Here is a 115,343-nt window from a genome sequence, read left to right on the forward strand (position 1 = left end):
TGAACATGACGACGCGCTCGCTCTGCGGCGACTGGCGAGCGGGTTTACCCACGAGTAGGTCGCTGCTGAGTATCAGCTACATCTCGGCGCGAGCCGACAGCCGAACATCGGAGGAGAGTGGGTTACATCACACCGACAAAGAAGTCGGCTTGAACGAAAGGCAGCGAAATGATCGGTGCAATTATCAGCGCAATCGTCGTCGGCGCGATTATCGGCGTTCTTGCGCGACTCGTCATGCCCGGCAGGCAGAACTTGAGCACAGTCATGACCGTTGTGCTCGGGATCGCCGGAGCTCTGCTCGGCTCCTGGCTCACTTCCGCCTTCGGATACAGCAACGCGAACGGCGGGTTCCAGATCATCCCGTTTGTCGTAGGAGTCGTCGTGGCGATCGTGTTGATCGCCGTCTACACCGGCCTCACGGGTCGACGCGGCACCCCCGTCGGTCACTGAGCAGCGAACCTGGGCTCCGCCGATCGTTTCCCTCGGTCGGCGGAGTCGCTCGCGGGTATGCCGTGACCGAGGAAATGCATATTCCCCCGGGAGACATATGGCCAATAATCGCCGAGCCGAAATCCGCACCGCTGCCCGTCAATACAAATATGGGGTTCTCGGCCGCGCATCCGGCCGAATGTCCGGCGCCTGGAACTCGTCTGCGACCGCGACCTGATTAGATCTCGTTGACTGAGTCAGGTTTTCGAGCGACGGGGGCGCCGATGAACTATCCGCAAGGCGGCAACGCCTGGCAGCAGATGCCGCCACCGAACATGCCGCCAGTGCCCTACCCCGGCCCACCCTTCGCGCCCGGCTACTACGCGCCGCCGCCCAAGAAGAAAAAGACCTGGCTGTGGATCCTGCTCGCGCTCGTGACGGTCATCGTGGTGGCCGTCGGCGGCGGCATCGCGTTCGTCGTGCTCACAGCGAACCACCCTGCGACGGTGACCTACCACGTCACCGGGACGGGCAAGTCCGCAGAGGTCCGGTACACGGTGCCCGGCGACAACACCGCGCGGGAGGACGTCCGGCTGCCCTGGACCAAGGAACTCACGTTCACTGGTGCCACCGCTACAGCACTCATCTTGGATGCATTCCCCGCTACCGGCGGTGACACCGTTACGTGCGAAACCAGCGTCAACGGAAAAGTGGTCACGAGCAACACCGCTTCAGACGGCTCGCAGGCGGTCTGTTTCGGGTTCACCCCCGAAGCCAGCCGGTTTCGGTAACGGAATGATCAGCGTCCGTTGCCGCGCACCATTGCGCCAGACGCCCTGTTGGCCTCCCTGACTTTCGCGCGCATCAGCCCGGTGATCGGAGGAGCTCGACGCTCCCGCGATCCATGGATCAGGCGAGGCGCTGTTGCTGGCGATGACGGGACGCGTCGGCGCGGTCACCGCCGAGCTGCAGGGTCCGGGCCTGGCGCACCTGTGTAGACGATGAAACATCCGGTCTCGATCCGGCGTCGAATCGGCGCTGACCCGACGCCAACCTCGTAACGATCCGACCGCGACCATCGATTCAGTCAACGGGCCGCCCATACCATCGGGGCAGTGGCGTGTATCGGCACTCAGTCGCCGTCGTCACCCGTTGCCATCGCTGGAGGACCGTTGAGAAGTCAGCCGATCGATACGATCGACGGCTTCTGCACGTCCGAATTCACCCGGGTGCGCGACGCCTTCGCGGACAACTTCGCCCACCACAATGAGGTCGGCGCCGCTGTCGCGGTCTGGGTCGAGGGCGATCTGGTGGTCAACCTGTGGGGCGGATCGGCCGACGCGGCAGGCACCCAGCCGTGGCAGCAGGACACCCTGGCCAGCGTCTATTCCGGCTCCAAGGGTCTGGCCAGCACGTGCATCCATCTGTTGGCCGATCGCGGTGAGATCGACCTGGATGCGCCGGTGGCCCGCTATTGGCCCGAGTTCGGCCAGGCCGGAAAGCAGAACATCACCATCGCAATGGTGCTCGGTCACCGCTCGGGCGTGATCGGCCCGCGCGAACCGATGGGCTGGCAGCAGGTGACCGACTGGGACGCGGTGTGCGCCCGGATCGCCGCCGCGACACCGTGGTGGCCGCCCGGCAGCGCGCAGGGCTACCAGGTGGTGACGTTCGGCTTCATCCTCGGCGAGGTGGTGCGCCGTGTCACCGGTCGCACCATCGGTCAGTATCTGCGCACCGAGATCGCCGAACCGCTGGGCGCCGACATCCACATCGGGTTGCCCACCTGGCACCATCACCGGTGCGCGGAGATGGTGAACAAGCCATCGGTACGCAGCCTGTTGGCCGACAACCACGTCGACCGACCACCGGCCTCCCTCGACGACCATCCGATGGCCGGCTGGGCGGTGTCGATGGATTTCGTGCCCGATGACGAGTTGGGCGTGCAGGCCCTGGACGCCTGGCGCGCGGCGGAGTTCCCGAGCACCAACGCGCACGTCTCCGCACTCGGCATGGCGACCTTCTACAACGCACTGGCCCAGGAGAAGCTGCTGACCCGCGAGCACATGGAACGCTGCCGGATCTCCCAGGGCGGTTTCGACGCCGACGTAGTGCTGGGTCCGCGGGTCGCCGATCACGGCTGGGGCCTGGGCTACATGCTCAACCAGCGCGGCGTCGCCGGGCCGAACACCCGAATTTTCGGGCACGGCGGATCGGGCGGCTCGTTCGCCTTCGTGGATCTCGAGCACCGGATCGGCTACGCGTACGTGATGAACTATTTCGACGCCACCAAGTGCAACGCCGATCCGCGCACCGTCGCGCTGTCCAGCGAGGTGTACTCCGCGCTCGGCGTAATTTGAGTTCCCTTCGAGAACCCGGAAGCACCGTTTCCCGTCGGTACGCTGGACGCCATGAACAGCGTTCTGCTGGTACTCATCGTCCTGGTCATCGCCGCGATCGCGTTCGCCGTGTACAGCTCGTCGCAGGCGAACGGCCGGCGCTCCGCGGAGTCCCTGGCCGACGCCAAGGCTGACGCCCGCCGGCTGATCGAGCGTCTCGGCGGGCAGGTGCTCAACCTCACCGGCTCCGACGATGCGTCCAAACAGGCGCTGGCCGACGCCTCCGAGCGTTACACCGCGGCGTCCTCACAGATCGATCAGGCCACCACCGCCAAGCAGGCCGCGCTGGCCAAGGAGAGTGCCATCGAAGGGCTCTACTACGTGCGCGCGGCCCGCACCGCGATGGGCATCGATCCGGGTCCCGAGTTGGAGTCGTTGACCGGGCAGCGCGCGGCCGGCGAGGTCACCGAGGATCGTCGGATCAACTTCGAGGGCCGCGAGATCGAGGCCTCCCCGGCGCCGTCGCAGCGCACACCGAACTACTACCCCGGCGGCCGGGTGGCCGGGCGCCCGGTGCCGGCCGGGTGGTACTCCGAACCGTGGTGGAAGCCGGCCCTGGTGGCCGGCGCCTGGGGCCTTGGCTCGGTGCTGCTTTTCGACGCGATGTTCTCGGGTATGCACGGAGTCGGCTACGGCGCACAGGGTTTCGAAAACGGTTACGGTGACGGCTATTCCGACGGGCTCGCAGCGGGCCAGGACGCCGGTGGTTTCGACGGCGGTGACACCGGCGGCGACGGCGGCGGCGACTGGGGTGGCACGGACGCCGGCGGCTGGGACAGCGGCGGCTTCGACGGAGGCGGTTTCGGCGACTTCGGCGGTGATTTCGGGGGCTTCTGACTCCCCCACGAGCAGACACAAATGTCCCGCATTCCGCGGTGTGTCGGGAACATTCGCGTCTGCTCGCGCAGGGGTCAGAGGCGGCTCTCCAGACGTGACGACACACCGGCCTCCTGTAGGTCGAGGCGCTCCAGCATGGCCCGCACCGCCTCGTCTTCGATCCGGCCCTCGTCGCGCTCGGCGATGAGTGCGCCGCGTTGCGCCGCCAGCACATCGCGGTAGAGACCGGAGAACACCGCGGCCCGCTTGGTCAGCGCCTCGGGATCGGGCATCTCGTCGGCGTCCTGCGAATGCCGGGCGATCACCGCACGAATCTCGGTCGCCACGCGAGGATCCAATCCTTCAGGCGGATCCGCCTCGAACGCATCGAGCACCTCGTCGGCCGCGTCGTGCACCACCCGCTCGGCCTTGAGTTCTTCTTCCCGGTCCGCAGCATGGTCGTCACAGAACCGGGACAGGTTCAGCCGCCGGATCAGCAGCGGTAACGTCCAGCCCTGGATCAGCAGAGTGCCGACGCTCACCACGAACGCGATGGCCTGGATGGTGGCGCGTTCCGGGAACGGTTCGCCCGAGGCGGTGGTGACCGGAATGGCGGCGGCCGCGGCCAACGTCACCACCCCGCGCATCCCAGTCCAGGACACGACGATGTTCTCCCGCCAACTCAGGGACCGTCGGTCGATCAGGGTGCGCCAGTGCGCCTTGGGCTTTCGTCGGCGTCTTCCGAACGCGCCGGGGCCGCCAACGCCGGCCGGCACGCTGAATTTGCTCTCCACGTGCCGGGACAGCTTGTTGCGCCCGAACATCAGGAACACCGACAGCGGACGGATGAACAGCACGATCACCAGCACGATCGCCGAGGCGATGGCGACCTCGGCCAGAGACTCGTGGGCTTCGTTGAGGTGCTCCAGGACGAAACGCAGATGCAGGCCGATGTAGGCGAAGACGAAGGCCTCGAGCAGCACGTCCAACGAGTTCCAGACATACCGTTCCTGCAGCCGCGTCTGGTATCCCGCGCCCATCGCGCCGTTGCCGACCACGAAACCGGCGACCACCACTGCCAACACGCCAGAGGCGTGCAACTCCTCGGCGGTGATGAACGCCGCGAACGGCACCAGCAGGCCCTGCACGGTCTCCAGGCCCGGGTTGTCCAGGTGCTTGCGAATCCACAACGTGACATAACCGAGCAGCGCCCCGACCAGCGGGCCGATGGTCGCGCTGTAGCCGAACAGCAGGAACGGGTTCTCGATGAAGGTGTGGCTGCCGGCCACCTGTGCCACCGCGATGGAGAACAGCGTGAGGGCGGCCGCATCGTTGATCAGGCTCTCGCCGGTGAGGATCGCCATCACCCGTTTGGGCAGACCAAGCTTGCGGCCCACCGCGACGGCGGTGACGGCGTCGGGCGGTGCGACGATCGCGCCCAGCACGAGAGCCAGCCCGAAGGTCAACGGCACCAGCACCAGCCACGACGACACCGCTGCCACGGCGAAGGCCGTCACCACGACCAGCCCTACGCCAAGACCCAGGATCGGACGGATGTTGCGGAAGAAGGTCGGGAAGGAGAAGTTCAGCGCCGCCGAGTACAGCAGCGGCGGCAGCACCACCGTCAGCAGAATGTGCGAATCGAGTTCAGGGGGTTCGAACCCCGGAAGGAATGAGACCGCGCTACCGATCACCACGATGATCAGTGCGGGTTCCATCCCGCGCCGATGTGCGATTGCTGTGACAAGGATGGCTCCGACAACGACGAGGATCAATTCCACCGCAACATTGTCCCGTGCCGTGCTCGCGGGCGCGCAGTCACACCTGACAGGCCGGGCACCAGAAGAGAATGCGGGCGTCCAATTCGGCGGTGCGCACAGTGGTTCCGCATACCCGGCAGGCCTCCCCCGCCCGACGGTAGACGTAGGTGCGCGGGCGGCCGGGGCCGTAGGAGGGAGCGCCATGGTCGTGCTCGGGGCGGACGACGACGATCTTGCCCCGACGTACGCCGACCTTCATCAGCTCGACGAGATCGGCCCACATGTCGCTGAACTCGGCCTGCTCCAGGTGGGTGCCGGACCGGTACGGATCGATGTGGTGACGGAACAGCAGCTCGCTGCGGTACACGTTGCCGACCCCGGCGATCACTGACTGGTCCATCAGCAGCGCACCGACTGATCTGCGCGACTTGCTGATTCGCGTCCAGGCCAGTGCGGGATCAGCATCCTTGCGCAATGGGTCGGGACCGAGACGGGCCACCAGGTCGGCGATCTCGGGCTCGGCGATCACCTCACATACGGTCGGCCCGCGCAGATCGGTGCCGTACTCGGTACCCACGATCCGCATCCGCACCTGGCCGACCGGCAATCCCAGCGGGACGGGAGCTTCGGTGAATGTTCCGTAGAGGCCGAGGTGGATGTGTACGACGTGTCCACCGGCGTAGTGGTGGAACAGGTGCTTGCCCCAGGCATCGGCCTGTTTGAACATCTGGCCGTTGACCGCGGCCGCACCGTCAGCGAAGCGACCTTGCGGGCTGGACACCGTTACTGGTGCCCGGCCGAACCGCTTCTGGTGCAGCCGGGCCAGCCGGTGCAGGGTGTGCCCTTCGGGCACGGTCAGGCGCCGGGAACCGGCGGGGCCACATGGTCCTTCTCGTAGGCGGCGAGGATATCGATGCGGCGCTGGTGGCGCTCGGCCTCCGACCACGGGGTGGCCAGGAACGCGTCGACGATGGCCAACGCCTCCTCCTCGGTGTGCATGCGTCCGCCCAGACCCATCAGCTGCGCGTTGTTGTGCTCGCGGGCCAGCTTGGCGGTCTCGACGCTCCAGGCCAGGGCACATCGGGCGCCGGGCACCTTGTTCGCGGCGATCTGCTCACCGTTGCCCGAGCCGCCGAGCACGATGCCCAGGCTGCCCGGATCGGCGACTGTCCTGACCGCCGCGTCGATGCAGAACGCCGGGTAGTCATCATCGGCGTCATAGGTGTAGGCACCGCAGTCGATCGGCTCGTGGCCGGTCTTCTTGAGGTGCTCGATGATGGTCTGCTTGAACTCAAATCCGGCGTGGTCGGCACCGATGTAGACGCGCATGCCGGTCATTCTCTCAGACGACGTGACACGCCCCGAGCTAACCACTCCAGCCCAATTATCGGCTCAGCCGATGCTGATGGCGTCGAGGCGTTCCTTGATGAAGGCCGACGACGTCACCGGCTCCAGGCCCGCGACTTTGCCGATGGGCGGCTCCAGCGGGGTGACGAGTGCGTCGTGGTTGGCCTCGTAGAAGTAGATCAACGAGACCAGGTCTTCTTCGGGGGCGTGGGGCTGCGGTGGCAGCACGCGGTGCCGGCCGGACGGCCAGCGCCGACCACTCCAGTACTCCAGCAGGTCACCGATGTTGACCGTGAGAGATCCCGGTTCCCAGGGCGCGTCCTCCCAGCCCGCCTGCTCGGAGTAGACCTGCAGCCCGCCCGCACCGGGCTCGCGGTCCAGGATCGTCACGGTGCCGAAGTCGGTGTGGGGACCGATGCGGAACTGCCCGGGCTCCGGCTCCCCGACCACACTGACCGGCGGATAGTGATTGATGTTCATGGTCCACGTCGGCCGGTCGGCCAGTGCGACAAAGGGATTTACCGTCAGTCCCACGGCGTGGGCGAACAGCGCCAGCAGGTCGTCGGAGACCTTCCGCATGGCAGCGGTGTACTCGTCGACCAACGACTGCAGCGCGGGAACCTCGATCGGCCATACGTTGGGGGCGAACCAGATCCGGTCCACCTCGGCGTCGCCGGTCGCGGTCTCGGCGCCCAGGCTGTAGCTCTCCTTGAGGTCAGGCGGGGTCTCGGTGCCCTCGGCGTAGCCGTTGGCCTCGGCTCCCGGCCCGATCCAGCCGTGACCGCCGACCGGTACCGAGTAGCGCTCCTTGACCTCGTCGGGCAGCGCGAACAACTCCCGGCTGGCCGCACGCACCCGGGCCGCCAACGCGGTGTCCACGCCGTGTCCCGTCACCACGATGAACCCGGCGCGCTGCAGGCCGGCGTCGACCTCCGCGGCAACCGCGTCGGCCTCGGCCCCACCGGCGTACCAGCGAGACATGTCCACAGTTGCGATGGCGCTCATTCGCCGATGTCCTCCGCCCACAGATCCGGCCGCTCGGCGATGAAGCCCTCCATCATCGCCACGCAGCGTTCATCGTCGAGCAGGGTAACCGCGACCCCGTGCTCGGCCAGCCAGTCATGACCACCGGTGAAGGTTCGGCTCTCCCCGATCACCAGCGCGCCGATGTTGAACTGACGCACCAGCCCACTGCAGTACCAGCACGGCGAGAGCGTCGTCACCATGATCGTGGACCGGTAGCCGCGCTGACGCCCGGCCGCCCGGAAGGCGTCGGTCTCCGCGTGGATCGACGGGTCATCGTTCTGCACGCGCCGGTTGTGCCCGGCGCCCAGCAGGTCGCCGTCCGAACTGAACAGGGCGGCGCCGATCGGAATACCGCCTTCGGCCAACCCTTTTCGGGCCTCCGCCACGGCGACGTCGAGCATCTGTTCCGGGGTCATGCCGGCACCTTTCGTTCCGCGGTCAGCTTGGAGCGGCACAACATCAGGTAGCCGGCGCCGGCAATGAGGAACCCGACGAAGAACGTGATGTCGCCCAGTTGCGGCACCTCCCGCGCGATGTACCCGACGAACTTCGTCTGGTTGCAGAACAACGTCACCGACACCACCAGGCCGAGCAGGAACGACGCCAACCCGGGCCAGTTCGTGTACGAGCGGTCGTAGAGGAACTGCGCGACGGGTTGGTCACCACGCAGGTACTCGTCGGCGAACACCACGCCCAGCCACGGACCGATCCAGTAGGCGATGATCAGCAGGAACGCCTCGTAGCTCGCGGCAGCGTCGGCCAGCGCCCACCAGGCGATGAGGAACCCGACGATCCCGAAGAACGCGGTTGCCAGGGCCCGCGCGATGTGATGCGGCAGTTTGATTCCGATGGTCACGAAAGCCATTGCGCCCGAATAGATGTTGATCGCATTGGCGGCGATGGCCCCGATCGCGATGGCCAGGAGGGTCAGGCTCGCCAGCCACGGAGCCAACTCCGCGGTGAATGCCGATGTCGGATTGTCGGACACCGCCGGGCCGATCGTCACAGAGGCCGCGCCCACCGTCTGCAACAGCATGCATGATACGAACAGCCCTGCGGCAGCGAAGAATCCGGTGCGCGGGCCGGCCGCTGACCGCGGGAGGTACCGGGTGTAGTCCGCCGCGTACGGCGCCCAGCCCGCGACATAACCGAACGCGGTACCCACGGTGAGCAGGAAACCACCCGTACCACCGACACTCTCGGTGACCGCCGGAGCGCCCACGTCGGCCTTGCTCAGGATCACCACGGAGGTGATCGCGAAGATCACCGCGAGCACCGGGAAGGCCCACCGCTCGAAGGCCTGCACCAGGTTGTGCCCGAAGACCGCCAGCGCGGTCTGCACCACGACGACGAGCACCAGGGCCAGCACCGGCGCGACACCGAACAGGGTGGACAGCGCGAACGCGCCGCTGACGCTGTTGGTGGCGAACCACCCGATGCCCGCGGTCACCGTCATCAGCAGCGAGGGCACGGCGTTGCCCTTGAAGCCGAACGCCAGCCGGCCCAGAACCATCTGCGGGACGCCGTGCAGGGGCCCGCGCTTGGACAGGAAGTAATGCGCGAGAGCCCCCAGGCCGGTGCCGATCGCCAGGCCAGCCACCGCCTGCCAGAACGTCATGCCGTAGACGGAGACCGCCAGCACGCCCAGGAAGATCGTGGCGAACTCCAGGTTCGGCGAGGTCCAGGTCCAGAACAATTGGCTGGGCTTGCCGTGCCGGTCGGCCTCGGCGATGTGCTCGTTGCCGCCCGGTTCCACGGCGGCGATTCGGTCCCGGTACGAGCCGTCGGTGCTGGGCTCAGCCGCTGTCATCCGTACACCGTGGCGTGAGCCACGGTGTTACGCAACCGGAACCGCGATTTTGGCCGGGGTTCACCCGTTACTCGAACTGCGGAGCCTCCGTGCGGGAGCGCTTGATCTCCCAGAAATGCGGGTACGACGCGAACGTCACCGACGCGTCCCAGAGCTTGCCTGCCTCTTCGCCGCGCGGGATCTTCGAGAGCACCGGGCCGAAGAACGCGACGCCGTTGACGTGGATGGTCGGAGTGCCGACATCCTCACCGACGGCGTCCATGCCGGCGTGGTGACTCTTGCGCAACGCATCGTCGTACTTGTCGGTGTTGGCCGCCTCGGCCAGCTCGGCGGGCAGGCCGACTTCCTCGAGCGATTGCGCGATCACCTGGTCGAGGTCCTTGTTGTCCTGGTTGTGAATGCGGAAGCCCATCGCGGTATAGAGCGGGCCGAGGATCTCCGGCCCCTTGAGCTGCTCGGCGGCGATGGCGACCCGGACCGGGCCCCAGGCCTTCTTCATCAGTTCCTGATAGTTCTCGGGCAGGTCGCGGCCCTCGTTGAGCACGGCGAGGCTCATGACGTGGAACTGCACGTCGATATCGCGCACCTGCTCGACCTCGAGGATCCAGCGCGAGGTGATCCAGCACCACGGGCACAGCGGGTCGAACCAGAAGCCGGCGGTATCCTTTTGATCTTTCGGTTGGTCCTGGGGAGCCATCTACGCGTTCCTCTCGGTGTGGTTCAAGGCACAACTGCGTTCAACACAACTGTGCACCCGTATCGAGATGTTCCCGAGGCGAGTAACTATCCGGGGACCGTTTACGACAACAATGGTGACTGACCGCTCGACAAGCATGTCGAAGTCACGGCAGCAGCACAGGAAACGCATAGTGCGCGAACTTTTATCGGAACGTGTTGTTCCTGTGACCCTGGTACACCACTGTTGCCCAAGTGAGCAGAGCGTTGCAAGAGTTCTGCGTGATAGCTGAGGAGCTCAATATGGCCGCTCGCGCCCTCCTGACCGCCGTGGGTGTCGTCTCCGTCGCCCTCGCGGTGGCCGCCCCGGCACAAGCCGACCCGGCTCCGGCCGATCCGACGACCGACAGCTCTTTCCTGAACGCCCTGAACAGCGCAGGCGTCGGTTATGGCGACCCCAACACTGCCGTCCAGATGGGCCAGGACGTGTGTCCGATGTTGGTCGAGCCGGGCAAGGACTTCGCGTCGGTGGCCTCCCAGATGCGCGGCGACGGCGGCATGTCCCCGCAGATGGCGTCGTTCTTCACCGGCATCGCCATCCAGATGTACTGCCCGCAGATGATGTCCTCGATCAGCGACGGTTCGATCCTGAACAACCTGGGCGCACTGAACGGACTCGCCGGGATCGCCGGCTTCCCCCAGTAGGCCGAGTCCTGCGAACGTCCAGCCACTAGGTTGGACGGGTGGCACTTCCCAATCTCACCCGCGAACAGGCCATCGAGCGCGCCGCTCTGGTCACCGTCGACAACTATCGCGTCGTCCTCGACCTCACCGACGGCAACGGCAACCCCGGCGAACGCACCTTCCGGTCCACCACGACCGTGACGTTCGATGCCCTCGCCGGCACCGACACCTTCATCGATCTGGCGGCCGACACCGTCCGCAGTGCGACGCTCAATGGCGTCGCACTGGATGTGTCCGGTTACGACGAATCCACCGGTATCGCGCTCACCGGCCTGGCCGCTCACAACGTCCTGGTGGTCGACGCCGACTGCCTGTACTCCAACACCGGTGAGGGCCTGCATCGGTTCGTGGACCCGGTCGACGACGAGGTGTACCTGTACTCGCAGTTCGAGACCGCCGACGCCAAGCGGATGTTCGCCTGCTTCGACCAGCCCGACCTGAAGGCCACCTTCGATGCCCAGGTCACCGCGCCCTCGCACTGGCAGGTGATCTCCAACGGGGCGACCATCGCCGCCGAGCCCGACGGGCCGGTCACCGTGCACACCTTCGCTACCACCCCGAAGATGAGCACCTACCTGGCTGCACTCATCGCCGGACCGTACGCGGTGTGGCGCGATGCATACTCCGATTCCCACGGCGAGATCCCGCTGGGCATCTTCTGCCGGGCCTCGTTGGCCGAGTTCATGGATGCCGAGCGGCTTTTCACCGAGACCAAGCAGGGCTTTGGCTTCTACCACGCCAATTTCGGCACGCCGTACGCCTTCGGCAAGTACGACCAGCTGTTCGTGCCCGAGTTCAACGCGGGCGCCATGGAAAACGCCGGCGCGGTGACGTTCCTGGAGGATTACGTCTTCCGGTCCAAGGTGACCCGGGCCTCCTATGAGCGCCGCGCCGAGACCGTGCTGCACGAGATGGCCCACATGTGGTTCGGCGATCTGGTCACCATGCAGTGGTGGGACGACCTGTGGCTGAACGAGTCCTTTGCGACGTTCGCGTCGGTGCTGTGCCAGGCCGAGGCCACCGAATACGACACCGCGTGGACCACATTCGCCAATGTGGAGAAGTCCTGGGCCTACCGCCAGGATCAGCTCCCCTCGACCCATCCGGTCGCCGCCGACATCCCGGACCTGGCCGCCGTGGAGGTCAACTTCGACGGCATCACCTACGCCAAGGGCGCCTCGGTGCTCAAGCAACTGGTGGCCTACGTCGGGCTCGAAGAGTTCCTCTCCGGACTGCGGGACTACTTCCGCGACCACGCCTTCGCCAACGCCACCTTCGGCGATCTGCTGGGCGCGCTGGAGAAGTCGTCGGGGCGCAACCTGTCCGGCTGGGGCCAACAATGGCTCAAGACAACGGGTTTGAACACTCTGCGAGCTGATTTCGTCGTGGACGATTCGGGTGCGTTCACCCGGTTCGCCATCGCGCAGTCGGGGGCGGCACCCGGCGCCGGGGAGACCCGGGTGCACCGGCTGGCCGTCGGCATCTACGACGACGACCCGGCCGGCTCCGGCAAGCTCGTCCGGCTGCACCGCGAGGAGCTCGACGTCGAGGGGCCGGTCACGGAAGTTCCTGCCCTGGTGGGCATTTCGCGCGGGAAGCTGATCCTGGTCAACGATGACGACCTGACCTACTGCTCGCTGCGGCTGGACCCGGCCTCGCTGTCGACCGTGCTGTCGCGGATCGCCGACATCGCCGATCCGCTCCCCCGGACCCTGGCCTGGTCGGCGGCCTGGGAGATGACGCGCGAGGCCGAGATGAAGGCCCGCGACTTCGTCGCCCTGGTGATGAGCGGCATCCACGCCGAATCCGAGGTCGGCGTCGCGCAGCGGCTGCTGATGCAGGCCCAGACCGCGCTCGGTTCCTACGCCGATCCCGCCTGGGCGACCGAAACCGGCTGGCCGGCATTCGCCGATGCGCTGCTCGATCGCGCGCGCGAGTCCGTCCCCGGTTCTGATCACCAGCTCGCCTTCGTCAACGCGCTGTGCAGCTCGGTGCTGTCGGCGAACCACGTCGCCGTGCTGTCGACGCTGCTCGACAACGAACCGGCCGCGGTGAACATGCCCGGCCTGGTGATCGACACCGACCTGCGCTGGCGGATCGTCACCGCACTGGCCCGCAACGGGCAGGTCGACGCCGACGGACCCGAGACGCCGTTCATCGACGCCGAGGCCGAGGCCGACCCGACCGCGGCCGGCAAACGCCACGCCGCCGCAGCATCGGCGGCCCGCCCGCAGGACGAGGTGAAGTCCGCGGCGTGGGAACAGGTCATCGAGGACGACACGATCGCCAACATCACCACCCGCGCCATCGTCGGTGGTTTCGTGCAGCCCGGCCAGGCCGAGTTGTTGGCGCCGTTCACCACTCGCTACTTCGCCGCGATCTCCGGGGTGTGGGAGCGGCGGTCCAGCGAGGTCGCGCAGACCGTGGTGATCGGGCTGTACCCGTCGTGGGACATCAGCCGAAATGGGCTGGACGCGGCGGACGCCTTCCTGTCGGATCCCGAGGTGCCACCCGCGCTGCGCCGACTGGTGATCGAGGGGCGCGCCGGCGTGGAGCGCGCCCTGCGCGCCCGCGCCTTCGACGTCAGCTAGTTCCCGTTGCACCGCGAGCGTGCGGGTCTGCGCCCCGACACGCCGTGCCAGCGCAGCATTCTGCGCACGCTCGCGGTCATACGCTGTGCCCATGGCGGTCAGTCGAACCCGCGCGGCACGGGCTGCCCGCAAGCGCAAGCGCCGAATGGACCTCATGGTCCACGACCTCACCGATGAGCAGTGGGAAGCGATCAAAGCGGCATGGGGTGGGTGTGCCTACTGCGGAAGCAGCGGCGGCCCGTTTCAGAAGGACTGCGTGATGGCGATCTCGCGCGGCGGGCGCTACACCGTGGACAACGTGGTGCCGGCGTGCGCATCGTGCAATGCCAGCAAGTGCAACTTCGAGGTCAGCACCTGGATGCGGCGCAAACGGCTCGACGAGCGGACGTTCTTGACGCGTTATGTGGAGATCCGCTCCAGCCTGGCGTGACCTCGCCGGTCCGCGACCGTGTGCAAAACGCCGACCGCGAGCGGCGTGTCGGACAGCCGACGCGCACGCTCGCGGTGGGAAAGAACCAGATCCTGAAAACTAGGCGGGGGCAACGCCGGCCGACAGCACGCGCACGGCGCTGATCAGACCGTCGATCAAGTTGCCTTCCTTGAAGGAGGCGGCAGCCGCCGAGACGCCCAGCGGGGCAGCCTCTTCGATGCCACGGCCCTTGACGTCGGCGCCGTAGACCACCTCGATCGCGTGCTGGTCGGGTGAGACCGCGAGCAGCACCGCATTGTTGGGGGTCGGCACCTTGGCGAGAATCTCGCGCGCCGCAGCGGCGGTGTCCGCGCCTAGGTCACCGATATAGATCGCGAACCGGGCCTTGGCTGCCCGCGAACCGTACTTCAGCGCGTCGTCGAGGATGACGAGATCCATCGTCGGGAACGGGTAGTGCACCGACAGCTCACCGGGCTCGGTGACTCCCGAGATCCGACCGCTGTAGGTCAGGGCGTAGCCGTAGGGCAGGTCGAGATCCGATGAGGCCCGCGTCGCAGTTGTAACTTCACCACTTGCCACTTGCGCCGCCTCCGATCGTCACGCCGTGTGAATCATGCCCACCGTGCCCGTGATCCTGCGGCTCCTCGGCAGCCCACAGAATGGGCTCGTGGGTCCACGGCTCGGACATCTTGTAGGTAGCCGGGTGCGGTCCCCTGCGGGTCAAGAAGATCAACGCCAGGACCACGAACAACAACAGCGGAACCCCTCCGAGGAGGGAATGGGTAAGTGCTGTGCTCACGCGCAAACCGTATCAGCCGCAATACGCCGCCGCGCCGAGAGTGCCCGGCAAGCCGGCATCATGCCGCGCCTTCGCCGAGATAGCGCACCCAGGCCGGGTCGAGCTCCTTGATGGTCGACAGCAGCCGCCAATGCTGCCCCTTGGGCGGCATCGGCAGGCACCGCAGTGACCAGCCCAGTTCGGCCAGCAACCGGTCGGCCTTCCGGTGGTTGCACGGCCCGCACGCCGCCACACAGTTCTCCCAGGAATGCTCACCGCCGCGGCTGCGCGGGATCACGTGGTCGACCGTGTCGGCGCGCCCGCCGCAGTACGCGCAGCGGAACCGGTCGCGGTGCATGAGGGCCGCGCGGGTCATAGGGACGCGGGCCCGGTACGGCACCCGCACGAAGGCGCGCAGCCGGATCACCGAGGGCACCACGATGGTGCGGGTGGCCGAGTGGATGACGGGCCCCGTCGGGTCGTCATGCACGACGTCGGCTTTGCCACACATCACCATGATCACCGCGCGCCGCAGCGGAAGTGCGGTCAGCGGTTCATACGTGGAGTTCAGCAGTAGGACGCGGCGGCGCCCCCACAGGGACGCGTCGGGAGCGCTGGTGGGAACTATCTCGACGCTGTGTAGAGGGCGATTGGGCACATGGGGTCCCGATGGGCCGGGAATGTGGCCGGTCCGTCGTATATGGCCTTTTTTGCTGTGCGCCATGGAGCCTCCGAGGAGACAGTCCACCACGGATCCCCGCAATACGCACGAAAATTCTTCGGGTGTTCGCAGGTCAGTCCAATGAACATGAGGTGACCGGACCGCCGTGACCGGCCCCGACGCCCGCTGGGGCCACAATGGACCACAATGAGTGACGTGACGCAGGTGCAGCGATCTTTCTACGACGAAGTCGGGGGCCACGAGACGTTCGCAGCGATCGTGTCGCGGTTCTACCAACTGGTGCGCGAGGACGAGATCCTGCTGCCGCTGTACCCCGAGGACGACATCGACGGCGCCGAGGAACGGCTGCGGATGTTCCTTGAGCAGTACTGGGGTGGGCCCAGGACGTACTCCGACCAGCGCGGCCACCCCCGGCTGCGGATGCGGCACGCCCCCTTCCGAATCGGGTACCTCGAGCGTGACGCCTGGCTGCGCTGCATGCACACCGCGGTGGCCTCCATCGACTCGGCGACGCTGGACGAGCCACACCGGCGCGCACTGCTGGACTACCTCGACATGGCCGCAGACTCGATGGTGAACTCGGCGTTCTGAGATGCGCCGGTGGTGGGCGGACGCGGTTTTCTACCAGGTCTATCCCCGCTCGTTCGCCGACAGCAACGGCGACGGAGTGGGCGACCTCGACGGGGTGAGCGCCGGACTCGACTATCTGGCGGCCCTCGGTGTCAACGCCCTGTGGCTCAATCCGGTCATGGTGTCGCCGATGGCCGACCACGGCTATGACGTCGCCGACCCGCGTGATGTCGACCCACTGTTCGGCGGTCTCGATGCGTTGGACCGCCTGCTCGATGCCGCCCACGCCCGCGGCATCCGGGTCACCATGGACCTGGTGCCCAACCACACCAGCTCGGCGCACCCGTGGTTTGTCGAGGCGCTGGCGGATCCGCGCCGACGTGACCGCTATATCTTCCGCGACGGCCGGGGCCCGCACGGCGACATACCGCCGAACAATTGGGTGTCGGTGTTCGGCGGGCCGGCCTGGACCCGCATCACCGAACCCGACGGCACACCGGGCCAGTGGTATCTGCACCTGTTCGACCCCGCCCAGCCCGACCTGAACTGGAACCATCCCGAGGTGTTCGAGGATCTGGAGAAGACGCTGCGGTTCTGGCTCGATCGCGGGGTCGACGGCTTCCGCATCGACGTCGCGCACGGCATGGCCAAGCCACCCGAGTTGCCCGACATGACGGTCACCGACACCGCGCTGCTGCGCAACAGCGACGACGACCCGAGGTTCGACAACGACAGCGTCCACGACATCCACCGCTTCATCCGGACCGTGTTCGACGACTATCCCGACGCGGTGGCAGTCGGCGAGGTGTGGGTGCACGGCAATGAACGCTTCGCCAAATACCTGCGGCCCGACGAGCTGCACCTCGGCTTCAATTTCCGTCTGGTGCAAGCAGATTTCGACGCCGGCGAGGTCCACGACGCGATCGACAACGCGATGGCCGCTGCCGAGTTGGCCGGGGCGACGCCGACCTGGACGCTGTCCAACCACGACGTGGAACGTGAGGTCACCCGTTATGGCGGCGGCGCCCGCGGGCTGGCCCGGGCCCGGGCGATGGCCCTGGTGATGCTGGCGCTACCGGGCGCGGTATTCGTCTATAACGGTGAGGAACTCGGGCTGCCCAATGTCGACCTGCCCGACGAGGTGCTCCAGGATCCGGTGTGGGAGCGCTCAGGTCACACCGAACGCGGACGTGACGGTTGCCGGGTGCCGATGCCGTGGGCCGGCGATGCCCCGCCGTTCGGGTTCTCCTCCAGTGCCGACACCTGGCTGCCGATGCCGGCCGAGTGGGCCTCACTGACGGTGCAGCGCCAGCTCGGCGACCAGGCATCGACTCTGGAGTTCTATCGGCGGGCCATCCAATTACGCTCCAGCCGTGCGGAATTCGCCGGTGGCGGGATCGAGCTGAACTCCACCGGCGATGTTCTGACGTTGCGGGGAGAAGGTGGTCTGGTATGTGTGCTCAACACGGGTGCCGAGCCGGTGCCGCTGCCACCCGGTGAAGTCCTGTTGAGCAGCGGCGAATCGGTCGACGCCCTGCTACCCACCGACACCGCCGCCTGGCTGGTCCAGCCATCCGGCGAGCAGACGTAAACCTGCCCAAAATCGCCGGAAATAGTGCAGTTTTGCGTCTGCTCGCGCAAGGGAACTCAGCCCAGGATCAGGGCGGCGCTTTCGCGGCGGCGGTACACCGAGCCGAACCGGGCGTCGATGCGCAGCCACGACGGGTGTGCGCGGACCCGGACGATCTCCTCTTCACTCACCTCGTTGCCGGTCTGCGGCAGAAAACCCATGGCGGTCAACGCAAAAACGCATCGCATCGGCACGCCGACAGCCACGTCGCCCGCGCTGACCGCGATGACCTCCTGGTCCAGCAGCGAGGCCGGCGGGCCGTAGGCACTGCTGTGGTCACGGGCCAATGCGCCGCCCTGCTGGGCCAGGTCGAGCATCACCCGCGCCGGGATGTCGTCGAGGTGGACGAAGCCGTCCTCGGGTGGCAGACCACCGCGCCAGGCCGAGTCCATCGGGAAGCCGGGGTCGACGTAACCGTCTCTCGCAGTGGACAAGCCGGCTACCAGTGCGTCGGCTCCGGCGGACAGGTCCGATGGCCGAACCTGACCGCTCACCACTCGACTGGCCAACACCTCCAACCCGGTGGCCACCCAGGCCACGGCCGCGCCGGTACCGGTCCGCTCCCGCAACCGCACCACCGCGGCATCGTCCAACCGCAGCGCACGGTCAAGGAACGTCGCGAGATCCTCACGGTCCTGCGGGTCATCGATCCACAGACCGCGCTCGGGGGCGGTCATCGCAGGTGGCTCTCCAGATAGCCGCGCTGCTCGGCCGTCAGACGTTCGAGACGTTGCTCACCGATGTGCACCGCGGCCAGTTGGGTCTCGCCGATCACCGCCGGCTTGGAGTCAGCAGCGGCGTGCAGCGAGCGCACCTCGTAGCCGATGGTGAAGTCGACGGCCCGCACCCGCTTGGACCACATGGTCACCTGCAGCGGTGAGTCCACGAGCCGCAACTGCCCCTTGTAGGCGATATTGACCTCGGCGATCAGCAGGCCGATGGTTTCGATCGTGGCGCCGAACGGCTCACGCAGAAACGGTATCCGGGCCTCTTCGAGAAGGGTCACCATCGTGGCGTGGTTGATGTGCTGGTACATGTCGATGTCCGACCAGCGCACATGCACCGGCGTTGTAAAGCTCACGCAGTCGTTCCCGTTCCACTCGTTCGTGTCATGCTGCGGATCTGTCGCGCCGCCACAGACAGCGTCGCCAGGTCCTGCTCACCATCTTGGTATATCTCGGTCAGCGTGCGGCGGGCGCGGGTCACCCGGGAGCTGTTGGTCAGCTCCCACTCGGCGATCTTCTCCTCACCGGTCTCGTGGGGCTCCCCGACGGCGAGCACGTCGAAGCACAACGCACGCAGCGAACCGTAGATGTCGTCGCGGATCGCCAGCCGCGCCAAGGAATGCCACCGATCGTCGCGGCTCAGCCGGGAGACCGCGGTGAGCAGACCGTCCGACCCGAGGTGGTCCATCAACGCGAAGTACGTGTCGGCCACTTCAGCGGGCTCACGGTCCACGATGTCGGAGATGTCGATCACATCGAGCAGGCTGTACCGGTACAGCCCCGTCGCCACCGCATAGGCCAGATCGTCGGGGACGCCCTGCGCGGCGAACTCGCCGGCCTCTTTCTCGACGATCGCCTTGTCGTCACCGCGCAGCCACTGCGGCATGTGGGGGCGCAGGGCGGACACCTTGGCGGCGAACCGGTTGATCTCGGCGCCGACGGCCAACGGCTGCGGACGGTAGTTGAGCAGCCAGCGCCCGGCCCGGTCGACCAGCCGGCGCAGGTCCAGTGTCATCCGGTCGGTGACGAACACCGGCACCCCGGCGTCGCCCGCGGCCTGGATCCGGCGCCACATCTCACCGATCCCGAAGATGGAATCGGTGGCGACGTAGCTGCGGACCGCGTCGACTGGGCCGACCCCGACGTCCTCGGTGATGCGGTAGGCGTAGCTGATCCCGCTGGTGTCGACGAGATCGTTGACCAGCATGGTGGTGGCGATCTCCCGGCGCAGCTGATGGATGCGGATCTCACCGGTGAACTGTTCACGCAGCTTCTCCGGGAAGTACTGCGGCAGCCGGGACGCGAACACCTCCTGATCGGGCAGATCACTGGCCAGCATGTCGGCCTTGAGCTCGAGTTTGACGTGGGCCATCAAGGTGGCCAATTCCGGTGAGGTCAAACCGATTCCGGCGTCGATTCGGCGCCGGATCTCCTTCTCCGAGGGCAGCGCCTCCAACTCGCGGTTGAGCCCACGGTTGGCGACGAACTCCTTGATCATCCGGGCATGCACCGAGAGCATGCTCGCGGCGTTGGCCCGGCTGGTGCCCATGAGATCGTTCTGGTGCTTGTTGTCGGTCAACACCAGAGCCCCGACCTCGTCGGTCATCGAGAGCAGCAGCTCGGTCCGCTGACCGGACTCGATCTGACCCGCCGTGACCAGCGAGTCGATCAGGATCTTGATGTTGACCTCGTGGTCCGAACAGTCGACACCCGCGGAGTTGTCCAGCGCGTCGGTGTTGATCCGTCCGCCGGCCAGGTCGAATTCGATACGGCCCAGCGACGTCACGCCGAGGTTGCCGCCCTCGCCGATGACCTTGGCCCGCACCTCGTTACCGCACACCCGGATCTGGTCGTTGGCGCGATCGCCGACGTCGGCCTCGGTCTCGGCTTTGACGTAGGTGCCGATGCCGCCATTCCACAGCAGGTCCACCGGAGCCTTGAGAATGGCCTTCATCAGAGCGGGCGGCGTGACTTCCTCGATGTCCGCATCGAGCCCGAGTGCGGCGCGGGCCTGCGGGCTGATCGGGATCGACTTCTGCTGACGGCTGAAGACCCCGCCACCCTCACTGATCAACGCCTTGTCATAGTCCTCCCAGCTGGACCGAGGCAGGTCGAACAGGCGCTTGCGTTCCACCCAGGACCGCGCGGCGTCGGGGTTGGGATCGACGAAGATGTGCCGGTGGTCGAAGGCGGCGATCAGCCGGATGTGCTTCGAGAGCAGCATGCCGTTGCCAAACACGTCACCGCTCATGTCGCCGACGCCGACGACAGTGAAGTCCTGGCTCTGGGTGTCGACCCCCATCTCCCGGAAATGCCGCTTCACCGACTCCCAGGCGCCTTTGGCCGTGATGCCCATGGCCTTGTGGTCGTAACCGATGGAACCGCCCGAGGCGAACGCGTCGCCCAGCCAGAACCCGTAGGACTTCGCGACCTCGTTCGCGATGTCGGAGAACGTGGCCGTGCCCTTGTCGGCCGCAACCACCAGATAGGCATCCTCCCCGTCGCGGCGCACCACCTGCGGTGGCGTGACGACGGCACCGGTCCCCTTGTCGACGTTGTCGGTCACGTCGAGCAACCCGGAGATGAAGAGTTGGTAGCACGCAACGCCTTCGGCGCGCGTTGCGTCCCGGTCGACGGCGGCGTCGCCGGTCAGCTCGGGCGGCCGCTTGACCACGAACCCGCCCTTGGCGCCGACCGGCACGATGACGGCGTTCTTCACGGCCTGGGCCTTGACCAGGCCGAGGATCTCGGTGCGGAAGTCTTCGCGACGGTCCGACCAGCGCAACCCGCCGCGCGCCACAAACCCGAACCGCAGGTGCACGCCTTCGACGCGGGGCGAGTACACGAAGATCTCGAACTTGGGCCGCGGCAGAGGCAGTTCGTTGATCAGGCCGGGGTTCAGCTTCATCGCCACCACACCCCGTTGCCGTGCCGAATCTGGCTGCTGCACAAAGTAGTTGGTGCGAAGGGTGGCCTGGATCAAGGTGGCGAAGGCCCGCAGCACCCGGTCGGTGTCCAGGCTCACCAAAGCGTCGATGTCTGCGGCCACCGCAGCAGCTGCCCCCTGGGCGTCGCGGGTCCCCGCGGTGTCCTCGGACGGGTCGAACAGCGCCTCGAACAGCTGCACCAGCGACTGCGTGGTGTGCGGATTCTCGTTGACCACCGACTCGATATGCGACTGACTGTACGGAAAACCAGCCTGGCGCAGATACTTCGCGTAGGCGCGCAGGATCACCACCTGTTGCCAAGTCAGGTCGGCGCGCAACACCAGTTCGTTGAACCGGTCCACCTCGACCCGGCCGTGCCAGATCGCGGTCACCGCATCGGCGAATCGTTGGGCAGTGGCCTCGCGCGAAGCCGCATCGGGTGCCGCGGGCAGGCTGCGCTGCCGGGCGACCTTGAACTGGTAGATCCAGACCGGCAGGCCGTCGGCCCGTCGCACTGTGAACGGGCGCTCCTCCAGCACCACCACACCCATCGACTGCAGCATCGGCAGCAGTTCACTCAAGGAGGCCGACTGGCCGCCCAGGTACCAGGTGAGCTGGGCTAGGCCGTCGTCCCCACCCTCGGCGAACACCAGTTTCACCGAATTGTCTTGCAACGCTTCGATGATCGCGATGTCGGCGATGGCATCCGCCGGCGCGACGGCTTGTTTGTAGTCCTCCGGGAAGGCCGAGGCATAGTGTTCGACGGCCGCCGGGGTGACCGCCGCGTGTGCTGCGGCGCTGGTCATCCGGTCACCCCAGTTGCGGGTGGCCTCGGTCAGCAGGTTCTGGATCCGGTTCTCGTTCTCGCTGGAGGTGTCCACGGTGTGCGAGACTGTGCCGTCGGGTAGGCGCACGATGAAATGGACTACCGCCCAGGGTGATTCACTGACCCGGGCCGAATAGTCGATGCTCTCACCGCCGAGCTCGCGCACCAGGATGTCCTGCATTTCCAGGCGCACCGCGGTGGTGTAGCGGTCGCGGGGCAGGTACACCAGGCAGGACACGAAGTGCGCCAGCTGATCCGCGCGCAGGAACAGCAGGGTGCGACGTCGCGACCCGAGGTCCACCACGGTGAGCGCCATGTCGAGCAGCTGCTTGGAACTCAACGCGAACAGTTCGGGACGCGGAATGGTCTGGACGATGTCACGCAGCAGCTGAGCGGGGTGGCTCGGATCGCGCCGGGCCATGGCCAGCGCCTCCTCGACGCGCCGCGAGATCAGCGGGATATCCAGCACGTTGGCGTTCATCGCGGCCACGGTGAACAGGCCGACAAAACGATGCTCTACCACCTTCGCACCGCTCTCGCGGACGACGACAATGTACGGATTGGCGCCGTAGCGCACATAGCTCGGCATGGTGGCCTGCGCCAGCACCATCAGATCGTCGGCGGCGGTCAGCGGCGGGAGCACGTCCTCGCGCAGTTTGAGAACCCCGAGCCGGCTGGCCGGATCGACGGAGGCCTCTCCGTCGCTGATCGCACACTGCTGGTACCCCAGCAGCACGAAATGCCCGTCGGAGAGCCAGCGCAGGAGTGCGGCGACATCTCTGCGGTCGGCATTGGGAAACCGGCCCTCGACGTCGGTGGCGACATCGTTGGCCAGGGCATGGAGCGCGGCGCCCATAGCCGCGGAGTCCATCCCGATCTGGCGGGCCTCGGCGAGCACGCCGGGCAGCAACCGAACCACCTCGGTGAGCGCGGACCCTTCGGCCGCCCCGATCACCGGGACGAGGATCCAGCACTCGTCGACGCCGTCCCCTCCGGTGGCCTCGGCCGCAGGCTGAAAGTCCAGCAGCGCGCCATCTGCGTCGCGGCGCACCCGGAAGACCGGGTTCATGATGGCCGGGTAGGCGATGCCGTTGCGGTGCAGCAGCACTGTCACCGAGTCGACCAGCATCGCCGCCTGCTCGGTGATGATCTGCAGGGCCGGGCCCGAGTCGGCGTCGCCCGGATACACCTGGACCTTGGTCTCCCCCGGTGCCCGGTGGCTGCCCAGTTGGTACTGGGCAGCCACCGTACCGTCGGAGACCAGACGCTCGGCGACACCGGCGGCCTGAGGACCGGTGGCGGCGATTCCGAGCACATCGACCTGAGGAGCCCGGTAGGTGGACAGGAAAGCCAGCGCGAGCCGGTGGACCACCTCAGGCGGCGCCTGCAAGTCAGCCAAGCCGCTAATCCCCTGCCCTGAAACAGCTCCCGGTTCGGTCGCCATACGGATCACTCCTGACTCACGCCCACACACCGGCATCGGTGCGTAGCTGCGACACTAGTAGCGTCCCCGAGCTTGCTGCCCCCTTTAGCCCGTCACGGGTCAGTCGCGGGTCAGTCTCCGGTGGGTCACTCGGTGCGGACGCGCAGCTTCGGCACCGAGACGTTGGATCTTGTTCTCCTCATAGGCACCGAAGTTGCCCTCGAACCAGTACCACTTGGCTTCGTTGTCGTCGTCGCCCTCCCACGCCAGGATGTGCGTGCAGGTGCGGTCCAGGAACCAGCGGTCGTGGCTGATCACCACGGCGCAGCCGGGGAACTGGTCAAGCGCATTCTCGAGCGAGGACAGCGTCTCGACATCGAGGTCGTTGGTCGGCTCATCGAGCAGGATCAGGTTGCCGCCCTCTTTGAGGGTCAGGGCGAGGTTGAGCCGGTTGCGCTCACCACCGGACAGCACGCCCGCGGGCTTTTGCTGATCCGGTCCCTTGAAACCGAACGCCGACACGTAGGCCCGCGACGGGATCTCGTTGTGGCCGACCTCGATGTAGTCCAGTCCGTCGGAGACCACCTGCCAGACGTTCTTCTTCGGGTCGATGCCCGCGCGGCTCTGGTCGACATAGCTCAGCTTGACCGTCTCACCGACCTTGACCTCACCGCTGTCGGGCTGTTCGAGGCCGACGATGGTTTTGAACAGCGTGGTCTTACCGACACCGTTGGGACCGATGACGCCGACGATGCCGTTGCGGGGCAACGTGAAGGACAGGTCCTTGATGAGCGTGCGGCCCTCGAAGCCCTTGTCGAGGTGGCTGACCTCGACCACAAGGTTGCCCAGCCGCGGCGGCGCCGGGATCTGGATCTCCTCGAAGTCGAGCTTGCGAGTCTTGTCGGCCTCAGCGGCCATCTCCTCGTAGCGGTCCAGACGTGCCTTGTTCTTGGCCTGCCGGGCCTTGGCACCCGAACGCACCCAGGCCAGCTCTTCCTTCAGCCGTTTCTGCAGCTTCTGGTCCTTCTTGCCCTGCACCTCCAGGCGCTCGGCCTTCTTCTCCAGGTAGGTCGAGTAGTTGCCCTCATACGGGTAGGCGCGGCCGCGGTCGAGCTCGAGGATCCACTCGGCGACGTTGTCGAGGAAGTAGCGATCGTGGGTGACCGCGAGGATGGCGCCCTTGTAGTTGGCCAAGTGCTGTTCGAGCCACAGCACGCTCTCGGCGTCGAGGTGGTTGGTGGGTTCGTCGAGCAGCAGCAGATCCGGCTTGGACAGCAGCAACTTGCACAGCGCCACGCGGCGGCGCTCACCGCCGGAGAGGTGGGTGACGGGCTCGTCGGGCGACGGGCAGCGCAGCGCGTCCATGGCCTGCTCGAGCTGGGAGTCGATGTCCCAGGCATCGGCGGCGTCGAGTTCCTCCTGCAGATGACCCATCTCTTCCATGAGCTCATCGGTGTAATCGGTGGCCATCAGCTCGGCCACCTCGTTGTACCGGTTGAGCTTGGCCTTGATCGCCACGCCGGCCTCGACGTTCTCGCGGACCGTCTTGGTCTCGTCAAGCTGCGGCTCCTGCATCAGGATGCCGACCGTCGCGCCGGGTTGGAGGAAGGCGTCGCCGTTGTTGGGCTGGTCGATGCCGGCCATGATCTTCAGCACACTCGACTTACCGGCCCCGTTGGGACCGACGACGCCGATCTTGGCTCCCGGAAGGAAGTTCAGGAAGACGTCGTCAAGGATGACCTTGTCGCCGTGCGCCTTGCGGACCTTGCGCATCGTGTAGATAAATTCGGCCATGCCGTGATGTGCCTTTCTGAAGCTCTTCGGGAACGTCGGATGGGCGCGTGCGCGACGGGACGCGGCAAGCCCAACTCACTCGCGCCCATCCTAGGCGTGGCCGAATACCACTAGGCCGACAGTGGCAGCTCACCCTCGTCCGGCTCGGTTTCTACGTCGTCGATCTCGCCGTCGGTCACGCCGTCCGGCTCGGGCGCAGGGCCCGCCGTCGGCTTTGGCAAGGGTGCGATCTTGGCCGTGCAACGGGACAGATCGGGGCCGACGGCGCTGGCCCGCACCTCCACCGATGACCGGCGCACGCCTTCCTTGTCGTCGTACTCGCTGGTGTAGACGTGCCCGACCACCACGACCGCGTCACCCTTCATCAGCGACGCACTGGCGCCCGTGGCCAGATTGCCCCAGCAGTTGACCGTGACATAGAGCGAGTTGCCGTGCTCCCACGTGCCCTCTGAAGTGCGGCGGCGCGAGTTGCTGGCTACCCGGAACTTGTACAGCTCCTGATCGCCGAACCGCCGCCGGACCGGGTCGGTGATGATGTTTCCCACGATGGTGAACGGGGTCTCGAACATTTTTCTGGTTCCTTTCGCTTCATCGATTCCGGCGGCTGGTGCCGAAGCGTCGACCGCCTTACGCAGCCATTGACCGTCGGCACCCCGACAGGAGACACGCTGCGGACCCGACGCACCCGTCGGCTGGGGATGAAACGCAGGCTGGGGATAACCCCGGATTGCGACCGGTGTGACTACCCGGAAGGACGGCCGCGCCGCGCCATCTCGGCGAGCATGGCGTTGTAGGCCGCCAGATCGGCGTCGTCGTCGCGGTCAGCGGCCCGGTCGAGCCGCTTGGCGGTACGTTGATCGCTGCGCCGCCACTGGATCAGCAGCGCCAACATCACGATGACCAGCGGGACTTCCCCGGCCGCCCAGGCGATGCCGCCACCGAGGTGCTGGTCTCCGAGCAGGTCGGTGTGCCACGGCAATTGCAGTGACCGGTAGAAGCTCTCGCCGAGCACGGTGTCCATGCCCATCAGCACCACACCGAAGAACGCGTGCAGTGGGAGCGAGGCGAACACCATCCCGATCTTGACCAGGTGTGGGACCGGCCTCGGGGTCGGGTCCACACCGATGACCACCCAGTAGAAGAGGTATCCCGACACCAGGAAGTGCACGTTCATCAGGATGTGCGCCGCGTGATTGCTGACCGCGGCGTCGAAGATGCCGCCGAAGTACAGTCCGTAGAACCCGGCCACGAACAGCACGGTCGCGATGATGGGCTGGGTCAGGAACTGTGACACCCGCGAGTGCAGAGCGGCGAGGAGCCATTCCCGGGGGCCGGGCGGCGATCCGCGGCGCACGGCGGGCAGCGCCCGCAAGGCCAGGGTCACCGGAGCTCCCAGCACCAGCAGGACGGGCACCAGCATGGACAGCAACATGTGGGCGATCATGTGCATGCTGAACATCGCCGGCATGTAGCGGCCGAGCCCCGATGACGTGGTGAACAGCAGGGCCGCGCAGCCCAGCAGCCAGGCGAACGTGCGGCCCACCGGCCAGGCATCGCCACGTCGGCGCAGTCGGTACACCGCGGCCAGGTACACCACCGCAGCGACGATCGCCGCGGTCCCGAACAACAGGTCGAACCGCCAGTCGAACAACACCCGCGCGACTGTCGGTGGCCCGGCGAAGTCGTATCCGATCGCGACCTCGGTGGCGCTGGGAACCCTCGGCTCCGGCGGCGGCGGGGTGCGGCCCAGCCCAACGGCGATGCCGAACGTGACGCCGAACAGCACGGCCTCTGTCAGCGCCAACCGGATCAGGGGTGTGCGCGCGCCGGGGTCGGCGGCCAGGGCGGTCAGGCTTACCCGGCGCTGTCGCCAACCCAGCACACCGAGCAGGGTCAGCGCGATGACCTTGCCCACCACGAGCCAGCCGTAGTCGGTGCGCACCAGATCGGGAAGCTGGATCCGCACCAGTGCGTTGAGCACCCCGCTGATGGCCATCGCGATGAAACACCACAGCGCCAGCGCCGAGAAGCGTCGCGCGGCCAGGGCGGTGTTGGAGCCGTCGGCCCCGCCCCCGGCACGGATGACATGGGCCAACAACGCCAGCAGTCCGCCGGCCCACAGCGCGGCCGCCACCAGGTGGATGAACAGGCTGTTGGTGGCCAGATCGTGAGCGCCCCCGGCCGACGAGTGCCCGGTCAGGACCAGTGGCATCAAGGTCACCAGGGATCCGGCCAGCAACACCGGTGTCCACCCCCACCGCAACACCGGCAGGCTCGCGATGGTGACGCCGGCGGCCAGGATCGCCGTCCAGCGCCAGGCGGCGGAGACCTCCACGAGGCTCGCCGCCGACCACACGTCGACCAGGCCGAGATGATCGAACAGCGGCTGTGCGGACACGTCGGAGATCGTCAACGGGACCAGCAGCGCGGCACACACCGTCCACACGCCCGAGGCTGCCGTACCGAGCCGCAGCGCCCGGTAGCCAGCCACATCCAGCACACCATTGGTCTGCGGTGCCACCAGGAACGCCGCGAACAGGAAGGCCCCTACTGCGACGACGGCAGCGATCTCGCCGGCGGCCCGGACGAACGGCAGGCCGTAGGTGGTGACGGGGCCGGGGTCGGGCAGGCCGGTGGCGATCAGCGCGTCCGCCAGCGACAGCGCGCCGATACCTGCGGCCACTGCCCCGGCCAACACGCCCACACCGACCAGTACGGGCCACACCGCGCTGGTGCGCAGGCCGGATGCGGCCACCGGGCCGGCAGAAGTCATGGCCCAAGGGTATGGCGTGGGCCCCACCACGCCCTCGCCGCCAGGCGAAATCCGAGTCCGGCGGCCCGGCCGTCTCCTAGCCCTGTAGGAATCGCTGGGCGCGACGCTGCTGCTCCCGGACGTAGAACTGTTTACGCGCGATCTCGTCGACCTTGTCCATATCGGCGACGATCCCGCGCAGTTCGTCGCGGAAGGCGTCGCGGCGCTCCTGCAGATCAGGACCGCTGACCAGCAGGTTCTGATCGGCCGCCACCTGCCGCGCGGTGGCGAACAGCAGTGCCGAGACCGACTCGTTGCTGCCCACCCGGCCCTGGGCGACGTACTGCCGCCCCACGCCCAGCGCCCGCTTGGTCAGGTCCCGTTCCCCGATCTCCGCCGGTGCATCACGCAGCACATCGGCGACAATCGCGTAGGCCTCGAAAAACGGGCGCAGCATGGCGCCCACCAACAGCGGTCGCTTGCCGCGCAGCATCTGATAGATATCGTCGCCCCCCGCCGCGACCTTCTCTTCCCAGTTCTCGTACCACGACATCTCTTCGGCGACGTTGTCGCGGAAGGCTGCCGAATCGGCGAAATAGAAATCGAACTTGAGCAGGTCACGCAGCCGCATCACCTGGTCCCAGAACGCCTGCAACGGGTCGTCGGCGACGTGCGCGGCATGTGCCAGCGCGAGCTCGACGATCGAGGTCTCCTGGAAGGCATGGATCAGTGAGTTGCGGTAAAAGGCCGCCTCCAACTCGTCCTCGGGGGCGATCCGCCACACCGGCTCGCGCCCACTGTCCACCAGCGTCACCGGGTGCCCGCCGGAGAGGGCGTCGACGGCCGAACGCACGCCCTCGGCGGTACGCAGCCGCAGCGCACTGTTGGTCATCGGGGTGTTCTTGCGCTCCAGGTAATCCAGTGAGTCCTGCAGGGTGTGGTGCAGTTGATCGAGGGTCAGCGCAACTCCGCGGGCACCCAGCAGCAGCGCCGAGACCAGGTTGGTCGCGCTGACCGGGGTGACCCGCAGAATCCGCCACGCCACCTCGAACGCCATCTTCTGCATCGCCAGGCGTTTGGCCGCTTCATCATGGGCCATCTCGCCGTTCGGCTCACCGAGGTGCTCGCGCATCGAAACCGCTTCCGGGAAGCGGACATAGATCTTGCCGTAGTTGCGTTCGCCCTGCGCCTTGATGAAGTTGTACAGCCAGCTCAGACCCTCGGGTGTCTTCTCGCCACCGCGGGCGTATGCGGCGTACTCGGCGGTCTCGTGCAGCTGATCGAAACTGATCGACACGGGCTGCAGCAAGATGTCGTCGCTGCGGCCGTCGAGGTAGGCGTTGGCGACGTAAGCGAGCAGTCCGAGCTTGGGCGGCAACATCTTTCCGGTCCGCGACCGGGTGCCCTCGATGGACCAGTTCAGGTTGAACCGCTTCTCCACGATGTAACCGACGTACTGGCGCAGCACGTACTTGTACAGCGGGTCGTCGAGTTTGCGGCGCAAAAAGATGACGCCGGAATGCCGGAACAACGGACCCATCAGGCCGAACGACAGGTTGATCCCGGCGAACGTGTACACCGGAGGAAGTCGATTCTCCTGCATGGCCACCGGGACGATGACCCCGTCGAGGTAGGACCGGTGGGAGAACAGCAGTACCGCTGGATGTTGTTCCAGGGCATGACGCATCGACTCGATCTCGGAGCGGTCATAGTCGATGCGGGGATCGAATCCGCGGCTGAAGATCGCCCGGCCCAGGGTTGGGATCAGATCCACCGAGAACCGGCTCCACCCGGTGGAGAGCTCATCGAGCATCTCACCGGCCGTCTCCACCGTCGCGCCGGGGATCTGCTCGAGCCCTTGACGGAAGCGCGCCGAGTCGAGCATCTCCGGCTTGACGAGCCGCGGCGACTTGTATTCGGGACCGAGTAGACGAAGCTCCACCCGTTCGATCGCCAGTACCGCCCGGCGGAGCACGAATCGTGCAAATTCCCTGGGGTTTTCCGCAACCGTGGTCTCGCTCCACTGCTTGCGCAGCTCGGACACTTTGGCCGGTTCACCGGCCACGACCCGCGCGCGCGTCGGGTCCTTGCGCAGAATGCGCCGCTGCAGGATCTCCGGTGGCCGGTAGGTGTCACGACCGGAGATCAACCCGACCACTTTCAACCGGGTGGGGAGTCCGGCGGGCACCCAGAACACCCGGACCGGGACCACCAGGCGGTCCTCGCCGGCGTCCAGCTCCTCGACCAGCCGGGCCACCGCACCGGGCGCAGGTTCGTCGGTGGCCGGCAACTGCAGTACCTCGACCGTCGAGTCGGGGTGTTCGCGCCGCTGCGCTTTGAGCCAGTCGTTGAGCAGTTCGAGCTCGGCCGGTGACGACACGGACGCGAGCACCAGCGCGTCGTCGGTGGTGCTGAAGCTGGCGAAATCATCGACTCCCGCGGTCACGGCCGGCCCTTCGGGGTCGATCGTGACGACGAGCTTGACGAGGTATCCGGCTTGGGGACAGCCTTTTTCGCCGGGATCTTCTTCGCGGGCGCCTTCTTGGCCGCCCGGCGCCCAGCGGCCTTCTTCGCGGGTGCGCGGGCGTAGATGTCGAAGGTGGGCAGTTCGTCATGCGGCCAGGAGCTGAGGGTGTCGAGGTAGATCTGGCGGACCTCGGCGATGCGGTCGGTGAGGTTGTCGACGGTCCAATCGTCCAGCGATATCGGCGGATACACCGCGACATCCACGGTGCCCGGGTTGAACGTGCTGGAATCGCGGGCCGCGATCACCTCGGCGTTGCGGATCACGATCGGCACTATCGGAACGCCCGCAGCCATCGCGATGCGGAACGGCCCCTTCTTGAACGGGCCGACCTCGGTCGTGTCCAGCCGGGTGCCCTCGGGAGCGATCAGGATCGACAAGCCCTTGCGGGCAAGCTCTTCCACGCGGTGCAGACTTTCGACAGCCTTCTCCGGGTCGTCGCGGTCGATGAATGCCGCATCCATGACCTTGCCCAGTGGACCCATCAACGGGTTGCGTTCCAGTTCCTTCTTCCCGACACCGGTGAAGTCCACGCCGACCAGCCTGCCCGCGATCATCGGGTCGGCCTGATTGCGGTGATTGAAGATGAATACCGCAGGGCGTTGCGCGGTCAGATTCTCCTCACCCAGGACGTTGAGCTCGATGCCGGTGGTGAGCATGAGCAGCTTGCTCCAGTTCGAGGTGAAGAAGTTGACCCCCGTGCGCTTGTTGCGGGTCAACAACCCGAGTCCGATCGCGCCGGCGGCGACGGTCGGGATGGCGGCCAGGCTGGCCAAAGTGCGCAGCTGCGACACCGGACTGCTGCCGCTGCGGCTGCTGAACTTCAGCACCGGCCAGCCGCGCTTGGCGGCAACGGCGGCCAACTTGCCGGCCGGATTCGTCGGCCGCGGATTGCCCACCAAATACATCAGGGCGACGTCCTCGTCACCGTCGGCGTAGAAGTAGCTCTTGGTCAGGTCCACCCCGTGGGCCGTCGAGAAGTTCTGTACCGCACGGGCTTTGCCGGGACCCCAGATGACCGGTCTCATCACTTCGCCGGTGATCAGGCCGTCCTCATCGGTCTCGAACTTGTTGCACAGCACGTTGTCGATGCCGAGAAAGCGGGCCACCGGCTCCACTTGAACCGTCAGCGCCGAGGAGCTCAATACCACCGTGTGGCCACGGGCCATGTGCGCGCGGACCATCGCACGCATCTCCGGGTACATGCGGCCCTGCACGTGCTGGACGAACAGCCGCTCACCCAGCTCGTCGAGATCGCTGAGCGAATTGCCCCGCAGCATCCGGGCGCCCTTGCCGATCAGGTCCTCGAACTCCGAACGCCCCAGTTGGTGGTTGAGCCCGGCCTGCACCATCCCGATGAACTCGCCGACGCCCATCTGACCGCGGCGCAACCGGTCCCGGGTCATGATCACCCCGGTGAAGCCGGCCACCAGGGTGCCGTCCAGGTCGAAGAACGCGCCGATCTCCGGACCCTCCGGGCTGCCCTCGATCTCGGCCAGGGTGCCGGGCAATCGCATCTGCCTGGTACCGCGGGGCTTCGGGGACGGATCTTTCGAAGTCACTGTGCAGCACTCCCGTTCGTCGCCGACGTGTCGTCGCTGAACGAGGCCGGCTCCGCTCGGCCATCGCCGCCGAGCGCCAGCACCTCGTCGAATCCCGCCAGCAGGCACTCGGCGAACAGCTGCTCGTCGGTGATGGCAGCGCGGTCGTAGCGGGTGGTGACCGTGATGTACCCGGACCTCGAGATCAACACGACCATCATCGCGACCCCGGGCAGCGGCCCTATTCCGTAGTGGCGCAGGATCTTCGCCCCGGCAATGAAGGTATCCCCGGGATAGACGGGGACATTGCTGGCTTGCACGTCGGAGTTCACCACCGACCCGGCCACCGTCTCCAGCACGGCATCGGGCAGCAGGCTCAGCACGGGCGCGATCGCACCGACCACGTCGATGGCGCGCTCCTCGCGCTTGCTCGTCATCTGCGACCGGACGGCCTTGATCCGGGTCTCCGGGTCGACGATTCCGACGGGTGCGGCGAGGTTGACTCCCGCGAAACGGTTACCGCCGGCCGGGTCGTCCTCGGAACGCAGGTTGACCGGCACCGCCATCGGCAGCGTCTCGATCGAGATGCCTTTGGCGTCGTGGTAGAGGCGCAGTGCACCGCACAGCCCGGCCAGGTAGGCATCATTGATCGAACCGCCGGCGGCCTTGGCTGCTCGGCGCAGGTCAGAAAACGGGATGTCGATCGCCTCCGAGCGCGACGACAGGCTCCGACGGCGCAGCAGCGGCGAGGGATGGGCGGCCGGACCCATCACCCGGGCACCGGACATCGCGTAGTCGACCGCACCGCTGACCGCGGAGACCGGGTCGCGCACCACCTTGGTCACCGCGCGCGCCGCCTGTCCGAGCACGCCGAGCACGCCCCCCGCGATCGATCCGGGCAACCGGTTGATGCCCTCCCGCATCAGGTCGTTGGGCGACAGGTCCTGCGGGATGGGCAGCGGCGCCGCGGCCGCCGGTTCGGGATCGCGTTCGAGGTCGTAGATGTTGGCGAACATCTCGACCATCCCGACGCCGTCGGACACCGCGTGGCTCAGATGAAGGATGGTCGCCGCACGCCCGTCGGCCAGCCCTTCGACCAGGGTGGCATTCCACAGCGGCCGGGTGATGTCCATCGGCGATTGCAGCGCGATCTCGGCCAGGTCGAACACGTCGCGCAACGTGCCGGGCGCCGGAACGCGCACCCGTCGCACGTGATAGTCGAGGTTGAAGTCGGGATCGATGACCCAGCGCGGAGCGGCCGTAGGGAGGGTGGGCATGACGACCTTCTGGCGCAGCCGCAAAACTTTGCGCGACGCGTAATCCAGACGGGCCCGGAAACGGTCCCAATCCGGTGTGGTGTCGAGGATCTCGACACCCAGGATCCCGGACCGGGTGCGCGGGTTTGCCTCTCCCCGATGCAGCAGTTGATCGACTGCGCTCAGTTCTTCGGGCAGTCCGGCCGCGTCCAACTCCGGCACGTCGCTCATAGCGTGGTCCCTCTCCCCTCTCCTGGCCGCCAGTGCAGCGTCCACGCTAGTCCGCCACCGGCCCCGCGGGAGGGCTTTGCCGGGCGTCCGTCGCGCGTCCCCGCCCCTTCACGCCGAGGTACGGGTTTCGTCGATCGGCGGGAGGTGTTCGTCCGGTAGGTCGCGAAACGAGGCGGCCGCCAAAATCCGTTGCTGCTGACCGTTCTTCGTCGGCGTGATCCGGAGATTGACGGAGACGCCGTGATCGGTGGGCCGGAGGTTGAGTTTGACCGCTCCCGCTCGTGCCGACCGGTACTTCACCTGAATGCGGTGGAAGGTGCCCGCCGCCTACGCCACTAGGTCGAACGGCGCATGCTCGGTCGCGGGGAACAGCACGTAAAAACCCTTGCCAACCAGGTCGGCATGCGCTTTCGCGACGCCGAGCTCGCCTTTGTCTTTGGTGTGATGTCGACCCACTGGCTCGCTCGTTTCATCGGTTGCGGTTCGAGCAGCCCACGTGGTACATCTCCGTTTCGGTAACAACACCCACGCGGTGTAAATTGTGAGGGTCCGACTTGCCCCCGTGGCGCAACGGATAGCGCATCCGGTTTCTACCCGGTAGGTTGCAGGTTCGAATCCTGTCGGGGGTGCCATGTCTCGTTCGTTTGACGTGTGCTTCTCGTTCTTGAGCGCACCGTACCCTGCACATCCGACAACTCCATGTCGGTCGAGTGCTCGCTCGATACAAGCGGGAGCCTGAATCTCGCGCAGCCCGTCTGATTAGCGGACGCGCTCGGCAGCACGGCGCATACCGAGAACCGCTCTCCGTCTGTACGACGCCGGCCAATGCTTTACACCTGCTTCGGTTGATCCTTGACGCGGCGCGAAGCCCAATCTCCACCAGCGGAAGATTGACGTGCATTAAGGTCCTGTTTGTCCTGGTAACCGACAGTTCGGAGCTGACATGAGCACGTATCGGACGATTGTTGTCGGGACCGACGGCTCCGAGTCATCGCTACGCGCGGTCCACCGCGCCGCCGAGATCGCCGCACAGGAGAACGCGAAGCTGATCGTCGCGAGCGCTCATCAACCCGTGGCCGAAAAGGGCGGCTGGTCGAGGGCGCCGTCGCCCGATCATGTGGTCGACACCCGCGCGGAAGACAGCCTCAAGAGCGAGGGGTACAGGATGCACGGGGCTGCCCCCGTCTACGAGATCCTTCAGGTGGCACGCGATCGGGCGAAAGCCGCCGGCGCCGAGGACATCGACGAGAAGGCGATCGTGGGTGCACCCGTCGATGCACTCGTGAAACTGGCCACCGACATCAAGGCAGACCTGATCGTCGTCGGTGACATCGGGCTGGACTCGGTCGCCGGGCGCCTGTTGGGCTCGGTGCCTGCCACCATCGCCCGCCGAGTGAAGATCGACATCCTCATCGTCCACACCGCGAACTAGGGCGCGCCGCCTACATCGCCACCCACATCAGCCGATCGTCGTCGGCGATGACGGTGCCTGCGGTCGGGGCGGCGAAGTGGGTGCCGAACAGCACGGCCTGTTCTTCGGCGACGCTTTGCAGCAACCGGGTGCGGGTCACCGCGGCCGCGGCCGGGTCATCATCGGGCAGGGCCTGCACATCCGGCTGCGTGATCTGCAGCGGATGGTGGATGACGTCCCCGCTGATCACCGCCACCTCGCCGCCGGATTCGATCCGCACCGCGGTGTGCCCCGGTGTGTGACCCGGTGTCGCGACCAACCGGATCTCGTCGGTGATCGCGTGGTCCATCTCGGTGAGCCGCAGAACATCATGTGCGACAAGCGGTTCGACGGTCTCGGCGGCCGCGCGGTTCGTCGCCGAGGAATGCCGCCATGACGTGTACTCATCGGCGGTGAGCAAGTACGTCGCGTTGGGATAGGTGGGGATCCAGGCGCCGTCATGCCGGGTCGTGTGGCGCCCGGCATGGTCGAGGTGAAGATGCGTGCAGATGACGGTGGTCACCTCACCGGGGGCGAATCCGGCTGCGGCCAGCGAGTGTCGGTACTGGTCCGGGTCCATGGGGATTTGGTACGGCAGGTCGTGGCCTTCGCCGAAGCAGCAGTCGACCACGATGAGGTCCTCACCGGATTCGATGAAGAACGACTGGATGGCCACCAGCAGATTGCCGGCGTCATCGACGTAATGGGGATACAGCCAGGGCGGGAGCTCCGAGGGCAACCCGCGAAACAGCCGCTCAGGCCGGGTCGGCACCACCGTCTCCAGGACCGAATGAACTGTCAGCGAGCCGATGGTCCACTTCTGCATGGCTCACCGTATGAGACAAATCATTTGGATACAAGGCTCGGCGGTGGCCTCCTGAACGGCCGGCCATCTGGCACACTCGATGCGTGGCGCAGCCAAACGTCCGGTTCCAGCGACTTGCCGAACAGGTCGCCGACCAATTGCGGCACCGGATCCTCACGGGGGAACTGCCCGACGGCAGCATCCTCCCCAAGGAGGACGAACTTCTCGTCGAATACCCGATCAGCAAGCCGTCGCTTCGCGAGGCCATGCGCATCCTCGAGGCCGAGGGGCTGTTGACGGTACGACGCGGCAAGCTCGGTGGCGCGGTGGTCCACCGACCCGATTCCGCAAACCTCGCATACACCATGGGGCTGGTACTGGGCGCCGGGCAGGTCGGACTCGCCGACGTGGGTACCGCGCTGCTGCAGGTCGAACCGGCGTGCGCCGCACTCTGCGCCCAACGCGCGGACCGCAAACGCACTGTCGTTCCCATTCTCCGTGAGTTACACGAAGAATCGGTCAGATCGGTATCGGATCTGCTGCAGGCCACCTCGGCCAGTCGGCGGTATCACGAAGCGCTTGTGCGTCACTGTGGCAACGAGACGATGATCATCCTGGCGGGCGCATTGGAGGCATTGTGGTCGGCCCATGAGCAAAACTGGTCGGCCCAGGTGACGGATCACTCGACGGTTCCTGTCGAGGAACGCCGAGCGGTCCTGGAAGATCACCGGCAGGTAATCGACGCGATCGACATGGGCGACGCGCAGCGGGCCCGCGATCTGGCCGCGGCACATCTGGTCAACGCCCAGCAGTACCCGGGCGTCGAGGGCGTCGTCGACCCGACGATGGTGCGCACCTGGACCCAGTCCGGCCCGCGGCGACCGTGAACCAGAGGCGGCTCAGTGCGACCGTTGACACAGGGTCTTATTTTCATATGATTTGGTGATGAAGGCTGGCGACGCCGCCCATGCTGCAGATGCAGCCCATTACCACGCGGCCGGATGGTGGTCGGACCGCACACTCTCGCAGACCGTGCGCGAACACGCCCTCAGCCAACCCGACAAGCCGGCCTATGTCGACTACCCGGCCACCACCTTCAGCTGGTACGAATTCGACTGTGCCGCATCGCTACTCGCCAGCCAACTGGCCGGCCTGGGTGTCACACCCGGCGATCGCATCGCGGTTTGGCACGGCGATACCGCGGCCATCCATGTGCTGTTCGTGGCGATCGAGCGGTGCGGCGCCGTCGTGGTCGGGATCGGTGCCCGCGCCGGGACCCGCGAGGCCACTCAGATCCTGCGGACCACTCAGCCGCGCCTGCTGATCAGTGACGCGGCGCGGCACTCGTCGGCACTGGCCACCGGGTCGGGACTGACACCTGAGATCAGCGCGCTGGTGTTGGACGGCCTGTCCCTCGACACTGACACTCCCTCGCGACCACAGGCGGCGGGCGTCAGGGCCGATGATGTATTCCTGATCAACTCCACGTCGGGCACCACGGGCCTGCCCAAATGTGTTGTGCACACTCAGAACCGGTGGCACTACTTCCACCAGCAGGCGGTTGCCAACGGCGCCCTGACATCCGACGACGTTTTCCTGCCGGTCATCCCCGCTCCGTTCGGGTTCGGCATCTGGACCGCCCACACCACCCCGATCTACCTCGGTGCCACCGCGGTCCTGCTGGAAAAGTTCGACGCAGCGGCCGCGTGCGAGGCGATCGCCCGCCATCGGGTCAGCGTGTTGTGCTGTGTCAGTACCCAATTGATGATGATCATGGCCGACCGGGCATCGCGCGAGAATGACCTGAGCTCGCTGCGCGTGGTATTCACCGGAGGGGAGGCGCTGCCGTATCAGCGGGCCGCCGACTTCGAGGAGCTCACCGGCGCCACCATCCTGCAGTTCTACGGCTCCAACGAAACCGGCCTGCTGAGCGGGACCACACTGCAGGATTCCCGTGAGCGCAGGCTGCGCACCGCCGGACGCCTGGTACCGGAGATGGCGGTCCGTCTGTTCGACGGCGACGATGACGTGACCTCAACCGGGCGCGGGCAGCCGGCCTGCCGCGGGCCGGCCACCAGCCTGGGTTATCTGGGCGGTGTGGACCACGACAAGCTCTACACGCCCGACGGTTGGATGCGGATGGGCGACGTCTGCGAGGTCGATGGCGAGGGCTACCTGTCCGTCACCGGCCGCACCTCGGACTTCATCGTGCGCGGCGGCAAGAACATCAGTGCGGGCGAGGTCGAGGATGCGGTGATGATGCATTCCGCTGTGGCCGTCGCGGCCGCGGTGGCGATGCCCGACCCGGTCTTCGGCGAGAAGGTCTGCATCTACATAGAACCCGTAGCACCCGCCACCGACCAGAGCATCGATCTCCCCGGGCTCGTCGAGCACCTGCTGGCTCAGGGGATGTCGAAGGAACTACTGCCCGAGCAGCTCATCGTGCTCGATGAGCTTCCCCGGTCTTCGGGCGGGAAGATCGCCAAAGGTCAACTCCGCGAAGATATCCGGATGCGGTTGGGAGAGCACTATGAGCGTCGATGAGGTGCGACAGGGCGGGCTGAAAGTATGGTCGCCGTCGGTCACCCCGCCGATCGGCGTCGACCTGACCGAGGAACAGGCGCTGGCCGTGGCGTTCCGGCACCTGGCCTCCATCGGATTCGCCGAGAACATGGCCGGCCACATCACCTGGCAGCCCGAGGGCCGCTCCGAGATGCTGGTCAATCCGTGGGGTCTGTGGTGGCAGGAGCTCACCGCGTCCGACATCTGCGTGGTCGACGAGAACGCCGCCGTGGTGCGCGGCCGCTGGGATGTCACCCCGGCCATCCACATCCACACCGAACTGCACCGCATGCGCGACGATGCTCGCGTCGTCATCCACAATCACCCCTATTACGTGAGCCTCATCGCTGCGTTGGGGAAGCTACCGGACCTGGTGCACCAGACCGGATCGCTGTTTCTCGACGACATGTGCTTCGTCGAAACCTATGACGGCGAGGTCGATTCGGCGCCGAGGGCCCGCGAACTCGCCGAACGGATCGGCAGCGCCAACCTCACCATCCTGGCCAACCACGGCGTCATCACCACGGGAGGCACCGTGGCGGAGGCCGTGTACCGGGCCGCATCGATAGACCGGGTCTGCAAACTGGCCTACCAGGTGATGCTCACCGGCCGGGAGCCCACGGCAATGACCCGCTCCGACATGTACGGCATGAAGGCCTCGCTCATCGAGCGGGCAGCCGACGTGTACTGGGCTGGGGCGGCCCGCATGACCATCAAGGCCGACCCCGACGTCTTGACCTAGAAGGAGACTGGCCCCATGAAGTCCATCGACGAGCTCGCCGGCAATCTCGACTTCACCACCGCACAGCAGGGCGCCGAACGCACGGTCACGTTTCTGCCCGAACCGCAGCGGGCCGAACGTCTCTACACGGTGATCTCCGTCGATGATCACATCGTCGAGCCGCCGGACACGTTCACCGGACGGGTGCCCCGTAAGTTCGCCGACCGCGCCCCGAAGGTCGTCGATACCGAGAACGGTGGGCAGACCTGGATGTACGACTGGCAGTCACTGCCCAACGTGGGTTTCAACGCCGTGGTCGGACGGCCGGTCGATGAGTACGGGTTCGAGCCCGCCCGGTTCGACGAGATGCGCCGGGGTGCCTGGGACATTCACGAACGGGTCAAGGACATGGACCTCAACGGCGTGTACGCGTCGCTCAACTTCCCGTCGTTCCTGCCGGGGTTCGCCGGCCAACGGTTGCAGCAGGTCACCAAGGATCGGGAGCTGGCGATGGCCGCGGTACGGGCCTGGAACGACTGGCATCTCGAAGCGTGGGCCGGGGCGTATCCCGAGCGGATCATCCCGTGTCAGTTGCCCTGGCTGCTCGACCCGAAGGTCGGCGCCCAGATGATCTACGAGAATGCCCAACGCGGCTTCCACGCCGTGACGTTCAGCGAGAACCCCGCCATGCTGGGGCTGCCCACCATCCACTCCGGCTATTGGGAGCCGATGATGGCCGCGTGCGCCGAGACGGGCACCGTGGTCAACTTGCACATCGGCTCCAGCGGTTCGGCGCCGTCCACCACCGACGATGCCCCGCCGGATGTTCAGGGTGTGCTGTTCTTCGCCTACGCCATCACTGCCGCGGTCGACTGGCTGTACTCGGGTCTGCCCAGCCGGTACCCGGATCTCAAGATATGTCTGTCCGAAGGCGGAATCGGTTGGGTGGCAGGGCTACTCGACCGTCTCGACCACATGCTCAGCTATCACCAGATGTACGGCACCTGGAAGGCGTTGGGCGAAACCCTCTCCCCCGCCGAGGTGTTCGCCAGAAACTTCTGGTTCTGCGCGGTCGAGGACCAATCCTCGTTCATCCAACACGAGCGGATCGGCACCGGCAACATCCTGCTCGAGGCCGACTACCCGCACTGTGACTCGACCTGGCCGCACACCCAGCGCACCATTCACGAGCAGATCCAGGGCCTGCCCGCCGAGGTGGTCCGGAAGATCACCTGGGAGAACGCATCCCAGCTCTACCAGCATCCGGTGCCCCTGGCTGTTCAGAACGATCCGAACGCCTACTGAGCGATGACCGAGCCGCTGCGTATCGCCATCCTCGACGACTACCAGGGAATCGCCGACACCGTCGACTGGTCGCCGATTCCCCGCGCCACCGAGATCACGTCACTGCGAGAACACATCGCGCCTGGCCCGGCGCTGGTCGAGACCCTGGCCGGCTACGAGGTCGTCGTCGCGATGCGGGAACGCACCCCGCTCGACGCAACGTTGCTCGCCCAACTGCCGGCCCTGAAACTACTCGTGACGACCGGCCCCTTCAATGCCGCCATCGACGTCGCCGCGGCACATCGCCTGGGGATCACTGTGTCGGGCACCGGCGGTGCAATCACCCCCACCGTCGAACACACCTGGGCACTGATCCTCGGACTGCAGCGTCACCTGGTCGTGGAGGATCAGCGCATCCGCAACGGGGTGTGGCAGAGCACGGTCGGCACCGACCTCTCCGGGGCCACCCTCGGTCTGGTCGGGGTGGGCAGGATCGGCAGTCGGGTGGGCGCGATCGGGACGGCATTCGGCATGAACGTCATCGCGTGGAGCCCCAACCTCACCGACGAGCGTGCGGCCAAGGCCGGCGTGGTCCGGGTGGAGCGGGAGGCGCTGTTCGCCGACGCCGACGTGGTGTCGCTGCACATGGTGCTCGCAGAGACGACCCGCGGCCTGATCGGCCCCGCCGAACTGGGCGCGATGAAGCCGTCGGCGATCATGGTGAACACCTCGCGCGGCGGCCTGATCGACGAGCCCGCCTTGATCGGGGCACTGCGCGGCAACAAGATTCGCGGTGCTGCCCTCGATGTCTACCAGCAGGAGCCGCTGCCCGCGGGGCACCCCTTGGCCGCCCTGCCCAACACGCTGCTGACCCCGCACCTCGGGTACGTCACCGAGGGCGTGATGACCATCTTCTACCGCGATATCGTCGAGGACATTGCCGCCTACTGCACGGGGTCCCCGCTGCGTCTGATCACCGTGTAGTTCCGCCACAGATTCCGGCCGGCCCTCTCGACATGCGCTCACGCGTGACCGAGTCAGCAAACCGGAAAGTGCATCAATCCGCTCCACGGCAGCGACCTTCGACATCCGAATCTGGTTCGCTGTAGCGAGATCTCGGCGACCGCGCGTGCGGCACGCTGCTTCGCGGGCTGCAAAACATTCCCCTTAGCAAGCAACTGTGAGGAATATCAAACTTCCTCAATGGAACGTTGATGATCCACTAAGGGGCTGTTACGTTCAGCCGATCAAAATGCGTCCGGATGGGGTTCCGTCGGCGTGCGCCGAACCGGAGAGGTGGATTTTGCCGTGGCTGCGGTATTTCGGCTTGCGAAACGTTTCTGGATTCCCCTGGTGCTCGTGGCGGCGCTGACCGTCAGCGGTTTCGCCATGAACCGGATGCACGGGATCTTCGGGACCCACATCAACACCGATCCGGGCCAGTCCGCCGGGGACGACATCGTGGAGTTCAACCCGAAGCGCGTCGTCTACGAGATCGAGGGCCCGAGTGGGACCAGCGGGCACGTCAGCTTCCTGGATGCCGATGCCCAACCCCACACCGAGAGTTTCAGCTCGCTGCCGTGGAGGCACGAGGTGGTCACCACCTTGCCGACGGTGTTCGCCAATGTGGTTGCACAAGGAGATAGCGACATGATCACCTGCCGGATCGTCGTCAACGGCGACGTCCGTGACGAGCAGACCGTGAACCAGCACGACGCCCAGGCCTTCTGCTTGGACAAGGCCGCCTGATGGGCAATCACGAGCACAACGGCTCCGACTCAAAGGGCTCCGACCACAAGGGCATCGCGCGAGTCATCCGTGTCGCTGCGATCCCGATCATCCTGGCGTGGGTCGTGCTCGTCGTCGTCCTGAACGCCCTCGTCCCGCAACTCGAGGTCGTCGGCCACGAGCACGCCGTGTCGCTGTCACCGCAGGACGCGCCCGCACTGGTGGCGATGAAGAAGATCGGCGAGCGCTTCGATCAATTCGACTCGGACACGATCGCGATGGTGGTCCTGGAGGGCGACGAGCCGCTCGGCATTGAAGCTCATCACTATTACGACGAGCTGGTCCGCACGCTTCAAGCCGACACTGAACACGTTCAGCACGTGCAGAACTACTGGGGCGACCTGATCACCGCGGCAGGCTCCCAGAGCACCGACGGCAAGGCCGCTTATGTTCAGGTCAACCTCGCGGGCAACCAGGGCGAGACGCTGGCCAACGAATCGGTCGCCGCGGTCCGCAAGATCATCGACGACTCGCACCCGCCTGCGGGCGTGAATGCCTATGTCACCGGCCAAGGTCCGCTCACCACGGACATGAACGAAGCCGGCGACAAGAGCATGGTCAAGATCACTTTCGTCACGATCGCCGTGATCGCGGTGATGCTGATCGTCGTCTACCGGTCGCTCGCGACGATGTTGCTGATGCTCATCGTGGTGCTGCTGGAGATGTCGGCGGCGCGCGGTGTGGTGGCCGCCATCGGTCACGCCGGCCTGCTCGGGTTGTCGACGTTCTCGGTGAGCCTGCTGACCTCATTGGCCATCGCGGCCGGAACCGACTACGCCATCTTCCTCGTCGGCCGATACCAGGAGGCGCGGCAGAAGGGCCAGGAACGAGAAGACGCCTACTACACCGCATTTCACGGCGTCGGTCACGTCATCCTCGGCTCGGGTCTCACGGTTGCCGGCGCCATGATGTGCCTGCACTTCACCCGGTTGAACTACTTCAGTTCGATGGGTATCCCCAGTGCCGTCGGGATGTCCGTGGTGGTGCTCGCCTCACTCACCCTTGCGCCGGCAATGCTGGTGGTCGGCAGCCATTTCGGCCTTCTCGACGCCAAGCGCGAGATTCGCTCGCGCGGTTGGCGCCGGCTCGGCACCTCGGTGGTGCGCTGGCCGGTTCCGATTCTCTGCGCCGCAATCGCCGTGGCACTCGTCGGATTGCTGGCCCTACCCGGCTATAAAACCTCGTACAACGAGCGGCTCTACATTCCCAAGGATCTGCCGTCCAACGTCGGATACGCTGCGGCCGAACGACATTTCACCGCCGCTCGGATGAATCCCGATCTGCTGCTCGTGGATGCGGGACGAGACCTCCGCAACCCGGCCGACATGATCGTGCTGGACAAGATCGCCAGGGAGCTGATCCGGGTGCCCGGCGTCGCGCGCGTGCAGAGCATCACCCGTCCGCTGGGCCGCCCCATCGCGCACAGCTCGGTGCCATTCCAGGTGAGTATGCAATCGGTGTCGATGACCGAGAACCTGCAGTTCCTGCGGGAGCGCATGGGTGACATGAATACGCTCACCGACGATCTCGGCCGGATGATCGTGATCATGGAGAACATGCTGGGCCTGATGAACCGGATGACCGGCATCACCCATGAACTCACCGCCAGCATGAACGACATGCAGTCCAGTACCAATGAAATGCGGGATCACATGGCTGATTTCGACGATTTCATGCGGCCGATGCGGAATTACCTTTACTGGGAACCGCACTGCTACGACATCCCGATGTGCCAGTCCATGCGTTCGCTGTTCGACGGGCTCGACGGCATCGACACCATGACCGAAACTCTCTCGGAATCGGTGAAGAACATGAACGAGATGGATCAGCTGATGCCACAGCTGGTGGCGCAACTGCCGCCGATGATCGCCATCTCGAAGTCCATGCAGGGCACGATGAAGACGATGTTCAGCACGTTCAACGGGCTGGTCGACCAGATCGCCAAGATGACCGACACGGCATCGGTGATGGGCCAGGCGTTCGACGACGCCCGCAACGACGACTCGTTCTACCTGCCGCCGGAGGCGTTCGACAACCCCGACTTCAAACGTGGGCTTGACCTGATGGTCTCGCCGGACGGCCAGGCCGCGCAGTTCATCATCACTCACGACGTGGATCCGGCCACCTCCGAAGGTATTTCGCATGTCGACCCACTGCTGAAGACGGCGCGCGAGGCGATCAAGACGACGCCGCTGGCCGACGCCAAGATCTATCTCGGCGGCACCGCGGCCACCTACAAGGACATCCAGGTCGGTGCCCAGTGGGATCTGCTGATCTCGGCCTGCGGCGCGATCACACTGATCTTCATCGTGATGCTGTTGATCACCCGCGCCCTGATCGCGTCCTTCGTCATCGTCGGCACCGTGATCCTGTCCCTGGCAGCATCGTTCGGCCTGTCGGTCCTGGTGTGGCAGTACCTACTCGGGATGGATCTGCACTGGATGACGCTGGCGTTCTCCGTCATCATCCTGCTGGCGGTGGGATCGGACTACAACCTGCTGGTGGTCTCGCGGATGAAGGAAGAGGTCAGCGCGGGCATCAACACCGGCATCATCCGGGCCATGGGCGCTACCGGCGGCGTGGTCACCGCAGCCGGCCTGGTGTTCGCGTTCACGATGGCCTCGATGGCGACCAGTGATCTGATCGCCATCGGCCAGGGCGGCACGACCATCGGCCTGGGTCTGCTGTTCGACACCCTCGTCGTGCGTTCGCTGATGACCCCCACGATCGCCGCGATCCTGGGCCGGTGGTTCTGGTGGCCGCTACCGATCCGGCAACGTCCGGCGCGCAACCTGTCGGACCGGACGGCGCCGATACCGGTAGCAAGACCCTCGTGACATACGTCGATACCATCGACGGATGACCACAGGCGAGCTCTCGGGCACCCAGGCGCGAACCCGCGGGGCCATCATCGAGGCCGCCGCCGCAGTCCTAGCCGACGACCGGACCGCCACATTGCCCGACATCGCCAAGGCGGCCGGCGTCGGGCGCACCACCGTGCACCGCTACTTTCCCGACCGGGAATCCCTGATCAACGCGACCGTTGTGGACTCGGTACAGGTGGTGACGGCCGCCGTGGCTGCCGCCGCACCCGAGGACGGCTGCCCGATCGATGCCATGCGGCGCGTCATCAACGCGATGATCTCGGTCGGCAACCGGCTGCTGTTCCTGTTCGACGACCCCACGATGCTGCGCAGCCTGCCGCCCGAGTCGGTACCGGACAGCAGTTATCTGACCCAGCTGCTCGAACGTGGCCAGGCCGAGGGCGTCTTCGACCCCGAATCGAGCACACTGTGGCTCGAACACGCGCTCTACGGTCTGGTGATGTGGGCCTGCCAGGACTCCAAGGACGGCCTCATGCCGCAGCACGCCGCAGCCCCCGCCGTCATCCGCACGTTCGAGCGCGGGGTGCGCTGCCGCGACTGACGCCGCACCCCACCGGGCTCAGCGTCGCCAGAACAAGTGATGGGTGACCGCGCCGCCAGGGCTTGGCACCACGTCATGGTGGAACCGGTCGTTCAGCTCATCGGGGGACTCCCAGAGGCGGGATCCGCTGCCCAAATCTGTCGGGGACACCGCCACATGCAAGGTGTCGATCAGACCGGCGTCCAGGAACTCCCGGATGGTGCTCGCTCCCCCGCCCAACCGCACGTCCTTGCCCTGCGCGGCGACCCGGGCCTGCTCCAGCACGGTCGCCGGATCGGCGTCGACGAAATGGAACGTCGTGTCCGACAGTGTGAACGACGGCCGCTCGTGGTGGGTCAGCACGAACACCGGCGTATGGAATGGCGGCTCGTCACCCCACCACCCCAGCCAGTCGGCATGATCCTGCCATGGGCCGCGGTACGGACTGAACTTGTTGCGGCCCATGATCTCGGCACCGATGTTGTGGTGGAAATCGCGGACCAGGTAGTCGTCGAGGCCCCGACTGCCGCCAGGCTCCGTGCGGTTGGGCCAACTGGCCGTCGCGCCGGTCCAGGCGAACATCGTCCCCGGGTCGGCGTGACCGAACGGGCGCTCAAAGCTCTGGTTCTCGCCGGCGCCGAAGCCGTCGCTGGAGACGTTGAAGTTCTGGACTTTGAGCAGTTGGGTCACGCGTTTCTCCCGTTTCGTCAACAATGGTTGCTGATTGGACTCGGGCTGAGGGTAGAACTCATCGCGCACCACGGCGGCACCGGGACACGAGGGCCTACCGCGCGGCCTCCAGTTGACGGCGGACCTCCAGTCGCCGGAGTTTTCCTGACGATGTGCGTGGCAACGATCCCGGCGACATCAGCACGACGTCCGCGGGCGTCACGCCGCACACCGACACGATTCGCCGGATCACAGCGCTGCGGGTGGTGTCCTGCTCGGTGCCGATGAACTCCGCCGCCACCAGGAGCCGTGATTGCGCGGCCCCGGATTCCGTGCCGACAGCGACGACCGCTCCCTCACGGACGCCGTCCACCTCGCCGACGACCTGCTCGATCTCGGTGGGGAAGATATTGCGCCCGGCGATCGTGATGATCTCTTTGGAGCGCCCACAGATCACCAGCGCGCCGTCGACGAGGTAGCCGATGTCACCCGTCGGGAACCACTTACCGCTGGTGCCCGCGTCGGCCGGCACATCTCCCAGGTAGGACGTCATCATCGACGAGCCACGGATCTCGACTTCGCCGGCAGCGCCGGACTCGTCGTGCGCGGACGGGACGATGCGAATCTCCATACCCGGCACCGGACGACCCAGCAGTGCATAGCGCCGGCCGGTATCCGCAGCGTCCGGAATGTCGATGCGCAGGCCCTCGCCCGGTGCGGGAATGGTCACCGCGCACGTCGACTCGGCCATCCCGTAGGAGGGCGCCATCGCTGCGGCGTCGAAACCGAATCTGCTCATTCCGATGGCGAATCGATCGACACCGGCACAGTCGACGGGCTCACCCCCGTTGATCGCGATCCGCACCGCACCGAGGTCGACGTCGGAGACGCGGTTGGCGAATCGACCGAGCACCGAGTAGCCGAAATTCGGCCCGGCAGTGAAGGTTGCGCGGGATTCGGACAGCCAATCGGCCCAGCGCAGCGGGGCAGCCGAGAAGGCACCCGTGGGTGCCAGCCACAGCGGCATACCGGACATCGTCGACGCCAACACCATCGCCAGACCCATATCGTGATAGATCGGCAACCACGTGCACCCGACATCGTTGCGGCTCAAAGACAATCGTTGCGTGACCGCCAGGAGGTTGTTGAGCACCGTCTCCGGCGCCAACACTGCCGTACGCGGAGACCCGGTGGATCCGGCCGTGCCCTGCAGGATCGCCACGTCCGCGCTGTCGGGATACCGCAGCTGCGCCGAGGTCGAGGTGCGTGCGGCATCAGCGACATCGCACACCGTCAACGGCGACCCCGCATCCCGTAGCAGCTGCAACGTGGTGCCGTAGCTGAACACCGTTGTCACACCGATACTGCTGAACCGGGCCAGCGTGGCTCGCGCCCACTCCGACGGATCGGCGCCCCGTTGGGGACGTGGCAGGATCGACACCCCGGCGCCTGCCAGCCACGAACCCTGCATGGCGGCAATCAATTCCACCGTCGGCTCGCCGACCAGCCCTACCGCGCCCGGCCGGTCCCGGCCCAGCAGGTAGGCCGCAATGTGCTCCGCGATCCCGTGTACCTCGGGCCACGGACGACGCTGCCAGGTATCGGTGTCGCGATCCAGGACCACGAGGTCGTGCGGTGAGCCGACCATCACCTCTCTCAGGGCGCCTGCGAGCGGATTCATGCTGCGCTCCTGAGGTCGATCACCGACTGCAGATCACCCACGGTGCGGCAGGTGATGAGGTCCTCTTCGCTGAGCTGGACACCGAATTTCTCCTCGATCGTCACGAGACCCACCGCGAATGACACCGAATCCATTCCCAGGTCATCGACGAGACGTGTACTGGTACTGAGTGATTGACATGGAAGTTCCAGATCGTCGCGAAGTATCGAGACCAGCCCCTCGGACACGGCGGGCGATGCGGGTGAGTCGGTAGTGGTCATATCTGTGTATCGGCGGGTCGATGAGACCCAGCCCCACCTTTCGTTTCCGGTAGATCGGTTTACTGCAATCGAATCGACTGTCGGCCAGTCGGGTTGGCAACGCTGGGCTCAGGCCATCCATTTCCGGGCGGTGTCCCGGTCGATTTGGTAGAGCGCCATCTTGCGGTTGGACATCTCGTGCTCACCGAGGAATCGGCATCCGGCGAACTCACACAACCCACGCACCGTGGTATTGCGGTAGTCGGGGTCGAACATGATCCGCTCACATTCGGGATCGGCACGCAGGACACTGGCGACTATCTTGGGCAGCAGCATCGGGCCGAGGCCCCGGTTGACCAACTCCTCGTCGGCGATCGCACCGTGCAGACCCAGATCGTGCGGCTCACTGTCGTACCGATCGGCAATGGAATCTTTGGCAGCCCGGTAGATTTCGAGATAGCCACGATCCACCCCGCCAATGCTCAGGAGCAGCGGCAACGAATAGTCGCCCTCCACCTGGGCTTTCAGATGCTTACGCCAGCGCTCGACGGGCCAGTCATATTCCCAGGTCTCGGCCAGGTGCGGCCGGTTCATCCACTCTGCGATCAGCGCGGCGTCTCCCTCGGTGGCCACCCGAATCTTGCTCGGCCGCACCAGTTGTGGAACAGGCGGTCCCGGAGCCCGCCGCACTGCCTCGGAAACATTCTTGAGTTCCCGTGGCAGCACCGGGTAGGCATCGTGATGCGTCGAAACCTCCGCGATCGAACCCTCGACCTGCGTCGGTGCGTTCGTCACGCGCGCCGCGTTCGAGGACCGACAACACCAGTTGCGCTGAGCTGCAGCACTTCATCGCACGTCAAAAGCCCATCCCCCTGTCTCGGGCGCTGGCCGGGAGCGCCACGTCAGTGTGGGCGCCACGCTCAAACCCGCAGCCTCATTCGATCAGCGAGGGGAGCCTAACCAATGAATTTCCTATGTTGGGCCGTCCCCTTTTCGGAACAGGCGCCCCCACACCAGCCCCCAGAGACGACCGTCCATATTTGACGCGAACTTCAAAACCACCGAACAACAGCACTTTTCGAGCTCTCAGCAATCGAGGCGCACTCTCCCGCATAAGGCCATTTCGATGTTGGCGGCCAGAGCCGCCGAGACACGTTCTGGCCACGACGGCGAACGCCGCCGCGAAGCGGCCGGGCTGGTTGCGGTCGCCTTTCCGCACCGCCGGGCTCGTCACAGCCAAGTCTGCGCGAAGCCGCCCGGCACCAAACACAACCGAAGCCCGGAAAAGTGCCATTGCGGGCACGTCGGGTGTCGCGGCGGTCAACCCCAGATCGCCTGCAGCATCGTGATGGTGTCCAGCGTCTCAGCGACGTCGTGCACCCGGATGACATCGACGCCGGCGGCCCATGCGGGCGCGATCACGGCCAGCGAGCCAGCCAGCCGATCAACGACTTCGCGGCCGGTGACGTGGCCGATGAATGTCTTTCGGCTGACACCGAGCAGCACTGGAAATCCGTGGGTGCACAGTTCAGGGAGCCGCCGCAGCAATGTCAGATTGTGCTCGGTCGATTTCCCGAATCCGATGCCCGGGTCGGTCCACACCGGACCGGCGCCTGCGGCGGAGGCCGTCTGCGCGACGTCGGCGACAAAGCTCGCCACCTCGTCGACCACATCGCCGTACTCTGGGAATACTCCGGCGAGGACGGGCACCGTGTGCGAGTGCATGCTGACGTAACCGACGCCGAGCCTCCCGGCAAGGTCATAGAGTTTGCCCGAAACGTCGTTGATGATGCCTGCCCCGGCCCGCACCGCCGCCTCGGCCACTTCACGATTGCGGGTGTCCACCGACACTGTCCCCAGATCCGACAACCCGGCGACAACGGGAAGCACACGAGCGAGTTCCTCGTCGACTGAAACCGGGACCGCACCCGGTCTCGTGGATTCACCCCCGACATCCACCGCCCACGCACCGGCTTCGAACATGCGCCGTCCGGCCGCCACCGCGAGTGCGGAGACATCGAATCTGCTGTCGACCCAGAATGAATCGGGCGTGGCATTCAAGACGCCCATGACCCGCATCGGGGTGGGACAGGACCGTGCGTTCATCCCGGTCCGCTCAGGACGACTGCCCGGGCGACCAGTAAGCCAGCATCTCAGCGAACGTTTCGAACGCGGGTCTCGAAACACCGTATGGCGCTTCGAAATGCAGACTCACGGGGTAACCCAGGTCGACCACGCCGTCGATGACCCGCTTGTAGAGGTCAACCAGTTGTCGCCGTTTGGCTGCGGGGTCGCCGGCTGCCAACGATCTGACGAAGGCCTGTTCCTGCGCGACAGCTTCATTGCCCGGGTCCTGGATCAGCCAGTCGATGAGCCCGACCCTGGTCTCGACCTTTGGCACGAAACCGAACGACAACAGCACCTCTGGCCTGTGATCGCTCGACCGTGCGAAATCGCCCAGGAAACCGACCACCGCGTCCGAGTACAGCAGCTGGGTCATGGCGAAGGTGGCGCCCTTGTCGCATTTGAACGAGAACCGGCCCTCTTCGCCGGCGCGGGTGGGGATGAGGATCACTCCACGGTTGGCGACCAGGCCATCGAATTTGGCCAAGGCGTCGGCCGGTGCGACACCCGTGCCGTCGCCGTCGTTCATGGTGCGGGGCACGCCGACGAAGATCACGCCGTCGAACCCGGACTCGCCGAGGCCGGTCAACCGTTGACGTAGCGCCGTTTCGTCGGAGAACGAGGTGACCTGCGTGCACAGGCCACGCACACCCGGCAGCTCGGGTTGCAGGATCGACCAGTAGTCGAGAACATCCATCTTGGGCTTCATCTCGATGGGTCTGTCGTGGTCTTCGACGATCATTCCCGGGATCATGACGTGGCCAAGACGTCCTCCCATGCCGAACTCCGCGGAGAGCCGCGCCACCTTCTGCGCTTCGGCTACGGCATCGCCTGTTCCCCGATCGAGATTGGGTGGCACCAACTCGAGCGCGACGGTTCTCATGGACACAAGTACCTACTGACCCACGACGACCAGGAGGTCGCCGCCTTCGACTTGCGCGGTCGGGGCGACCGCGATTCTGGCGATGGTGCCGGACTCCGGTGCCGTGATCGCCGCTTCCATCTTCATCGCCTCGATGGTGGCGATGGACTGGCCGGCCTCGACGGTGTCTCCCTCGGCGACGTTGACCGTGACCACACCCGCGAAGGGGGCACCAATGTGCGCCGGGTTGGCCCGGTCGGACTTCTCGGCGACCGGCACCTCGCTGGCGATACTGCGGTCCCGCACCATGATCGGGCGCAACTGTCCGTTGAGGATGCACATCACAGTGCGCATACCCCGCTGGTCGGGTTCTGAGACCGCCTCCAGCCCGATCAGCAGCTCGACTCCGGGATCCAGCTTGACCCGATGCTCCTCGCCATGACGCAGACCGTAGAAGAACTGGTTCGCGCTCAGCCGTGAGGTGTCGCCATACTCGTCGCGATGGGCCTCGAACTCGGCTGTGGGACCAGGGAACAACAGCCGGTTGAGAGTTGCCTGGCGTTTCGGTCCTGGCGCGGCCAACACGGTTTCGTCCTCGGCGGACAATTCCTGCATGGGCTTGGCCAGACCCCTGCCGTCGAGAGCCTTCGTGCGCAAGGGTTCCGGCCAGCCGCCCGGCGGGTCACCGAGTTCGCCACGCAGGAACCCGATCACACTGTCGGGGATGTCGTACCGAGCCGGGTTCGCCGCGAAGTCATCAGCATCGATCCCGGCTCCGACCATGGCCAGCGCCAGATCTCCCACCACCTTGCTCGACGGGGTGACCTTTACCAACCGACCCAATATCCGGTCTGCGGCAGCGTAGTTCGCTTCGATGTCCTCGAAACGACTACCCAGACCGAGTGCGATGGCCTGCTGACGCAGATTGCTCAGCTGACCGCCCGGGATTTCGTGGGTGTAGACCCGACCGGTCGGGAATGAAGGACCGGACGCCGCAACATCAAACGGCGCGTAGACACGGCGCAGTGCCTCCCAATACGGCTCAAGGTCACACACCGCGTCCAGCGACAAGCCGGTGTCGTACTCGGTGTGCGCGGCGGCGGCCACGATTGAGGACAGCGCTGGCTGACTTGTCGTGCCCGCCAATGGAGCTGCGGCGCCGTCAACAGCATCGGCGCCGGCCGTCCACGCTGCCACGTAGGTGGCCAGTTGACCACCCGGAGTGTCATGGGTGTGTACGTGCACCGGGAGGTCGAACCGTGATTTCAGAGCCGACACCAAAGTGGCAGCCGCCGGTGCGCGCAACAACCCCGCCATGTCCTTGATCGCCAACACATGCGCTCCGGCCTGCACAATCCGTTCGGCCAGGCGTAGGTAATAGTCCAGCGTGTAAAGACGTTCGCGGGGGTTGGAGAGGTCACCGGTGTACGACATCGCGACTTCTGCGACGGTCGTGCCCGTATGGCGGACGGCGTCGATGGCCGGACGCATCGAATCCACATTGTTGAGTGCATCGAAGATCCGGAAGATATCGACACCTGTCGCCGCTGCCTCATCGACGAACGCACGCGTCACCGTCTCCGGATAAGGCGTGTAGCCCACCGTGTTCCGGCCCCGCAGCAGCATCTGGAGGCAGATGTTGGGCAGCGCTTCGCGCAGCGCCGCCAACCGCTCCCACGGGTCCTGTTTGAGAAACCGTAGCGAGACGTCGTAGGTCGCACCGCCCCAGCACTCGACGGACAGCAGTTGCGGCATCATCCGGGCGATGTACGGGGCGACGCGCAGCAGTCCACTGGTACGCACCCGGGTGGCCAGCAGCGATTGATGCGCATCGCGAAAGGTGGTGTCGGTGATGCCGATTGCTCTGCCGTCGCGAAGCCAGGCGGCGAACCCTTCGGGCCCCAATTCGGTCAGGCGTTGCTTGGAACCCGAGGGCGGGACAACGCTCAGATCGCACTCGGGCAGCTTGTCGCGTGGGTACACGGCAGACGGCCGCGGGCCGTGCGGCTGGTTGACGGTGACATCGGCCAGGTAGTTGAGAATCCTGGTGCCGCGGTCGGCGCTACCGCGCGCAGTGAGCAGCTGGGGTCGTTCCTCGATGAACGACGTCGTCACCCGACCCGCGATGAAGTCCGGATCGTCCAGAACCGCCGCCAGGAACGGGATGTTGGTCGATACTCCACGAATCCGGAACTCCGCCACCGCGCGTCGAGACCGCGCCACTGCCGTCGAGAAGTCGCGACCGCGACAGGTCAGCTTTACCAGCATCGAATCGAAATGCGCAGCCACTTCGGCTCCGAGATTGGTGCCGCCATCCAGGCGGACGCCGGCCCCGCCGGGTGAGCGGTAGCCGGTGATGCGTCCGGTGTCGGGGCGGAAACCGTTGGTGGGATCTTCGGTGGTGATCCGGCACTGCAGGGCAGCGCCGCGAATCTCCAACGCGGCCTGGGCGAGCCCGAGATCGGACAGTGATTCCCCGCCCGCGATCCGCAGCTGACTCGATACCAGGTCGACATCGGTGATCTCCTCGGTCACCGTGTGCTCCACCTGAATCCGCGGGTTGCACTCGATGAACACGTGCCGGCCCCGCTCATCGAGCAGAAACTCCACGGTGCCGGCGCAGGAATACCCGATCTGGCGGGCGAACGCCACCGCGTCAGTGCAGATCCGTTCTCGCAGATCGGGGTCCAGATTCGGTGCCGGCGCCAGCTCAATGACCTTCTGGTGGCGCCGCTGCACACTGCAGTCACGCTCGAACAGGTGAATCACGTTGCCCTGGGTGTCGGCCAGGATCTGAACCTCGATATGGCGCGGGTTGATCACCGCCTGCTCAAGGAACACTGTGGAGTCGCCGAAGGCGGACTGCGCTTCGCGGCTGGCCGCCTCGATCGCCTCCTTCAGGTCGGCCGGTTCGTTGACTCGACGCATCCCCCGGCCCCCGCCACCGGCGACGGCCTTGACGAACACCGGGAAGCTCATCGACTCCGCGGCGGACAGCAGCTCCTCGACCGAACTCGATGGGGCCGACGATGCCAGCACCGGGAGCCCGGCCCTACGAGCCTCTGCGATGGCGCGGGCCTTGTTTCCGGTCAGTTCCAGCACGTCGGCCGACGGTCCCACGAACGTGATGCCGGCCCGCTCGCAGGCCCGTGCCAGCTCGGGGTTCTCCGAGAGGAAGCCGTAGCCGGGATAGATCGCATCTGCGCCGGCATGCTGCGCCACCCGGATGATCTCGTCGACCGATAGATAGGCCCGAACCGGATGTCCCTCCACGCCAATCTGATACGACTCATCAGCCTTCAGCCGGTGCTGAGAATTACGGTCCTCGTATGGATACACCGCCACTGTCGCGATGCCACGTTCATACGCGGCCCGGAAGGCGCGGATCGCGATCTCGCCACGATTGGCGACCAGAACCTTGGAGATCACGAGAGCGCGCGCTGCGGCTGTCCGCTGTAGTCACTGAGCGGCCGGATCAGGGCGTTCGATGCGGCCTGCTCCATGATGTGCGCCGTCCAACCGGTGATCCGACTCATCACGAAAAGCGGTGTGAAGCTGGGAATGTCGAAGCCCATCAGGTGGTACGCCGGCCCGGTCGGAAAGTCCAGGTTGGGTTTGATCCCGGTGGCGGCGAGCATGTTCTGTTCCAGACGGTCGTAGATGTCCAGCCAGCGCTGGCCATCGCGCACTGCCGCAATGTGTTGCAGAGCGGCCTTCATGGTGGGCACCCGGGAGTCACCGTTCTTGTACACCCGATGGCCGAATCCCATCACCTTGTCCTTGCGGGAAAGCTTGCCATGCAGCCACTCCGCAGCACGGTCGGCCGAGCCGATTTCGAGCATGTCGTGCATCACGGCCTCGTTGGCGCCGCCGTGCAGCGACCCCTTCAAAGCGCCGATGGCGGCCGTGACCGCACTGTAGATGTCCGACTGGGTCGAGGTGACCACGCGTGCCGCGAAGGTGGATGCGTTGAAGCTGTGTTCGGCATAGAGAACCATCGACTGCTCGAATGCGTCGACGATCATCGGGTCCGGCACCTCACCGAAACACATGTTGAGGAAATTCTCCGAGTAGCCCATGTGGCTGTGTGGAGCAATCGGTTCCAGCCCGCGACGCCTGCGCATATCGGCCGCGACGATGGTGGGCAGAACCGCGAACATCCGCAGCGACTTGGCGAAGTTGGCCGAGGGACTGCTGTCATCCTCTTCCGGGTCCTCCGCGCCCAGGTAGCTGATCGCGGTACGCACCACGTCCATCGGATGGCAGTTGTCCGGCAGCTTGGCCAGCAGTGACTGCATGGAGCGGTCGATGCGGCGCGAGGCCCGCTCCCGCTGGGTGAACATCGCCAGTTCCTGGTCGGTCGGAAGTTCGCCGTGCCACAGCAGGTAGGCCACCTGCTCGAAGCTGCAGTGGGCGGCCAGGTCCTGCACCGGGTAGCCGCGGTAGGTCAGGGTGTTGGTCTCGGGCACCACCTTGGAGATGGCGGTGGTGTCGACCACCACCCCGGCCAGGCCCTTGTGGATCTTCGGCTTGTCGGCGGTGCCGTTCGCGATAATGGTCACTGCGTTGCCCCTTGCAGCGAGAAGTTGTAGATATCGGAGTCGAACTGGTTGTAATCGGTGTAGCGCAGCAACTCGTAGAGCCGGCTGCGGTGTTGCATCTGATCCAGAAGTCCGGATTGCGTTCCTGCCGAGTCAATTTCACGCAGGCCCACTTCAACCGCATGCATGGCCAGGCGCAGCGTGGTGACCGGGTAGATCACCATGTTGTAGCCGATCTCGGACAACTGTCGCGTCGTCAGCAGTTCGGACTTGCCGAATTCGGTCATGTTGGCCAGCAGCGGAACGTCCACCGCCTCGCGGAACTGCTCGAAATCTCCAGGGGTGTGCAGCGCCTCGGTGAAGATCAGGTCGGCACCGGCATCTGCGTAGGCCTTGGCCCGGTCGATGGCCGCGGGAATCCCCTCGATACCCGCGGCGTCGGTGCGGGCGCAGATGATGAAGTTCGGATCCCTGCGCGCGGCGACCGCAGCCCGCAGACGCTTGACCATCTCCGAGGTCTCGACCACGGCCTTGCCGTCGAGATGCCCGCACCGCTTGGGGTTCACCTGGTCCTCGAGGTGAAGACCGGCCAAGCCCGCATCCTCGAGGAGCGTCACGGTGCGGGCCGCGCTCATCGGCTCGCCGAATCCGGTGTCGGCGTCGATGAACGTCGGAAGGTCGGTGACCGAGGCGATCTGGGTGCCCCGGCCGGCTACCTCGGTCAGCGTCGTCAACCCGATGTCCGGCAGGCCCAGATCTGCGGACAGCACCGCACCGGATACATAGACGCCGTCGAAGCCGATCTCGGCGACCAGCTTGGCCACCAGCGGAGAGAACGCACCGGGAAAGCGCAGGAGCCGACCGGACTCCAACCCACGGCGGAACTTTCGGCGCTTCTCCGAGGCCGGTGTCGCAGAGCCGAGTAACCCGCCCGCGCTCACCGGAAAATCCCCGAGGGAATCGTCGGCGCCTTGTCCAGGACCCGCGGATCGACCCGGACATTGAGTGCACCGAGCCCGCCGGATTTGGTCACTGAAACGTTCTCGACCGCACTCAGGAACCGTTGCCGCTCTTCGGCTTCCACGACGCCGTCGGCCAGCTCGGCGAACTTGGCGACGTACTGCTCACGTGCGAACGGGCGCGCGCCCAGCGGGTGGGCATCGGCGACCGCGAGTTCGTCGACGATGGTCTCACCGCTCTTGAGGGTGATGACGGCCTTCGCGCCGAACGCCTTCTCATTCGGATCATTCGAGTGATAGCGCCGCGTCCATTCCGGATCCTCGACGGTGGAGATCTTGCGCCACAGCTCAATGGTGTCCGGTCGGTGGGCCCGCTCCGGGGCGTACGACCGCTCGTGGTGCCAGGTGCCGTCCTGTAACGCGACGGCGAAGATGTACATCACCGAGTGGTCCAGCGTCTCGCGGGACGCGTCGGGATCGAATTTCTGCGGGTCATTGGATCCGGTGCCGATCACCACGTGGGTGTGGTTGCTGGTGTGCAGCACGATGGTGGCGATCTGATCAAGATCACCGATACGCTCGCGCATCCGGCGGGCCAGGTCGATCGGTGCCTGACTCTGGTACTCCGCCGAATGTTCCTTGGTATAGGTGTCCAGGATGGCGCGCTTGGGCTCTCCCGGAGCCGGCAGCGGCACCTGGTAGGTATGGTCCGGGCCCGACAGCAGCCAGGCGATCACCCCGTCCTCGCCTTCCCAGATCGGGGCGGGCGATCCCTCACCGCGCATCGCACGGTCGACGGCCTCGATGGCCACCTTGCCTGCCCACGCCGGCGCGTAGGCCTTCCAGCTGGAGATGAGCCCCTTGCGCGACTGGCGGGTGGCAGTGGTCAGGTGCAGGGCCTGACCGATTGCGGCGTAGATGGTTTCGGGGTCGAGCCGCAGCATGGTGCCGAGGCCGGCGGCCACCGACGGTCCCAGGTGGGCGACATGGTCGATCTTGTGCTGGTGCAGGCAGATTCCCTTGACCAGATCGACCTGCACCTCGTAGGCGGTGGCGATACCGCGGATCAGGTCGGCGCCGTTCACACCGAGCTGCTGGGCCACGGCGACCAGCGCGGGGATGTTGTCACCCGGATGGGAGTACTCGGCGGCCAGGAAGGTGTCGTGGAAATCCAATTCGCGGACTGCGACGCCGTTGGCCCAGGCCGCCCATTCGGGTGAGACCGTGCCGTCGACGCCGAACACCGCGGCACCTCTCGGTGTCTTGTGCGCGAGCGCCTGGGCACGCGCCACCGTTACCGGCCGGCGAATCACCGACGCGGCCGACACCGCGGCGTTGTCGATGATCCGGTTGATCACCATCGCCTCGGTCTCGGGCGGTACCGCTACCGGGTCGGCGGCGATCTCGGCGATCTTCCAGGCCAAGTGTTCGCTACGCGGGAAGTCCTCGGCGCTGCGCCGTGTTCTGACGTCATGTTCAAGCATGATCCGCACGGTACGCAGATGCGATCACCGGGGAAACCACCTGTAAATGCGTATTTTTGTGTCCTTCCACGGCCACTTTTGCGAATGTTGTGAAAGCCGATCGGGGTAGCCTCGTCTTCGGTGACGAAGACATTCGCCGGCGCCCGTCTGCGACGGCTACGTGACGAGAGAGGCCTGACCCAGGTCGCGCTGGCGCGCGCTCTGGGATTGTCGACGAGCTACGTCAACCAGCTGGAGAACGATCAGCGCCCGATCACGGTCCCGGTGTTGCTGGCCCTGTCCGACCGCTTCGATCTGCCGACCCACTACTTCGCCCCCGATGCTGACGCGCGGCTGGTGTCGGACCTGCGCGAGATCTTGACGGACAGCGCCACCACCGCGCAGATCGAAGAGCTCGTCGCCCGCATGCCCGAGGTCGGTCAGACCATGGTGAGCATGCATCGCCGTCTGCACGATGCCACCGCCGAACTGGAGGCCGTGCACGGTCGGGCCAACCTGGACGCGCAGGCGGGTACGCAGCAGCCCATGCCTTTTGAAGAGGTACGCGACTTCTTCTACGACCGCCGCAACTACATCGACGCACTCGACCGTGCCGCCGAGAATCTGTTCGCCCGTCACCGCCTCCAGATCGGAGGGCTCGACCGGCAACTGGCCGACTTGCTGTCCAGCGAGTTCGGCATTTCGGTCGTAGTAGACGACGGGGATGTGTTGGGTTCAAGCGTGAAACGCCGGTACCAGCCCGAAGCCGGCACGCTCCACGTCGCGCGATGGCTGCTGCCCGGCCAGCGCGCATTCCAGCTCGCCACCCAGATCGCTTTGTTGCTGCACTCCGAGCTGATCAACTCCATCGTGGCCACCGATGACCAATTGAGCTCGGAGGCAAGGGATGTGGCCCGTATCGGGCTGGCCAACTACTTCGCGGGCGCCCTGTTACTCCCCTACCGGATGTTCCTGTCCGCCGCCGAGGATCTGCGCTACGACATCGACCAGCTTGCCCGCCGTTTCGAGATGGGATTCGAAACCATCTGCCATCGGCTGTCCACTCTGCAGCGGCCGGACGCCCGCGGCGTCCCGTTCATCTTCGTTCGCACCGACAGTGCGGGGAACATCTCGAAGCGCCAGTCCGCCACAGCCTTTCACTTTTCCCGGGTGGGCGGAAACTGTCCACTATGGGTGGTGCATCAGGCGTTCTCCCGTCCCGGCGAGTTCTTGACCCAGGTCGCTCAGATGCCTGACGGACGGAGCTATTTCTGGATCGCGAGAACCTCGGCGTCAGCGCCGAGCCGGTACCTGGGTACACCCAAGAGTTTCGCGATCGGGCTCGGCTGCGATCTGAGCCATGCCGACAAGCTCGTCTATTCGGTGGGCATCGATCTGAGTGATCCCGAAGCCACGGTGCCCATCGGAGCAGGTTGCCGGATATGCGACCGACCGGCCTGCCCACAGCGGGCGTTCCCTTATGTGGGTAGGCCAGTCCATGTCGACCCGCAGACCAGCAGCAATCTGCCCTACTCGCCGACAGCGTGACCAGCGTTGTCGATGTTCGGGGGCGCGGAGCCGAGCAGGTGTGCAATCCCCAAGGTCAATGCGGGAGAATAGTCCGGTGGACTGCGTTGTGGCACGTGAGGCGCTTTCGGCGCGCCTCGATGGGGAGCGTGAGCCGGTCCCCTCTGCACGCGTCGACGAGCATGTACGCGATTGCCCGGAGTGCACCACCTGGTACGACCGGGCCGGGGTTCAAGCCCTGCAATTACGCGATTTGGCCAACACCGCGCTGATCGGCGCGGTGAACGGACGCCCGAACCGCGGGGCAGGTGCGATGAGCGGGCTGCGGCAACGGCTGAGCCCCCACCTGCTGACCATCGCAATCGTCGTCATCGGGGTGGCCCAGATGGGTTTGGCGATCGCACAAGCGGCAGGCATCAATTTCGGGATGGTTGCCGCGCATCACGGCTCGGCCAGCGGGGCTCATTTACTCAACGAGTCCACGGCGTGGTCGGCGGCGCTGGGAATCGCGACGATTGTGATGGCGTTCCGCCGGCGAATCGCGCCCGGTCTCGCCTGTGTGCTGGTGATCTACTGCGGATTCCTGGCCTATTACGTGGTGTCGGATGCACTGGCGGGGCAGGTGACCTCGGTCCGTGTCCTGAGTCATGTCCCGGTGGTGTTGGCTGCGGCCGTCTCGATGTGGGCGTCGCGCACCAAGCGCCCACACCACCCGTCACCCCGGGCACACGGTGAGGATGACGAATCGGGCCCGGCCGAGCCGAGCCGTCGTCATCTCCGAGCCGCGGATGACCCCGCCGCCTGAGCGGCTTACAACATCACGCCGAACATGATCGCCATTCCCGCGGCCATCATGGCCCGGCACAGCGTTCCGAAATGCGAGAACGCCGGAGTTTCGGACTGCTGACGTGCCGCGAAATATCGGTACAGCCACACGGCGGTGGCGATCACGAAACCGATTGTCAACAGCCAGTTGATGGCAGGGATCCAGGGCGGCGGCTGCACCGAGACGTGCTCCATGACCATCGCCGTGCCGCCATGATGTCCGGCCATGTGCGTCACCTGCATGTCGTGACCGTCCGCGGCGACCGTTTCGGTATGCCGTCCAAGCACATTGCCGTTCATGACGGCATACATCCAGACCATCGCCGACATCATCGCGGCGTGACAGCCGTCGACCACCCGTCCTTGCGTCGCCCCGGACCTCAGCGCGCCGGCCAGAAACCAGACAACGGCAGCCAGGAAGAAGAGCATCGGGCCCAGCGTCGGCAGCTCGGCTCCCCTCGGCCAGGCCATCACCATCATGGCGATGGCCATTGCCAAGTGGAGTAACTGGCTCACCGCAGCGCTCGGGCGGCCACGAGAGCCCACCAGGGCGTAGGTGCACTCAACCGCACTCAGGGCGAACAACACGGTCACCACCCAGCGGAGGGCAAGATCGGCGATCATTCCGGGTCCTGTCTACAAGAGTGTTGGGGTGCGGTCGTCCTCTGTTGGTCGCAGGCGCGGGCGCCAGAGTTCCCGCACCCGTCAGCACTACGACACGTTGTCGTAGAATCGCATGGCCGCAACGTGTTGCTCGTTTCCGCGGCGGAAGGCCGGTTCGACTATGGCGCGTGTGCGCATGTCCACTGCGGCCGGGGTGTGGCGGGGACGCCTGACACTGCTCGGCATCGTCGCAGGTTGCACTGTGGTGCTGTTCATGTGCGCCTCGCAGCTGGGCGCACAGCGGCTGGATGCGGCGGGGATCGCTGACCCGGGAACAGCCACCAGCGCAGCTCGGTTGCTCGGGCACTGGTTCGGCACCCTGGCAGGCGCGGTGTGCGTCGGAGCTCTCGTCTGGATTGTGACGACCGCGATACCTCGCGACGACGGGCGAATCGACGCGGCGTCCTTTTCCGCGCATCTGCTTGTCGAACGCATCGCGATCGTCTGGGTCTGCTGCACCACCGCGATGGTCGTCGTCTCGGCGTCGGCCGATGCGGGAATTCCGATCAGCCGGCTCGTCTCCGGTCCCGGCCTCGGCAGCACCATCGCCGCCTCCGAGGCCGCTCGCGGGTGGTGCGTGGCGGCGTTGTGCGCGCTGGCGCTGGCCGTCGGCGTGCGTTTTACCTTCCGCTGGGTCGGACATTGTGTGGCTCTGCTGCCGGCGTTGGTCGGAGTGGTCGCGGTACCGGTGACCGGCAATGCCGGGCAGGGGCCGGATCATGACATCGCCACGAGCGCCGTGATCGTCTTCTCGGTGGTTGTCGCGGTATGGGCCGGAACGAAAATCGTCTCGGCTGGATTGGCCGACGTCGTGCTTCGACGCCGGGTCCAGGTGTTGCAGCTGGCATGCGGATCGGTCGCCATCGTCTACGGCGCCCTCCTGGCCACGCTGATGTTGGGCGGGTTGCCGCTCCTGGGTTCGGCCTACGGGCGGGCCGTGGTGGTCGCGGGGGTGCTGCTAGCGCTGGTGTGGGTTGGCGACGGCGCGCTTCTGCTGACGCGCGGTACCCCGTCGCGACTGGTCAACACCGTGTCTGCGGCCGCGGTGATCGTCGTCACCGCGGCGGTGGCGCTCGCCGCGAGCAGTGTGCCGCCGCGATTCACCGTCCACGAGTTCTCAACGTGGGACGTCTTTTTGGGCTATCAACTCGATGCACCCCCGAGCGTGGTCAGCCTGCTCACGGTGTGGCGGTTCGACCCGCTGATCGGAACGGCAGCCATCGTGCTCGCACTTGGCTATCTCCTCGCGGCGACGCTGCTGCGGCGACGGGGTGACTACTGGCCGGTGGGACGCACGATCGCCTGGTCCCTGGGTTGCGCGGCCCTGCTGGCCACCACGAGTTCCGGTGTGCGGGCCTACGGTTCGGCGATGTTCAGCGTGCACATGGGTGAACACATGGCGCTCAACATGTTTGTCCCGGTGCTCCTGGTGCTCGGCGCGCCGGTGACGCTCGCGCTACGGGTGCTGCCCACCGCGCCGAAGGGTGAGACGCCTGGTCCCCGCGAGTGGCTCGTATGGCTCGTGCACGCCCCGGTGACGCGATTCCTGTCGCACCCGGTGACGGCGTTCATGCTGTTCGTAGGCTCGCTCTACCTCGTGTACTTCACGCCCTTGTTCGATACCTTGATCCGGTATCACTGGGGCCACGAGTTCATGAGCGTGCATTTCCTGCTGACCGGCTACCTGTATTACTGGGGAATCATCGGCATCGACCCCGGACCGCGTCGCCTGCCCTTCCTGGGGCGGCTCGGGCTCCTGTTCGCCGTGATGCCCTTCCATGCCTTCTTCGGTATCGCCACGATGACGATGACGTCATCCCTGGGCGAGAGCTTCTATCGGTCCGTCAATCTTCCTTGGCTGCAGAGCATTTCGGATGACCAACACCTGGGCGGCGCCATCGCGTGGGGTTCGAGCGAGCTGCCGGTGCTCATCGTGGTCATTGCCCTGGTGACCCAATGGGCACGTCAGGATCGCCGAGCGGGCGCGCGGGAGGACCGCCACAGCGACCGCGGGTACGACGACGAACTCGACGCCTACAACGCGATGCTCAGCGAGCTCGCCCGCAACCGGCGCTGAGTCTCAAGTCATTCGGCTGCGTCGGACCCGCATGTGCAGTTGCTCCCGCAGGTGCAGTTTTCGCACGTACAGTTCGGGTTGTCGCACTTCGTCGACTCGGCTGTCTCATTGCTGGTCATGCATGTGAGATTACGCCGACGGCTTGCTGGACCCTCCCGTAATTGCGCAACCGCAGGCTGTTCGACACGACCAGGAATGACGACACCGCCATCGCCGCACCGGCGATCAACGGGTTCAACAGACCTGCCGCCGCGATCGGAATCGCCGCGATGTTGTACCCGAAGGCCCAGATCATGTTGACCCTGATGGTCCGCATCGTCGCCCGGGCCAGACCCAACGCCTGCGGGACCGAATCGAGGTTGTCGCGCACGAGGATGATGTCGGCCGCGCCGATGGCCACATCGGTGCCCCGGCCGATGGCCAGGCCCAGGTCAGCACAGGCCAACGCGGGACCGTCGTTGATTCCGTCGCCGACCATGGCCACCACCCGGCCCTGGTCGCGCAACTTCTCGATCGCGCCGACCTTGTCCTCGGGCAGCACCTCGGCGACTACGTCGTCGATGCCCACCGCCGCACCGATCGCGGCCGCCGTTGCGGCGTTGTCGCCCGTCAACAGCATGGTTTTCATGCCCTCGGCATGCAGTTGTGCGATAGCGCCGGCCGCCGACTCCTTGACGGCGTCGGCAACGCAGATGGCACCGCAGACGGTGTCGCCACAGGCGACGAATACGACTGTCTGGCCTTGCGACTCGCCCATCTTGCGGGCCGCGGCAAGGTTGGCCGGCACCACGCGGTCCCGGCTCACCCAGGCAGGACGCCCGACGACAACGGCCACGCCGTCCACGGAACCGGCCACACCGTGGCCGGCGAACGCCTGGAAGTCCTCCACCGCGGCGGAGTCCTGTTCCCTGGTGGCGGTGACGATCGCATGGGCCACCGGATGTTCGGATGCCGACTCGACTGCCGCCGCATGTCCGAGAACCTCGTCCTCGCTCCATCCGTCGGCTGCGACGACGGTGATGACCTCGGGTTGTCCGGTGGTCAGGGTGCCGGTCTTGTCGAACACGACCGTGTCGACTGCGCGAATCGCCTCCAGGGCGCGGTGCCCCTTGAGGAAGATCCCCAGCTGGGCGCCGCGGCCCGAGGCCACCATCATCGCGGTCGGGGTCGCCAGTCCCAGCGCGCAAGGGCAGGCGATCACCAGGACGGCGAGGGCGGACGATACCGCCCGGTTGACGTCGCCATCGGTCAACAGCCAACCGATGGCGGTGGCCGCCGCGATCACCAGCACACACGGCACGAATACCGCGGCGATGCGGTCGGCCAGTCTCTGCGCGTCGGCTTTCTGCGCCTGCGCCTGCTCCACCAGGCGGACCATCCCGGCGAACCGGGTGTCGGGTCCCACCGCGGCGGCCTCGACGATCAGGCGGCCATCGAGCACCACGGTGCCACCCACGACACTCGAACCTTCTTGGGTCTGTACCGGTTTGGACTCTCCGGTCATCGCACTCACGTCCACCGCGGCCGCCCCGCTCACCACAAGACCGTCGGCCGCGATGGCCTCGCCGGGACGAACGACGAAACGCTGGCCCTCCTTGAGCTCGTCGGCGGGCAGCACGAGCTCGCTGCCGTCGGCGAGCAGCACCGTCACCGACTTGGCGCCGATCGCCGCGAGCGCCCGCAGGGCTCCCCCGGCACGGGAGCGGGCCCGGGCTTCGAAGTAGCGGCCCGCGAGCACGAAAACCGTGACGCCGGCGGCGACCTCGAGGTAGATGGCATCGCTGCCGAGGAGCGCCTGCCAGACGCCCGCGGCGTGATAGGTCTGGTGATCGAAGAAGATCGTGTACATCGACCACACGGTGGCGGCCGTGACGCCGATGGAGATCAAGGTCTCCATGGTCGAGGTCCCGTGCCGGGCGTTGCGCAGCGCACTGCGATGGAACGGCCATGCGGCCCACGTGACAATCGGCGCCGCCAACGCGGTGAGCACCCACTGCCACCCGGCGAACCGGGTGTCGGGCACCACGGCGAACATCACCGACAGGTCGGCGAGCGGGATGAACAACACGGCGGCGATCGCCAGGCGCCGGAGGAGGCTGCGGGCATGGTCGGCATCGGGGTCGACGTCGTTCGTGGAGCGCTCGGTGCGGGGGGCCGCCTGATAGCCGGCCCGCTCGATGACCGCGCACAGCTGCTCGACGCCGACGTCCGGGGCGGCTTCCACGGTGGCGACGCGTGTGGCGAAGTTCACTGACGCCCGTACCCCGTCGACCTTGTTGAGTTTGTTCTCCACGCGGGCAGCGCAGGCCCCGCACGACATTCCTGTGACATCGAGCGCAATGCGCTGGGCCACCTCTTTGTCGGGGACAGTTGCTGTTGTCACCACCACTCCCAATTGCTCATTCACCACGCCGGCGGCATAGGTCACCGACTAGATAGTCGGTTCGGCCCGATGCCGAGTTCCCGGGCGTCATCGAATAATGTCGATGGCTGTGACTACCGAACGCAGCGAGGATCACGTTACGCGGCTGGCCTTCGCCGCCGGCCGCGGTGATTCGGCGGCGCTCGAGCAATTCATCCGGGCCACCCAGACCGATGTCTGGAGAACCGTCGCCTACCTCGGTGATTCCGGGTCGGCCGACGACCTGACGCAAGAGACGTTCATGCGCGCCATCACCGCGCTGCCCCGGTTCAGTGGCCGGTCGTCGGCCCGTACCTGGCTGCTGTCGATAGCGCGGCGCGTCGTGGTCGACCAGATTCGGCACAAGCAGAGCCGGCCGCGTACGCAGCACGGAGTCGACGTCGAGCAGGTCCTCGACAGCTACCGCCCGGTCGGTGGGTTCGAGAAGATGGTGGAGATCCGCCTCCTGTTGGACGGACTGGATCCCGACCGTCGGCATGCGCTGTTGCTGACCCAGGTGCTCGGCCTGTCGTATGCGGAAGCGGCCGAGGTGTGTGGCTGCCCTGTCGGCACCATTCGTTCACGAGTGGCACGCGCCCGCGAAGATCTGATTGCGGCGGCCGAACGGGACGATCTGACCGGCTAGCGTTGCCGGCGGCGCTGTCGCCATCCCACAACGACGTCCACGGCCACGAATACCACCAGGCTGACACCCAACAACGGGATGAACCAGCCGACGGCGGCCGCCACGAGGACCACGGCCACCGCGGCACCGGGTGGTAGTCCGATGAGGACGCCGCGACGCGGCGCACTACCCACGGGGCGGCCCCCGGCGATGGGTCGGCGATGCCACCACAGCAGGTAACCGCGCACAATCACGGTGACCAACGCGACCGCAAGGCCCAGCAACAGGAGCTGATTGGCGATCCCGAACAGCAGTCCCATGTGCAGCTGGATGCCCCACGCGGAAAGCTTTGCCGCCAACGGCCAGTCGGCGAACCACGAAGTGTCGGTGATCTTTCCAGATGCTCCGTCGATGGCTACCGCGTTGTTCGACATCACCCACGGCTGGCGGGTCTGCGCCACGGTGAATGCGGTATCGGCGCTGGCGGGGATGCCGACCTCGACGCTGCCGCCGACACCGGCGTCACGCGCGGCTTTGAGCACTCGGTCGAGGTCGTCCACCCGCGGAGCGCCGCCGCGGCCGGCGGAGGCCGGCACCGGCTCGCTGTGATGTCCTTCGTGGCCGGACATCACGGCTTGCGGCGGGCCGCCGAGCGCCGTCGATACCGACGGCGTCGTCCATGACAGTGCGGTGCGCAGAGCGGTGACATTGTCGCCGGCGAACCGGGACCACGTCAGTCCCGTCGCCGACAGGAACAGCAACCCGATGGCGATCCAGATCCCCACCGCCCCATGCCAGTTCAGCGTTCGGGCCCGGCCCTGGACGGCACGGTCGAGCGTCAGCAGCCTGGGTTTCGTGTCGCCCCGCCGCGACATTCGCCGGTACCTGCCCCACCACAGGAACATCCCGGCCAACGCGATCAACCACAGCCACGACGCCGCGAGCTCGCTGTACAGGCGGCCCGGTTCGCCGAGATGCAGGCTGCGGTGCAACTGATCGATCCAGGTGCGCAGCGGTAGCGCACCGCTGCTGCCGTAGACCGTCAGTTCCCCGTGCGAGGCGCCCGTCACCGGGTCGATGAAGACGGCATGACGTTCGGACTCACCCAATGACGGATCGTCGAACATGACCCGGGTGGTCTCACCGGGACCGGTCGCTGGGCGTATTGCGGTAACCGGGAGGTCGGGCCGTTCGGCCTGCGCAGCCCGAACCTGTTCGGCGACCGGCAGCATGTCACCGCTGCTGTGGGATTGCAGCTGATCGCGATAGGCGAACTGCTCGATGGTGGGTGCGATGGCGTAGAGCCCGCCGCTGACGGCCGCGACCAGCAGGAAGGGCCCGACGAAGGTCCCCGCATAAAAGTGCAGGCGCAGCAGGAACGCGCGGTAGTGCGCTGTCCGCTCCGGGGGCGGGGCCGACGGCTCCGGCATCGGTGACGTCGGGCTGTCATCGGTGGTTGTCGACGGGTTCTCGCCCATGGCTCCTCAGTGGTCGAACGGTCCTCGATAAGAGTGGTCGTTCCGGCCACGTCGACAGTTCCCGAGGGATATTCAGCTATTCAGCGGCCCATGTGCCCGACGGTCACCCAGCGGACAGCCCTCGACACCAGCGAGGCTGGTCTCTGGGGCGGCCCATCAGACGACGAGGCAGCGTCGTCGTCGACGGCGGTGCACTCTTCGGCGTGGTATCCGGCCTGTTCAACGGCATCACAGAGGTCGGCGACACTGATGTCGTGGCGGGCATCAATGGTCGCGATCTTGGTGGAGATGGCCACCGAGGCGTGCACTCCGTCGATCTTGTTCAGCTTGTTCTCGACCCGGCGCGAGCATGCTCCGCAGGACATTCCGGTCACGTCGAGTCGGATTCGTCGGGTACCTGATGCCTCGGTACGGTGTGCGGCTACGTCTGTCACTGCCATCCCTCACTGTCTAACGGCGTCTGGTTGATAAGTCGTTGGGCAAGCGTGTCCAGTTCCCGAACATCCCTGGGCGAGCAGATTCTGCAACGACGGCGGTTTCGCCACGAGCTCGCCGACGGATCGGACACCGAGCGGGAGGACCGGGTACGCGGCCAGGTACTCCGCATAGGAGCGTCCACCGAGCCTCGTACCTAAGCCGATCCACGCGTCTATCACCGACCAACGCCGCGGATTCGCCTTCGCCCAATCACTTTCATCCAGCCGGCGCTTCCATTCGTGACTGTCGACCTCTTCGGAGGCAACCGTGCCGAGCAATTCCCGGTACGCCACCGCCTCCCCGCGCATCACATGCATCCCGGATCCCAGCTCGTCCGGTCCACCGAACTCCGGCAACCTGCGAAGAATGCTCTCCGCGGCCGCGCGGCCGGTTGTCACTTCCTCGGTCAACTCCACCGCCGGATAGGCCTGGAGCGCATGGCAGGCATCCACGACCGACACCAGGATGTCGGCGGAGCCGCACACCTGTTCCGGTGTCCCCAAAACCCGGGGCAAGCGCACGATCGTGAAGTCGAGATCTCGGACCGCCCCGGCAATTGCCAATTCCGCGAGTGCCTTTGAGGCTGCGTACGGGTACGGAGCCTGACGCGGGTCGACCACGTGTGGCGCGTCGACATCCGCATTGACGACGTACGTCGACAGGTGCACCAGCCGGGCACCCGAAGTCGCGCACGACTCAGCCATGGCCGCCACCAATTCCACATTGGCCGAACGCAGTTCACGGTAGGGAACCACCACATTGGTGTTCCCGATGCAGTTGACCAGGGTCCGGGTGCCGGTCTCGCGGATCAGCTCCCCCAACTCCACCGCACCGCAACCGGGGGCGAGACGTTCGATCCGCACACCCGGCGTGCCGCGAAGCTCCGTCCAAACCCCGTCGTCGGGCGGGACTGACCGCAGGGCCAGCACCACGTCGGGACGTGGTGCGCCCGAACGCCTCAGCTCCAGAATTGCCTCGGCGAATCCGGTGCCCAGAACTCCCGACGCACCCACCACCAGGACCGGCTGTGCACCATGGGCTGAGGATCGCCTGAGGTTCGACGCCGCACGGGCGCGCCGCGTCGACAGTGTGGTGAAGTCACGTTCGATGTCTGCCGCGGTGTCGGCGTCCATCCAGTTGTCTGTGCCCGACATGTCATCCAGCAGGTTCGCCGCGGAATCGGCACTGATCAGATCCAGAATCGACACCTGGCGGCCGAGATACCTGCGCGTATCGGGCAGGATTCGCACGAGATCCAACGAGCCGATGCCTTCCCGCAAGAGCGACGCATGCGGCGTGATCGGCCTTTCGAGGTGGGCGCTCCACAGAGCGGCGAGACCGCCCGCCCGTTCTCCAGCGTCGGCATCGACTCGCAGACCATCTCCTGAAACGGCCGATGTTCGCAGCCTGGTCGTGTCCGTCTTCCCGTTGGTTTTTCTGGAGATGCTCGCGACGCCCAAAACGACGAACGACGGCACCCGCGAATCCACCAGGATGCTCCTGATACGTGCTGCCGCAGCGGGGTCTTCGCTACCGTCGCGGGTCCAGTGGGTCGTGAACCAGACCCAGAGACCACCGTTGTGAAGTTCGACGGCAACATCGACCACCGCACGGTCTGCCACGATGCGTCGGGTGATCTCGGCGGTATCGACCCGCTTGCCGGAGACCTTGACGACTGCGTCCTTGCGGCCCGCGAAGATCGGGTATCCGTCGCCGTCGATCGTTACCCGGTCGGCGGTCGCAAAGGCGGGTTGCCGCCGGCCATCGGGAGCGGTGACCAGTCCGAAACTGGCACTGTGCACGCCGAGATAGCCGTCGGCCACCATATCCCCCACCACCACGACTTCGCCGAATGCGGTCACCACCGTGTTCGGAACGAGCGGTCGCCCGAGTCGAAGGCGTGCACCGTGCTCGACCACCCGGCTGCCATCAACGATCGGCAAGTAGGTCACCACGACCGTGGTTTCTGTCGGGCCGTAGCTCGACACCAGTGAGATGTTCTCAACGCCGGAGGTATTGATCCACTTGTCGACGGTGGTCGGACGGACGGGCTCGCCACCGATCACAATCTGTCGGAGCTGCGAATGGCCGAGGCCGGCGATCGCGTCGACGTCCTCACACCACAGATGCCACAACGCGGTCGGCAAGTCCACGACGGTCGCCCCGTACGTCACCAGATCGCTGGTAAGCGCCTGCAGATCGCCGGCTTTCAGGCCGGCCGAGCGGACAATTGCCGCTCCGCTGAGGGCGGCACCGAAGACTTCTTCGACGCTGATATCGGATGTCAGCGGTGCGCATTGGAGGATGGTGTCGTCCGGCCCCCAGCCGTAGGCCCGGGTCACTCCGATACAGAACGTCGCGAGCGCACCATGGCTGACCTGCACGAGTTTGGGTTCCCCGGTCGACCCGGACGTGGGCATGACGTAGGCAGTCCTGGTGGCCAGGTTCGGGTCGTTTGCCGTCTGTTCGATGCGTGCCTCCACCAGGGGGCGATGCTCCCCGCTGAGGGTTGGCGGGATGTTCGCCGACTCGACATCGACGATATGCGCTGCAATACCGTTGCCGTACTCGTCGATACGTTCGGCCCGCGCGCCCAGCTGATCCTTGCTGTCGCAGACGCTGTAGCCACAGCCGGCCAGGTGACACGCGATCATGAGGTCGATGGTCTCGTCGGTGTCGTCGTCGGTGAATACCACCACATCGCCTGGTGCCACATTGTTTTCGAGCAACCAGGAAATCCAGAAATCGACTCGGGGGCGACGCTCGCGGCATTCGTCGATGACCTCGGCGCGATCCAGAAACCACGCACCTGCCGGCAGATCGCTGCGGGCAGGTGCCGGTGCAACCATGCTCCGTGCGCCGTCATCGGCAATCCCGCACCACTCATCGACGGTCATCGCAATGGGCAGATCCCACATCTTCGGCATGGATTTCAGGGCAGTCGTGATCCGGTCCGCCACACCGACGGTCTGATGTGGCAGATCGGCTCGGTTCCAGATGTTGAGGGTGAGCGCGTGTCGACGCTCGTCGAGAACAGCCGCCACTGTCATCCCCTCGACCGGGCCGATATGCGTCGTCACCGGTGCGCCGGCCAAGAAGGGCGCCAGCTCGGCTGCGCAGGGGTCACGCAAAAAATTGAGTGTCAGCGTTTCCACCGAGGTGGTCCGATTGATCGCGAGATACATTCGGCGGTAGTGCTCTTCACGCAGCCAGCGGCGCCGCATGGCTTTGACATAACCCCGATCCACCGTGCGCACCACGTCCGCCACCGACGCAAATACCGAGAACCTAACGCGTTGTGCCACCGAGTTGACCAAGCACGTCGCGACATCGAGGTCGGGTGCACCGAAGCGATTGTCGACCGCGTGCACCAGGAGGGCTTCGGTCCGCTGTCGAACACTCGCGTCCACTGCCGTTGCCGCCGTCGCGACGAGCACGTTGAGCGGGACGTTCTCGCGGTCAGCCAGATCAAGGATCTGGTCGTAGTCTTCCCCGAGGATCATCGCGGATTCAATGAGAGTCCCCCTGGCCGCCGCGACCGGAGCGTCGGCGGCGGCATGTCCGTGGCTACGCTCCTCGGCGGCTGCGGTGAGCTCGCGCTGCACAGCAGAGGTCAGCCGCTCGAGCGATTCGTCGATCCGAATCGACTCCCAGCGGTGCGCCGCGACGATGTCTGCCAGGCCGTCGCTGCCACACTCGTCCTCAGCCGAGTGTCCGTGTGCGAGCGCGCGTCCGAGGTAGGCCTCGATGATGCCGATCGCGCCCCCATCGAGCAGGATGTGGTGCGCTTGGGCGTCGAGGCCACACACCAGGCCGCTGACGTCGAGATGCACGGTGTAGCGCGCCAACGGCTTTGCGATGATCCCGGATACCCACTCCTGGGTCAGCGCGGCATCGCCGGACACCTGCACGATGTCATCGACGTCCAGGCGCGGCACGAGGTCGGGATATCCGCCGGCATCGGGCGGCGCCACCAGAACACACCGCTGAAGGGGGTTGGCGAGGATGGTCTTCCGCAGAGCGGCCAGGAATTCCGTCTGCGGTATCGGCTGGAACCGGTAGCGCCTACCGATCAGGTACAGGTGGGGATCATCGTCCTGCAACACTCCGTTGTAGATGTTCAGCTGCGATCGACTCAGCGGAATATGTTGCGTATGCAGACCTTCAGACAGGTTCAACCAGCTTCTCCAACTCCTGGACCCAGCCTGCGATCGTCAGGTTGTCCGCCAGTCGCCGCGGAACATCCGACTCCCGGTCGATGCCGAGTTGCTTCATCAACAGCACGAATCGAACCGAGTCAAGCCCGAGATCTCTCAGGTCCGTCGCATCGCCGTCGATGAAATCCGATTCATCGACATAGAGCACCTCAGCGAGTGCAGCGAGGATTCTGCTTCTCGACGTCTCAACCACCGGCCACCACGCCCAAGGCCGCCCGCACGATCTTGCCGGACTGGGTACGCGGAATCTCCTGCACGATCCTGATCGTCGACGGCCTGGCCATCGGTTCCGACTCCTCCCGGAAGCGTGCCGCAATAGCGTGTTTGAGCTTCCTGGCCGCTGACTCCTCCAGCACCATCGACGAAACCACGGCCAGACCCACCAGCGCGCCGAACTCTTCGTCGGGGATCTCGTAGCAGGCCGCCTCGCTGACGCCGGCAACCCCCTCGGCGATGCGATCGACCTCGTCGGGCGCGATGTTGACGCCCCCGGAAATGATCATCTCTGACGACCGGCCCCTGATATAGAAAAAGCCGTCGTCATGACGGTCGAGAAGGTCTCCGGTGTTCACCCACCCGTCCACCAGAGCGTCGGCCGTCCGGGCGGGATGATGCCAATACCCCAGCATGTTCGCCGGCGACTTGATCCACAGTGTGCCCGTCGACGCCGAGTCAGAGCTTGAGCGCGTGGGCGGTCCGCTGCCGTCACCATCCAGGTGAACTTCCACGCCTGGATAGGGCCGCCCGACCGCGCCGGCTTCGATCCTGGCGATCGACCCGTCCTCGGTGGGGAGACACAGTGCGGTGCAACCTGTTTCGCTGAGTCCATAGACCTGCGCGGTGCGAACCCCCGCGGCTTCGACGAAGCTGACATCGGAGGCGACCGCGCGGGACCCGCCATAACCCACCATGCGTAGCGACGGCGGGACCGACTTTCCGGTGGACCGCAGTTCGGACACCAGCCGGGCCAGCAGCGTGGGCACCAGGCACGTTGTCGCGACCTCATTCACGGTGAGCATCTCGGCGAGAGACGAGGTGTTCTCGCCACCGGTGATGCACAACCCGCCCTGCATCAAACAGTTGAGGATCCACCACAGGCCACCGATGTGCGTCGCGGGCAGAGGTGAGTACGTGGTTTCGCCGACGACCCAGTCAATCCACGTCAGTTGCTCGCCCTGCAAAATGTCCGCAATGGAGTAGAAGGTCCGGTTGGGCAGCAGCACCGCCTTCGGCGCGCCTGTGGTTCCGCTGGTGAAGATCATTGCCAACGGGTCATTTGCTCCATCAACAGGGCTGCCGGGCAACGGATCTGAGTCCGCACCGCCAGCGCGGTCAGCCGCGGAGGCGATGATGTTGACGTTGAACGCAGGAATCGTCTGGAGCGAATCCGAGAGATCGGACGCCGGTAGCCGGCAGCCCGGCGCGATCAGAATCGCATCCGGCGCGGTGATCTCACCGAACCGGTCAATGGCCGCCGCGGGCAGGGCGCCATCCACCATGACTGCGATGGCCCCGGCTTTCGCGCAGGCAAGCACCGCCAGGTAGGTCTCGGGGCCGTTGTCCGAGATGACGAACACCCGACTTCCCGGAGTGACCGATCGGGAGACGAGATCGGCTGCCAGCCTGTCCACTTCAGACACGAGCTCTCGGTAGCGAATAGAACTGGTTCCGTCACAGCGACGTAGGGCGATCGCTTCTGGACGCTGTCTTGCCCGCTCAATGATGCGTTCTAACACCGTGGACGGTGGAGGTGTCATAGCCATGCTGCTCTCGTACCGGTGTCAGGGGATGTTGAGTGCTGCCAGTTCGACTTCGCCGGATGCGGCGCCGCCGTCCTCATCCCAGAATTCGACCGTGCACGGAATCTTGAGATAGCGAATCGTTCGGTCGACAACCTCGAAGTCCTTGCACAGCAAACGTGCTGAGAAGCTCTGGGACTTGATCGGACGCTTGAACCGTGATGCCGTCGTCTTGATCAACATGCTCGGGAGCTGATAGTTGAAGTAGTCCTCGATCGACCAGCCCCGGAATTCAGGTATCACCTCGTTGAGGATTGCCGGTGCGAACGCGCTGTAGGCGAGTTGGTTGAAGCACAAGACCCACTCAGCAGCATTGAAGTGGCCGGTGTCCCGAATGTATGCGGGTTCTTTGATGCTGAAGTTCCCGACCGCCGTCACGGAGGTCTCGGTGGCCTCGTATTCCGCGTCGAGAAGATAGCGGCACCCTTTGTAAGAGTAGGGTTCCAGCACCTTGACCAGTAGTTCTTCGGGAATCGGCGACATGTGGGTGATGCCGTAGCCACTCGTGAGCACAGATAGCGTTTCGGTGGTGCTCATGCTCATACCCCATATCCCGGTGTCTTGAGGCCGTCCAGCATGGTCAGCCGATGAGTCGTCAAAGTGCCTGCAGTGGTGCCATGTTTCGCCCGGTGCATCAGGACCCGGTTGTCCCACAACACAACATCGCCGACCTCGTAATGCTGAGCGTGGATGAACGGCGAGGTGAAATCCGGATCGAGTTGGCCAGTGGCAGCCATGAGTTCCTCCAGAACGGCAGACTCCAAGGCATGTCCATGCTGGTCCTCGATTTTCGTGGTGCCCGATGCGCAGATGTAAAGGATTTCCTGCCCGGTCTTCGGGTGCCTGATCACGGTCGGCCAGGCGATCGGAGGCGTGGTCCTGGAAATCTCGTCCCACACCTCGCCGATCGGCTTGTACACATCATGCGGGCGAATCTTGATGTGGCGCCGAGGGTCATGGGTTGCGAATGTGCCACGTACCGGGTCGCGCACAGTGTCGGGCAGGGACTCCCAAACCTTGTTGAGGTCGATGAAGTAGGTCCCGCGGTCACTACCCGGCACAGCCAGCGGCACTACCATCGAGAAAGCGAACGGCTCCGGCATGAACATGTAGTCGATGTGCCAGAACGCACCGGTCCTCGGGACGCCGTGCCCCTCCTCTGTCGAGGAGACGAAGATCTCTGGGTAGTCGCTGTGGTGATAGATCGGCTCGTAGTACGTGACGACGTCACCGACGATGCGGCCCAGTTGAAGGAATTCCTCAGGAGTCGGATGGACATCTTTCAGAATCACGAGCTTGTTCTGATAGACGATCTCGCGGATCTCGTCTCTGGTGACGTCATCGAGATTCTTGGGGTCGATTCCCGTGACTTGCGCCCCGAGTCCTTCCCCCTTCACATTCAGCGTCAACTCTTCTCCCTCGTTCGGCACTGCGCGGCGCCGGTGGTGGTGGTGCGACTATCGGATTGGTCGAATCAAACCGGTTGAAAGTTCCCGCTATTCACGGGTCTGTTCTGGATCGCCGATCCAGGTTGCGGGAAGCATGGGAACGGATTCTCCGGCGCTGCCGCGCGCATGCTGGACCATCCCTGCGGCGGATGTACTCGTGGCGACCGGTACGACGCCGGAGAAACCGAGGGTTGTTGCCCCCTGGTCGCTCGATGACGGTGATGAAGGTCGGCCAAGACCGGGAACGTCCGCCACCTCAGTGGCGTCCAAAAATTCGTAGCGGTAGCTCCGGGCACGGTCTTGGTTGCGACCGGCCTGTTTTCGACGGTTGCGGGCAACGACCGCCGCCCGGGCCGCCGCGACGGTGGTGAGAACGTCCCTCATGCCGTCGGGTGATTTCGCGCCGACCCTCGGTCCCGCCGCCACTGCAGGCGGATCCAAACCCGGCACGGCGTAGCCGACAGTGGATGGGCCTGCCGCACCCCCCGCGGTGCCCGGACTGCTCGGGGTGGGCACACCAGACCCCGCACTGGTCTGCGGAACCGCTGTTGAGGGGGCGGACGGAAGCAATGGCACGCCGGCATCGACTGACCGGCCGGTCCTGTGCCCGGCGTCGACATCGACGGACCCTGGCATCAGCCCGGACGCCGGAACCTTGTTCTGCAGCAGCGCCAGGACGCTCAGCGCACTGAGGGCACTGAGCGCCGGCGCGAAGAACGGTAGAAGCAGTAGCGAATACGAGGCGTAGTAGGGATACCAGAGCATGTCGTAGAGCACCAGCGCGATGGCGGCGAGTATGGCGGCCTCGGCCGGGTTGAATCCCAATTGCCCGAAGAACTCTTGAAACGTTTCAAGCAGCTGTTGGGGATTGCCGGCTCCCGAAATCAGCTCCGAGATCAGCTTCCAGATGTCGTTCAATTGCGGGTCGCCTGAGGTTGTGCCAGAGGAATTCTGCTGCTCGCTCCGGGCATCACCGCCCGGCGCGAGGATCGACGGGGCCGGTTGAGTCGATGGAACCGCCGAGTACGCGCTCACCGCCACCGCTTCGTAGGTGGCCATCGATTCGGCCGCCTGTAGCCACATTCGCACGTAATCGGCTTCGTTGAGTGCGATGGGGATGGTGTTGATGCCGAAGAAGTTGGTGGCCAACAGTACGCCGCGGGTGATGTGGTTGACGGCGAGTTCCGCCAGGGTCGGCATGGTCGCCAGTGCGCTGCCGTACGCCGCCGCGACCGTCTCATGCTGCGCGGCGGTGACGGCACTGTCGGCTGAGGCCTGCCCCAGCCACGCCAGGTAAGGGCCGTGGGCAGCCACATACTGTGCGGCGCTGGGCCCTTCCCAACTGCCGGCCTGCACGTCGGCCAGGATCTGCGTGAGTTCGGCAGCCGCTGCACTGTATTGAGCGCTCAAGCCCTGCCACTGGGCAGCCGCCGCAACCAGGGATCCGGGGCCCGGTCCGGCGGTCAACAAGGTCGAATGCACCTCTGGAGGCACCGCAAACCAGAGCGGTGCGGTCACGTCATCACCTCCTCGCATGAGCGTTGATTGCGACCACACAGCCCGGTACGCGTTGCCTCGTACTTCAGCTAGTCGGGCACGAGCACCAGAAAGTTCCCGCAGCGTCCGTAATGACCGGTCAACCGGGGCAATGATTCTCGACGGTGCACCACGTGTGCCTCGGCTTGTGCGCAGGCGGGTACGGTCGGCGCATGCCTGTCATCGACGCTCGTCACCTGACCGCGATCTCAGAAACCGCGCTACTGACACTGCATCAGAGAGCGACCGAGGCGGCCCGGCCCGACGGCATCATCGAGGATCCGATGGCGATCGCCCTGCGCGACAGCCTCGGCTATGACTATGACCATTTCGGCCGCACTCACCAAGCCACCGCCCTGCGGGCCGTCGCATTCGACACCGCCGCTCGCCGGTACCTTCGGGCGCACCCCCGCGCCACGGTGGTCGCCCTGGCCGAGGGACTGCAGACCAGCTTCTGGCGCCTGGATAATGGCGAGATGAATTGGCTCTCAGTGGACCTGGAGCCGATCGTGCAGCTGCGTCAGCAATTGCTTCCATCGTCAGACCGGCTCCGCCAGCTGGCACAGTCCGCACTCGACCGGTCCTGGATGGACCAGGTAGACCCCACCAATGGTGTACTCATCACCGTCGAGGGCTTGTTCCAATACCTCGACCAAAGCTCGGTATTCGATCTCATCGCGGCCTGCGCCGCCAGGTTCCCGGGCGGACAGCTGATCTTCGACAGCGTTCCGCGACTTCTGAGCTGGTATTCACAACGGCGCGGCATCAGACTCAGCAAGCAGTACACCGCGCCGCCGATGCCGTTCTCGTTCACCGCCAACCGGTATGACGAACTGCGTGCCATCCCCGGCGTTCGCGCGGTGAACGAACTCGAGATGCCGGCCGGACGCGGCAAGGTCTTGTCACGTGCCGCGGCACTCGTCTACCGTTCGCGTTCACTCGAGCGTTTCCGCGCGCCGACCAATGTCATCGAGTTCGGTTGATTACCACGATGACTCAGTAAAGTTACGCGACGCCGATCAGTGCGGCCCGCGCCAGCACCTCTTCTGCTTTCTTCACATGAGCGGCGTCGACGAGCACTCCCTCGACACCGACCGCGCCGCGGCCCGCCGCCTCCGCCTTCCGGTAGGCCGCGACGTTGCGGTGCGCCAACGCGATCTCCTCGGCTGACGGGGCGAACACCTCATTGGCGATCGGGACCTGACTGGGATGGATCGCCCATTTTCCGGTGTAGCCGTAGAGCGACGACCGGCGCGCCTCGGCCTCATAGCCGGCCACGTCCGCGTAGTCGGGGTACGGCGAGTCGATGGCGTCGATCCCCGCGATCCGCGCCGCGACCATGATCTTGTTGCGGGCGTAGGCCCAGAAATCCCCCGGGTACTCGCCCATCGGGACGAAGTTGGTATCCACCCGCGCACCCTGGGACAGCGAGAAGTCCCCGACGCCGAAGATCACCGCGTCCAACCGCGGGCTCGCCCGCACGATCTCCTCGGCATTGGCCAGCCCCTCGACCTCCTCGATCAGCACCTCCAGCCGAATCTTGCGATCCAGTCCCAGCTTTTCCTCCAGCTGGGTCAACAACAGGTCGACCCACCAAACGTCTTTGGCGGTACGCGCTTTGGGGATCACGATGGTGTCGAGTTGAGCGCCGGCGTGGGTCACCACGTCGATGATGTCGTCGTGGCACCACTGCGTGTCGAGCCCGTTGATCCGGACTGCCCGCGCGGTCCGTCCCCAGTCGAGTTCGGTCAGCGCCCGGATGGCCTTGGCCCTCGACTCCACCTTGAGCCCTACCGGAGTGGCGTCCTCCAGATCGAGGAACACCAGGTCCGCACCACAGGTGACACCCTTGACGAACATATGGTCGTTGCAGGCGGGCAGGGCGAGCTCAGAACGGCGGATCAGGTCAGTCATCGTATTCGTATTCCTTTGTTTCACAGAGAGTTACAGCACGCCATCGGCGCGCAGACGATCGATTTCTTCAGCTGTCAGGCCCAGCAGCTCGTGGTAGACCTCGGAGTTGTGTTCACCGAGGCGAGGGCCCAGCGAGTCCACCCTCCCGGCGTACCCCGAGAACCGCGGGACCGGCGCCTGCACCGTCATGGCGCCGAGTTCGTCGTCGGTGACCGATACGAACACCTTGCGGTGCCGCAGTTGCTCGTCAGCCACCAGGTCGGCGATCTCGTACACCGGCGCCGCGGCCACTTCGGCGGCCTCGAACACCGCCATCGCTTCTGACAAGGTTCGTGCGGCAACCCATTCCGCCACTACCGCATCAACTTCGGCAGCGCGCGCCAGCCGGCGTTGCGGATCGGAGAAATCGGCGTCGGACACCAGGTCGTCGCGTCCGATGGCGCGAAACACCCTCAGCGCCAAGCCCGGCGAGCTACCGGACATGGCCAACCATCGCCCGTCGGAGGTGCGGTAGGTGTTGCGGGGCGCCGATATGTCCCAGCGATTGCCGGCCCGGCGTGGAACGATACCGAGCTGGTCATAGCCCAGTAGGTTCTGCTCCAGCAGTCGAGCCAGCGGGTCAACGAGATTGATGTCGATCAGCTGTCCGCCGGCTCCGTGTACGTCTCGGTGGTAGAGCGCCATCATCACTGCGTACGCGGCGTTCAGCGAGGCCACACCGTCGGCCAGCATGAACGGAGGCAGCGTGGGCGGTCCTTCGGCTTCGCCTGTCACATGGGCGAATCCGCTCATCGCCTCGCCCAACGTGCCGAAACCGGGGCGCTCACTCTTGGGGCCGGACAGTCCGTACCCGGTGATGTGCAGCATCACGATGCGGTCGTTGATCATTCGCAACGAGTCGTAATCCAATCCCCATTTGGCCAGTGTCTGCGGCCTGGTGTTGACGATGACGACATCCGACTTCTCGACCAGGCGCCGTACCAGGTCCTGCCCCTCGGCCATCCGCAGATTGGCCGTCACCGATTTCTTGTTGCGGGACACCGACTTCCACATCAACCCGACGCCGCCGCGTTGGTTGCCCCACGTGCGGATGGGATCGCCCTGACCGGGCTGTTCGACTTTGATGACATCAGCGCCGAACTCGCCCAGATATGTCGCGGCGAGTGGGGCTGCGGCGAGGGTGGCGAGGTCGAGCACGCGAATGCCGCTGAGCATGCCGCCCATCTACGACGCAGATCTGGTGAGTGCGCCGGCAGGCCGATCCAGACCCAGGTGGTCTCGCAGGGTGGATCCGGTGTACTCGGTGCGGAACAATCCCCGATGTTGCAGCTCGGGCACCACCATGCGCACGAAGTCCTCGTACGATCCCGGGGAATGCGTTGCAGCCATGACGAATCCGTCGCAGGCTCCGCTGGTGAACCACTCCTCCATCTGGTCGGCCACCTGCCTGCCGGTGCCTACGAAGCGCGGGCCCTGCAGCAGGGTCGCACGATGTCCCGCCAGATCGCGCACCGTTACCGTGTCCCCGCCAATATGAGCGCGCAGGCTCTGCACCAATCCCCGGATGCCCGAGACCGACGCGATGAGCTCATCGGTCACCGGGTCGTCGAGGCGGTGTTGGGCGAAATCGTAGTTCATGAGCTCCGACAGCAGGGTCAGCGATGCCATGGGGTCCACCAGGTCATTGAGGAACATGTCCTCACGTTCCTTGGCATGGGACTCCGTCTCTCCCACCACGGCATAGGCCATCGGGCAGATCCGCACCGAGGCCGGATCACGGCCTGCCTCAGCGATGCGGGCTTTCTGATCGCCGTAATGCGAACGGGCCACGTCGATTCCGGGATCACCGGTGAAGATGAGATCAGCCCAGCGCGAAGCGAACTCGCGTCCACGGCCCGAGGATCCCGCTTGCAGGACCACCGGCCGGCCCTGCGGTGTGCGCGGAACCGTCAGCGGGCCTCGCGCGGAGAAGTAGCGGCCGACGTGCCCGAGTTCGTGCACTTTGCCCGGGTCGGCATAGTGCCCAGAGGCTCGGTCGTGCTGGATAGCGCCGTCCTCCCAGGTGTCCCAGAGACCCGCGACGACGTCGAGAAATTCGTCGGCGCGGTCATAGCGCTCGTCATGACCGAGATGCGCGTTGACCCCGAAATTCTGTGCCTCGCTGTCGTTTACCGAAGTCACCACGTTCCATGCCGCGCGTCCCCGAGACAGGTGGTCGAGTGTGGCGAAGGTCCGGGCCACATGGAATGGGGCGTAATAGGTGGTCGAGTAGGTTGCGCCCAGCCCGATGTGCGAAGTGGTCTGCGCGAGGACTCCGAGGATGACACTCAAATCCAGCTTGACCGGGCGGGCACCATAGCGGACGGCCTCGGCGACAGATCCCCCATAGATTCCCGGCATCGCCAGCCGGTCGTCGAAGAACATCAGGTCAAAGCAACCTTCTTCGAGCTGCCTGCCGATCTTCGCGTAATAGGACGCGTCGAGGTATCCGTGTTCGGTCGCTGGGTGACGCCACGAGCCGGCGTACACCGAGGTGCTTCCTGCCTGCATGAATGCCACGAGGGCCATCTGATCGGTACGCATGATCGAAATCTAACATCTGATATATCAGATATCAAGGGTACCGTACGCCATGCCGGTACGCTGCACGGATGACGTCGCCGTTGGATATCTCGGGCACCGTGCGCGAACGCGCGGCGCGCGAACTGCGCGACCGGATCATCACCGGCACCTTGGCTCCCGGGACCCGCATCGACCTCGACGCGATCACCGAAGAGTTCGCCACCAGCCGCACCCCGGTCCGCGAGGCGCTGCTGGAACTCTCGTTCGAGGGGCTGGTGCGGGTCGCACCTCGCAGCGGGATCACCGTCATCGGCGTCAACTCCGAAGACGTCACCGACAGCTTCACCATCCTCGGTGTCCTCACCGGCCAGGCCGCCGCCTGGGCCGCCCGACGGGTCACCCCCGAGGAGCTCGCCCGGCTACGCAAGCTCGCGGCCGACGTCGCCCGGCGGTCGGGCGAGGACAGCATCGGCGAAGCCAATTGGCTGTTCCACCAGGAGATCCACCGAGCCGCGCACTCCCCACGGCTGCTGACCCAGATAAAGCAGGCCGCGCGGGTGGTGCCGTCGAATTTCCTGACAGTGTTTCCCGAGCATGAGAAGCACTCGCTCGACGAACATGAGCAGCTACTCGACGCCCTGGAGGCCAAGAACGCCGAGGCCGCCCGCACCATCGCCGAACGCCACGTCTTGGAAGCCGGTCGCTCGTTGGTGGCCTGGCTGGATGCTCAGGCCGCCACGAGCTGACCCGCTCCCGCTATCCCGCGCGCACCTTCACCGCCGCGTCCACAAGGTGCTTGAGCGACTCGGTCACCTCGTCGGTGGTACGGGTCTTCAAGCCGCAGTCCGGGTTGACCCAGAGCCGTTCGGCAGGAACAGCATCGAGCGCCTCCCGAAGCGACGTGGCAATCTCCTCGACCCCGGGGACTCTTGGTGAGTGGATGTCGTAGACACCAGGTCCGACGCTGTTGGAGAAACCGACAGCGTTGAGGTCACCGAGCACCTCCATGTGTGACCGGGCCGCCTCGATCGAGGTCACATCGGCATCGAGATCCGCGATTGCGCCGATCACCTCGCCGAACTCCGAATAGCACAGATGGGTGTGGATCTGGGTGGAATCGTCCACCCCGGAGGTGGACAACCGAAAGGCCTCCACCGCCCAGTTCAGGTACGCCTCTTTGTCTTTCGAACGCAGCGGCAGCAACTCGCGCAGCGCCGGCTCGTCGACCTGGATGATCGCGATGCCGGCCGTCTGCAGATCGACGGTCTCGTCCCGAATCGCCAGGGCCACCTGCGCGGCGGTGTCCGCCAGCGGCTGATCGTCGCGGACGAACGACCAGGCCAGAATAGTGACCGGACCGGTGAGCATGCCCTTGACGGGCTTGTCGGTGAGTGACTGTGCGTACGTGATCCACTCGACCGTCATCGGCTTCCGTCGCGCCACGTCCCCGTAGAGGATCGGCGGGCGCACGCACCGGCTGCCGTAGGACTGCACCCAGCCGTTCTGCGTGGCGAAGAACCCGTCGAGCTGCTCGGCGAAGTACTGCACCATGTCGTTGCGCTCGGGCTCGCCGTGCACCAGCACGTCGAGTCCCAAGTCCTCTTGCAGCTTGATGACATTGGCGATCTCGGCCTTCATCCGGCGCTCATACTCTGCGGCGTCGATCTTGCCGGACCTGAGATCGGCTCGGGCAATACGTATGGCCGAGGTCTGCGGGTAGGACCCGATCGTGGTAGTGGGCAGAGCAGGCAGCTTCAGGCGGTCCTGCTGGGCGACGCGACGCTGATCGGCCGGTCCACGCGTGGCGCCGGAGGCGGCGATCGCCGAGATGCGTTCCCGGACTTGGCCGTTGTTGAGTCGCGGATCGGACTTGCGCGACTCGATGGCGGCGTTGGACGCGGTGATCTCAGCCGAGATCGCGTCCCGCCCCTGTCCGAGACCGCGCGCCAGGGCCACCACTTCAGTGACCTTCTCGAACCCGAATGCCAGCCAACTACGCAGCGCCGCATCGATATCCGGCTCCGCATCGAGCGTATACGGCACATGCAACGTCGAGCACGACGTGGAGACTGCCACCGCCGCCGCAGATTCCCGCAGCGCGGCCAGGGTTGCCAGCGTCCCGCCCAAGTCAGTGCGCCAGATGTTGCGGCCGTCGACCACACCGGCCACCAGGAGTTTGTCGGTCAGTTCCGGGACCGCTGCCAGCGATGCAGCGGAGCCGGCCACCAGATCGAGACCAATGCCCTCGACCGGGGTGCGGGCCAGCGCAGGCAGCGCATCCGTCAGCTCCCCGAAGTACGTCGCGACGAACACCGAAGGCCGCTTGTTCAGCGCACCGAGTCGCGAGTACGTCCGCTCGGCAAGCTCGGCGGTGTCGTCCAGGGTGTCGGTCACCAACACGGGCTCGTCGAACTGGACCCAACCGACGCCCTCGTCAGCCAGCAATCCCAGCAGTTCGGCGTAGACCTCGACGAGCTCGTCCAACCGGGAGATGGGGGCACCGGCTCCCTCGACCGCCTTGGCCAGCGCCAGGAAGGTGATCGGGCCGACGATCACCGGCCGGGCCGGGATCCCCTGCGCCCGTGCTTCTTCCAGCTCACCCAGCACCTTGGTCGGATCGAGCGCGAACGACGTGTCGGGACCCAGTTCGGGCACGATGTAGTGGTAGTTCGTATCGAACCATTTGGTCATCTCCAGCGGAGCGATGTCGTCGTTCCCGCGGGCGGCAGCGAAATAGCGGTCGAGATCATCGGCGATGCCGTGTACCCGGGTCGGCAGGGCACCCACCAGAACGGCGGTATCGAGCATCTGGTCGTAGTAGGAGAAGGTGTTGACCGGGACCGAGTCCAGTCCGGCGGCAACCAGCGACGCCCAGGTGTCGCGGCGCAGAGTAGCAGCGACGGACTCGAGTTCGTCACGATCGATTCGGCCGGCCCAGTATTTCTCGACGGCGCGCTTGAGTTCACGGTGGGGGCCGATTCGGGGCGACCCGAGAATGGTGGCGGTGAAGAATGGTGCTGCGGTTGTACTCATGACGACGTCCTTCAACGTGCGGGGATGGCCACCGCCAGGAGACGTCGAACCGAACGCAGCCACCCACCTCGAGTGGACCGCCTTCGGCCACTGCCTATTCCGCGAGGCGATGAACCACCGGACGCGGCGCGCCCGGTACGGCTGGCAGGTCTTCGGACTCACAGGCACGCACGAAAGCCGTGCACCTACTGGCCGTCGCTTCCCAGCCGCAGATCCCTGCGTGCCAGTGCTGATGACGGCGGTCGTTCCTGCATACCGCTGCGGGACAGTCCCGGATTCTCACCGGGTTCCCTCTCACGTCGCATCTGAATCAGCCTGCGGCGCTCGATACCGGCACCGCCAAACACTCCGGCGCCGACAAACCAGCTGCGCGGCTCAGACTACCTGGTGGTGAGCACCGCTCACCGAGGCATCGCGGCCTTGATCTTGTCCACCACATCGGCGGCCTGGGTGACCGTCGAGCCGTCTGGCTTGCAGGCCTGGATGTCCATGACGAGGTTGGCGGCGACGGCCAGCGCTCGTTGGCAGGCGCGGGTCTGGTCCCCGTTGACGCGGGTGAACGGGAGGGTGAGCTCGTCCTCGGTCCGGGTGAGCTGGCCGCTCTTCCATTTGGGCAGCGGGTCACCGTTGAGCGTGATGTTCACTTTGTGGTCGGTGCACTTGGACCAACGGTCTGCCGACTGGTTGAGGAAATCGTCGGCGTCCTGCGGCGACGGGAAGATGACCACCGACTGCACCAGTAGGTTGTTCCAGTTGTCGTTGTCGGGCGCGCGCAGCAGCACCTGGCGCATAGCAGCCCAGTGATCTTCGTAGATGGCGGCCTCGTCGACCTGCCAGGCACCGAGGCAGTTCAAGTTGGGCAGGAGGTTGCGATGGTCGCCCATCTCGGTGACCGGAGGGTGCGCCGTCATCCCCTCGGTCCCCATCAGGGTGTTGACCTCGTCCGTGCTCAGCAGCAGTCCTTCTAGTGCCGACTTGGGCACGTCCTTCGGCGGCCCCAGTGGCGCGTCACCGCGGCCGGCGCAACTAGTTGCCAGCAGCACGAGCATGAGTAACGAAATCGAAAGGCGGATCACAGTAATCCTCTATGTCAGGCGTGCGTGCCTGCGGCGGCGCAGGCCATCTGCGCATTGTTGGCGTCGGTGTTGAGCTGGGTGGCGGTGTCATTGAGCGATTGACCGCCGGTCCGCAGCCCCATCTTCAGCAGCAGCTTCGTGGCACCGAAAGACCATGACCGCATCGGGTTGGCAATGTCGGGCGAGAGTCCCGGTGTGCCAGCAGCATTCATCGCCGACGAGGCGGCTTCGCGCAGGGCCGTCCGGCCACTCGTGTTCGTGGTGCTGATCGTTGGATCCCCGTAGTCGGGGCGCTCCACTCCTTCAATGGAATCCGCGAAGTCGCCGTAGAAGGTCGATGCCGAATCAAGAGCGTCGGCAAACGTCGAGCAAGCCGTAACCGCCGGCACGCCAGGGTCATCCGTGCCCGCAACCGGCACCGGGACCGCAACCGGCGCAGCCGGCGTCACCGGAGGCAACTCGGGTACGCCAGGCGCGGACGGCCCCGGAGCGCCGGCCTCATCACCGGGTTCGGCGAGTGCCGTGGGCATGGCACCGAACCCAATGCTGAAGGCAATGAGCAGCGAAGCGATCCCTCGCTCATACACCTGAGACGACCTCAACGATTCCTCCGTCAGTCGGATAGCAGTTCGGCGCCAAGCGCCACAATTGACGTCCGCGCCTCATCGACGCATCTGCCGTCCCCCCGGATCACCTCACCGTCGGGGGTTCACATGTCCAAAAGGTGAACACCCGGCCAACCTGTTGCCCCTAACGGTCGTCCATCGTGTGCTGGCCGTCGTCTCCGATGCCTCATGTATGTAATGCGCTGCCGCGCAAGCTATTTCCCAGCAATCCCACAGGTTCGGGAATTCCAGCCGGACGGAAACGCGGTGGCAGCTGTTGGGACATTGTTCACCAATTCGAAACGCGACCGGTTAATGATTCGTCGCGACAGATTCCTTGGGCCCATTGGCTTCTGACGACCACGGCGCGTCGCAGAAGGACAGGGCCCAAAACCACGAGAGGCGCAAGTTCACGCATGTTGAGTCGTTTTGCCCTGGCACGTGGCCGTGGTCGGCTCCAACGAGACCCTGCTGCCGGTCGCCCCGCTGACCACCGCGATCTCGTCACGTGAGTACCTCGTCGGCGGCACCTTCAACGGGAAGGTCTCCGGCGGTGGCAAGACCAAGCTGACCGGCGGCACGCTGGAGGCCGGGGCTCAGATCGGTTGCGGCATCATCAGCGACGAGACGGAGATCAACCCCGGGCTCAGCTTTTCGCCGAGCCTCAAGATCCCGTTCACCGGGTCCGCGGGCGATGTCGGCGCCGGCACCGGTATCAGCTTGCAGGGCAAGGTGTACCTGAAGCCGGGAACGGTCACCATCGTCCCGATCGACAAGAAGTCGTTCAAGGGCACCGGTACCCGCGTGACCATCACGGGCGTTCGCATCAAGTTCGATCAGTGCGCGGGGCAGTCGTTCATTCGCACCTACGCGACGCTGACCAGCTCGACCGACAACACCGACGACGTCATCACGTACCTCGGCGTCACCAAGGCCGTCTGACACCGACCATGACTCGCACCGATCACGACGTTGATCCCTCGGATTCGAAACCCATGAGAGGCACAAGTTCCCGCATGTTGAATCGTTTCGCCACCCTGGCTGCAGTATGTCTGTTGGTCCCGGCCGCGTTGGCACCGCTTGCGTCGGCCGACCCGCCACCGCCGCCGCCGGCGGACCCAGCCGTTGACGCCGGCCCACCTCCGGACAACGGACTCGTCGCCTCAGCCGAGCCGGGCGTCGTCACCACCCCGGACGGGTGGAAGCTCACGGTGTCCGCCGCCAATGAGAGTCAGCTGCCCGTAGCGCCGCTGACCACCGCGGCATCGTCTCGCGAATACCTGGTCGCGGCCACGTTCACCGGCACCGTCACCGGCGGCGGGTCAACGTCGCTGAACGGCGGCACCCTGGACACCGGCTACCAGATCGGCTGCGGCATCGAACTCGGCCAGGTCCGCCTCATCGGTTCGATCGGTCTCAGCACGTCGGGATCGACGCTGGCAGGCATCATTCCGACCGGTGTGAGCATGCCGATGTCGGGCACCATCGAGATCCACGCCAAGCCCGGCACCGTCACCAATGTCTCGGTGAACAAGAAGTCGTTCAAGGCGGCGCCGGTACGCGTCACGGTGAAGGACGTCCACATCAAGATTGACGGCTGCGTGGGCCAGTCCTTCCTGCGCTCGTACGCGACGCTGACCAGTTCCACCACCGACACCGACGATGTGGTGGCTTATTACGGCGTCACCAAGGCAGTCTGACGGGCTGGACGTGAAAGCGAAACACGGAGGCATGAGCGAGAATTCGGCTGGCGCGCTAACCGTCAAGAACGCGATGGCCACCCTCGCCGCGGCCGGGCTGTTCACGGTCGGCGCGGCGGTTGTCTGCTCGGCAACCGCCGCCGCCGACCCGGCACCGCCGGAGGTTCCAGGTGCACCCGCGGTCGCCGCCCCGGCACCGGCTCCTGAACCGGCACCGCCCGGAGCGACGGTGCCCGTGATGGGTGCACCGCTGGGGCCGAACGGTCTATCGGTTCTGGGCCAGACCGGCACCGAAACGGCACCCGGCAGACTCGGCGTCCCAAACGGGGTTGACATGAGTCCTGGCGCGCTGCTGGGCCAATACACATCTCCGTCGGCACCGGGTGGGCCGCCACCGACCGAGACGCCCAACCTCAGGGCGTTCAACAACGGACATTTCTTTCCCCAGAACGAGAAGCCGTCGGCGCCCGGTGAAGGCACGGTGGTCGGCGTGGCACCGGGCCAGGAGAACGCAGACATCTCCGGGCTCGACTTCATTCGACAGATGCGCGAAATGTCCCACAACGGGAATCTGCGTGGCTCATTGCTCGGTCAGGTGCCCAAAGAGCAACTCGGCGAACCACTTCCGGGCACTGCACCGCCGCCCGGAACCAATATTCCGCAGGGTCTCGGTGAGAACCTCCCCGATCCGGCAGGGCCGCCGCCGGCACCGGGGGCACCGCCACCACCCCCGGCGGAGCCAGTTCCCGCACCGCCTGCTCCATAACTCCATAGACATTCGGGCAGCATCCGGCAATCCCTGGATGCTGCCCGATTTCCCTTCTGCCCCAACACCCCACTCAGCCGGTCTCCTTGGCAATTGTCGATGGACAAATTTTGCTAACTTTCTGTTAACTTTCTGTACATCGGGAATACACTGACTGGTAACGGTCGGGGCTACCAGTGAGAGCAGCAGCATGAGATCCGACCGCCGGGAGGGTCGACATGCTGGCACGAAAACGAATTTCGACTGTCATCGGATTTGCCGTGCTCATTCCGGCCATTGCAATCGGGGGCGCTCCATTGGCGGCGGCGGACCCGCAGAGCAATCAACGGGCCGACGAAACCATCTCCGCCCTGAGCGCCGAGGGCTACAACGTAGCGATCAACTGGGTCGGCGGCAAGAGCACGCTGTCGCTGTCACTGTGCCGGGTCAATTCGATCCACAACCCCAACCGCAGCACTCCGGCCCTGCCCAAGTCAGAAGTAACGGTCTACGTGGATGTGCAGTGCCCGGATGAGGGTTCGAATTCGTAACCGTCCTGAATCAGGCTGCCACACAACATCTCCCACGAGCCTTTGCAGCGAAAAGACTGGCCATAAGCCGATCCGACCGCCGGAAGGATCAGGTTGTGGAGGCATGCGGCCCCACGGTTCGGGTGGCGCCGTTTAACGGACAACCCGACAGCGACAATGCAATCAACCAGACCACGCCCGCCAGCACGGCGAGATCCGCGACGTTGAACACCGGCATTGGGCCGATGGCCAGAAAGTCGACCACGTGGCCCCGCGGCTGACGTTTCGATGAATATCTGTGGCTACCGCCCACGAATGTCACGCCAGAGTGGCACCGGAGCGCAGGCGCCACTCTGGCGTGACGGTCCCGGGGCGATGCGCACGGAGGTTAGGGTGACTTCGTGCCGGATTCAGTGTTGGTCAGCGTCGACGATCACATCGCAGTCATCACCGTCAACGATCCCGATCGCCGCAATGCGGTGACCTTCGAGATGTCGGCCGCCCTGCGCGCCGCGGTTGAGGCCGCCGAGGCCAACCCCGATGTGAACGCCGTGATCGTCACCGGTGCCGGCAAAGCGTTCTGTGCCGGCGCCGACCTCACCGCGCTCGGCGAGGCCACCGAGGACGGGCTGCGCAAGATCTACGACGGGTTTCTGGCGGTCGCACACTGCACGCTCCCGACGATCGCCGCGGTCAACGGCGCCGCGGTCGGCGCGGGCCTCAACCTGGCGCTGGCCGCCGACGTCCGCATCGCGGGCCCGGGCGCGCTGTTCGATCCCCGGTTCCAGAAGCTGGGTATCCATCCCGGCGGCGGAGCCACCTGGATGCTGCAGCGCGCCGTCGGCCCGCAGGTAGCCCGAGCGGCCCTGTTGTTCGGCATGCGCTTCGACGCCGAATCCGCGGTCCGCCACGGATTGGCGCTGTCGATCGCCGAGGATCCGGTGGGTGCTGCCCGCATGCTCGCCGCAGGCCCCGCCGGCGCTCCACGCGACGTGGTGATCGCCACCAAGGCCTCGATGCGGGCCACCGCCAATCCCGGGACAGTCGACATCGATCAACATGGCGCCGCCGTCGACATCGAACTTGGCCCGCAGGCCCGCTCCATCGAATCCCCGGAGTTTGCAGCGCGTTTGGCCGCCGCCAAACGCAAGTAGCAATTACAGCTCTCCGCTAGAGGTCCATCACCGCCAGCTCGGGTGCCTCCAGCAGTGCGCGCAGGTCACCCAGGAACGCGGCGGCCTGAGCACCGTCCACGACACGGTGGTCGAAGGCACAGGTCAACGACATGGTCGGGCGGGCCACCACCGCCCCGTCCACCACGACCGGGCGCGGTTTGATCGAGCCCATGCCCAGAATGGCTGCCTCCGGATAGTTGATCACCGGCACACCGTCGTCCAGGCCGAGGGCGCCGAAGTTCGACACGGTGAATGTCGACCCGCTCAGCTCTGCCGGACTGAGGGTGCCGGCTCGGGCCTGTTCCACCAGGCCGGCCACGGTGCCCGCCAACTGCCGGGTCGTCATCGCCTGCGCGTCACGGATAACGGGAACCAACAGGCCGCGCGGTGCGGCCACCCCGAAGCCCAGATGTACGGCCGGATGCCGGTGAATCTGAGCGCCTTCCGTGGTTTCCAGCCACGTGGAGTTCAGTAGCTGGTGCCGTCCCAGCACCACGACGAGCAGCCGCAGCGTCAATACGAACGGCGTGACGGGCAACTCCGCATCGGCGGCCCGGATTCGGTCCCGCAGCTGCAACAAGGCGGCGCAGTCGACATCGACACGGGCGTGGGCATCGGGGATTTCCTTGTGTGACAAAGACATCCGTCGCGCCATGGCCGCCTGAACACCACCGACATCGAGAATCTCCGAACTGCCCGCGGCGGCCAGCACGTCGTCGCGGGTGACGATCCCCTCAGGGCCGGACCCCGGACTCAACGTATCGAGGTCCACGTGCAGATCGGCCGCCAGCTTGCGCACGGGTGGTTTGGCACGTGCCCGCGGGCTGCCCGCGGTCGGCCTACGTCTACTGGCATCCATGGTGTCGTCAGCGCCGTACCCGACCAGTACCGATTTACGCGGTGTCGCGCCATATTTCGCCGGACTGGCCGGGGTAGCGACTGGCTCGCTTGCATCGATCCGGACCAGCAGCGAGCCGACGGTCAAGGTATCCCCCGCTGCGCCACCGAGTTCGAGCACCTGCCCGGCGAACGGGCTGGGGATCTCCACCTCGGCCTTGTTGGTCTCGACGGTGCACAGTGTCTGATTGAGGCCGACCGTGTCGCCCACCGCGACACTCCAGCTGGTGATGGTGGCGTCCTGTAGGCCCTCGCCGAGATCAGGGACCAGAAACTCCCGGTTCACGGCTGTTCCAGCGCACGCTCGACGCAGTCGAGCAACCGGTCGACGCCGGGCAACCACGCCTTCTCCAGCCGGGCCGGCGGGTACGGTGTGTCAAAACCGGTGGCGCGCAACACGGGTGCCTCAAGGTCGTAGAAACACTCCTCGGAGATCCGCGCCGCGAGCTCGGCCCCGAAGCCCAGGGTCCGAGGCCCCTCGTGCATCACCACGGCCCGCCCGGTGCGTCGCACCGACTCGGCGACGGTCTCGAAATCGAGTGGGTTCAGCGAGCGCAGATCGACCACCTCGAGGCTCCAGCCCCGATCGTCGGCCAGGTCCGCGGCGTTGAGCGCGGTGCCCACCAGCCCGCCGTACGTGATCACCGTGACATCGGTTCCATTGCGTCGCACCGCGGCCCGGCCGATCGGCGGCGCCGGCGAGCTGGTGTCGACGAGTTCGCGGGCCCAGTAGCGCCGCTTGGGCTCTAGAAAGATCACCGGGTCCGGACTACTGATCGCGTACCGCAGCAGCCAGTATGCGTCCGACGGGGTGGACGGCACGACCACCTTGAGGCCGGCGGTGTGCAGCCAGTACGACTCGGTGGATTCCGAGTGGTGCTCCACCGCACCGATGCCACCGAACGACGGAATCCGCACCGTCACAGGCATGTTCACGTCACCGTGGGTGCGCATATGGTATTTCGCCAGGTGGCTGACGATCTGGTCGAAGGCCGGATAGCTGAATCCGTCGAACTGCATCTCCGGCACGGGGATGAAACCGCGAATGGCCAGGCCGATGGAAACACCGATGATCGCCGATTCGGCCAGAGGAGTGTCGAAGCACCGGTCGGCACCGAAGGTTTCGGCCAGCCCCTCGGTGACCCGGAAGACTCCGCCGAGGGTGGCGACGTCCTCACCGAACACCAGCACATGCTCATCGGCGGCCATTGCGTCGCGCAGCGCCCGGTTGATCGCGGCGGCCATCGTCAGTTCGATGGCCATCGGCACGGACCCCGACGTTGGGGGCATCTTGAGCTGGGTCAGGGCAGGCTCCCACGGCTCCGGCGAATCACCCTGAGCGGCAGGACGATCGATGATCTGAGTCATGGGTCTCACGCCTCCTTCGCCAGTTCGGCCAACAACTGATCGCGTTGGCGTGCCAGATCCGGGGTGATCTCGGCATACACCGAGTCGAACAGCTCGGCTGGATCCGCGTCGGCGGCTCCGACGATGGTGTCGCGTAGCTCGGTGCACAGCCGGTGGGACCGCGCCGCCATACGTTGGTCCAGACGGTCGTCGAGCACGCCCACGGTCTGGAGGTAGGTGCGGTAGCGCGCGATCGGATCGCGGGCCAGCCAGTCGTCGAGCTCGCTCGCGGACCGGTAGCGGGTGGGATCATCGGACGTGGTGTGCGGGCCCATCCGGTAGGTGACCGCCTCGATCAGCGTGGGACCGACGCCGTGGCGGGCCCGTTCGGCCGCCTCGGCCATCACGGCATAGCAGGCCAGCACGTCGTTGCCGTCAACACGGACCCCCGGCATGCCATAGCCGATCGCGCGATGTGCGATCGACGGCCCGGCCTGCTGCCGGCACACCGGCACGGAGATCGCCCACTGATTGTTCTGCACGAAGAACACGCACGGCGTATTGAAAACCGACGCCAGGTTGAGCGCTTCGTGCGCGTCGCCCTCGCTGGTCGCGCCGTCACCGAGAAAGGCGACGGTCACCGATTCCTCGCCGAGGCGTTGGGCGGCCATCGCCGCGCCGACCGCGTGCAGCCCGTGGGTGCCGATCGGAATCGCGATCGGGGCAACGCAACGGCTGATGAACTCCACGCCCCCGTGCCATTTGCCCCGCCACACCGCGCCCATCTGTCCCGGGGTGATCCCGCGCAGCAGGAAAGCGCCGATCTCCCGGTACTGCGGGAACAGCCAGTCGGTCTTGCGCAGACAGGCTGTCGCCCCGATCTGCGCGGCCTCCTGGCCGCGACACGACGCGTACAACGCCAACTCACCTTGGCGTTGCAGGTTGATGAATTCGGTATCCAGTTCGCGGGTGACCACCATGGACTCGTAGAGCCAAGCCAGGGTCTCGTGAGGCAGATCGCGGCTGTAGCGAATCTCGCCGGTGGGTGACCCGTCTGCGTCCACCAGACGTACCGGATCCAGATCGACACTCGACGGCGCGGGAGCCCGCCCGGTAGGTGACACAGCCATACCGCCTCCTTCTCGGGTGACGGCATGTTGCGCCGCCAGACCATGAGGTGCTCAGAGCGGCGGCGGTACGGGCAAAACCCCTGGTGAGGGGCCTCTGGCTAATGCCTGGGTGTGGCGCTAGTCAGACGATCCGCTCGGCCCGTCGCAGCACTGGGGCATATCGCCATTATGCGCTCGAATCGGGTTGGGCCGCGTCCATCGCCGGTAACGGATGGGACGCGTGTCGGACAAGGCCGGCGTCGGGTGCCCTCATGCGCGAGCCGACGCTGCGGTACCCGAAATGAGCGGTTTCGGGGTACCGCAGCGTCTGCTCGGCGGGGAAACGCTAGGGGGCCAGGGCGACGATGCGTTCGGCGCGGCGCAAAACGGGAGCGTCGACCATCAGACCGTCGTGCTGGAAGACGCCACGTTCGGTCGCCACCCGATCGAGCACCGCCCGCGCCCAGGCGATTTGTTCCTCGGTCGGGGCGTAGGCCGAGCGGATGACCGCGACCTGCGTCGGGTGGATCGCCACCTTGGCGTCGAATCCGACCGCGACCGCGTCATCGGACTCTGCCCGCAGGCCATCGAGATCCTTGATGTCGAGATACACCGAATCCAGCGCCAGCTTCCCGTAAGCCTTGGCGGCCAGCAGGGTCTGCGACCGCACGTGCTGGGCAACGTCGCGGTAGGTACCGTCGGACCGGCGGTTGGCGGTGCCACCGGTGACGGCGAACAGATCTTCGGCCCCCCACATCACCGCGACGGCGTTGTCGGGCTGCACCAGCTCCACCACGTTCAGCGCGGCCAGCGGCGTCTCGATCAGCACCACGACATCGAGCGGCGCCAGAGCCGTCACCTGATCCGCGTGCTCGGACTTGGCGAGCATCACCGTGGTGTAGTCGGTCGCCGCTACCGCCTTCAGGTCGAGCTCGTGGTCGGCGGTGTTGGTCGGATTGACCCGCACCACTGTCCGCGCCGGGTCCAGCCGGGTGTCGATCAGGGCCTGACGGGCGGCTGGACGGTCCTTGGCCGCACACCCGTCCTCGAGGTCGAGGATCACCACATCGGCTGCCGCCGAGGCCTTTTCGAACCGCTCGGGACGGTCGGCCGGGCAGAACAGCCAGCCCGGGCCTGGTGCCTGCAATGTCACGACTCCCCCTCCGGACGCATCCGCACCATGGTCTTGCGCGACGCCGTGGCCACGATGTCACCGTGCTGGTTGCGGCCGGTGTGGGCCAACGTCACGATGCCCTCCCCCGGCCGACTCTTGGATGCCCGCTTCTCGGTGATCTCGGTTTCGGCGTACAGCGTGTCACCGTGGAAAAGCGGCTTGGGGAAAGCGATCTCGGAGAATCCGAGGTTGCCGACGATGGTGCCCTGGGTCAGCTGAGCCACCGACAAGCCGACGAGCGTGGACAGGGTGAACATCGAATTGACCAACCGCGCGTTGAACGGTGGCAGGGCATCGGCGAACGCCGCATCCAGGTGCAGGGCCTGGGTGTTCATGGTCAGCGTGGTGAACAGCACGTTGTCGGCCTCGGTGATGGTGCGCCCGGGACGGTGCAGGTAGCGCACCCCGATCTCGAACTCCTCGAACCACAACCCGCGCTGTTCTATTACTTTCTGGGACCGTTCTTCCCCTGAGGTCACAAGCCCGCCTCCCGCGCGATCAGCATCAGCTGCACTTCCGTTGTCCCCTCGCCGATTTCGAGAATCTTGCTGTCCCGGTAATGACGTGCCACCGGGTATTCGTTCATGAATCCGTAGCCGCCGAAAATCTGGGTGGCGTCGCGGGCATTGTCCATCGCGGCCTCGCTGGACACCAGCTTGGCCACCGATGCCGCCTTCTTGAACGGCTTGCCGGACAGCATCAGCGCCGCGGCGTCGTAGTACGCGGCGCGGGCGGTGTGGGCGCGGGCCTCCATCCGGGCGATCTTGAAGGCGATGGCCTGGTAGGTGCCGATGGCGGCGCCGAAGGCCTGACGCTCCTTGGCGTACTTGACGCACTCGTCCACACAACCTTGCGCGACTCCGACCGACAGCGCCGCGATGGCGATACGGCCTTCATCGAGGATGCGCAGGAAGTTGGCGTAGCCGCGTCCCTGTTCACCGAGCAGGTTCTCGGCGGGCACCCGGACGTCGTCGAAGCTCAGCGGGTGGGTGTCCGAGGCGTTCCAACCGACCTTGTTGTACGCCGGTTCCGCGGTGAATCCCTCGATGGGCACCGGCACCAGGATCGACGAGATCTCCTTCTTGCCGCCGTCGGCCTCACCGGTAACGGCCGTCACGGTGACCAGCTTGGTGATGTCGGTGCCGGAGTTGGTGATGAACTGCTTGGAGCCGTTGATCACCCAGTGACCGTCGTCCATCTTGGCGGTGGTCTTGGTGGCGCCGGCGTCGCTGCCGCCGCCGGCCTCGGTCAGGCCGAACGCACCCAACGCCTTGCCGCTGGCCAGCAGCGGCAGCCACTCCTGCTTCTGGGCGTCATTGCCGAAGCGGTACACCGGCATGGCGCCCAGCGAAACCCCGGCCTCCAGCGTGATGGCCACGCTCTGGTCGACTTTTCCGAGCTCTTCCAAGGCCAGGCACAGCGCGAAGTAGTCGCCGCCCATGCCGCCGTACTCCTCGGGGAACGGCAGGCCGAACAGCCCCATGTCGGCCATGCCGGAGACGACCTCGTACGGGAACGAGTGTTCCTCATCGTGTTTGGCAGCCACCGGCGCGACCACGCTCTGCGCGAAGTCGCGGACGGACTTGGCCAGTTCCGCGTAGTGATCCGGCAGGGTGCCGGTGGACAGAAAGTCCGTCATTGCTCGCTCTCCTGTGTTGCAGCGGTGATCCGGGCCAGCGGCTGGCCCACCTTGACCTGGTCGCCGACGGCGACAAGTAGTTCGGCCACACCGTCGGTGGGTGCCGCCAGGGCATGCTCCATCTTCATCGCCTCCACGGTGACCACCATGGTCCCGGCGGTAACCTCGGCACCGCTCTCAACGCCCACGGCGACAACCGATCCCGGCATGGGACTGACGAGTTCGGCGTCGCCACTGTGCTCGTCGTCGGGCCGCACCGGCGCCTCGCGCACCTCCTCGACCACGTAACTGTGCCCGGCACCGGAGAGCCAGAGCTGGCCGGTCCCGCCGCTCAGCTGCGTGGCGACCAGGTACTCGGCGCGCATCCCGTCGAGCGTGACGGTGAACTGATCACCGACGAAAGCCGCGCTGACGGTGTGGGTTTCACCGTTCTCGACCGTGGCGTTGGCCTGGTCGGGATTGCCGGAGAGGTATACGTGATCGGTGCGGTCGCCGGCCCGCAGCCGGAAGGCCGCCGGGGCACGCCCACCCACCCGCCAGCCTGTCGGACGGGCCCACAGGTCGTCGCCGGCCTCGGTCCAATTGCTGATCCACTGGTAGGCCGCCGCCGCGATCAACTCCGCATCGCCGAGGGCCTGGGGCGCGAAATCCGGTGCCCGACGGTCCAACAGGCCGGTGTCCAGCCGGCCCGCGGCCACATCAGGATCGGCCAGCAGGAAGCGAAGGAACTCGGTGTTGGTGGTCAGACCCAGTACCGCGGTATCGCCCAGCGCCCGGTCCAGCTTGTGTAGCGCCGCCGCTCGGTCGGCGCCGTGGGCGATGACCTTCGACAACATTGGGTCGTAGTCGCTGCCGACGACGGTGCCGGCGGTGAGGCCGGAATCCACCCGAACCCCGGGCCCTTTGGGCTCACGCAGTCCGAGCACCTGCCCACCGGTGGGCAGGAAGCCGTTGGCCGGGTCCTCGGCATAGACCCGAGCCTCCATCGCGTGCCCGGTCATGATGATGTCGTCCTGGCCGATCGCGAGCTTCTCCCCGACCGCGATGCGGACCTGTTGTTCCACCAGGTCGACTCCGGTGACCATTTCGGTGACCGGATGTTCCACCTGAAGCCGGGTATTCATCTCCATGAAGAAGAACTCGTCGGGCGCATCGGCGGACACGATGAACTCCACCGTGCCGGCGCCCGTGTAGTCGACACTACGCGCGGTGTCGCACGCAGCCGCGCCGATACGGGCCCGGGTGGCCGGGTCCAACAGCGGCGAGGGCGCCTCTTCGATGACCTTTTGGTGCCTGCGCTGCAGACTACATTCCCGCTCGCCCAGGTGTATCACGTTGCCGTGTCCGTCCGCGAGCACCTGCACCTCGATATGGCGGGGCCGCAACACATATCGTTCCAGGAACAGGGCGTCGTCGCCGAAGGCCGCAGCCGCCTCGCGTCGGGCCGATACGAGGGCAGCCGCAAGTTCATCGGCCTGCTCCACCACCCGCATACCCTTGCCGCCACCGCCCGCCGACGGCTTGACCAGTACCGGGAAACCGACCTCGGGTGCCCCCGCGATCAAGTCCTCATCGGTCAGGCCCGGACGCGAGATGCCGGGTACGACAGGCACACCGAACGCCGACACGGCGGCCTTGGCCGCGATCTTGTCGCCCATCGTGGCGATCGCCGCGGCGGGCGGGCCGATGAACACGATGCCTGCCGCCTGTAGCGCGGCGGCAAACTCCGCGTTCTCGGAAAGGAATCCATAGCCGGGGTGCACTGCCTGCGCGCCGGTGCGCTGCGCGGCAGCGACCACTGCGTCGATATCGAGGTAGCTCTGCCGGGCCGCGGCGGGTCCGATACGGACCGCCACGTCCGCCTCTGCGACATGACGGGCGCCGGCGTCGGCATCGCTGAACACCGCGACCGACCGGATGCCCATGGTCCGCAGGGTGCGGATGACCCGGACCGCGATCTCGCCACGGTTGGCGACGAGGACTGTGTCGAATATAGCGCTTGAAGTCATCATCACATCCGGAATACGCCGTAGGAGACCGGCTCCAGCGGAGCCTGGCCGACAACCGAAAGGGCAAGTCCGAGTACGGTTCTGGTATCCGCCGGGTCGATCACGCCGTCATCCCAGAGCCGGGCCGTCGAATAGTACGGGTTGCCCTGGTGCTCGTACTGGTCGCGGATCGGCGCCTTGAACTGCTCTTCCTCCTCGGCGCTCATCTCGCCGCGCACAGTGGCCAGCACCGAGGCGGCCTGCTCGCCGCCCATCACCGAGATGCGGGCGTTGGGCCACATCCACAAAAACCGCGGCGAATAGGCACGTCCGCACATGGAATAGTTGCCTGCGCCGTAGGAGCCGCCGATCACCACGGTCAGCTTCGGCACGCGGGCACAGGCCACCGCGGTAACCATCTTGGCGCCGTGCTTGGCGATGCCCGAGGCCTCGTAGTCGCGGCCGACCATGAACCCGGCGATGTTCTGCAGGAACAGCAGCGGCGTCTTGCGTTTGTCACAGAGCTCGATGAAATGTGCTCCCTTGAGCGCGGATTCGCCGAACAGCACACCGTTGTTGGCGACGATTCCGACCGGGTGACCGTGGATGCGGGCGAACCCGGTGACCAGGGTGGTGCCGTACTCGGCCTTGAATTCGTTGAACTCGCCGCCGTCGACGATGCGGGTGATCACCTGGTGCACGTCGTAGGGCACGCGAGCGTCGACCGGGACCACGTCGTAGAGCTCGGCCTGGTCGGCGACGGCGTCCACGGTGGGCGTCACGGCCCACGGCGGGGCCTCGGCCGGCCCCAATGTGGCGACGATGTTGCGCACGATCCGCAGTGCGTCGCGGTCATCGTGGGCCAGGTGGTCGGTGACGCCGGAAGTCTTGGAATGCAGGTCCCCGCCTCCGAGGTCCTCGGCGGTGACAACCTCACCGGTGGCGGCCTTCACCAGCGGCGGGCCGCCCAGGAAGATCGTGCCCTGGTTGCGCACGATGACCGCCTCGTCGCTCATCGCCGGCACATAGGCCCCGCCCGCGGTGCACGAGCCCAGCACCGCGGCGATCTGGGCGATGCCCTGCGCGCTCATCGTGGCCTGGTTGTAGAAGATCCGGCCGAAGTGCTCACGGTCGGGGAACACCTCGTCCTGGCGCGGCAGGAAGGCCCCGCCGGAGTCAACCAGGTAGATGCACGGCAGCTTGTTCTGCAACGCGATCTCCTGCGCGCGCAGATGTTTCTTGACGGTGACCGGGTAATAGGTCCCGCCCTTGACCGTCGCGTCGTTGGCGACAATCAGGCATTCGCGGCCCGAGACCCGACCGATGCCCGCGATCATTCCGGCGCCGGGACATTCGTCGTCGTACATCCCTTCGGCGGCCAATGCGGCGATCTCCAGGAACGGACTGCCCGGGTCCAGCAGGCCGTCGACCCGATCGCGGGGCAGCAACTTACCCCGGTCGACGTGGCGTTGACGGGCCCGCTCGGGGCCGCCGAGGGCGGCGGTAGCGAGCTTGGCACGCAACTGCCCAACCAGCGCCAGATGATCGTCGCGGTGCGATGACAAGGCAGCTCCCGTTTCGGTTAATGACAACTAACTCATGGTAGGTTAGTTTCCATTAACTGAGTTGTCTACCCCCGGAGGCGCCATGTCTGACAGCGCCGTCACCCGTCGCAGCAAGGCCAAGTCCGACCGCCGCAGCCAACTGATCGCTGCCGCCGAACGGCTTGTGGCCGAACGCGGTTACCTTGCGGTACGCCTCGAGGACATCTGCTCGGCAGTCGGAATCTCCGGACCGGCCATCTATCGGCACTTCCCCAACAAAGAGGCGCTGCTGGTCGAACTGCTCGTCGGGATCAGTACCCGTCTGCTCGCCGGTGCACAGGAGGTGACCGCCCGGAGCACCCCGCCCGCCGACACCCTGAATGGCCTGGTGGACTTCCACCTCGACTTCGTCTTCGGCGAACCCGACCTGATCCGCATCCAGGACCGCGACCTGGGCCATCTGCCGGACGCCGCCAAGCGTCAGGTGCGGCGGTCCCAGCGGCAGTACGTGGAGATCTGGGTGGCGGTCCTGACCCAGCTCAACCCCGATCTGGCCGAGGACGACGCCCGCGTGATGGCACACGCTGCATTCGGCCTGCTGAACTCCACCCCCTACAGCGTGAGACCCGCTGTCCCCAAGACACATTCACGCGCCGTACTGCGCCGGATGACGCTGGCGGCGCTCACTGCCGACTAGCCGCCGAACGCCTTGGACAGCCAACGAGACGCGACATCGACCAGCACCGCGCGGTTCTCCCGTTTGACGATCTCGTGTCCGTCATCGTCGAAGATCAGCAGTTCGGCGGTGCGCCCGAGTTTCACCAGTGCCTCGTACATCTGCCGCGATTCATCGGGCAGCACATTGGTGTCGTGTCCGCCGTGCACCAGCAGCAACGGGGCGATGATTGCATCTGCCTTCGGCAATGGCGAAAGCCTTTCCAGCAGATCACGATCCGCCACCGGGTGGCCGTATTCGGGATAGGACGCTGCCGCGATCCACGGCTCGGTGGTGTGGTAGAAGCTGTTCAGGTCACTCATCCCGCAGATGCTGATACCGGCCACGAACAGCTGCGGGTGGAAGGCCAGCGCCGCCTGCGTCAGATAGCCGCCGTACGACCATCCGGTGCAGGCCAGCCGGTCGGCCGGCGCAATGCCCCGGTCAACCAGATACTTCGCACAATCGGCGACATCGTCGATCGCGGCGAACCGCAACTCCTTGTCGTCGGCGTGCACGAACGCCCGGCCAAATCCGCCCGAACCGCGCACATTCGGCGCCAACACCGCGAAACCCGCATCCAGCAGCGCCGGAAAGATCTCGTTGTATGCGGGCCGCGCCTGCCCCTCGGGACCGCCGTGCAGGAACATCACCGCGCCTATTACCGCCACAGGCGGTCGGTACAGCCACCCGGTGAGTTCCAACCCGTCGCGGGCGGTGATCCGTTCCAGCGTCGGCGCGTCGGTCAGCGGTCCCTGGCTGGGTTCGCGGTCGATCCGCTCCCATTCCAGCGAGCGCGGGTCGACGAGTTCGACGGTGCGTGGCAGCGACGGTCCCTGCACGGTCACCGCCACCATGGACCCACCCGCACTGATGCTCAGCTCGCCGGCGACCGGGCCGGGCAGCGCAATCGGCATCGACAACGTCTCGTCGGCATACTCCAGGACCTGCAACTCGCTGCGGCCGTCGATGTTCCACAACAACGCGATGGTAGACAGATCGTCGCTGACCACGAACTCGTCGAGCTCGTAGCCGGCCCGCTCGGCAACCACGTGGTAGGTCACGCCGTCGGCGGTGACCGTGACCTCCAGGAGCCGGGCGTGGGCGGCACCGTTGTCGCTGCGGACCAGCGCCCGAACAAAACCTTCGGTCCTGTTGGGCTCGTAGGTGCCGGCCGGGTGGTACAGCGTGGTCTCGCCGTCAAAACCACTGCGGAGCCGGCGCGGGGTGTGATCGTCGAGGATCACGCCGAAATCAGTGACCGAGCCGGGATCCGATGGCAGCAGCGCGATTTCGGTACGCCCCCACAGCATGATGAGCTCCTGGTAGCCACGCGGGCCGACCCGCACGAGCGAGGCTCCCGCCCACGCGTCCACCAGCCGGCCGCCCGAGCGCCGGTCGAGCACAAGAGTGTCCCCGGTGGCCGGGTCGATCAGGCAGGAGCTGCCGACGCCGTCCTCTCCGGTGAGGATCGCCGCGACCTGGGTGCCGTCCCAACTGATCAGTTCCGCGGTGCCCTCGGCGTCGGGCGGCCAATAGTCGATCCGACGCGCGTCCCGGTCGTCGGGATCGGTCGTCACCACCCAGATCTGGCTGCGGGTCCCGCCTTCGGGAGCCACCTCGCAGGCCAGCCAATGGCCGTCGGCGGAATGGATGACCTTCGTCACTGCACCCACCACGGGCAGTTCGACGTCGCGCGAGGAACTGGCCCGCCATCCACGCAGGAAGCGCTGCACCGCGCGCGGATAGCCGCCGTCGTCGACCAAGTGGGCAAAGGCCGTCGCATCCGGTGACAACGACGCGCCGTAGTTCACCCGCACATGCCGATCGGCGGCCACCTCGCGTCCTCCCGTCACGTCCGCAGTCCACTCCAGCATCTCTCACCGCGGCTCAATCGCTGGGACCTCGGCCGCAGCGGACTGAGCATCCGCACAGGTACCCTCGCAGCCATGAGGTGGGCATGACCGATTCACCACGCCGCGACGGGTCCGAACCGACCCAATCTTTCGGTAGCGGCTACCCCGTGGACTGTCCAGATCCGGCGTACTCGAACCAGCCGCCGTATCAGGGCGTCTACCCGGCTGTGCCCCAAGCGGTGCCGCCGGCTGGATCCTCGGTGCCGAACCCCACCCAACAGCTGCCGCCCTACTCTCCCTACGGGTACGACGCAGGCGCAACCGGGCATCCGCCAGGCACACCCGCCGGGCCGCCGGGTGCCCCCACCCCGCCCGAGCCCGATGGCCACGAACCCCGGCTCTGGCTGTGGATCCTGGCCGCGGTGGCGGTCCTGGTGGCCCTTGGCCTGGTCATCGCGTTGGTGATCGCCAACGGGTCGAGCCAGGAGACCGTGATCGCACCGCAACCGATCACCCCCCAGCCCAGCTTCAGCACGTCGCCGAAACCCCCCACCACGACCTCCCGCGCACCGCGGCCGATGCCGCCGCCCACCACCGCCCCGCCCTCGGAGACCGCTCCTGGGCCCACCGAGCCCGTCACCTACGAGGTCACCGGCGAGGGCCGGGCCATCAACATCACCTATCTGGATACCGGCAACATGCTCCAGACCGAGTTCAACGTCATGCTGCCGTGGAGTAAGCAGGTCGAACTGGCTCAGCCGGCGACCGAAACCGCCAGCGTGAGCGTCGTGAATTTCGGCCCAGAGGTGGCCTGCACCGTGACCGTCAACGGCGTACAGACCCAACATCGCACCGGCTCGGGAATCACGATCTGCGTCGGAACTGCCTGAGCCGTCGACGCACGCTGTCAGCTCGTTGAGACGGCGGGACCGGGCTGGCGTGCGGGCACCCGCACGGCGAGCATGCCCGCCAGCCCGACGACCAGCACCAGCACGATCCCGCCCATCCCGGCGCGGTCCGCGCCAAAGAAGTCGATGAACATGAAGAACAGCCACGGCGCCAGGAAGGACGCGGCGCGTCCGACGGTGGTGTAGAGCCCGAACGCCACACCTTCCTTGCCGTCCGCGGTGATCCGCAGCATCAGGTTGCGCGCCGCGGACAGCGTCGGCCCGATGAACAGGCACAGCAGCAGGCCACACACCCAGAAGGCCACCGGCCCCGACAGCGCCAACAGCGACAGCGCCACCACGATCAGGCAGACCAGCGACCCGACGATGACGGGTTTGGAACCCACCCGGTCATCGAGCATCCCGCCCACCACCGCACCGACCGCCGCGATCACACAGGCGCTCATCCCGAACAACAGCACGTCCGCCTGGGAGATGCCGTAGACGTTGACGCCGAGCACCGCGCCGAATGCGAAAACCCCGGCCAGTCCGTCGCGGAACACCGCGCTCGCCACCAGGTAGTAGACGACGTTGCGGTCGCGTTGCCACTCGCCGCGGATCTCGGCCCACAACTTGCGGTAGGCGCCGAAGAAACCGACGTGTTCGACCGGTTCGACGGCCGGCACGCGCGGAACCATCACGAATATCGGCAGTGCGAACAACACGAACCAGACCGCAGTGAGCAACATCACCGCCCGCACGTTCTGCCCGTCGGCGGTCGGGATGCCCAGCAGCCCACGGGTATCGCCGTCACCGGCGATGAACCCGACGTAGGCCAGCAGCAACAGCACGACGCTGCCCGCGTAGCCCAGGGCCAGGCCGAGCCCGGAGGTCCGCCCGGAGGTCTGAGGTGTGGACAGCTGTCGGAGCATGGCGTTGTAGGGCACGGTGGCCAGCTCGTTGCAGGCAGCTGTGCAGGCCAGCAGCACGAGCCCCGGCATCAGATAGCGGTGGTCGTCACGGATCAGGCTCATCGCCGCGGTAAACAGGACGGCCGCACCGGTCATCGCGGCAAGCACCCGACGCCGCCGATGCGGCGCATCGACCCAGATACCGGTGACCGGCGCCAGTAGGGCCACCGCGAGACCGGCGACCGTCATGGCCCGGCCCAGCCAGCTGGCCGGCGTGGTGTCTCCGGGGAGGTCCGCGCCGACGCTGCCAGTCAGGTACACCGAGAAGACGAATGTGACGACGATGGCGTTGAGGCCCGTCGCACCGCAGTCCCACAATGCCCACGCGAGCACCCTCGCCCGCCCGGGGTTAGTCATGACCGACACCCTATGGGTTCGGGCGCCTTCTAGGATTGGCCGCATGCCAGTACCCGCACCCAGTCCGGATGCCCGTGCCGTCGTCACCGGCGCCTCGCAGAACATCGGCGAAGCGTTGGCCACCGAACTCGCTGCCCGCGGCCACCACCTGATCATCACCGCGCGACGGGAGGATGTGCTGACGTCACTGGCGCAGCGCCTCACCGAGCGCTACGGCGTCACCGTCGAGGTGCGCGCCGTCGACCTCACCGACCCCACCGCCAGAGACGTCCTGTGCGACGAGCTGGCCCAGCGCGAGATCTCGATCCTGTGTGCCAATGCGGGCACCGCCACCTTCGGCCCGGTCATCGATCTCGATCCGGCCGGCGAGAAGGCACAGGTGCAACTCAACGTCCTCGGCGTGCACGATCTGGTGTTGGCGGTACTGCCGGGGATGGTCAAACGCGGATCCGGCGGCATCCTGACCTCCGGATCGGCGGCGGGCAACTCACCGATCCCCAACAACTCCACGTACGCGGCGTCCAAGGCGTTCGCCAACACGTTCAGCGAGTCGCTCCGCGGCGAGCTCAAGGGCGCCGGCGTGCACGTCACGGTGTTGGCGCCGGGCCCGGTGCGCACCGACCTGCCCGACGCGTCCGACCAGTCCCTGGTGGAGCGGTTGATCCCCGACTTCCTTTGGATCTCAACCGAATACACCGCCAAGCTGTCGCTCGACGGCCTGGAGAAGAACAAGATGCGGGTGGTGCCCGGGGTGACCTCCAAGGCCATGTCGATGGCCAGCGGCTATGCGCCGCGGGCCATCGTCACCCCGATTGTGGGCGCCGTCTACAAGAAGCTCGGCGGCGGCTAGAACTTCTTGCGCCGAAACCGCATTCCAGCAGAAGAACATCGAGTGGTGGCCTGCTGGAATGCCGTTTCGGCGGAAATCAGCGGCGGCGGCCCGTACCGAAAATGCTGCGGGTGATCTCGCGACCGAGGACGGTGCCCGCCGAGCGCATCGCGCTCTTGAACGCCGAGCTCTTGAGCACCTGCTCAAGCATGCCCGGTTCTGCCGGTTGCGCCGGGGCCGGCATCGCCTCGATCTCGCCTGAGGCCTCGACGCCGCCGAAGCCACCTGGATCCTCGGGCGACGGCGGCGGCGCGAGTTTCGCGGCCAGCCGCTCGTAGGCCGAATCCCCGTCCACGGTCTGGCCGTACGTCGCCTGCAGCGGGCTGGCCTTGGCGACCGCCGTGATCGCCTCGGTCCCGATGGTGTCCATCAACGACCGTGGCGCCCGCATCCTCGTCCAGGCCACCGGCGTCGGCGCACCTTTCTCCGAGAGCACCGTGACCACAGCCTCGCCGATCCCCAACGACGTCAGCGCCTTCTCCAGGTCGTAGACGTCGGTCTTCGGGTAGGTGCGCACCGTCTTCGACAGGGCCTTCTGATCGTCCGGGGTGAAGGCACGCAACGCGTGCTGCACCCGGGCACCCAACTGTGAGAGCACGTTGTTGGGCACATCGGTGGGCAGCTGGGTGCAGAAGAAAACACCGACGCCCTTCGAGCGGATCAGCTTGACGGTCTGCTCTACCTGTTCCAGGAACGCCTTGGATGCGTCGGTGAACAGCAGATGCGCCTCGTCGAAGATGAAGACCAACTTGGGCTTGTCGATGTCGCCGACCTCGGGCAGGGAGGTGAACAGATCGGCCAGCACCCACATCAGAAACGTGGAGAACATCACCGGCCGCGCGGCCTGCGAACCCAACTCCAGCAGGCTGATGATGCCGCGCCCCTGGGCGTCGGTGCGCAGCAGATCCTTGGGCTCCAGCTCCGGTTCACCGAAGAACGAATCGGCGCCCTCGGCCTCCAGATTGACCAGGGCCCGAAGGATGACGCCCGCCGTCGTGGTCGACACCGCGCCCAGCGCCTTGAGTTCGGCCTTGCCCTCATCGCTCGTGAGGAACTGGATCACCGAGCGAAGGTCCTTGATGTCCAGCAGGGGCAGGCCCTTCTGGTCGGCCCAATGGAAGATCAGGCCGAGCGTGGACTCCTGAGTGGTATTGAGGCCCAACACCTTCGACAGCAGGATCGGGCCGAAGCTGGTGATGGTGGCACGGACCGGTACCCCGATGCCCTCGGTGCCCAGCGACAGGAACTCCACCGGGAACGCCGTCGGTGTCCAGGTGTCGCCGGTGTCCTTGGCGCGCTGATCGGTCTTCTCGCCTGCCTCGCCGGACTTCGACAACCCCGACAGGTCGCCCTTCACGTCGGCCATCACCACCGGGACGCCGGCGGCCGAGAGCTGCTCGGCGATCACCTGCAGCGTCTTGGTCTTGCCGGTACCGGTGGCACCGGCAATCAACCCGTGCCGGTTGACCGTGGCCAGCGGGATGCGGACCTGTGCGCTCGGGTCGACGGTTCCGTCGACGACGACGGTGCCAAGCTCCAACGCCTGGCCTTCGACGGCGTAGCCGGCAGCAATCTGCTGCGCGGGGGTGGCTGTCGATTCGGTGGTCATGCCCCGGTCCTCCCAGTTTGCGCGAACGAGCCAATCGGGGACTGACACTACTTGTCAGGCGGCGCGCGCGGTGGGTGTGACTGCTCGTTGCCAGGTATGGGAATACTGTGGATCTTCGTGCGAGACGAACTGGTATGGATCGACTGCGAGATGACCGGCCTCGACCTCAAGTCCGATCGGCTGATCGAGATCGCGGTTCTGGTCACCGACGCTGACCTGAATATCCTCGGTGATGGCCTGGACGTGGTCATTCACACCGACGACGACGCGCTGTCGTCCATGGTCGACGTGGTCAAACAGATGCACACCCGGTCCGGGTTGACCGAAGAAGTCCGGGTGTCGACGGTCGATGTGGCCACCGCCGAAGAGATGGTGCTCGACTACATCCGCGAACACGTCAAGACAGCCAAGTCCGCTCCCCTTTGCGGCAACTCGATCGCGACCGACCGCGGCTTCATCACCCGCGACATGCCCAAACTCGACGATTACCTGCACTACCGGATGATCGACGTCAGCTCGATCAAGGAACTGTGCCGCCGCTGGTACCCCCGGATCTACTTCGGCCAGCCGGAGAAGGGCCTGGCACACCGCGCCCTGGCCGACATCCACGAGTCGATCCGCGAGCTCAAGTACTACCGCTCGACCGCGTTCGTCGCCCAGCCCGGTCCGTCTACCAGCGATATCGCCGCGATCGCGGCCGAGCTCGGCCCGCCGAAGGACGACGCGACCGGAACCGATTCGGCGCTAGGACACCCGAGCAGTTAGTATCTACGAGCCGCATATGCCGAAACGCAGCGCGGCGATGGTGGCTGTAGTTCAGTTGGTAGAGCACCAGGTTGTGATCCTGGCTGTCGCGGGTTCGAGTCCCGTCAGCCACCCCGAAATCGGGAACGCCGTCTGCGCAAGCAGACGGCGTTTCTGATTTCAGGCCCCTCCGGTTTCCGGTCGTTCAGGTCCCTCGTCAAGCTTCCCCAGGATTACTCCATCGATCGATCAGCTGGCCGGCGAACTCAAGCATCTGGTCCAGGCTGGGAAACATTGCGAAGGCATCCACGATCGCCTCATCAGCACCGGAGCCGGCTAAGCGCTCGAGTCTGCCGACAACCGAGTCGACGGACGTGCCCGGTTCGAGGTTGATCCGCATCGCCGTCTTCAGACCGTCAGGATCACGGCCGGCGTCGTGCGCCGCACGGCGCGCAACGGACCACAAGTGGTCGGTGACGTCGGCCTGCAACCCCTCGACCCCGAGCCAGCCGGTGCCGCTGCGGCCGACCCGGCGCATCGCTGCCTCACTGGCACCGCCGATCCAGATGGGCGGACCGCCAGCCTGGACCGGGCGCAGGTCCGCATGGACCGGTGGCAGCGAGAAGAACTCGCCATCCCAAGACACCGGCGTGGTCGTCCACCACTCGTGCAGGAACGCCAGCAGGTCATCGAGCATCGGACCGCGCCGACGCCAGTCCGCGCTGCGGGCGATGTCATGTTCGTCCTTCATCCACCCGATTCCCACGCCAACGTCGAGGCGGCCGTCGCTGAGCACGTCGAGCGTGGTCAGCAGCCGGGCCAGGTGCACCGGCTCGTAATAGAACGTGCTGAGCGTGCTGGCGTTCAGCCGTACCCGGCTGGTCGCCGTCGCGGCGACCGTCCACAGCAGGACCGGATCGAGGTACCGGGTCATCTGCGGCGGGTATGGCTGCTCCTTGCCCGGATACGTACTGTGCATTTCCACCGGCGTGACCAGGCGATCGCCGACCCACAGTGTGTCGTAGCCAAGGTCCTCGAGTCCTCGGCAGAACGCGCTCAGGCCAGCGGCGCTGCTGACCGCGGGCCCGACGATGGGAATTGCGAAACCAAGCTTCATCGCGAGAATCCTTTCGGTGATCCATCAACCATCATGTGGGCGCACGGCGCCTGTTCGTTTCCTGCTCGGACGGAGGCGGTGCGGCTCAGGCGGCAGCGGTGGCGCCGAGGGCGAAGTCGTAGTGCCCTACCCCGTGGCGCGCGAGGCCCATCACGACCAGGCCCGTTCCTTCCAGCCAGTGCGCCATGTTCAAGCCGCCGACGTCGAGCGGGCGCAACCCGAGACTCTCGGTGAACTCCGCCACGCCCGCCTTGGCGCGCGCATCGTCGCCGGCGATGAAGACGTCGAGCGTCCGGCCCTGGTTCAGGACAGCACCGAAGATGGTGTTGAACGCCTTCACCACACTGGCGCTGGCCGGGGCGGCCTTGGCAACTTCCTGCGCGATAGAGGTGTCGTCGGGTATGGCCAACCCGTCGGCCGTGGAATTGAAGGGGTTGCTGATGTCGACAATGACCTTGTCCGCGAGGGCGTCTCCGTACTGGGCGATGACCGGAACGACATTGGCGTACAACAGCGCCACGATGACGATGTCCCCGGCCGGGACGGCGCCGAACCGCCCCGTCGTGGTGCTGCCGCCGAGGGTCTTGGCCAGGTCAGCAGCCTTGGACTTATCACGGCCGATGATCTCAACCGTGTTGCCGCCCGCTACCGCCAGCGCGCCGATAGCGCGGGCCATATTCCCGGTGCCGATGATGCTGATGCTGCTCATGAGGTGTCCCGTCTGGAATTAGCGAATCGAAAAGGTTGACGAATCCACCTTAAGTCGAGTTTGGTGACACGTCAACCATTTGGGGTAGCATGGAGGTTGATGGAACCCAACTGGCTGAACCCTCGGGAAGACCGCGCCTGGCGGGCCTTCATGCACGCACATCATCAGCTCGTCGCGCAGTTGAACCGGGGCCTGCAGAAATCGGGCCTGTCCGGGGCCGACTACGAGGTCCTGGCGGCGCTCTCAGGTCACGACGGGGACCGCATGCCCGCCCACGCTCTGTGCAACGCACTGGGCTGGGAGAAAAGCCGTGTCTCCCACCAGGTCCGGCGCATGCAAACCGATGGGCTGATCTGCCGCGAGCCCAACCCCGACGACGCCCGCAGCACCATGGTCTGCCTGCTGCCGGCCGGCCGCGCCGCCATCGAGAAGGCGGCCCCCAGGCACGTGGCGGATGTCCGCCGGAACTTCATCGACCTGCTCACCCCGGCTGAGCTCGACATGCTCGCGGCCCTCAACGAACGAGTCCTGAGCCACCTGGCCAAAGACGCCGACTCCCCCGCCGAAGACGACCCCTCGTAACCTTCAGCAGCCGTGAGGATTTCAGCTCAGCCCGGACCTGGCGAGGCGCCCCTCACTCAGTCCTCGTGGCCCGGATCCCAGGTAGACGGCAACAGCGGCACCGCCGAGCCAGCATCAAACCCGGCGCCGGCCAACGTCGTCAATCCCGTCGTCGTCGCATCCGGCTTGTCCCGCACGCCGGAAAAGCCCAGTGGCCCCGCCCCGCGATCCGACGCCGTCGGCGGCGCCTCCGGTGCGGCACCTGGCTGCGGGTCAGCTTCGATATCCATGTACTCGTTGCCATGGCCGCGGTCCCGCATCCCGGCTCGTCGACGTCGGCGGGCCCGCGCCTCGCGGGCCGCCCCCCCGGCTGCGGCTGCGGCAGCACCAGGCTCGGACGCTTTCTTCTTGGCGCCGGCCGCGGCGGTGGACCGTGCTGCGGCTGGGACGCCGACGCCCGGCGCGCCGATCAGGTAGGGCGGGAAGAAGCCCGGCCCACCGCCCGGGGCAGCCGAAGGTGCCGGCCCGGAGGCGGCCGTTGCGGACGCCGACGCCCCTGCCGAAGGGCCCGCCGGAGCCGAGGGCGCCGTCGGAGCCGGTGAGCTGCTCGGAGCCGTCGGCGTGCTCCCGGCGGCCGGCCAGGTGCCAGAGTCGGCGCCGGCCGGAATCTCCGCGACACCGGATGCGGGCGGCTGGATTGCGGCCAGGCCGGTGATCGCCCATCCCAGGTTCGTAATCACGACGCTCAGCGCCGGCTGAATCAGGGCCGGGGACAATTGGACAACAACCTGCAGCAACTGGGCCGCATGGAAAGCCATGTCGGCCAACACCATCGGTAAATTGGTCAGCAGGGCAGCGGGGTCATTCAGCAGGTTGTCGATCAGTAGGTGAATGTTCTCCAGCTGCTCTTGACCGACTTCCAGCCACCACCGCGGGTCGAGTGGGCTCAGGTCTCCGTGGCCATGGTCGTCGTCATGGTCATGATCATGGTCATCGTCATGATCGTGGTCGTGCTCGTGATCGTGGTCGTCGTGCAGGATCCGCGGCGGCACGGGTGTGGGCGGGCTGGATGCCACCGCCGCCTCGGACACTCCTTGATAGACCGTCATCGTGGTGGCCGCCAGGATCCACATCCGCACGTAGTCGGCCTCGGTCAGCGCGATCGGAATGGTGTTGATTCCAAAGAAGTTGGTGGACACCAGCACCGCCTGCCGTGCATGGTTGGCGGCCAGCTCGGCCAGGGTGGGCATCACCGCCAATGCACTGGCATACGCGGCGGCGGCGGTTTCGTGCCGAACGGCGATCGCCGCAGTGTCGGTGCTGGCCTGGCGCAACCACGCCAGGTAGGGAAAATGTGCGGCGACGTACTGTTCCGCACTCGGACCTTGCCACGCCCCGGCTTGTACCGCACCCAATACTGCCGCGAGTTCTGTTGCCACCGTTGCATATTCGACGCTCAACAAGGACCACGCGCCGGCGGCTGCCAGCATCGGACCCTGACCTGGGCCGCCGGTCAGCGATGCAGAATGCACCTCCGGCGGCGAGGCCATCCATACGGCCATGAGAAACCCTCCTTGTAGACCGTCTACCCGAAGCGTCCAAGTTATTGAATACGATTGTCATTATCAATAAATCCATCGAAACTCATAGAAAAGCCGGCCGGAAGCAGCTTCAGGTTCTGCAAGGTGGCCACAGCGCCGGCCGAGGTCCATGTGACATGGCGCAGCAGCGGTCAATCCACTGACAGTCCACGCCGACGTTTGATCTCGGACGTCATGCGTCGGATGCGCGCGCAACTCGGCACAACAGATGGGGTCAAAGACCTTGTGACCGAACGGCCGTCACGACCGTGCAGGTATCCCAGCGACCGCAGTCATCGGCCGCGGGATTGAATTGCGGACTATTCCGCCGCGTCGGCCCGCGGCCGAATCCGCGGTGCCAGTTGCACGATCTCGGGTACCACGGTCGGGTTCTCGTAGGCGGTGGTCACCAGTGACACCAGGGTGTTGGCGACGTCGCGCAGGGCCGACATCCGGGCCGGCAGAGCGCCCTGCGCCACCCACGTCTTGACCAATTGGCCCAGCAGGTCGCGGTCCGCACCGCGCAGGATCTCAGTGTCGTCGGTGGGGCCGACGCCCACCCGTATCAGCGACAGCTCGGGATGCTCGATGCGCCAGGAGTTCAGGATTTCATCGAGAGCGGCCTTGCTCGAGCTGTAGGCCGCCACACCGGCCCGCGGACGGCCCACGTCATAGCTGGAGGCGACCAGCACGACACCGTTCTCGGACAGCCGCGGTGTCGCCGCACGCAGCACGTTGTTGGCGCCCAAGGTGTTGACGCTGAACGCGTGCAACCAGGTGGCCACGTCGGTGTCCTCGATGTAGGCGAACGGGATCACCGTGCTGGTGAACACCACGGCGTCCAGGCCGCCCAGCGCGTCCGCTGCGTCGTTGACCACGCGGCTGATGGCCGCGGAATCCTCGACGTCAAGTTCGTAAGCGAAGCCATCGATGGCCTCTGCCAGGGAATTCAGCAGGTCGATACGTCGCGCGGCCACGGCGACCTTGGCGCCGCGTTCGGTGGCACTGACCGCTACAGCGTGGCCGATACCCGACGAGGCACCGACGACGAGGAGACGCAGCCCGGCTGCATCGGCTCGCTGACCGCTCATGCTGGATCAACCTCCATGGTTCATCTCAAGGTGTTAGGTCACCCTTCGCTCGTCGGACATTACCGCGTGCGATGAGTTCTGGCCGCGCGGTGGGTCCACTTAAGAGAACGAGATTCTCCGAACAGCAATCAGGAGCCCTTCATGACGACAGGAAAACCTCCGATAGTCGACCAGCAGGCCTGGCGCACCGCGCTCGACGAATTGCGGCGCCGGGAGAAGGCCGCCACCCGGGAACTGGACGCGATCGCTGCGGCACGACGGCGGCTACCGATGGTGCAGTTGCCGGAGTACACGCTCATTGGTGCCGACGGGCCGGTGCAGCTGACCGGCGTATTCGACGGGCACTCACAATTGATCACCTACCACCACATGTGGACCGACGGCGCGGACTGGCAGTGCGGCGGCTGCACGGGCTTCACCTCGCAGTTCACCCGACTCGACTTCCTCGACAACTATGACGCCCGCTTCGTCATCGTCACCAACGGTCCGATCGAAGACGCGCTGGCCTACCGCGACAAGGTCGGCAACCGCATGGAGTGGTACTCGTCGTCGGAGAGTTCATTCGGCACCGACGTCGACGCCGCCCCGAGCGGCGGTTTCGCGGTCAACGTATTTCTGCGGGACGGCGAAACCGTGTACCGCACCTGGCACACCAATGGCCGTGGCACCGAACAACTCAGCCACTCCTTCGCCCTCATCGACCTGTTGCCCTACGGGCGGCAGGAGCAGTGGCTCGATTCCCCCGAGGGGTGGCCGTCACGGCCGACATACTCGGGCTGGCTGGACAGCCCGGACGTCGCCCGCCTGTATGGAAAGGAAAACGCATGAGTGAGCAGAGCACGGTCGACAAGGAGCGCTACGTCGTCACCCGCACCATCTCAGCCTCCCCGGCGGAGGTGTTCGCCGTCCTGGCCGACCCGGCCCGCCACTGCGACACCGAGCCCGGCGACTGGGTGCGCGACGCGATCGATCCCCAGCCGATCACCGGGACCGGCCAGATCTTCGCGATCAACATGTTCCTGCCGGCCGCCGGCGGCCACTACGTCATGCACAACCTGGTGACCGACTTCGACCAAGACCGCACCATCGAATGGTTGCCCGGTCAGCTGGACAAAGACGGCCACCATGCCCCGGGCGGTTGGTCGTGGCGCTACGACCTGGCCCCCAACGGCGAGCAGACCGACGTCACTATCACCTACGACTGGACCGACACCCCGCAGAGCTTCCGCGACCAGATCGGCGGGATGCCACCGTTCGGCACCGACTTCATCGCCGAATCGCTTGCCGCTCTGGACCGTTCGGTGAGGTAGCGGTCAGGCCGGGACCCGGTCCAGGAACCCCAGCACGGTCTGGATGCGGCCTTGATCGTCGGTGGTCAGTACATCGAATCCGAGGATCACCGGTTCGGCGTCCCGCAGGCCCAGACCCCACTGGAACCGCGCCTGGCGGTGATGCACATCAGGCTCGCTGACGAGCGTGAACACATATCCCGGGAACTGAGTGTGGACGGCCGCGATCGCCCCGGAGATCTCGTCGTGACCGCTCACCTCGGCGAGGGGGTCGGTGTAGCTGGCCCCACGCGTCCAGTGCTGCTCGAGCAAGGCCTGTCGATCGGCGGCGGGGACGGCATTCCAGGTCTTCAGGTATGCGGAGACGGTATCGGCAACATCGACCATGTCTGAACCTCTTTCACGGTATTGAACTGGGACATAACCAGATTCACCGCTACGAGACGATGTGTCGATTACCGCTGGGGTAACCGGGGCAGGAGTCAGGTGGCGGCGTTGCCGGTGCGCCACTGATCCCATGGGATGTTCCAGTCCCCCAGGCCCTCGGTGCCCGGCAATACCGAGCCCACCGTGTTGACGACCTCCACGATGTCGCCCCGTTTGGTGTTCTCGTAGAAC

102 protein-coding genes, 2 tRNA genes and 1 riboswitch (1 of these 105 running past the window's edge) are annotated in these 115,343 nt (G+C 66.0%); of the genes, 38 read left to right on the plus strand and 66 right to left on the minus strand.

Annotated features, from left to right (window positions below; genetic code table 11):
• The first annotated feature begins 168 nt into the window (after nt 1–168).
• The 4 genes from HBE63_RS15080 to HBE63_RS15095 all read left to right on the plus strand — a co-directional run bounded on the left by HBE63_RS15080 (nt 169) and on the right by HBE63_RS15095 (nt 3,665).
• Nucleotides 169–450, plus strand: a complete 282-nt coding sequence (locus HBE63_RS15080; RefSeq protein ID WP_166905459.1) for a GlsB/YeaQ/YmgE family stress response membrane protein — start codon at nt 169–171, stop codon at nt 448–450.
• A gap of 263 nt (nt 451–713) precedes the next feature.
• Nucleotides 714–1,220 carry an MmpS family transport accessory protein gene (locus HBE63_RS15085; protein ID WP_166905460.1) on the plus strand — a complete coding sequence of 169 codons (507 nt, stop codon included), beginning with the start codon at nt 714–716 and terminating at the stop codon, nt 1,218–1,220.
• Between the two features lie 381 nt (nt 1,221–1,601).
• Nucleotides 1,602–2,789 (plus strand): serine hydrolase domain-containing protein, encoded by a 1,188-nt coding sequence (locus HBE63_RS15090; protein ID WP_166905461.1) that lies wholly within the window; start codon nt 1,602–1,604, stop codon nt 2,787–2,789.
• Nucleotides 2,790–2,840: 51 nt separating this feature from the next.
• Entirely contained in the window at nt 2,841–3,665 is an 825-nt protein-coding gene (locus HBE63_RS15095) for a DUF1542 domain-containing protein (protein WP_166905462.1), read from the plus strand.
• Between the two features lie 74 nt (nt 3,666–3,739).
• On the opposite strand, the gene HBE63_RS15100 is transcribed toward HBE63_RS15095, so the two are convergent.
• The 7 genes from HBE63_RS15100 to HBE63_RS15130 all read right to left on the minus strand — a co-directional run bounded on the left by HBE63_RS15100 (nt 3,740) and on the right by HBE63_RS15130 (nt 10,284).
• Nucleotides 3,740–5,425 (minus strand): sodium:proton antiporter, encoded by a 1,686-nt coding sequence (locus HBE63_RS15100; RefSeq protein WP_166905463.1) that lies wholly within the window; start codon nt 5,423–5,425, stop codon nt 3,740–3,742.
• Nucleotides 5,426–5,462: 37 nt separating this feature from the next.
• Nucleotides 5,463–6,257, minus strand: a complete 795-nt coding sequence (locus HBE63_RS15105; protein WP_166905464.1) for an Fpg/Nei family DNA glycosylase — start codon at nt 6,255–6,257, stop codon at nt 5,463–5,465.
• Between the two features lie 2 nt (nt 6,258–6,259).
• Complete coding sequence (locus HBE63_RS15110; protein WP_208301456.1) at nt 6,260–6,733, minus strand: ribose-5-phosphate isomerase; 474 nt, start codon at nt 6,731–6,733, stop codon at nt 6,260–6,262.
• 63 nt (nt 6,734–6,796) lie between these two features.
• The gene (locus HBE63_RS15115) at nt 6,797–7,756 is read right to left on the minus strand and encodes an isopenicillin N synthase family oxygenase (RefSeq protein ID WP_166905466.1); all 960 of its coding nucleotides are present in this window, start codon (nt 7,754–7,756) and stop codon (nt 6,797–6,799) included.
• Nucleotides 7,753–8,193: a nucleoside deaminase gene (locus HBE63_RS15120; protein ID WP_166905467.1), complete on the minus strand. Its 441-nt coding sequence runs from the start codon at nt 8,191–8,193 to the stop codon at nt 7,753–7,755. Before HBE63_RS15120 ends, HBE63_RS15115 begins: the two co-directional genes overlap by 4 nt.
• The gene (locus HBE63_RS15125) at nt 8,190–9,587 is read right to left on the minus strand and encodes a cytosine permease (protein WP_166905468.1); all 1,398 of its coding nucleotides are present in this window, start codon (nt 9,585–9,587) and stop codon (nt 8,190–8,192) included. Before HBE63_RS15125 ends, HBE63_RS15120 begins: the two co-directional genes overlap by 4 nt.
• Before the next feature lie 67 nt (nt 9,588–9,654).
• Nucleotides 9,655–10,284 (minus strand): DsbA family protein, encoded by a 630-nt coding sequence (locus HBE63_RS15130; protein WP_166905469.1) that lies wholly within the window; start codon nt 10,282–10,284, stop codon nt 9,655–9,657.
• A gap of 281 nt (nt 10,285–10,565) precedes the next feature.
• Between HBE63_RS15130 and HBE63_RS15135 the strand changes: the two genes are divergently transcribed.
• From HBE63_RS15135 to HBE63_RS15145, 3 genes are all read left to right on the plus strand, one after another.
• The gene (locus HBE63_RS15135; protein ID WP_166905470.1) at nt 10,566–10,967 is read left to right on the plus strand and encodes a DUF732 domain-containing protein; all 402 of its coding nucleotides are present in this window, start codon (nt 10,566–10,568) and stop codon (nt 10,965–10,967) included.
• 38 nt (nt 10,968–11,005) lie between these two features.
• On the plus strand, nt 11,006–13,597 hold the full coding sequence (gene pepN, locus HBE63_RS15140; protein ID WP_166905471.1) for an aminopeptidase N: 2,592 nt from the start codon (nt 11,006–11,008) through the stop codon (nt 13,595–13,597).
• Between the two features lie 91 nt (nt 13,598–13,688).
• On the plus strand, nt 13,689–14,027 hold the full coding sequence (locus HBE63_RS15145) for an HNH endonuclease (protein ID WP_166905472.1): 339 nt from the start codon (nt 13,689–13,691) through the stop codon (nt 14,025–14,027).
• Between the two features lie 99 nt (nt 14,028–14,126).
• On the opposite strand, the gene HBE63_RS15150 is transcribed toward HBE63_RS15145, so the two are convergent.
• The 3 genes from HBE63_RS15150 to HBE63_RS15160 are packed head-to-tail and all read right to left on the minus strand — an operon-like array spanning nt 14,127 to nt 15,529.
• On the minus strand, nt 14,127–14,606 hold the full coding sequence (locus HBE63_RS15150; RefSeq protein WP_166905473.1) for a DUF5130 domain-containing protein: 480 nt from the start codon (nt 14,604–14,606) through the stop codon (nt 14,127–14,129).
• Nucleotides 14,593–14,826 (minus strand): hypothetical protein, encoded by a 234-nt coding sequence (locus HBE63_RS15155; RefSeq protein WP_166905474.1) that lies wholly within the window; start codon nt 14,824–14,826, stop codon nt 14,593–14,595. The genes HBE63_RS15150 and HBE63_RS15155 overlap by 14 nt, the downstream gene beginning before the upstream one ends.
• 58 nt (nt 14,827–14,884) lie before the next feature.
• Nucleotides 14,885–15,529 carry an HNH endonuclease gene (locus tag HBE63_RS15160; protein WP_166905475.1) on the minus strand — a complete coding sequence of 215 codons (645 nt, stop codon included), beginning with the start codon at nt 15,527–15,529 and terminating at the stop codon, nt 14,885–14,887.
• Between the two features lie 162 nt (nt 15,530–15,691).
• Between HBE63_RS15160 and HBE63_RS15165 the strand changes: the two genes are divergently transcribed.
• Together HBE63_RS15165 and HBE63_RS15170 are read left to right on the plus strand one after the other, a co-directional pair.
• Nucleotides 15,692–16,078 (plus strand): globin, encoded by a 387-nt coding sequence (locus tag HBE63_RS15165; RefSeq protein ID WP_166909815.1) that lies wholly within the window; start codon nt 15,692–15,694, stop codon nt 16,076–16,078.
• Nucleotide 16,079: 1 nt separating this feature from the next.
• Nucleotides 16,080–17,648, plus strand: coding sequence for a glycoside hydrolase family 13 protein (locus HBE63_RS15170; protein ID WP_166905476.1), 1,569 nt, complete (start codon nt 16,080–16,082; stop codon nt 17,646–17,648).
• Between the two features lie 56 nt (nt 17,649–17,704).
• Here HBE63_RS15170 and HBE63_RS15175 read toward each other — a convergent pair whose 3' ends face one another.
• The 11 genes from HBE63_RS15175 to HBE63_RS31945 form a co-directional block, all read right to left on the minus strand.
• A complete protein-coding gene (locus HBE63_RS15175; protein ID WP_166905477.1) occupies nt 17,705–18,364 on the minus strand; it encodes a hypothetical protein in 660 nt (219 codons plus the stop codon).
• Complete coding sequence (locus HBE63_RS15180; protein ID WP_243858731.1) at nt 18,361–18,723, minus strand: thioesterase family protein; 363 nt, start codon at nt 18,721–18,723, stop codon at nt 18,361–18,363. The genes HBE63_RS15175 and HBE63_RS15180 overlap by 4 nt, the downstream gene beginning before the upstream one ends.
• A 41-nt stretch (nt 18,724–18,764) precedes the next feature.
• Nucleotides 18,765–23,609 carry an NAD-glutamate dehydrogenase gene (locus HBE63_RS15185; protein ID WP_371815000.1) on the minus strand — a complete coding sequence of 1,615 codons (4,845 nt, stop codon included), beginning with the start codon at nt 23,607–23,609 and terminating at the stop codon, nt 18,765–18,767.
• A 99-nt stretch (nt 23,610–23,708) separates the two neighbouring features.
• The gene (gene ettA, locus HBE63_RS15190; protein ID WP_166905480.1) at nt 23,709–25,382 is read right to left on the minus strand and encodes an energy-dependent translational throttle protein EttA; all 1,674 of its coding nucleotides are present in this window, start codon (nt 25,380–25,382) and stop codon (nt 23,709–23,711) included.
• A gap of 110 nt (nt 25,383–25,492) precedes the next feature.
• Nucleotides 25,493–25,951 (minus strand): single-stranded DNA-binding protein, encoded by a 459-nt coding sequence (locus HBE63_RS15195; RefSeq protein WP_166905481.1) that lies wholly within the window; start codon nt 25,949–25,951, stop codon nt 25,493–25,495.
• A 173-nt stretch (nt 25,952–26,124) separates the two neighbouring features.
• Nucleotides 26,125–28,155: a cytochrome c oxidase assembly protein gene (locus HBE63_RS15200; protein WP_166905482.1), complete on the minus strand. Its 2,031-nt coding sequence runs from the start codon at nt 28,153–28,155 to the stop codon at nt 26,125–26,127.
• Between the two features lie 76 nt (nt 28,156–28,231).
• Nucleotides 28,232–30,580, minus strand: a complete 2,349-nt coding sequence (locus HBE63_RS15205; protein ID WP_166905483.1) for a glycerol-3-phosphate 1-O-acyltransferase — start codon at nt 30,578–30,580, stop codon at nt 28,232–28,234.
• Nucleotides 30,577–32,175, minus strand: coding sequence for an HAD-IB family hydrolase/lysophospholipid acyltransferase family protein (locus tag HBE63_RS15210; RefSeq protein ID WP_166909817.1), 1,599 nt, complete (start codon nt 32,173–32,175; stop codon nt 30,577–30,579). The genes HBE63_RS15205 and HBE63_RS15210 overlap by 4 nt, the downstream gene beginning before the upstream one ends.
• 41 nt (nt 32,176–32,216) lie before the next feature.
• Nucleotides 32,217–33,686 carry a wax ester/triacylglycerol synthase family O-acyltransferase gene (locus tag HBE63_RS15215; RefSeq protein ID WP_166905484.1) on the minus strand — a complete coding sequence of 490 codons (1,470 nt, stop codon included), beginning with the start codon at nt 33,684–33,686 and terminating at the stop codon, nt 32,217–32,219.
• A gap of 108 nt (nt 33,687–33,794) precedes the next feature.
• Complete coding sequence (locus HBE63_RS31450) at nt 33,795–33,986, minus strand: hypothetical protein (protein WP_243858670.1); 192 nt, start codon at nt 33,984–33,986, stop codon at nt 33,795–33,797.
• Nucleotides 33,987–34,013: 27 nt separating this feature from the next.
• Entirely contained in the window at nt 34,014–34,211 is a 198-nt protein-coding gene (locus HBE63_RS31945) for a group I intron-associated PD-(D/E)XK endonuclease (RefSeq protein ID WP_371815001.1), read from the minus strand.
• A 31-nt stretch (nt 34,212–34,242) separates the two neighbouring features.
• On the opposite strand from HBE63_RS31945, the gene HBE63_RS15225 reads away from it, so the two are divergent.
• Both HBE63_RS15225 and HBE63_RS15230 read left to right on the plus strand, forming a co-directional pair.
• Nucleotides 34,243–34,318 (plus strand) — tRNA-Arg (locus HBE63_RS15225).
• 311 nt (nt 34,319–34,629) lie between these two features.
• Entirely contained in the window at nt 34,630–35,118 is a 489-nt protein-coding gene (locus tag HBE63_RS15230) for a universal stress protein (RefSeq protein ID WP_166905485.1), read from the plus strand.
• A 10-nt stretch (nt 35,119–35,128) separates the two neighbouring features.
• Here HBE63_RS15230 and HBE63_RS15235 read toward each other — a convergent pair whose 3' ends face one another.
• Complete coding sequence (locus HBE63_RS15235) at nt 35,129–35,962, minus strand: MBL fold metallo-hydrolase (RefSeq protein WP_166905486.1); 834 nt, start codon at nt 35,960–35,962, stop codon at nt 35,129–35,131.
• Nucleotides 35,963–36,045: 83 nt separating this feature from the next.
• Between HBE63_RS15235 and HBE63_RS15240 the strand changes: the two genes are divergently transcribed.
• The 8 genes from HBE63_RS15240 (at nt 36,046) to HBE63_RS15275 (ending at nt 45,722) form a co-directional block, all read left to right on the plus strand.
• The gene (locus HBE63_RS15240; RefSeq protein ID WP_166905487.1) at nt 36,046–36,828 is read left to right on the plus strand and encodes a FadR/GntR family transcriptional regulator; all 783 of its coding nucleotides are present in this window, start codon (nt 36,046–36,048) and stop codon (nt 36,826–36,828) included.
• Nucleotides 36,829–36,886: 58 nt separating this feature from the next.
• Nucleotides 36,887–38,485: a class I adenylate-forming enzyme family protein gene (locus tag HBE63_RS15245; RefSeq protein ID WP_166905488.1), complete on the plus strand. Its 1,599-nt coding sequence runs from the start codon at nt 36,887–36,889 to the stop codon at nt 38,483–38,485.
• Nucleotides 38,472–39,245, plus strand: coding sequence for a class II aldolase/adducin family protein (locus HBE63_RS15250; RefSeq protein ID WP_166905489.1), 774 nt, complete (start codon nt 38,472–38,474; stop codon nt 39,243–39,245). The genes HBE63_RS15245 and HBE63_RS15250 overlap by 14 nt, the downstream gene beginning before the upstream one ends.
• Nucleotides 39,246–39,260: 15 nt before the next feature.
• Nucleotides 39,261–40,529 (plus strand): amidohydrolase family protein, encoded by a 1,269-nt coding sequence (locus HBE63_RS15255; protein ID WP_166905490.1) that lies wholly within the window; start codon nt 39,261–39,263, stop codon nt 40,527–40,529.
• A gap of 3 nt (nt 40,530–40,532) precedes the next feature.
• Nucleotides 40,533–41,492 (plus strand): D-2-hydroxyacid dehydrogenase family protein, encoded by a 960-nt coding sequence (locus HBE63_RS15260; RefSeq protein WP_208301379.1) that lies wholly within the window; start codon nt 40,533–40,535, stop codon nt 41,490–41,492.
• A 324-nt stretch (nt 41,493–41,816) separates the two neighbouring features.
• On the plus strand, nt 41,817–42,257 hold the full coding sequence (locus tag HBE63_RS15265; RefSeq protein ID WP_166905491.1) for an MmpS family transport accessory protein: 441 nt from the start codon (nt 41,817–41,819) through the stop codon (nt 42,255–42,257).
• The gene (locus HBE63_RS15270) at nt 42,257–45,133 is read left to right on the plus strand and encodes an RND family transporter (RefSeq protein WP_166905492.1); all 2,877 of its coding nucleotides are present in this window, start codon (nt 42,257–42,259) and stop codon (nt 45,131–45,133) included. The genes HBE63_RS15265 and HBE63_RS15270 overlap by 1 nt, the downstream gene beginning before the upstream one ends.
• 22 nt (nt 45,134–45,155) lie before the next feature.
• Complete coding sequence (locus tag HBE63_RS15275) at nt 45,156–45,722, plus strand: TetR/AcrR family transcriptional regulator (protein WP_166905493.1); 567 nt, start codon at nt 45,156–45,158, stop codon at nt 45,720–45,722.
• A gap of 18 nt (nt 45,723–45,740) precedes the next feature.
• Here HBE63_RS15275 and HBE63_RS15280 read toward each other — a convergent pair whose 3' ends face one another.
• The 10 genes from HBE63_RS15280 to prpD form a co-directional block, all read right to left on the minus strand.
• Entirely contained in the window at nt 45,741–46,391 is a 651-nt protein-coding gene (locus tag HBE63_RS15280; RefSeq protein ID WP_166905494.1) for a dihydrofolate reductase family protein, read from the minus strand.
• Between the two features lie 94 nt (nt 46,392–46,485).
• A complete protein-coding gene (gene mbtM, locus HBE63_RS15285) occupies nt 46,486–48,051 on the minus strand; it encodes a long-chain-fatty acid--ACP ligase MbtM (protein ID WP_166905495.1) in 1,566 nt (521 codons plus the stop codon).
• On the minus strand, nt 48,048–48,311 hold the full coding sequence (locus HBE63_RS15290) for an acyl carrier protein (protein WP_166905496.1): 264 nt from the start codon (nt 48,309–48,311) through the stop codon (nt 48,048–48,050). The genes mbtM and HBE63_RS15290 overlap by 4 nt, the downstream gene beginning before the upstream one ends.
• Nucleotides 48,312–48,419: 108 nt before the next feature.
• On the minus strand, nt 48,420–49,016 hold the full coding sequence (locus HBE63_RS15295) for a GNAT family N-acetyltransferase (RefSeq protein WP_166909821.1): 597 nt from the start codon (nt 49,014–49,016) through the stop codon (nt 48,420–48,422).
• A 594-nt stretch (nt 49,017–49,610) separates the two neighbouring features.
• Nucleotides 49,611–50,360 carry a dihydropteroate synthase gene (gene folP, locus HBE63_RS15300; RefSeq protein WP_243858672.1) on the minus strand — a complete coding sequence of 250 codons (750 nt, stop codon included), beginning with the start codon at nt 50,358–50,360 and terminating at the stop codon, nt 49,611–49,613.
• A gap of 46 nt (nt 50,361–50,406) precedes the next feature.
• The gene (locus HBE63_RS15305) at nt 50,407–51,303 is read right to left on the minus strand and encodes a mycobacterial-type methylenetetrahydrofolate reductase (protein WP_166905498.1); all 897 of its coding nucleotides are present in this window, start codon (nt 51,301–51,303) and stop codon (nt 50,407–50,409) included.
• A 6-nt stretch (nt 51,304–51,309) separates the two neighbouring features.
• A complete protein-coding gene (locus HBE63_RS15310; RefSeq protein WP_166905499.1) occupies nt 51,310–54,705 on the minus strand; it encodes a pyruvate carboxylase in 3,396 nt (1,131 codons plus the stop codon).
• Nucleotides 54,702–55,838 (minus strand): bifunctional 2-methylcitrate synthase/citrate synthase, encoded by a 1,137-nt coding sequence (locus tag HBE63_RS15315; protein WP_243858674.1) that lies wholly within the window; start codon nt 55,836–55,838, stop codon nt 54,702–54,704. Before HBE63_RS15315 ends, HBE63_RS15310 begins: the two co-directional genes overlap by 4 nt.
• The gene (gene prpB / locus HBE63_RS15320) at nt 55,835–56,758 is read right to left on the minus strand and encodes a methylisocitrate lyase (protein WP_166905500.1); all 924 of its coding nucleotides are present in this window, start codon (nt 56,756–56,758) and stop codon (nt 55,835–55,837) included. Before prpB ends, HBE63_RS15315 begins: the two co-directional genes overlap by 4 nt.
• Entirely contained in the window at nt 56,755–58,260 is a 1,506-nt protein-coding gene (prpD, locus tag HBE63_RS15325) for a 2-methylcitrate dehydratase PrpD (protein WP_166905501.1), read from the minus strand. Before prpD ends, prpB begins: the two co-directional genes overlap by 4 nt.
• Nucleotides 58,261–58,380: 120 nt before the next feature.
• On the opposite strand from prpD, the gene HBE63_RS15330 reads away from it, so the two are divergent.
• Complete coding sequence (locus HBE63_RS15330) at nt 58,381–59,787, plus strand: short-chain fatty acyl-CoA regulator family protein (protein WP_166905502.1); 1,407 nt, start codon at nt 58,381–58,383, stop codon at nt 59,785–59,787.
• A 76-nt stretch (nt 59,788–59,863) separates the two neighbouring features.
• Nucleotides 59,864–60,571: a DUF2275 domain-containing protein gene (locus HBE63_RS15335; protein WP_166905503.1), complete on the plus strand. Its 708-nt coding sequence runs from the start codon at nt 59,864–59,866 to the stop codon at nt 60,569–60,571.
• A gap of 5 nt (nt 60,572–60,576) precedes the next feature.
• On the opposite strand, the gene HBE63_RS15340 is transcribed toward HBE63_RS15335, so the two are convergent.
• Nucleotides 60,577–61,215, minus strand: a complete 639-nt coding sequence (locus HBE63_RS15340) for a DUF5134 domain-containing protein (RefSeq protein WP_166905504.1) — start codon at nt 61,213–61,215, stop codon at nt 60,577–60,579.
• A 160-nt stretch (nt 61,216–61,375) separates the two neighbouring features.
• Between HBE63_RS15340 and HBE63_RS15345 the strand changes: the two genes are divergently transcribed.
• On the plus strand, nt 61,376–63,331 hold the full coding sequence (locus tag HBE63_RS15345) for a cytochrome c oxidase assembly protein (RefSeq protein WP_371815002.1): 1,956 nt from the start codon (nt 61,376–61,378) through the stop codon (nt 63,329–63,331).
• Nucleotides 63,332–63,446: 115 nt separating this feature from the next.
• On the opposite strand, the gene HBE63_RS15350 is transcribed toward HBE63_RS15345, so the two are convergent.
• Nucleotides 63,447–65,651 carry a cation-translocating P-type ATPase gene (locus HBE63_RS15350; protein ID WP_243858732.1) on the minus strand — a complete coding sequence of 735 codons (2,205 nt, stop codon included), beginning with the start codon at nt 65,649–65,651 and terminating at the stop codon, nt 63,447–63,449.
• A 160-nt stretch (nt 65,652–65,811) separates the two neighbouring features.
• On the opposite strand from HBE63_RS15350, the gene sigC reads away from it, so the two are divergent.
• Nucleotides 65,812–66,378, plus strand: a complete 567-nt coding sequence (gene sigC, locus HBE63_RS15355; RefSeq protein WP_208301380.1) for an RNA polymerase sigma factor SigC — start codon at nt 65,812–65,814, stop codon at nt 66,376–66,378.
• On the opposite strand, the gene HBE63_RS15360 is transcribed toward sigC, so the two are convergent.
• The 8 genes from HBE63_RS15360 to HBE63_RS15395 all read right to left on the minus strand — a co-directional run bounded on the left by HBE63_RS15360 (nt 66,375) and on the right by HBE63_RS15395 (nt 77,294).
• A complete protein-coding gene (locus HBE63_RS15360) occupies nt 66,375–67,835 on the minus strand; it encodes a PepSY domain-containing protein (protein ID WP_208301381.1) in 1,461 nt (486 codons plus the stop codon). The genes sigC and HBE63_RS15360 overlap by 4 nt on opposite strands.
• 80 nt (nt 67,836–67,915) lie before the next feature.
• A complete protein-coding gene (locus HBE63_RS15365) occupies nt 67,916–68,275 on the minus strand; it encodes a cation transporter (protein WP_243858069.1) in 360 nt (119 codons plus the stop codon).
• A gap of 3 nt (nt 68,276–68,278) precedes the next feature.
• The gene (locus tag HBE63_RS15370; RefSeq protein ID WP_243858071.1) at nt 68,279–72,490 is read right to left on the minus strand and encodes an AMP-binding protein; all 4,212 of its coding nucleotides are present in this window, start codon (nt 72,488–72,490) and stop codon (nt 68,279–68,281) included.
• Nucleotides 72,477–72,722 carry an acyl carrier protein gene (locus tag HBE63_RS15375; protein ID WP_166905506.1) on the minus strand — a complete coding sequence of 82 codons (246 nt, stop codon included), beginning with the start codon at nt 72,720–72,722 and terminating at the stop codon, nt 72,477–72,479. The genes HBE63_RS15370 and HBE63_RS15375 overlap by 14 nt, the downstream gene beginning before the upstream one ends.
• Nucleotides 72,715–74,292, minus strand: coding sequence for a fatty acid--CoA ligase FadD10 (gene fadD10, locus HBE63_RS15380; protein ID WP_371814754.1), 1,578 nt, complete (start codon nt 74,290–74,292; stop codon nt 72,715–72,717). Before fadD10 ends, HBE63_RS15375 begins: the two co-directional genes overlap by 8 nt.
• Nucleotides 74,293–74,310: 18 nt before the next feature.
• Nucleotides 74,311–74,865 carry an FcoT family thioesterase gene (locus HBE63_RS15385; protein WP_208301138.1) on the minus strand — a complete coding sequence of 185 codons (555 nt, stop codon included), beginning with the start codon at nt 74,863–74,865 and terminating at the stop codon, nt 74,311–74,313.
• 2 nt (nt 74,866–74,867) lie between these two features.
• Nucleotides 74,868–75,737, minus strand: coding sequence for a TauD/TfdA family dioxygenase (locus HBE63_RS15390; RefSeq protein ID WP_166905507.1), 870 nt, complete (start codon nt 75,735–75,737; stop codon nt 74,868–74,870).
• 87 nt (nt 75,738–75,824) lie between these two features.
• A complete protein-coding gene (locus tag HBE63_RS15395; RefSeq protein WP_166905508.1) occupies nt 75,825–77,294 on the minus strand; it encodes a PPE family protein in 1,470 nt (489 codons plus the stop codon).
• 191 nt (nt 77,295–77,485) lie between these two features.
• Here HBE63_RS15395 and HBE63_RS15400 point away from each other — a divergent pair, with 191 nt between their 5' ends.
• Nucleotides 77,486–78,295: a class I SAM-dependent methyltransferase gene (locus HBE63_RS15400; protein WP_166905509.1), complete on the plus strand. Its 810-nt coding sequence runs from the start codon at nt 77,486–77,488 to the stop codon at nt 78,293–78,295.
• 22 nt (nt 78,296–78,317) lie between these two features.
• Here the strand turns inward: HBE63_RS15400 and HBE63_RS15405 are convergent, their stop codons facing one another.
• From HBE63_RS15405 to HBE63_RS15415, 3 genes are read right to left on the minus strand one after another with little or no spacing between them, the layout of a single operon-like run.
• On the minus strand, nt 78,318–79,226 hold the full coding sequence (locus tag HBE63_RS15405; RefSeq protein WP_166905510.1) for a CoA ester lyase: 909 nt from the start codon (nt 79,224–79,226) through the stop codon (nt 78,318–78,320).
• A 30-nt stretch (nt 79,227–79,256) separates the two neighbouring features.
• Nucleotides 79,257–80,441, minus strand: coding sequence for a CaiB/BaiF CoA-transferase family protein (locus tag HBE63_RS15410; RefSeq protein ID WP_166905511.1), 1,185 nt, complete (start codon nt 80,439–80,441; stop codon nt 79,257–79,259).
• A 9-nt stretch (nt 80,442–80,450) separates the two neighbouring features.
• Nucleotides 80,451–81,809 (minus strand): LLM class flavin-dependent oxidoreductase, encoded by a 1,359-nt coding sequence (locus tag HBE63_RS15415; protein WP_166905512.1) that lies wholly within the window; start codon nt 81,807–81,809, stop codon nt 80,451–80,453.
• A 68-nt stretch (nt 81,810–81,877) separates the two neighbouring features.
• Here HBE63_RS15415 and HBE63_RS15420 point away from each other — a divergent pair, with 68 nt between their 5' ends.
• Nucleotides 81,878–82,534, plus strand: a complete 657-nt coding sequence (locus HBE63_RS15420; RefSeq protein ID WP_166905513.1) for a GntR family transcriptional regulator — start codon at nt 81,878–81,880, stop codon at nt 82,532–82,534.
• 10 nt (nt 82,535–82,544) lie between these two features.
• Here HBE63_RS15420 and metE read toward each other — a convergent pair whose 3' ends face one another.
• From metE to HBE63_RS15435, 3 genes are all read right to left on the minus strand, one after another.
• The gene (gene metE / locus HBE63_RS15425; RefSeq protein ID WP_166905514.1) at nt 82,545–84,821 is read right to left on the minus strand and encodes a 5-methyltetrahydropteroyltriglutamate--homocysteine S-methyltransferase; all 2,277 of its coding nucleotides are present in this window, start codon (nt 84,819–84,821) and stop codon (nt 82,545–82,547) included.
• Between the two features lie 125 nt (nt 84,822–84,946).
• Nucleotides 84,947–85,171: riboswitch (cobalamin riboswitch) on the minus strand.
• 51 nt (nt 85,172–85,222) lie between these two features.
• Nucleotides 85,223–85,870, minus strand: a complete 648-nt coding sequence (locus tag HBE63_RS15430) for a sensor domain-containing protein (protein WP_243858073.1) — start codon at nt 85,868–85,870, stop codon at nt 85,223–85,225.
• Nucleotides 85,871–85,911: 41 nt separating this feature from the next.
• Nucleotides 85,912–86,427: a hypothetical protein gene (locus HBE63_RS15435; RefSeq protein ID WP_166905516.1), complete on the minus strand. Its 516-nt coding sequence runs from the start codon at nt 86,425–86,427 to the stop codon at nt 85,912–85,914.
• 504 nt (nt 86,428–86,931) lie between these two features.
• Here HBE63_RS15435 and HBE63_RS15440 point away from each other — a divergent pair.
• The 4 genes from HBE63_RS15440 to HBE63_RS15455 all read left to right on the plus strand — a co-directional run bounded on the left by HBE63_RS15440 (nt 86,932) and on the right by HBE63_RS15455 (nt 89,498).
• Nucleotides 86,932–87,444: an MspA family porin gene (locus tag HBE63_RS15440; RefSeq protein ID WP_243858075.1), complete on the plus strand. Its 513-nt coding sequence runs from the start codon at nt 86,932–86,934 to the stop codon at nt 87,442–87,444.
• 74 nt (nt 87,445–87,518) lie between these two features.
• Complete coding sequence (locus HBE63_RS15445) at nt 87,519–88,202, plus strand: MspA family porin (protein ID WP_166905517.1); 684 nt, start codon at nt 87,519–87,521, stop codon at nt 88,200–88,202.
• A gap of 31 nt (nt 88,203–88,233) precedes the next feature.
• Nucleotides 88,234–88,968, plus strand: a complete 735-nt coding sequence (locus HBE63_RS15450) for a hypothetical protein (RefSeq protein WP_166905518.1) — start codon at nt 88,234–88,236, stop codon at nt 88,966–88,968.
• Nucleotides 88,969–89,186: 218 nt separating this feature from the next.
• A complete protein-coding gene (locus HBE63_RS15455) occupies nt 89,187–89,498 on the plus strand; it encodes a hypothetical protein (protein ID WP_166905519.1) in 312 nt (103 codons plus the stop codon).
• A gap of 88 nt (nt 89,499–89,586) precedes the next feature.
• On the opposite strand, the gene HBE63_RS15460 is transcribed toward HBE63_RS15455, so the two are convergent.
• A complete protein-coding gene (locus HBE63_RS15460; protein ID WP_371814755.1) occupies nt 89,587–89,742 on the minus strand; it encodes a hypothetical protein in 156 nt (51 codons plus the stop codon).
• Nucleotides 89,743–89,878: 136 nt separating this feature from the next.
• On the opposite strand from HBE63_RS15460, the gene HBE63_RS15465 reads away from it, so the two are divergent.
• Entirely contained in the window at nt 89,879–90,631 is a 753-nt protein-coding gene (locus HBE63_RS15465; protein WP_166905520.1) for an enoyl-CoA hydratase, read from the plus strand.
• Nucleotides 90,632–90,647: 16 nt separating this feature from the next.
• Here HBE63_RS15465 and HBE63_RS15470 read toward each other — a convergent pair whose 3' ends face one another.
• The 8 genes from HBE63_RS15470 to HBE63_RS15505 form a co-directional block, all read right to left on the minus strand.
• The gene (locus HBE63_RS15470; RefSeq protein ID WP_166905521.1) at nt 90,648–91,835 is read right to left on the minus strand and encodes a dihydrolipoamide acetyltransferase family protein; all 1,188 of its coding nucleotides are present in this window, start codon (nt 91,833–91,835) and stop codon (nt 90,648–90,650) included.
• On the minus strand, nt 91,832–92,839 hold the full coding sequence (locus tag HBE63_RS15475) for an alpha-ketoacid dehydrogenase subunit beta (RefSeq protein ID WP_243858733.1): 1,008 nt from the start codon (nt 92,837–92,839) through the stop codon (nt 91,832–91,834). The genes HBE63_RS15470 and HBE63_RS15475 overlap by 4 nt, the downstream gene beginning before the upstream one ends.
• Nucleotides 92,840–92,922: 83 nt before the next feature.
• The gene (gene pdhA, locus HBE63_RS15480; RefSeq protein WP_166905523.1) at nt 92,923–94,026 is read right to left on the minus strand and encodes a pyruvate dehydrogenase (acetyl-transferring) E1 component subunit alpha; all 1,104 of its coding nucleotides are present in this window, start codon (nt 94,024–94,026) and stop codon (nt 92,923–92,925) included.
• A gap of 325 nt (nt 94,027–94,351) precedes the next feature.
• Nucleotides 94,352–95,158 (minus strand): CoA ester lyase, encoded by an 807-nt coding sequence (locus HBE63_RS15485; RefSeq protein ID WP_166905524.1) that lies wholly within the window; start codon nt 95,156–95,158, stop codon nt 94,352–94,354.
• The gene (locus tag HBE63_RS15490) at nt 95,155–95,658 is read right to left on the minus strand and encodes a MaoC family dehydratase (RefSeq protein ID WP_166905525.1); all 504 of its coding nucleotides are present in this window, start codon (nt 95,656–95,658) and stop codon (nt 95,155–95,157) included. The genes HBE63_RS15485 and HBE63_RS15490 overlap by 4 nt, the downstream gene beginning before the upstream one ends.
• Nucleotides 95,655–96,818: an acyl-CoA dehydrogenase family protein gene (locus tag HBE63_RS15495; RefSeq protein WP_166905526.1), complete on the minus strand. Its 1,164-nt coding sequence runs from the start codon at nt 96,816–96,818 to the stop codon at nt 95,655–95,657. Before HBE63_RS15495 ends, HBE63_RS15490 begins: the two co-directional genes overlap by 4 nt.
• Nucleotides 96,815–98,827 (minus strand): acetyl/propionyl/methylcrotonyl-CoA carboxylase subunit alpha, encoded by a 2,013-nt coding sequence (locus HBE63_RS15500; protein ID WP_166905527.1) that lies wholly within the window; start codon nt 98,825–98,827, stop codon nt 96,815–96,817. Before HBE63_RS15500 ends, HBE63_RS15495 begins: the two co-directional genes overlap by 4 nt.
• A 2-nt stretch (nt 98,828–98,829) precedes the next feature.
• Nucleotides 98,830–100,371, minus strand: a complete 1,542-nt coding sequence (locus HBE63_RS15505) for a carboxyl transferase domain-containing protein (protein ID WP_166909840.1) — start codon at nt 100,369–100,371, stop codon at nt 98,830–98,832.
• A gap of 82 nt (nt 100,372–100,453) precedes the next feature.
• On the opposite strand from HBE63_RS15505, the gene HBE63_RS15510 reads away from it, so the two are divergent.
• Nucleotides 100,454–101,047 (plus strand): TetR/AcrR family transcriptional regulator, encoded by a 594-nt coding sequence (locus HBE63_RS15510; RefSeq protein WP_166905528.1) that lies wholly within the window; start codon nt 100,454–100,456, stop codon nt 101,045–101,047.
• On the opposite strand, the gene HBE63_RS15515 is transcribed toward HBE63_RS15510, so the two are convergent.
• The gene (locus HBE63_RS15515; protein WP_371814756.1) at nt 101,044–102,942 is read right to left on the minus strand and encodes an alpha/beta hydrolase family protein; all 1,899 of its coding nucleotides are present in this window, start codon (nt 102,940–102,942) and stop codon (nt 101,044–101,046) included. The genes HBE63_RS15510 and HBE63_RS15515 overlap by 4 nt on opposite strands.
• A gap of 83 nt (nt 102,943–103,025) precedes the next feature.
• On the opposite strand from HBE63_RS15515, the gene HBE63_RS15520 reads away from it, so the two are divergent.
• Nucleotides 103,026–103,811, plus strand: coding sequence for an MmpS family transport accessory protein (locus tag HBE63_RS15520; protein WP_166905529.1), 786 nt, complete (start codon nt 103,026–103,028; stop codon nt 103,809–103,811).
• 17 nt (nt 103,812–103,828) lie between these two features.
• Here HBE63_RS15520 and HBE63_RS15525 read toward each other — a convergent pair whose 3' ends face one another.
• The gene (locus HBE63_RS15525) at nt 103,829–105,136 is read right to left on the minus strand and encodes an MFS transporter (RefSeq protein WP_166905530.1); all 1,308 of its coding nucleotides are present in this window, start codon (nt 105,134–105,136) and stop codon (nt 103,829–103,831) included.
• A 43-nt stretch (nt 105,137–105,179) separates the two neighbouring features.
• Here HBE63_RS15525 and cmrA point away from each other — a divergent pair, with 43 nt between their 5' ends.
• Nucleotides 105,180–105,986 carry a mycolate reductase gene (gene cmrA, locus HBE63_RS15530; RefSeq protein WP_166905531.1) on the plus strand — a complete coding sequence of 269 codons (807 nt, stop codon included), beginning with the start codon at nt 105,180–105,182 and terminating at the stop codon, nt 105,984–105,986.
• A gap of 76 nt (nt 105,987–106,062) precedes the next feature.
• Here cmrA and HBE63_RS15535 read toward each other — a convergent pair whose 3' ends face one another.
• Nucleotides 106,063–107,634 (minus strand): helicase HerA-like domain-containing protein, encoded by a 1,572-nt coding sequence (locus tag HBE63_RS15535; protein ID WP_166905532.1) that lies wholly within the window; start codon nt 107,632–107,634, stop codon nt 106,063–106,065.
• A gap of 117 nt (nt 107,635–107,751) precedes the next feature.
• Here HBE63_RS15535 and orn point away from each other — a divergent pair, with 117 nt between their 5' ends.
• Both orn and HBE63_RS15545 read left to right on the plus strand, forming a co-directional pair.
• Nucleotides 107,752–108,399, plus strand: coding sequence for an oligoribonuclease (orn, locus tag HBE63_RS15540; protein WP_166905533.1), 648 nt, complete (start codon nt 107,752–107,754; stop codon nt 108,397–108,399).
• A 40-nt stretch (nt 108,400–108,439) separates the two neighbouring features.
• Nucleotides 108,440–108,512, plus strand: a tRNA-His gene (locus HBE63_RS15545).
• An 83-nt stretch (nt 108,513–108,595) separates the two neighbouring features.
• Here HBE63_RS15545 and HBE63_RS15550 read toward each other — a convergent pair.
• Together HBE63_RS15550 and HBE63_RS15555 are read right to left on the minus strand one after the other, a co-directional pair.
• The gene (locus HBE63_RS15550) at nt 108,596–109,495 is read right to left on the minus strand and encodes a TIGR03619 family F420-dependent LLM class oxidoreductase (RefSeq protein ID WP_166905534.1); all 900 of its coding nucleotides are present in this window, start codon (nt 109,493–109,495) and stop codon (nt 108,596–108,598) included.
• Nucleotides 109,496–109,580: 85 nt separating this feature from the next.
• A complete protein-coding gene (locus HBE63_RS15555) occupies nt 109,581–110,204 on the minus strand; it encodes an NADPH-dependent F420 reductase (protein WP_166905535.1) in 624 nt (207 codons plus the stop codon).
• Between the two features lie 99 nt (nt 110,205–110,303).
• Here HBE63_RS15555 and HBE63_RS15560 point away from each other — a divergent pair, with 99 nt between their 5' ends.
• Nucleotides 110,304–110,786, plus strand: coding sequence for a MarR family winged helix-turn-helix transcriptional regulator (locus tag HBE63_RS15560; protein ID WP_166905536.1), 483 nt, complete (start codon nt 110,304–110,306; stop codon nt 110,784–110,786).
• A gap of 56 nt (nt 110,787–110,842) precedes the next feature.
• Here the strand turns inward: HBE63_RS15560 and HBE63_RS15565 are convergent, their stop codons facing one another.
• Together HBE63_RS15565 and HBE63_RS15570 are read right to left on the minus strand one after the other, a co-directional pair.
• On the minus strand, nt 110,843–112,327 hold the full coding sequence (locus HBE63_RS15565; RefSeq protein WP_166905537.1) for a PPE domain-containing protein: 1,485 nt from the start codon (nt 112,325–112,327) through the stop codon (nt 110,843–110,845).
• A gap of 338 nt (nt 112,328–112,665) precedes the next feature.
• Nucleotides 112,666–113,436 carry an SDR family oxidoreductase gene (locus HBE63_RS15570; protein ID WP_166905538.1) on the minus strand — a complete coding sequence of 257 codons (771 nt, stop codon included), beginning with the start codon at nt 113,434–113,436 and terminating at the stop codon, nt 112,666–112,668.
• A gap of 141 nt (nt 113,437–113,577) precedes the next feature.
• Here HBE63_RS15570 and HBE63_RS15575 point away from each other — a divergent pair, with 141 nt between their 5' ends.
• Nucleotides 113,578–114,264: a DUF899 family protein gene (locus HBE63_RS15575; RefSeq protein WP_166905539.1), complete on the plus strand. Its 687-nt coding sequence runs from the start codon at nt 113,578–113,580 to the stop codon at nt 114,262–114,264.
• A complete protein-coding gene (locus HBE63_RS15580; RefSeq protein WP_166905540.1) occupies nt 114,261–114,746 on the plus strand; it encodes an ATPase in 486 nt (161 codons plus the stop codon). The genes HBE63_RS15575 and HBE63_RS15580 overlap by 4 nt, the downstream gene beginning before the upstream one ends.
• 3 nt (nt 114,747–114,749) lie before the next feature.
• Here HBE63_RS15580 and HBE63_RS15585 read toward each other — a convergent pair whose 3' ends face one another.
• Both HBE63_RS15585 and HBE63_RS15590 read right to left on the minus strand, forming a co-directional pair.
• Nucleotides 114,750–115,112 (minus strand): nuclear transport factor 2 family protein, encoded by a 363-nt coding sequence (locus HBE63_RS15585; RefSeq protein ID WP_208301140.1) that lies wholly within the window; start codon nt 115,110–115,112, stop codon nt 114,750–114,752.
• Nucleotides 115,113–115,207: 95 nt separating this feature from the next.
• A protein-coding gene (locus HBE63_RS15590; protein WP_166905541.1) for an Ig-like domain-containing protein crosses the window boundary here: on the minus strand, nt 115,208–115,343 show its final stretch. The gene runs 1,085 nt beyond the window's last position; the window shows 136 of its 1,221 coding nt (coding positions 1,086–1,221); the start codon falls outside the window, past its right edge; the stop codon is at nt 115,208–115,210.

This window comes from Mycobacterium sp. DL440 (genome assembly GCF_011745145.1).
In the GTDB taxonomy this organism is placed as follows: domain Bacteria; phylum Actinomycetota; class Actinomycetes; order Mycobacteriales; family Mycobacteriaceae; genus Mycobacterium.

Coding starts and splice junctions, on each gene's coding strand:
- HBE63_RS15080 (WP_166905459.1), top strand. CDS start 169: ATGATCGGTGCAATTATCAGCGCAATCGTCGTCGGCGCGATTATCGGC.
- HBE63_RS15085 (WP_166905460.1), top strand. CDS start 714: ATGAACTATCCGCAAGGCGGCAACGCCTGGCAGCAGATGCCGCCACCG.
- HBE63_RS15095 (WP_166905462.1), top strand. CDS start 2,841: ATGAACAGCGTTCTGCTGGTACTCATCGTCCTGGTCATCGCCGCGATC.
- HBE63_RS15110 (WP_208301456.1), bottom strand. CDS start 6,733: ATGCGCGTCTACATCGGTGCCGACCACGCCGGATTTGAGTTCAAGCAG.
- HBE63_RS15115 (WP_166905466.1), bottom strand. CDS start 7,756: ATGAGCGCCATCGCAACTGTGGACATGTCTCGCTGGTACGCCGGTGGG.
- HBE63_RS15120 (WP_166905467.1), bottom strand. CDS start 8,193: ATGACCCCGGAACAGATGCTCGACGTCGCCGTGGCGGAGGCCCGAAAA.
- HBE63_RS15125 (WP_166905468.1), bottom strand. CDS start 9,587: ATGACAGCGGCTGAGCCCAGCACCGACGGCTCGTACCGGGACCGAATC.
- HBE63_RS15130 (WP_166905469.1), bottom strand. CDS start 10,284: ATGGCTCCCCAGGACCAACCGAAAGATCAAAAGGATACCGCCGGCTTC.
- HBE63_RS15135 (WP_166905470.1), top strand. CDS start 10,566: ATGGCCGCTCGCGCCCTCCTGACCGCCGTGGGTGTCGTCTCCGTCGCC.
- HBE63_RS15145 (WP_166905472.1), top strand. CDS start 13,689: ATGGCGGTCAGTCGAACCCGCGCGGCACGGGCTGCCCGCAAGCGCAAG.
- HBE63_RS15160 (WP_166905475.1), bottom strand. CDS start 15,529: ATGGCGCACAGCAAAAAAGGCCATATACGACGGACCGGCCACATTCCC.
- HBE63_RS15170 (WP_166905476.1), top strand. CDS start 16,080: ATGCGCCGGTGGTGGGCGGACGCGGTTTTCTACCAGGTCTATCCCCGC.
- HBE63_RS15175 (WP_166905477.1), bottom strand. CDS start 18,364: ATGACCGCCCCCGAGCGCGGTCTGTGGATCGATGACCCGCAGGACCGT.
- HBE63_RS15180 (WP_243858731.1), bottom strand. CDS start 18,723: ATGTACCAGCACATCAACCACGCCACGATGGTGACCCTTCTCGAAGAG.
- HBE63_RS15185 (WP_371815000.1), bottom strand. CDS start 23,609: ATGGCGACCGAACCGGGAGCTGTTTCAGGGCAGGGGATTAGCGGCTTG.
- ettA (WP_166905480.1), bottom strand. CDS start 25,382: ATGGCCGAATTTATCTACACGATGCGCAAGGTCCGCAAGGCGCACGGC.
- HBE63_RS15195 (WP_166905481.1), bottom strand. CDS start 25,951: ATGTTCGAGACCCCGTTCACCATCGTGGGAAACATCATCACCGACCCG.
- HBE63_RS15200 (WP_166905482.1), bottom strand. CDS start 28,155: ATGACTTCTGCCGGCCCGGTGGCCGCATCCGGCCTGCGCACCAGCGCG.
- HBE63_RS15210 (WP_166909817.1), bottom strand. CDS start 32,175: ATGCGATTGCCCGGCACCCTGGCCGAGATCGAGGGCAGCCCGGAGGGT.
- HBE63_RS15215 (WP_166905484.1), bottom strand. CDS start 33,686: ATGAGCGACGTGCCGGAGTTGGACGCGGCCGGACTGCCCGAAGAACTG.
- HBE63_RS15230 (WP_166905485.1), top strand. CDS start 34,630: ATGAGCACGTATCGGACGATTGTTGTCGGGACCGACGGCTCCGAGTCA.
- HBE63_RS15235 (WP_166905486.1), bottom strand. CDS start 35,962: ATGCAGAAGTGGACCATCGGCTCGCTGACAGTTCATTCGGTCCTGGAG.
- HBE63_RS15245 (WP_166905488.1), top strand. CDS start 36,887: ATGAAGGCTGGCGACGCCGCCCATGCTGCAGATGCAGCCCATTACCAC.
- HBE63_RS15250 (WP_166905489.1), top strand. CDS start 38,472: ATGAGCGTCGATGAGGTGCGACAGGGCGGGCTGAAAGTATGGTCGCCG.
- HBE63_RS15255 (WP_166905490.1), top strand. CDS start 39,261: ATGAAGTCCATCGACGAGCTCGCCGGCAATCTCGACTTCACCACCGCA.
- HBE63_RS15260 (WP_208301379.1), top strand. CDS start 40,533: ATGACCGAGCCGCTGCGTATCGCCATCCTCGACGACTACCAGGGAATC.
- HBE63_RS15270 (WP_166905492.1), top strand. CDS start 42,257: ATGGGCAATCACGAGCACAACGGCTCCGACTCAAAGGGCTCCGACCAC.
- HBE63_RS15275 (WP_166905493.1), top strand. CDS start 45,156: ATGACCACAGGCGAGCTCTCGGGCACCCAGGCGCGAACCCGCGGGGCC.
- mbtM (WP_166905495.1), bottom strand. CDS start 48,051: ATGAATCCGCTCGCAGGCGCCCTGAGAGAGGTGATGGTCGGCTCACCG.
- HBE63_RS15290 (WP_166905496.1), bottom strand. CDS start 48,311: ATGACCACTACCGACTCACCCGCATCGCCCGCCGTGTCCGAGGGGCTG.
- folP (WP_243858672.1), bottom strand. CDS start 50,360: ATGGGCGTCTTGAATGCCACGCCCGATTCATTCTGGGTCGACAGCAGA.
- prpD (WP_166905501.1), bottom strand. CDS start 58,260: ATGCTTGAACATGACGTCAGAACACGGCGCAGCGCCGAGGACTTCCCG.
- HBE63_RS15340 (WP_166905504.1), bottom strand. CDS start 61,215: ATGATCGCCGATCTTGCCCTCCGCTGGGTGGTGACCGTGTTGTTCGCC.
- HBE63_RS15345 (WP_371815002.1), top strand. CDS start 61,376: ATGGCGCGTGTGCGCATGTCCACTGCGGCCGGGGTGTGGCGGGGACGC.
- HBE63_RS15350 (WP_243858732.1), bottom strand. CDS start 65,651: ATGTCGTGCGGGGCCTGCGCTGCCCGCGTGGAGAACAAACTCAACAAG.
- sigC (WP_208301380.1), top strand. CDS start 65,812: ATGTCGATGGCTGTGACTACCGAACGCAGCGAGGATCACGTTACGCGG.
- HBE63_RS15360 (WP_208301381.1), bottom strand. CDS start 67,835: ATGGGCGAGAACCCGTCGACAACCACCGATGACAGCCCGACGTCACCG.
- HBE63_RS15365 (WP_243858069.1), bottom strand. CDS start 68,275: ATGGCAGTGACAGACGTAGCCGCACACCGTACCGAGGCATCAGGTACC.
- fadD10 (WP_371814754.1), bottom strand. CDS start 74,292: ATGGCTATGACACCTCCACCGTCCACGGTGTTAGAACGCATCATTGAG.
- HBE63_RS15385 (WP_208301138.1), bottom strand. CDS start 74,865: ATGAGCACCACCGAAACGCTATCTGTGCTCACGAGTGGCTACGGCATC.
- HBE63_RS15400 (WP_166905509.1), top strand. CDS start 77,486: ATGCCTGTCATCGACGCTCGTCACCTGACCGCGATCTCAGAAACCGCG.
- HBE63_RS15405 (WP_166905510.1), bottom strand. CDS start 79,226: ATGACTGACCTGATCCGCCGTTCTGAGCTCGCCCTGCCCGCCTGCAAC.
- HBE63_RS15410 (WP_166905511.1), bottom strand. CDS start 80,441: ATGCTCAGCGGCATTCGCGTGCTCGACCTCGCCACCCTCGCCGCAGCC.
- HBE63_RS15415 (WP_166905512.1), bottom strand. CDS start 81,809: ATGCGTACCGATCAGATGGCCCTCGTGGCATTCATGCAGGCAGGAAGC.
- HBE63_RS15420 (WP_166905513.1), top strand. CDS start 81,878: ATGACGTCGCCGTTGGATATCTCGGGCACCGTGCGCGAACGCGCGGCG.
- metE (WP_166905514.1), bottom strand. CDS start 84,821: ATGAGTACAACCGCAGCACCATTCTTCACCGCCACCATTCTCGGGTCG.
- HBE63_RS15430 (WP_243858073.1), bottom strand. CDS start 85,870: ATGCTCGTGCTGCTGGCAACTAGTTGCGCCGGCCGCGGTGACGCGCCA.
- HBE63_RS15435 (WP_166905516.1), bottom strand. CDS start 86,427: ATGCCCACGGCACTCGCCGAACCCGGTGATGAGGCCGGCGCTCCGGGG.
- HBE63_RS15445 (WP_166905517.1), top strand. CDS start 87,519: ATGTTGAATCGTTTCGCCACCCTGGCTGCAGTATGTCTGTTGGTCCCG.
- HBE63_RS15450 (WP_166905518.1), top strand. CDS start 88,234: ATGAGCGAGAATTCGGCTGGCGCGCTAACCGTCAAGAACGCGATGGCC.
- HBE63_RS15455 (WP_166905519.1), top strand. CDS start 89,187: ATGCTGGCACGAAAACGAATTTCGACTGTCATCGGATTTGCCGTGCTC.
- HBE63_RS15475 (WP_243858733.1), bottom strand. CDS start 92,839: ATGCCCCCAACGTCGGGGTCCGTGCCGATGGCCATCGAACTGACGATG.
- pdhA (WP_166905523.1), bottom strand. CDS start 94,026: ATGGCTGTGTCACCTACCGGGCGGGCTCCCGCGCCGTCGAGTGTCGAT.
- HBE63_RS15495 (WP_166905526.1), bottom strand. CDS start 96,818: ATGACGGACTTTCTGTCCACCGGCACCCTGCCGGATCACTACGCGGAA.
- HBE63_RS15500 (WP_166905527.1), bottom strand. CDS start 98,827: ATGACTTCAAGCGCTATATTCGACACAGTCCTCGTCGCCAACCGTGGC.
- HBE63_RS15510 (WP_166905528.1), top strand. CDS start 100,454: ATGTCTGACAGCGCCGTCACCCGTCGCAGCAAGGCCAAGTCCGACCGC.
- HBE63_RS15515 (WP_371814756.1), bottom strand. CDS start 102,942: ATGCTGGAGTGGACTGCGGACGTGACGGGAGGACGCGAGGTGGCCGCC.
- HBE63_RS15520 (WP_166905529.1), top strand. CDS start 103,026: ATGACCGATTCACCACGCCGCGACGGGTCCGAACCGACCCAATCTTTC.
- HBE63_RS15525 (WP_166905530.1), bottom strand. CDS start 105,136: ATGACTAACCCCGGGCGGGCGAGGGTGCTCGCGTGGGCATTGTGGGAC.
- cmrA (WP_166905531.1), top strand. CDS start 105,180: ATGCCAGTACCCGCACCCAGTCCGGATGCCCGTGCCGTCGTCACCGGC.
- HBE63_RS15535 (WP_166905532.1), bottom strand. CDS start 107,634: ATGACCACCGAATCGACAGCCACCCCCGCGCAGCAGATTGCTGCCGGC.
- HBE63_RS15550 (WP_166905534.1), bottom strand. CDS start 109,495: ATGAAGCTTGGTTTCGCAATTCCCATCGTCGGGCCCGCGGTCAGCAGC.
- HBE63_RS15555 (WP_166905535.1), bottom strand. CDS start 110,204: ATGAGCAGCATCAGCATCATCGGCACCGGGAATATGGCCCGCGCTATC.
- HBE63_RS15560 (WP_166905536.1), top strand. CDS start 110,304: ATGGAACCCAACTGGCTGAACCCTCGGGAAGACCGCGCCTGGCGGGCC.
- HBE63_RS15565 (WP_166905537.1), bottom strand. CDS start 112,327: ATGGCCGTATGGATGGCCTCGCCGCCGGAGGTGCATTCTGCATCGCTG.
- HBE63_RS15570 (WP_166905538.1), bottom strand. CDS start 113,436: ATGAGCGGTCAGCGAGCCGATGCAGCCGGGCTGCGTCTCCTCGTCGTC.
- HBE63_RS15575 (WP_166905539.1), top strand. CDS start 113,578: ATGACGACAGGAAAACCTCCGATAGTCGACCAGCAGGCCTGGCGCACC.
- HBE63_RS15580 (WP_166905540.1), top strand. CDS start 114,261: ATGAGTGAGCAGAGCACGGTCGACAAGGAGCGCTACGTCGTCACCCGC.
- HBE63_RS15585 (WP_208301140.1), bottom strand. CDS start 115,112: ATGGTCGATGTTGCCGATACCGTCTCCGCATACCTGAAGACCTGGAAT.